The 115,343-nt window shown below is 43.2% G+C and carries 97 protein-coding genes, 4 tRNA genes and 1 pseudogene (1 of these 102 running past the window's edge); 66 read left to right on the top strand and 36 right to left on the bottom strand.

What is annotated here, in order from left to right:
• Positions 1-278 precede the first annotated feature (278 nt).
• Complete coding sequence (locus tag MSMAS_RS03520; RefSeq protein ID WP_048041854.1) at positions 279-2,801, bottom strand: oligosaccharyl transferase, archaeosortase A system-associated; 2,523 nt, start codon at positions 2,799-2,801, stop codon at positions 279-281.
• A gap of 296 nt (positions 2,802-3,097) precedes the next feature.
• Positions 3,098-4,252 (bottom strand): glycosyltransferase family 4 protein, encoded by a 1,155-nt coding sequence (locus MSMAS_RS03515; protein WP_015411249.1) that lies wholly within the window; start codon positions 4,250-4,252, stop codon positions 3,098-3,100.
• A gap of 79 nt (positions 4,253-4,331) precedes the next feature.
• Between MSMAS_RS03515 and MSMAS_RS03510 the strand changes: the two genes are divergently transcribed.
• Genes MSMAS_RS03510 through MSMAS_RS17820 form a run of 3 tightly spaced genes read left to right on the top strand, consistent with a single transcriptional unit; the run spans position 4,332 to position 7,430 of the window.
• The gene (locus MSMAS_RS03510) at positions 4,332-5,444 is read left to right on the top strand and encodes a glycosyltransferase family 4 protein (RefSeq protein ID WP_015411250.1); all 1,113 of its coding nucleotides are present in this window, start codon (positions 4,332-4,334) and stop codon (positions 5,442-5,444) included.
• Positions 5,445-5,502: 58 nt separating this feature from the next.
• A complete protein-coding gene (locus MSMAS_RS03505; protein WP_048038650.1) occupies positions 5,503-6,567 on the top strand; it encodes a glycosyltransferase family 4 protein in 1,065 nt (354 codons plus the stop codon).
• On the top strand, positions 6,564-7,430 hold the full coding sequence (locus tag MSMAS_RS17820) for a glycosyltransferase family 2 protein (RefSeq protein WP_052716852.1): 867 nt from the start codon (positions 6,564-6,566) through the stop codon (positions 7,428-7,430). The genes MSMAS_RS03505 and MSMAS_RS17820 overlap by 4 nt, the downstream gene beginning before the upstream one ends.
• Positions 7,431-7,598: 168 nt before the next feature.
• Here the strand turns inward: MSMAS_RS17820 and MSMAS_RS17815 are convergent, their stop codons facing one another.
• The 7 genes from MSMAS_RS17815 to MSMAS_RS03465 all read right to left on the bottom strand — a co-directional run bounded on the left by MSMAS_RS17815 (position 7,599) and on the right by MSMAS_RS03465 (position 16,095).
• On the bottom strand, positions 7,599-8,657 hold the full coding sequence (locus MSMAS_RS17815) for a glycosyltransferase family 2 protein (protein ID WP_052716851.1): 1,059 nt from the start codon (positions 8,655-8,657) through the stop codon (positions 7,599-7,601).
• Between the two features lie 151 nt (positions 8,658-8,808).
• Positions 8,809-9,990 (bottom strand): glycosyltransferase family 4 protein, encoded by a 1,182-nt coding sequence (locus MSMAS_RS03490; RefSeq protein ID WP_080925739.1) that lies wholly within the window; start codon positions 9,988-9,990, stop codon positions 8,809-8,811.
• A 3-nt stretch (positions 9,991-9,993) separates the two neighbouring features.
• On the bottom strand, positions 9,994-10,854 hold the full coding sequence (locus tag MSMAS_RS03485) for a glycosyltransferase family 2 protein (RefSeq protein WP_155395570.1): 861 nt from the start codon (positions 10,852-10,854) through the stop codon (positions 9,994-9,996).
• A 707-nt stretch (positions 10,855-11,561) separates the two neighbouring features.
• Positions 11,562-13,046, bottom strand: a complete 1,485-nt coding sequence (locus MSMAS_RS03480; protein WP_048036360.1) for a flippase — start codon at positions 13,044-13,046, stop codon at positions 11,562-11,564.
• A 151-nt stretch (positions 13,047-13,197) separates the two neighbouring features.
• Positions 13,198-14,565 carry a mannose-1-phosphate guanylyltransferase/mannose-6-phosphate isomerase gene (locus MSMAS_RS03475; RefSeq protein ID WP_048040536.1) on the bottom strand — a complete coding sequence of 456 codons (1,368 nt, stop codon included), beginning with the start codon at positions 14,563-14,565 and terminating at the stop codon, positions 13,198-13,200.
• 321 nt (positions 14,566-14,886) lie between these two features.
• Positions 14,887-15,636, bottom strand: coding sequence for an arsenite methyltransferase (locus tag MSMAS_RS03470; RefSeq protein ID WP_011032612.1), 750 nt, complete (start codon positions 15,634-15,636; stop codon positions 14,887-14,889).
• A 39-nt stretch (positions 15,637-15,675) separates the two neighbouring features.
• The gene (locus MSMAS_RS03465) at positions 15,676-16,095 is read right to left on the bottom strand and encodes an ArsR/SmtB family transcription factor (RefSeq protein WP_011032613.1); all 420 of its coding nucleotides are present in this window, start codon (positions 16,093-16,095) and stop codon (positions 15,676-15,678) included.
• A gap of 47 nt (positions 16,096-16,142) precedes the next feature.
• On the opposite strand from MSMAS_RS03465, the gene MSMAS_RS18575 reads away from it, so the two are divergent.
• Positions 16,143-16,310 carry a hypothetical protein gene (locus MSMAS_RS18575; protein WP_155395187.1) on the top strand — a complete coding sequence of 56 codons (168 nt, stop codon included), beginning with the start codon at positions 16,143-16,145 and terminating at the stop codon, positions 16,308-16,310.
• A gap of 60 nt (positions 16,311-16,370) precedes the next feature.
• On the opposite strand, the gene MSMAS_RS18570 is transcribed toward MSMAS_RS18575, so the two are convergent.
• Positions 16,371-16,544, bottom strand: a complete 174-nt coding sequence (locus tag MSMAS_RS18570; protein ID WP_155395188.1) for a hypothetical protein — start codon at positions 16,542-16,544, stop codon at positions 16,371-16,373.
• Positions 16,545-17,207: 663 nt separating this feature from the next.
• On the opposite strand from MSMAS_RS18570, the gene MSMAS_RS03460 reads away from it, so the two are divergent.
• Both MSMAS_RS03460 and gltA read left to right on the top strand, forming a co-directional pair.
• A complete protein-coding gene (locus tag MSMAS_RS03460; RefSeq protein WP_011032614.1) occupies positions 17,208-18,053 on the top strand; it encodes a sulfide/dihydroorotate dehydrogenase-like FAD/NAD-binding protein in 846 nt (281 codons plus the stop codon).
• Positions 18,054-18,071: 18 nt separating this feature from the next.
• Positions 18,072-19,481, top strand: coding sequence for an NADPH-dependent glutamate synthase (gltA, locus tag MSMAS_RS03455; protein ID WP_011032615.1), 1,410 nt, complete (start codon positions 18,072-18,074; stop codon positions 19,479-19,481).
• Positions 19,482-19,596: 115 nt separating this feature from the next.
• Here the strand turns inward: gltA and MSMAS_RS03450 are convergent, their stop codons facing one another.
• Positions 19,597-20,550, bottom strand: a complete 954-nt coding sequence (locus tag MSMAS_RS03450) for a hypothetical protein (RefSeq protein WP_080503021.1) — start codon at positions 20,548-20,550, stop codon at positions 19,597-19,599.
• A 716-nt stretch (positions 20,551-21,266) separates the two neighbouring features.
• A tRNA-Arg gene (locus MSMAS_RS03445) sits at positions 21,267-21,338 on the bottom strand.
• A 461-nt stretch (positions 21,339-21,799) separates the two neighbouring features.
• On the opposite strand from MSMAS_RS03445, the gene nikR reads away from it, so the two are divergent.
• The gene (gene nikR, locus MSMAS_RS03440) at positions 21,800-22,240 is read left to right on the top strand and encodes a nickel-responsive transcriptional regulator NikR (protein WP_011032617.1); all 441 of its coding nucleotides are present in this window, start codon (positions 21,800-21,802) and stop codon (positions 22,238-22,240) included.
• Positions 22,241-23,037: 797 nt separating this feature from the next.
• Here nikR and MSMAS_RS03435 read toward each other — a convergent pair.
• The 7 genes from MSMAS_RS03435 to MSMAS_RS03405 form a co-directional block, all read right to left on the bottom strand.
• Complete coding sequence (locus MSMAS_RS03435; protein WP_011032618.1) at positions 23,038-23,580, bottom strand: nitroreductase family protein; 543 nt, start codon at positions 23,578-23,580, stop codon at positions 23,038-23,040.
• Positions 23,581-23,839: 259 nt separating this feature from the next.
• Positions 23,840-24,847: a ketol-acid reductoisomerase gene (gene ilvC, locus MSMAS_RS03430; protein WP_011032619.1), complete on the bottom strand. Its 1,008-nt coding sequence runs from the start codon at positions 24,845-24,847 to the stop codon at positions 23,840-23,842.
• 393 nt (positions 24,848-25,240) lie between these two features.
• Positions 25,241-25,726 carry an acetolactate synthase small subunit gene (gene ilvN / locus MSMAS_RS03425; protein ID WP_011032620.1) on the bottom strand — a complete coding sequence of 162 codons (486 nt, stop codon included), beginning with the start codon at positions 25,724-25,726 and terminating at the stop codon, positions 25,241-25,243.
• Positions 25,723-27,417 (bottom strand): acetolactate synthase large subunit, encoded by a 1,695-nt coding sequence (locus MSMAS_RS03420; RefSeq protein WP_011032621.1) that lies wholly within the window; start codon positions 27,415-27,417, stop codon positions 25,723-25,725. Before MSMAS_RS03420 ends, ilvN begins: the two co-directional genes overlap by 4 nt.
• A gap of 303 nt (positions 27,418-27,720) precedes the next feature.
• A complete protein-coding gene (locus MSMAS_RS03415) occupies positions 27,721-29,193 on the bottom strand; it encodes a (R)-citramalate synthase (RefSeq protein WP_080925738.1) in 1,473 nt (490 codons plus the stop codon).
• A 615-nt stretch (positions 29,194-29,808) separates the two neighbouring features.
• The gene (locus MSMAS_RS03410; RefSeq protein WP_048038646.1) at positions 29,809-30,774 is read right to left on the bottom strand and encodes a lipid II:glycine glycyltransferase FemX; all 966 of its coding nucleotides are present in this window, start codon (positions 30,772-30,774) and stop codon (positions 29,809-29,811) included.
• Between the two features lie 879 nt (positions 30,775-31,653).
• The gene (locus tag MSMAS_RS03405; protein ID WP_048038645.1) at positions 31,654-32,739 is read right to left on the bottom strand and encodes a M42 family metallopeptidase; all 1,086 of its coding nucleotides are present in this window, start codon (positions 32,737-32,739) and stop codon (positions 31,654-31,656) included.
• Positions 32,740-33,420: 681 nt separating this feature from the next.
• On the opposite strand from MSMAS_RS03405, the gene MSMAS_RS03400 reads away from it, so the two are divergent.
• The 6 genes from MSMAS_RS03400 (at position 33,421) to MSMAS_RS03375 (ending at position 39,084) form a co-directional block, all read left to right on the top strand.
• The gene (locus MSMAS_RS03400) at positions 33,421-33,774 is read left to right on the top strand and encodes a prefoldin subunit beta (protein WP_011032625.1); all 354 of its coding nucleotides are present in this window, start codon (positions 33,421-33,423) and stop codon (positions 33,772-33,774) included.
• A gap of 122 nt (positions 33,775-33,896) precedes the next feature.
• Positions 33,897-34,901 (top strand): DHH family phosphoesterase, encoded by a 1,005-nt coding sequence (locus MSMAS_RS03395; protein WP_011032626.1) that lies wholly within the window; start codon positions 33,897-33,899, stop codon positions 34,899-34,901.
• A gap of 403 nt (positions 34,902-35,304) precedes the next feature.
• Entirely contained in the window at positions 35,305-36,609 is a 1,305-nt protein-coding gene (locus tag MSMAS_RS03390) for a phenylacetate--CoA ligase family protein (RefSeq protein WP_048039161.1), read from the top strand.
• Positions 36,610-36,978: 369 nt separating this feature from the next.
• Positions 36,979-37,416: an ACT domain-containing protein gene (locus tag MSMAS_RS03385; protein WP_048038603.1), complete on the top strand. Its 438-nt coding sequence runs from the start codon at positions 36,979-36,981 to the stop codon at positions 37,414-37,416.
• A 316-nt stretch (positions 37,417-37,732) separates the two neighbouring features.
• Positions 37,733-38,086, top strand: coding sequence for a DUF2103 domain-containing protein (locus MSMAS_RS03380; RefSeq protein WP_011032629.1), 354 nt, complete (start codon positions 37,733-37,735; stop codon positions 38,084-38,086).
• Positions 38,087-38,106: 20 nt separating this feature from the next.
• Positions 38,107-39,084: a methanogenesis marker 12 protein gene (locus MSMAS_RS03375; protein ID WP_015411271.1), complete on the top strand. Its 978-nt coding sequence runs from the start codon at positions 38,107-38,109 to the stop codon at positions 39,082-39,084.
• Positions 39,085-39,125: 41 nt separating this feature from the next.
• Here the strand turns inward: MSMAS_RS03375 and MSMAS_RS03370 are convergent, their stop codons facing one another.
• The 3 genes from MSMAS_RS03370 to MSMAS_RS03360 form a co-directional block, all read right to left on the bottom strand.
• Positions 39,126-39,719, bottom strand: coding sequence for a TIGR00288 family NYN domain-containing protein (locus MSMAS_RS03370; RefSeq protein ID WP_015411272.1), 594 nt, complete (start codon positions 39,717-39,719; stop codon positions 39,126-39,128).
• A 427-nt stretch (positions 39,720-40,146) separates the two neighbouring features.
• Positions 40,147-40,578: a hypothetical protein gene (locus MSMAS_RS03365; protein ID WP_011032632.1), complete on the bottom strand. Its 432-nt coding sequence runs from the start codon at positions 40,576-40,578 to the stop codon at positions 40,147-40,149.
• A complete protein-coding gene (locus MSMAS_RS03360; RefSeq protein ID WP_011032633.1) occupies positions 40,572-41,240 on the bottom strand; it encodes a rhomboid family intramembrane serine protease in 669 nt (222 codons plus the stop codon). The genes MSMAS_RS03365 and MSMAS_RS03360 overlap by 7 nt, the downstream gene beginning before the upstream one ends.
• 1,412 nt (positions 41,241-42,652) lie before the next feature.
• Between MSMAS_RS03360 and cdhA the strand changes: the two genes are divergently transcribed.
• The 12 genes from cdhA to MSMAS_RS03290 all read left to right on the top strand — a co-directional run bounded on the left by cdhA (position 42,653) and on the right by MSMAS_RS03290 (position 57,764).
• A complete protein-coding gene (gene cdhA / locus MSMAS_RS03345) occupies positions 42,653-45,076 on the top strand; it encodes a CO dehydrogenase/acetyl-CoA synthase complex subunit alpha (protein WP_011032635.1) in 2,424 nt (807 codons plus the stop codon).
• A gap of 2 nt (positions 45,077-45,078) precedes the next feature.
• A complete protein-coding gene (gene cdhB, locus MSMAS_RS03340; RefSeq protein WP_015411276.1) occupies positions 45,079-45,591 on the top strand; it encodes a CO dehydrogenase/acetyl-CoA synthase complex subunit epsilon in 513 nt (170 codons plus the stop codon).
• A gap of 23 nt (positions 45,592-45,614) precedes the next feature.
• Positions 45,615-47,024 (top strand): CO dehydrogenase/CO-methylating acetyl-CoA synthase complex subunit beta, encoded by a 1,410-nt coding sequence (cdhC, locus tag MSMAS_RS03335; RefSeq protein ID WP_011032637.1) that lies wholly within the window; start codon positions 45,615-45,617, stop codon positions 47,022-47,024.
• Between the two features lie 18 nt (positions 47,025-47,042).
• The gene (locus MSMAS_RS03330; RefSeq protein ID WP_230633337.1) at positions 47,043-47,837 is read left to right on the top strand and encodes a carbon monoxide dehydrogenase accessory protein CooC; all 795 of its coding nucleotides are present in this window, start codon (positions 47,043-47,045) and stop codon (positions 47,835-47,837) included.
• 337 nt (positions 47,838-48,174) lie between these two features.
• Positions 48,175-49,485: a CO dehydrogenase/acetyl-CoA synthase subunit delta gene (gene cdhD, locus MSMAS_RS03325; RefSeq protein WP_011032639.1), complete on the top strand. Its 1,311-nt coding sequence runs from the start codon at positions 48,175-48,177 to the stop codon at positions 49,483-49,485.
• Positions 49,486-49,488: 3 nt separating this feature from the next.
• On the top strand, positions 49,489-50,901 hold the full coding sequence (gene acsC, locus MSMAS_RS03320; RefSeq protein WP_048045074.1) for an acetyl-CoA decarbonylase/synthase complex subunit gamma: 1,413 nt from the start codon (positions 49,489-49,491) through the stop codon (positions 50,899-50,901).
• A gap of 540 nt (positions 50,902-51,441) precedes the next feature.
• The gene (locus tag MSMAS_RS03315) at positions 51,442-52,506 is read left to right on the top strand and encodes a 60S ribosomal export protein NMD3 (RefSeq protein WP_011032641.1); all 1,065 of its coding nucleotides are present in this window, start codon (positions 51,442-51,444) and stop codon (positions 52,504-52,506) included.
• Between the two features lie 17 nt (positions 52,507-52,523).
• Positions 52,524-53,723: an ATP-grasp domain-containing protein gene (locus MSMAS_RS03310; protein WP_048038551.1), complete on the top strand. Its 1,200-nt coding sequence runs from the start codon at positions 52,524-52,526 to the stop codon at positions 53,721-53,723.
• Between the two features lie 118 nt (positions 53,724-53,841).
• Positions 53,842-54,336, top strand: coding sequence for a transcription factor (locus MSMAS_RS03305; RefSeq protein ID WP_011032643.1), 495 nt, complete (start codon positions 53,842-53,844; stop codon positions 54,334-54,336).
• 10 nt (positions 54,337-54,346) lie between these two features.
• The gene (locus MSMAS_RS03300; RefSeq protein ID WP_011032644.1) at positions 54,347-54,859 is read left to right on the top strand and encodes a TIGR00295 family protein; all 513 of its coding nucleotides are present in this window, start codon (positions 54,347-54,349) and stop codon (positions 54,857-54,859) included.
• A gap of 247 nt (positions 54,860-55,106) precedes the next feature.
• Complete coding sequence (gene psmB, locus MSMAS_RS03295; protein ID WP_011032645.1) at positions 55,107-55,739, top strand: archaeal proteasome endopeptidase complex subunit beta; 633 nt, start codon at positions 55,107-55,109, stop codon at positions 55,737-55,739.
• A 111-nt stretch (positions 55,740-55,850) separates the two neighbouring features.
• The gene (locus MSMAS_RS03290; RefSeq protein ID WP_011032646.1) at positions 55,851-57,764 is read left to right on the top strand and encodes a beta-CASP ribonuclease aCPSF1; all 1,914 of its coding nucleotides are present in this window, start codon (positions 55,851-55,853) and stop codon (positions 57,762-57,764) included.
• A 103-nt stretch (positions 57,765-57,867) separates the two neighbouring features.
• Here the strand turns inward: MSMAS_RS03290 and MSMAS_RS03285 are convergent, their stop codons facing one another.
• The gene (locus MSMAS_RS03285; RefSeq protein ID WP_011032647.1) at positions 57,868-58,548 is read right to left on the bottom strand and encodes an HAD family hydrolase; all 681 of its coding nucleotides are present in this window, start codon (positions 58,546-58,548) and stop codon (positions 57,868-57,870) included.
• Between the two features lie 1,021 nt (positions 58,549-59,569).
• Here MSMAS_RS03285 and ftsZ point away from each other — a divergent pair.
• The 4 genes from ftsZ (at position 59,570) to MSMAS_RS03265 (ending at position 63,536) form a co-directional block, all read left to right on the top strand.
• Positions 59,570-60,748 (top strand): cell division protein FtsZ, encoded by a 1,179-nt coding sequence (gene ftsZ / locus MSMAS_RS03280; protein ID WP_011032648.1) that lies wholly within the window; start codon positions 59,570-59,572, stop codon positions 60,746-60,748.
• A 200-nt stretch (positions 60,749-60,948) separates the two neighbouring features.
• Complete coding sequence (locus MSMAS_RS03275; RefSeq protein ID WP_011032649.1) at positions 60,949-62,430, top strand: dihydropteroate synthase-like protein; 1,482 nt, start codon at positions 60,949-60,951, stop codon at positions 62,428-62,430.
• 37 nt (positions 62,431-62,467) lie between these two features.
• The gene (locus MSMAS_RS03270; RefSeq protein WP_011032650.1) at positions 62,468-62,926 is read left to right on the top strand and encodes a hypothetical protein; all 459 of its coding nucleotides are present in this window, start codon (positions 62,468-62,470) and stop codon (positions 62,924-62,926) included.
• Between the two features lie 373 nt (positions 62,927-63,299).
• Complete coding sequence (locus MSMAS_RS03265) at positions 63,300-63,536, top strand: hypothetical protein (RefSeq protein WP_048037983.1); 237 nt, start codon at positions 63,300-63,302, stop codon at positions 63,534-63,536.
• Positions 63,537-63,675: 139 nt separating this feature from the next.
• Here MSMAS_RS03265 and MSMAS_RS03260 read toward each other — a convergent pair whose 3' ends face one another.
• Positions 63,676-65,706, bottom strand: coding sequence for a sodium-translocating pyrophosphatase (locus MSMAS_RS03260; protein ID WP_048046321.1), 2,031 nt, complete (start codon positions 65,704-65,706; stop codon positions 63,676-63,678).
• Positions 65,707-66,615: 909 nt separating this feature from the next.
• Between MSMAS_RS03260 and MSMAS_RS03255 the strand changes: the two genes are divergently transcribed.
• From MSMAS_RS03255 to cobT, 9 genes are all read left to right on the top strand, one after another.
• On the top strand, positions 66,616-68,631 hold the full coding sequence (locus MSMAS_RS03255; protein WP_048039747.1) for a sodium-translocating pyrophosphatase: 2,016 nt from the start codon (positions 66,616-66,618) through the stop codon (positions 68,629-68,631).
• A 924-nt stretch (positions 68,632-69,555) separates the two neighbouring features.
• Positions 69,556-70,689: an MFS transporter gene (locus tag MSMAS_RS03250; RefSeq protein ID WP_011032653.1), complete on the top strand. Its 1,134-nt coding sequence runs from the start codon at positions 69,556-69,558 to the stop codon at positions 70,687-70,689.
• A 119-nt stretch (positions 70,690-70,808) separates the two neighbouring features.
• The gene (locus MSMAS_RS03245; protein WP_011032654.1) at positions 70,809-71,969 is read left to right on the top strand and encodes an MFS transporter; all 1,161 of its coding nucleotides are present in this window, start codon (positions 70,809-70,811) and stop codon (positions 71,967-71,969) included.
• A 152-nt stretch (positions 71,970-72,121) separates the two neighbouring features.
• Entirely contained in the window at positions 72,122-72,607 is a 486-nt protein-coding gene (locus tag MSMAS_RS03240; protein WP_011032655.1) for an RNA-binding protein, read from the top strand.
• A gap of 174 nt (positions 72,608-72,781) precedes the next feature.
• Entirely contained in the window at positions 72,782-73,162 is a 381-nt protein-coding gene (locus MSMAS_RS03235) for a cell division protein SepF (RefSeq protein WP_011032656.1), read from the top strand.
• Positions 73,159-73,803 (top strand): ZPR1 zinc finger domain-containing protein, encoded by a 645-nt coding sequence (locus MSMAS_RS03230; RefSeq protein WP_011032657.1) that lies wholly within the window; start codon positions 73,159-73,161, stop codon positions 73,801-73,803. The genes MSMAS_RS03235 and MSMAS_RS03230 overlap by 4 nt, the downstream gene beginning before the upstream one ends.
• Before the next feature lie 144 nt (positions 73,804-73,947).
• Positions 73,948-74,190, top strand: a complete 243-nt coding sequence (locus MSMAS_RS03225) for a hypothetical protein (RefSeq protein WP_048040942.1) — start codon at positions 73,948-73,950, stop codon at positions 74,188-74,190.
• A gap of 89 nt (positions 74,191-74,279) precedes the next feature.
• Positions 74,280-75,722 carry a proline--tRNA ligase gene (proS, locus tag MSMAS_RS03220; RefSeq protein ID WP_011032658.1) on the top strand — a complete coding sequence of 481 codons (1,443 nt, stop codon included), beginning with the start codon at positions 74,280-74,282 and terminating at the stop codon, positions 75,720-75,722.
• A 529-nt stretch (positions 75,723-76,251) separates the two neighbouring features.
• Complete coding sequence (cobT, locus tag MSMAS_RS03215; protein WP_011032659.1) at positions 76,252-77,301, top strand: nicotinate mononucleotide-dependent phosphoribosyltransferase CobT; 1,050 nt, start codon at positions 76,252-76,254, stop codon at positions 77,299-77,301.
• Positions 77,302-77,554: 253 nt separating this feature from the next.
• Here cobT and MSMAS_RS18030 read toward each other — a convergent pair whose 3' ends face one another.
• The gene (locus tag MSMAS_RS18030) at positions 77,555-77,770 is read right to left on the bottom strand and encodes a hypothetical protein (RefSeq protein ID WP_011032660.1); all 216 of its coding nucleotides are present in this window, start codon (positions 77,768-77,770) and stop codon (positions 77,555-77,557) included.
• Positions 77,771-78,805: 1,035 nt separating this feature from the next.
• Here MSMAS_RS18030 and MSMAS_RS03205 point away from each other — a divergent pair.
• From MSMAS_RS03205 to MSMAS_RS03175, 7 genes are all read left to right on the top strand, one after another.
• Positions 78,806-78,878 (top strand) — tRNA-Asn (locus MSMAS_RS03205).
• Positions 78,879-78,984: 106 nt separating this feature from the next.
• A tRNA-Ile gene (locus MSMAS_RS03200) sits at positions 78,985-79,059 on the top strand.
• 88 nt (positions 79,060-79,147) lie between these two features.
• Positions 79,148-79,220: transfer RNA gene (locus tag MSMAS_RS03195), tRNA-Asn, on the top strand.
• A gap of 470 nt (positions 79,221-79,690) precedes the next feature.
• Positions 79,691-80,614, top strand: a complete 924-nt coding sequence (locus MSMAS_RS03190; RefSeq protein WP_015411299.1) for a beta/alpha barrel domain-containing protein — start codon at positions 79,691-79,693, stop codon at positions 80,612-80,614.
• A gap of 104 nt (positions 80,615-80,718) precedes the next feature.
• Positions 80,719-82,152 (top strand): pyruvate kinase, encoded by a 1,434-nt coding sequence (gene pyk / locus MSMAS_RS03185; RefSeq protein WP_048046320.1) that lies wholly within the window; start codon positions 80,719-80,721, stop codon positions 82,150-82,152.
• A 209-nt stretch (positions 82,153-82,361) separates the two neighbouring features.
• Complete coding sequence (locus MSMAS_RS03180) at positions 82,362-83,279, top strand: hypothetical protein (RefSeq protein WP_048039000.1); 918 nt, start codon at positions 82,362-82,364, stop codon at positions 83,277-83,279.
• Positions 83,280-83,566: 287 nt separating this feature from the next.
• A complete protein-coding gene (locus MSMAS_RS03175) occupies positions 83,567-83,893 on the top strand; it encodes a tetratricopeptide repeat protein (protein WP_011032668.1) in 327 nt (108 codons plus the stop codon).
• A 257-nt stretch (positions 83,894-84,150) separates the two neighbouring features.
• Here MSMAS_RS03175 and MSMAS_RS03170 read toward each other — a convergent pair whose 3' ends face one another.
• Positions 84,151-85,341 (bottom strand): geranylgeranyl reductase family protein, encoded by a 1,191-nt coding sequence (locus MSMAS_RS03170; protein ID WP_048038999.1) that lies wholly within the window; start codon positions 85,339-85,341, stop codon positions 84,151-84,153.
• 193 nt (positions 85,342-85,534) lie between these two features.
• On the opposite strand from MSMAS_RS03170, the gene nifH reads away from it, so the two are divergent.
• The 11 genes from nifH (at position 85,535) to MSMAS_RS03115 (ending at position 96,494) form a co-directional block, all read left to right on the top strand.
• A complete protein-coding gene (nifH, locus tag MSMAS_RS03165) occupies positions 85,535-86,356 on the top strand; it encodes a nitrogenase iron protein (protein ID WP_015411304.1) in 822 nt (273 codons plus the stop codon).
• Positions 86,357-86,425: 69 nt separating this feature from the next.
• Positions 86,426-86,743 (top strand): P-II family nitrogen regulator, encoded by a 318-nt coding sequence (locus MSMAS_RS03160; RefSeq protein ID WP_011032671.1) that lies wholly within the window; start codon positions 86,426-86,428, stop codon positions 86,741-86,743.
• Positions 86,744-86,767: 24 nt separating this feature from the next.
• Positions 86,768-87,145, top strand: coding sequence for a P-II family nitrogen regulator (locus tag MSMAS_RS03155; RefSeq protein WP_015411305.1), 378 nt, complete (start codon positions 86,768-86,770; stop codon positions 87,143-87,145).
• A 1-nt stretch (position 87,146) separates the two neighbouring features.
• Positions 87,147-88,745 carry a nitrogenase molybdenum-iron protein alpha chain gene (gene nifD, locus MSMAS_RS03150; RefSeq protein ID WP_011032673.1) on the top strand — a complete coding sequence of 533 codons (1,599 nt, stop codon included), beginning with the start codon at positions 87,147-87,149 and terminating at the stop codon, positions 88,743-88,745.
• A 13-nt stretch (positions 88,746-88,758) separates the two neighbouring features.
• Positions 88,759-90,129 (top strand): nitrogenase molybdenum-iron protein subunit beta, encoded by a 1,371-nt coding sequence (gene nifK / locus MSMAS_RS03145; protein ID WP_048039727.1) that lies wholly within the window; start codon positions 88,759-88,761, stop codon positions 90,127-90,129.
• Between the two features lie 165 nt (positions 90,130-90,294).
• Positions 90,295-91,902, top strand: coding sequence for a nitrogenase iron-molybdenum cofactor biosynthesis protein NifE (nifE, locus tag MSMAS_RS03140; RefSeq protein ID WP_048039725.1), 1,608 nt, complete (start codon positions 90,295-90,297; stop codon positions 91,900-91,902).
• Positions 91,903-91,914: 12 nt separating this feature from the next.
• On the top strand, positions 91,915-93,495 hold the full coding sequence (locus MSMAS_RS03135) for a nitrogenase component 1 (RefSeq protein ID WP_048039723.1): 1,581 nt from the start codon (positions 91,915-91,917) through the stop codon (positions 93,493-93,495).
• Entirely contained in the window at positions 93,492-94,310 is an 819-nt protein-coding gene (gene modA, locus MSMAS_RS03130) for a molybdate ABC transporter substrate-binding protein (protein WP_011032677.1), read from the top strand. The genes MSMAS_RS03135 and modA overlap by 4 nt, the downstream gene beginning before the upstream one ends.
• Positions 94,311-94,416: 106 nt before the next feature.
• Complete coding sequence (gene modB, locus MSMAS_RS03125) at positions 94,417-95,082, top strand: molybdate ABC transporter permease subunit (RefSeq protein ID WP_011032678.1); 666 nt, start codon at positions 94,417-94,419, stop codon at positions 95,080-95,082.
• A 14-nt stretch (positions 95,083-95,096) separates the two neighbouring features.
• Complete coding sequence (locus MSMAS_RS19850; protein WP_048046319.1) at positions 95,097-95,363, top strand: ATP-binding cassette domain-containing protein; 267 nt, start codon at positions 95,097-95,099, stop codon at positions 95,361-95,363.
• Positions 95,364-95,579: 216 nt separating this feature from the next.
• A complete protein-coding gene (locus tag MSMAS_RS03115; protein WP_230633336.1) occupies positions 95,580-96,494 on the top strand; it encodes an ABC transporter ATP-binding protein in 915 nt (304 codons plus the stop codon).
• Between the two features lie 210 nt (positions 96,495-96,704).
• On the opposite strand, the gene MSMAS_RS03110 is transcribed toward MSMAS_RS03115, so the two are convergent.
• Both MSMAS_RS03110 and MSMAS_RS03105 read right to left on the bottom strand, forming a co-directional pair.
• Positions 96,705-99,533, bottom strand: a complete 2,829-nt coding sequence (locus MSMAS_RS03110; protein ID WP_048039717.1) for a cache domain-containing protein — start codon at positions 99,531-99,533, stop codon at positions 96,705-96,707.
• A 411-nt stretch (positions 99,534-99,944) separates the two neighbouring features.
• A complete protein-coding gene (locus MSMAS_RS03105) occupies positions 99,945-100,826 on the bottom strand; it encodes a class I SAM-dependent methyltransferase (protein ID WP_048036319.1) in 882 nt (293 codons plus the stop codon).
• Between the two features lie 203 nt (positions 100,827-101,029).
• On the opposite strand from MSMAS_RS03105, the gene MSMAS_RS03100 reads away from it, so the two are divergent.
• The 3 genes from MSMAS_RS03100 (at position 101,030) to MSMAS_RS03090 (ending at position 103,180) form a co-directional block, all read left to right on the top strand.
• Positions 101,030-101,374: a P-II family nitrogen regulator gene (locus MSMAS_RS03100; RefSeq protein WP_015411312.1), complete on the top strand. Its 345-nt coding sequence runs from the start codon at positions 101,030-101,032 to the stop codon at positions 101,372-101,374.
• A 10-nt stretch (positions 101,375-101,384) separates the two neighbouring features.
• Positions 101,385-102,578, top strand: coding sequence for an ammonium transporter (locus tag MSMAS_RS03095; protein ID WP_015411313.1), 1,194 nt, complete (start codon positions 101,385-101,387; stop codon positions 102,576-102,578).
• 335 nt (positions 102,579-102,913) lie between these two features.
• On the top strand, positions 102,914-103,180 hold the full coding sequence (locus tag MSMAS_RS03090; protein WP_011032685.1) for a hypothetical protein: 267 nt from the start codon (positions 102,914-102,916) through the stop codon (positions 103,178-103,180).
• A 91-nt stretch (positions 103,181-103,271) separates the two neighbouring features.
• Here the strand turns inward: MSMAS_RS03090 and MSMAS_RS19895 are convergent, their stop codons facing one another.
• A complete protein-coding gene (locus tag MSMAS_RS19895) occupies positions 103,272-103,451 on the bottom strand; it encodes a YnfA family protein (RefSeq protein WP_342763997.1) in 180 nt (59 codons plus the stop codon).
• Between the two features lie 31 nt (positions 103,452-103,482).
• Positions 103,483-103,638, bottom strand: a pseudogene (locus MSMAS_RS19890) (hypothetical protein); the annotation flags it as partial.
• A gap of 185 nt (positions 103,639-103,823) precedes the next feature.
• On the opposite strand from MSMAS_RS19890, the gene MSMAS_RS03075 reads away from it, so the two are divergent.
• The 5 genes from MSMAS_RS03075 (at position 103,824) to arsB (ending at position 107,988) form a co-directional block, all read left to right on the top strand.
• Positions 103,824-104,876 (top strand): permease, encoded by a 1,053-nt coding sequence (locus MSMAS_RS03075; RefSeq protein ID WP_048036307.1) that lies wholly within the window; start codon positions 103,824-103,826, stop codon positions 104,874-104,876.
• A 116-nt stretch (positions 104,877-104,992) separates the two neighbouring features.
• Entirely contained in the window at positions 104,993-105,226 is a 234-nt protein-coding gene (locus MSMAS_RS03070) for a thioredoxin family protein (RefSeq protein WP_015411315.1), read from the top strand.
• 30 nt (positions 105,227-105,256) lie between these two features.
• A complete protein-coding gene (locus tag MSMAS_RS03065; protein ID WP_011032689.1) occupies positions 105,257-105,640 on the top strand; it encodes a putative zinc-binding protein in 384 nt (127 codons plus the stop codon).
• Between the two features lie 415 nt (positions 105,641-106,055).
• A complete protein-coding gene (locus tag MSMAS_RS03060) occupies positions 106,056-106,943 on the top strand; it encodes a universal stress protein (RefSeq protein ID WP_011032692.1) in 888 nt (295 codons plus the stop codon).
• On the top strand, positions 106,936-107,988 hold the full coding sequence (gene arsB / locus MSMAS_RS03055) for an ACR3 family arsenite efflux transporter (protein ID WP_015411318.1): 1,053 nt from the start codon (positions 106,936-106,938) through the stop codon (positions 107,986-107,988). Before MSMAS_RS03060 ends, arsB begins: the two co-directional genes overlap by 8 nt.
• A gap of 84 nt (positions 107,989-108,072) precedes the next feature.
• Here arsB and MSMAS_RS03050 read toward each other — a convergent pair whose 3' ends face one another.
• From MSMAS_RS03050 to MSMAS_RS18565, 5 genes are all read right to left on the bottom strand, one after another.
• Positions 108,073-108,438 carry a carboxymuconolactone decarboxylase family protein gene (locus MSMAS_RS03050; protein ID WP_011032694.1) on the bottom strand — a complete coding sequence of 122 codons (366 nt, stop codon included), beginning with the start codon at positions 108,436-108,438 and terminating at the stop codon, positions 108,073-108,075.
• 85 nt (positions 108,439-108,523) lie between these two features.
• Entirely contained in the window at positions 108,524-109,972 is a 1,449-nt protein-coding gene (locus tag MSMAS_RS03045) for a hypothetical protein (protein WP_015411319.1), read from the bottom strand.
• A 352-nt stretch (positions 109,973-110,324) separates the two neighbouring features.
• Positions 110,325-111,023 (bottom strand): class I SAM-dependent methyltransferase, encoded by a 699-nt coding sequence (locus tag MSMAS_RS03040; RefSeq protein WP_011032696.1) that lies wholly within the window; start codon positions 111,021-111,023, stop codon positions 110,325-110,327.
• A 616-nt stretch (positions 111,024-111,639) separates the two neighbouring features.
• Positions 111,640-111,774, bottom strand: coding sequence for a hypothetical protein (locus tag MSMAS_RS19690; RefSeq protein ID WP_015411321.1), 135 nt, complete (start codon positions 111,772-111,774; stop codon positions 111,640-111,642).
• A gap of 73 nt (positions 111,775-111,847) precedes the next feature.
• Positions 111,848-112,000, bottom strand: coding sequence for a hypothetical protein (locus MSMAS_RS18565; protein WP_015411322.1), 153 nt, complete (start codon positions 111,998-112,000; stop codon positions 111,848-111,850).
• Positions 112,001-112,200: 200 nt separating this feature from the next.
• Here MSMAS_RS18565 and MSMAS_RS03035 point away from each other — a divergent pair, with 200 nt between their 5' ends.
• Both MSMAS_RS03035 and MSMAS_RS03030 read left to right on the top strand, forming a co-directional pair.
• A complete protein-coding gene (locus MSMAS_RS03035) occupies positions 112,201-112,626 on the top strand; it encodes a hypothetical protein (protein ID WP_011032697.1) in 426 nt (141 codons plus the stop codon).
• A gap of 528 nt (positions 112,627-113,154) precedes the next feature.
• Entirely contained in the window at positions 113,155-114,918 is a 1,764-nt protein-coding gene (locus MSMAS_RS03030; protein WP_048046318.1) for a DEAD/DEAH box helicase, read from the top strand.
• Positions 114,919-115,012: 94 nt separating this feature from the next.
• On the opposite strand, the gene MSMAS_RS03025 is transcribed toward MSMAS_RS03030, so the two are convergent.
• On the bottom strand, positions 115,013-115,343 hold the 3' portion of the coding sequence (locus tag MSMAS_RS03025) for a class I SAM-dependent methyltransferase (RefSeq protein ID WP_230625104.1). The gene runs 407 nt beyond the window's last position; only the last 331 of its 738 coding nucleotides appear in the window; its start codon lies beyond the right edge, outside the window; the stop codon is at positions 115,013-115,015.

Below are 115,343 nucleotides of genomic sequence, written 5' to 3'. Positions count from 1 at the left end.
AGAAAGTAGAACAGATTGTATTAATTAAATCTGAAGGTTTATAATTTTATCCCGGTTTCGATCTCGCCAGCCATCTCCACAAAAAAGAATTCTGACAGAGAATTTATGGCAGATAAATCACAAAAGGCGGAAAGACTAAAGAAAGATATGAAGAGAGATATGCAGAAAGAAACGCAGTTTAGATTTTCAGGTGCAGTTTAATTTTTTCTGCACATCCCAGGATCTGCATATCCCGGCACATATCAGCTTTAGATCCCGCTTCCGGCTTTAAGTTGCCATTAGATTTTTATTTCCTGTCCATTCAGCACTGCTTCCTCATTCACCCTTACTTCTTTTGTTATATCCCCATAGCTTACGACATAAGCGCCCGCAGGTGCAGTATCGAACTGTGTTTCCCCGGGGATGGGACCTTCTGTCGGATAAGGAACAGTAAATTCATACCTTCCTTCAGAGTCAGAACTTGTTGACTGGGAATACTCAAACGTTCTTCCCTGACCTGTCAAAATTGTTGTGTTTATATTAACGGTCTCATTGGGGGAAGCTGTTCCTGTGATTTTAGCACCCATTACATACTCGAAAATCTTGACATAGCCGGAATCAACTTCAGGGACGCTGCTTCCATAAAGTAAATTATAGACCTGCTTGTATCCTGCTTCCTGGGTTTGATAAGCCCAGGTCTCATGGACAAGGCGGTAATGTTTAAGCCCATTTCCGTCCAGAAGGTGAAGCCTTGACACCATTGAATCGAAATAACGTGTGGAGGGAAGATACTGGTAGTCACTGCCAGTCCAGTAAGGCTGGTAGTAGCCTTCGGTATCAAGGGTCCAGGCAGTCATTGCGTAAAACTTGCCAGTGGCCATTTCAATATCCGAGATGATATAGCGAGCGCCTTCTTTTTCAGGGTCGGGATGGATAGCCTCCAGCACTTCAGTTGCTTCTTCTTCAGACTGAGCTGTAAAGAAAGTAGAAGAGCCAGGCTGATTTTCTTCCTCCATGCTTCCCCTGCGTCCTCCGATTCCTGCCTGGAAAGGATTTGAATTGGGCATCCTTTGCCCGATAGTTTCAATCCAGTGACCATAATCCCACCAGGACATAATTCCGTATGCAGAATCAGGATAATCGAAAAGCTTCCCGTCTTCAGGAGCTTCGTAAATTCCGTTATAATCCATTCCCGGGTCAGGAGTATAGGATTTGAGCCAGAGACACGTTTCTATCCAGGGTCCATCAGGACCACCTGTGCCTTTTGTAAGTTCCATTGCAGACCCGTACACAGGATAAATAAGTACAACCACTATAGCCAGGACCGTAAGAACCTGCTCTACCCTTAGGAACTTCAAAAAGCCCGGAATATCTGCAGGAGATTTAACAGTGGACTTGAATTTTTCATCAAGTTCATTCCACTTTACCTTTTCAAGAAGTAAACCTCCTATGTAGGCACTGAGAATTGAAACATTTATTGAGTAATAGTACGCGAAGCGGTTCTGGCCGTAAATTGTGAAGAGAATTAAAACACTCCAGACAAGAACCAGTACCTTTTCAGGTTTCGGTTTCCGGACAGCATTTGCAATCAGGACGAGCATTCCAAGCAAAGAAGCAAAGAAACCCGAGGCAGTAAAGTTTCCAAAGACTCTTGAGAGGGTAAAAACCCCACCGTCGTAAAATATTGAGGATACTTCGGCAATCGTGGAAGGACCGCCTGTCTGGACTCCAAATACGGTATGTGGAGCGTTTATAATAAGTGAATAAATGGGTGGGGACGCGATTCTTATTGCAAGGAGTCCGAAAATGCCAAGTCCGAATATTGCCAGAGGATAGTAGTAAGCTTTTAGATTTCGGTTTTTGAATTCTCTTTCAATAAAGCTCAAAATTCCAAAACAAACTACTATTCCGGTGGCTGTTGCAACGTGGAACCAGGAGTAATAATATAGAGAGAATCCCATATCAGGGTGGACAAATGGAAGTATAAGTATTGCACTTACCAGAAATGTGATAATACCTGTGAACCCGAGATAATCACTCGATTCGCCATTAAAGTTATCAAGGATATACTGGACAACAGCATAAACCAGGGCAATAAACAAGAAAAGAGAAGCTCCTGGCCAGGAAAGCTGGTAAGCGGAATACATGACACCAGCAATTACAGAATAAATAAGCGGCTCCTTAACCACATTGAAGTTTTTATTGAATAAATCTTCAAAACGCAAATTATTTTTCTTTGCAGTAATTATTGCCAGCATGAAAAACATCATGAAGAATGTGCTAAATAGAGACTCAGCCACGTGATGGTCCGTGAAACCAATTATCGAACGTGACAAAAACTGTCCCGGAGCAAAAGCAATAAGGACTGCAGCGAGGATGCCGGTTTTACGACCTCCGAGGTATTTTCCGATATAGTAAACAGGAATAACAGTAAGAGCACCCAGAACTGCAGGGAAATAAGCACCAACAGTATTGATAAGATCCTGACTCGGGCTGCCCAGTCCTAAAATTAAGGATATTATGGCCATCATCTGGTCAAAAAGAGGACCGAAATGGATGTAACTGCCATAAGGATAATTGGTCATAGGGTTGAAAAACATCCTTTGAGGATAATTTTCGAGAAGAACATTCAGGGTACGCATATGGTACCAGGGATCATTGCCCCCAAACCTTACAAACCCATTGGATAGAAAAACATACTCAGACGGACGTGTTCTAATCCACAGGGAAACAAAGCCAATTATCGCAACTACCAGGGTATAAGGCAAGCTGGACTTTATTCTAGACTTGAACGTTGTTGCAGGACGATCCTGAGAAACCATAATAATCCCCTTCAAGAGGTTCATTTCGCGACAAATATATAATTTGTATTAGAAGAGAATCAGAGAGATTCAAAGGTTATGTATATTTCGGTTCTACTTACTCGGTTTTATTTATTCGGTTTTATTTATTCAGTTGTATTTATTCGGTTTTATTTATTCAGTTGTATTTATCCAGTTGTATTTATTCAGTTGTATTTATTCGGTTTTACTTTTCCTGTATTACTTATAATAATTTCAATTTTCTCACCGTAAAACTGATTAAAATGGCTTCAGAGATGCACCAACAGAAGAAAAAATTAAATGGATTGTGTTAATTCAATGTAACAGTTTATAATTTTATCCCATTTTTGGTCCGGAGCTTCATAATACTCCCCTGTCCCTAGAAGGCTCAGGACAGCTCCCCTGATGGATTCGACATCTCCGGGAGGGACAAAAAAAGTACCTTCATACCCTGCCATTGATTCTTTCAGGCCGCCTACTTCAGAGACTACCACCGGTTTTCCAAAAGACATAGCAATATGGGCAATCCCACTCTGGGAAGCCCTCAGGTAGGGCAGAACCACCACATCTGCAGCGCTGAAATAAATATTTACCCTATCATCAGGAACGTACTCATCTATAAGCGTAATTTTATCGTGTGCTGGAGACGCATTAATCTGGTCAAACAGTTCTTTTCGGTCTTCCCAGATTTCTCCGACGATCAATAGCCTGCTTTTTTCAAGGATTTCGGGAGGAAGCTGCTCAAAGGCTCTTATAAGGTAGGGAGTCCCTTTGTACTTTCGGATCAAACCAAAAGATAGAATCACAAACTCTTCATTTATCAAGAGATTCTTTTTTGCTTCCTTTGTGTCGAGCAGTTTTCCATACTGGTCATAAAGCCCGTGTGGAATTACATGGATTTTTTCAGGGGCAATTGTATATCTTTCTGCAACAAGCTGTTTATCGGATTCCGAATGGGTAATATATGCATCAAGGTTTTTGCGAAGCAGTTTTCCCGTTATTTTCGAATATAACCGAATAGGAAGTATGGACTCTTCAAAGGGATCCACGACTTCATGAAATTCGATTATAATTTTTGGCTTATTTGACATGCCTGCAAATATCTTTAACAGGAGCTGCATATGGGCAACTGAGGAGGTCCACCACTGCAAAATTATGACATCAGGTTTCTGTTCTTTAATGAAATTATATGCCCTGAGCCACGTCAGTGGGTTATTATAGTCCATTCCATCAAAAACAGGGATTCCGGAAGAAAAGTTCAGGTTAGAGATATCTTTTCCGACGTGAGACTTTCCGGGAAAAAGAAAGGTTGGCAACAACTGTCTGAAGCAGATAACAGAAACATCTTTTTCCGAATGCATTGCATTTGCCAGACGAATAGTATAATAACTGATTCCACTTAAAAAACGCTTGGAAGGTCCGACTATGCAAATGCTTCTGCTGAATGCCATCTATCTTAACTATCACATTATCTTTATATTAAGCTAATGCATTACTCCTTATAATTATTCGTGTAAAAGAGGTTTATTCTTGAAAATAGCCCAGATCTGTCCTCGTTATTCTCCTGATATTGGAGGAGTGGAAACACATGTCAAAGAAATTAGCGAGAGGCTGGTCAGGGCAGGGCATGATGTTGAGGTTATAACAACAGACCCTTCTGGAAAACTTGAAAAAAGGGACACTATAAATGGGGTAAAGATATTAAGGTTCAGGTCTTTCGCCCCAGGAAATGCATACTACTTTGCCCCGCAGATCTATTTTTATCTTAAAAAGCACAATTTTGATGTGATTCATGCACACAGCTATCACGCTCTTCCTGCTTTATTTGCAGCTCTTGGAAAACGTGGAAGAAGGTTTGTATTTACACCTCATTACCACAGGAGCGGGCATACAGCATTTAGAAACCTGCTGCATAAGCCGTACAGGCTCTTTGGAAAAGTGATATTTTCCAGGTCAGATTCCGTGATATGTGTCTCAGAGTACGAAAAAAGGCTAGTTGAGGCTGATTTTAGAGTTGAAGGAAAAACTGTAAAAATTCCAAATGGGGTCAATCTCAAAGAGTTTGAGCATCTGAGAAATAGTCAAAAAGGTAAAGGCGTTGAAAAGAAAAGAGGAAAAGAGAAAACTCTCCTTTATGTTGGTCGTCTGGAAGAGTATAAGGGGGTGCAGTATATAATTCAAAGCCTGCCTGAACTGAAAGATTTCAGGTTAAGGGTTGTTGGAAAGGGACCCTACGAAGAAGAGCTCCGAAATATGGCAAAAAGCATGGAGGTGGCTGAAAGGGCCGAGTGGTTGAAAAATCTTTCAAGAGAGGAGCTTCTCGAATGTTATGCAGATGCCGATATATTTTTGATGCTCTCTTCCCATGAAGCATATGGAATAACGGTTGCTGAGGCACTGGCTGCAGGAATACCATGTGTGGTTGCAAAGGGGAGTGCACTTGAAGAGTTTGTTGATGGGGAAAATTGCGCAGGGATTGAGAATCCTGTAACAGTAGAAAAAGTGATTGATTCGCTTCAAAAAATTGAGATATTTAAAAGAGAACCGGTTTCTGGGAGATTAAAGGGAATAATGGACTGGAATGAAGTATCAGCTAGAATAGAAAAAGAGTACATAAAGCAAAGTAATAAGACAAATCATTAATTTTTTCATTAAAAGCAACCTTTGCAGAATTATTCCTGGATTTTTGGGGAATTTAGATATGGAAATTGATTATATAAACGGCCTGAAAACAGATGAGATATTCGGGATGTCAAAATATCAAAGTGAAATCAATAGCAAGCTAGGGAACGTCAAATTAAATAGGATTGAATATCCGGACATATCAAAGACACCTGGGGTTAATAAAATTGTTGAATACTTTGTATATCCATTCATTGTAAAGAAAGAAGTAACTAAGAATAACGTTAAGCATGTGACCCGCCAGGATCTGGCGTTTCTTCTCGAGCTAATAGATTTAAAAAAAACAATTGTTACCTGCCATGATATTATACCTATTGCATACTATCATACCCAGAACCCCATATGGAAACTTAATGCAAAAGGATTGAGAAAAGCAGAAAAAATAATTACGGTATCCGAATTTTCTAAAAACGATATTATTAAACATATAAGATATCCAGAAGATAAGATAGAGATTATACCTCCTGCTGTAAACCACAATTTATACTATCAAAATCGAAATAAGTCAATTTTGAAAAAGTATGGAATAAAAGAAGATGAGAAAGTAATCCTGTATGTCGGAGCGGAAGAACCAAGAAAAAATATTCAAGTTTTAATAAATTCATTCGATAAATTAAAAAGTAAAATTTCACAGATAAAATTATTGAAAGTCGGAACGCCAAATTACCTGCGAGTAAGAGAAAAACTCCTGAAACAAATAGAGTCCCTGAATTTACAGAAGGATGTTATCTTTGCAGGGTATGTGCCAGAGAGTGAATTAGCAAAAATATACAATGCTGTAGACTTATTTGTATTTCCATCTTTGTATGAGGGTTTTGGAATACCACCTCTCGAAGCTATGGCTTGCGGGACCCCGGTAATAACATCAAACAGCTCTTCACTGCCTGAAGTTGTAGGGGATGCTGCTATAATTATAGACCCATACGACGCAAATAAATTTGCTGAAGAAATGTATGAAGTATTAACAGAAGACGGGCTCAGAGAAGAGATGATCAGGAAGGGACTTGACAGATCAAAAATGTTTAGCTGGGAAAAAGCCGCGAGAAAAACTCGCGAGATCTATGAACAGGTGGATGAACTGTGAATAAAACACCCAGAGTTTCGATAATTTTACCTACGTATAACAGGTCTTCACTTGTGAGACGCTGTGTTGACTCCATACTAAAACAAACATATACTAACTGGGAATTGATAATTTCGGATGACGGGTCAATTGATGATACAGCAACTATTGTGATGGAGTTTACTAAACTTGATTCCCGGATAAAAGTGAACATAAATGCGAATAATCAGGGCAGTCCAAGAAATCGAAATATAGCGTTGGCTATGGCAACAGGCGAATTAACACTATATATAGAGGACGACTTGATATTACATCCTGATTTTTTGGAGGTAATGGTTGATACTTATAACTTGTTGCGTTCAAGAGGAATAAGAGCAATAGTAGTTCCTCGCCTTATTGAAAAAATAGACCAGCGAAGTGAAGCTGTAAACCAGGCTGCAAAACAGAATGTACCTTTCTTGATAAATAAATGGACCGGTGAGATCTTTAATAATTACAGCAAAGATTTTGGTGGTAAACTTATGGAAGTTGTCATTGGACATGCGTGCAGTCTTTATGATACCTCAATATTAAGAGAAGTGAGAGGGTATACTGAAAACACGTATAAAAGAAACTACTGTAGAGAAGAGAGTGATTTGCAGCTCAGACTCGCAAAGAAAGGGTACAGGTATTATTTTCAGCCAAAGGCCGTGGCAGATCACGCAAAAATTAACACTGGTGGCTGCAGAATATCCGATCCCTTGAGTCAGACTTACTATTATGCAAGAAACCATATCGTGTTTTTGGTTAAGATTTTTGGTATCAAATCAGTATACATGATACCCTGTTTTTTACTGGAACTGAGTCGCAGGATTATAAGAAATAATCTTAAGACCCATGGTTAAATGGCTCAAGTAAACTCTCGCGCTGTACTCAATTATCTTGATAAGTTATCCAACCTATTTTGTCAACCTATTTTATCAACCTATTTTGTCAACCTATTTTATCAACCTATTTTGTTAAGAAACAACCGTATGCCACTGGAGTTAGTTTGCAACAGGCCCCAGGATGATTCAATAATTTCTTCCGATGTCTTTTTTATTTATCGTGCTTTTTATAAAATTGTTAATCAGTTTTCGGATTATTGAGACTTTATATATACTATTTTCATCGATACTATTGATTAGTTCAAGCGTTTTAAATAAACCCATTTTTCTTCCCGTTACAAACAGGTATCGCATATACTTTTCATTACCCAGATCGGTTATCACACGTTTACTTAAACCGGGTGGCGTAGTATTTACAATTTTTATATTCAACTCCCTGATCAGCTCTGCTATAGTGGCTATTTCTTTGTACGAATAGTCATTGAGGTCAGCATAATGAGTATTGCAGAAATTATCCCACACAAGCCTGGTTAATTTGCCTTCAACGTTTCTTCCAAGTAAGTTTATTAAATTCGCCCGAAAAATTCCATATGCAGCTTCTCTGAGTCTGGTAGAGTTTACGGAACTGATTGACGTTTTATGTGTTCTCCACCCATATAGTGGCTGATCTATTTTATGGATAACGTATTTTTTTGAGATTCTGTGCCATAAATTATAATCTTCAGCTGCACAGCTTTCTTCATAATTACCAACCAGATCAATTATACTTTTTCGGAACATAACAGAGCCGTGAGCAATGCAATTTCTAAAGTTTAGTGTATAATATATTTCATCGGAGGAGGATATATCAGCTATGTAATCGATGACACACCCTGTTTCATCCATTACACTAATCGAACTGCATACAAAATCAATAAAGGGATGACTATCAAAATAATCGAGCTGTATAGCCAATCTTTTCGGGAGTGAGATGTCATCTGCATCCATTCTTGCAATAAATTCACCCTCAGCAAGGGATAGACCTTTGTTTAAGGATTTTACAAAGCCCAGTCTCTCCTCATTTTCGATTATTCTAAGTCTCGGGTCGCTATAACTTTTCAGTATCTCAAGGGTTTTGTCCTGAGATTTATCATAAATAATCAGAAATTCTAGATTACTGAAAGTCTGGTTTAAAATACTCTCAATTGCCTCATTCAGATATTTTTCTGCATTAAATACAGCCATTAATACGGTTACTTTTGGCATCTTATGATCTCATCCAGTTTTCGAAAAGTTTATGCTCATTTCGCCTCTTTTATTCCGGAATCAGTGATTTAAGTACCGCATTTTTCCATTCACGTGAAAAAACCAGACCTTCCACCCCGGCATCTGAATTGGCATAGGGGCTTAAAAAATTTTATTTGTTATCATCTATCAGTTTCAGATATAAGGCTTCGTACCTTTTTGCAATCAGTTCCCAGGTAAATGAGTTTTTCCACGAGTTATACCCATTAACAGAAAGAAACTGACGTTTGCCTTTATCGTTATATATATTCTCAAGGGTCTTAACCGATTTATTGACATCAGCTTTGACGAAGCCATTTGCACGTTTTAATGTTGGCAAAAGTTCACCGCCGTTTGTCCACTCAATAATTTCTTTAGAGTTACCAACATCTGTTACTAGAAAAGGTGTCTTTGAAGCTATAGCCTCGAAAAGAACAATCGGAGAGCACTCTACATTCGAAGGGAAGAGAAAAAGATCGGCTTCGTGGTATGCAGCAACAGTTTCTTCTCTTGTGAGAAATGTTATTACAATCTTTTTGTCAGATAATTTTGAAAAAGGGCTATATTTGTATAGCTTTTCAGCCAGCAGGCAGCGTCTTATACATCCACCGCCAAAGCTGTTGGCCACTATCAAAAAAGTGCTGTGTTTTATTTTTGCTTTTTTAAAGATCTTAATAGCTTCTTTATGTCCTTTCATACCTGTATGAGATCCCACATGCATTATCAGAAAGTGGTCTTTTGGAATATTCAGTGCCGCTCTAATTTCAATATTAGGCTTCAGCTCAAACTCATCCAGTGCTGCCCCATTTGGAATAATTATGCAATTTTCAGCAGCTCCATACTTTCGGGCAAAGTTGATGTCTCTATAATTGTTTGAAAGATAGACACAACTGTCATATTGTCTGAGCAAGGACTTCATTTTTTCAAAGTATTTGCCGTACTTTGACAGGTATAGTCCGGAAAAGCCGCAAGGTACAATAACTTTTTTTGCAGAAATTTTATCCAGTATAGGTAGCATCAGATCGGTAGCCCACTGCTGTGCACCATAATTCATTATGATATCGAAATTGGACTCAAGCAGGAACTGTTTATAACTCTCTACTTCACCTGAAAAACCTGTTACTTCACTTCCCCAGATATTAAACTCTTCAATCTTGACACCATTGTAAACTTTAAAATTCCTTTCTGGCAAATCTGTTGTTGCTACAGTCACATCGTGACCCAATCGGACCAGCCTTTCCGAAAGTTGACGTACTACTTCCTGTGATCCTCCTACTGAGGGATGATATAACTCAACGGTATGTAATATTTTCATGTTTTATCGTATGTTATAATTTTTCAGGTTTATTTCTTTAAGTACTCTTTTTGTGTTTTCGGAGAAATTGGATAATATTTTTCGGGTACGAGCTTCAAAAAGTAATTTTTTTGCTAGATAGAGATATTTTTTGTTGTTTATATCATAGTCAGGATTATTTACCCATGAGACAAATGACTTAAAAACATTAACTCTCAGATCCAAAATAGGTGGGCTAAAAGCTCTTATACTTGTTTGAGGTTCGTCTCTATAAATTAATAATGGTTCATTTACAAAGGCGAAATCCGTAAATGTAGCGGTACGCAGCCACAATGCGTAGTCTTCCCCAACTTTCAATGATCTGCTTTCTGGGAATCCACCGCATTTTTCCACAATGTCTTTTCTAATCAAAACCGAACTGCAAACCACATAATTATCACAAGTAAGTAAAGGAAAAGATATTAAATTTCCAGAAACAGCCCCGTTAATTATCGTTCCTGCGTACCCTTGAGACGGAATATACCTTATTGCGTCAGAGCATGCAGCACTGCATCCCATTTTGTTAGCGTGCTTGAGCTGTTTTTCAAGTTTGTCCGGTAACCACTCATCATCGCTATCCAAAAATGCTAACCACTCTCCCCTGCTTGCTTTAATACCTCTATTACGAGGGATTGAGGCAAGCCCATCACGCCCACCCTCTATCCATCTCACCCGAGGATCGTTGATTGAGTTAACAACTTTTTGATCTGGTGAACCTTCAACACCACAAATAATGATTTCAAGAGGAGGAAGAGTTTGGTTTAAGGCGCTTGAAATAGCCTTACCAAGTGTTTCTGCTCTATTCCATGTAGGAATAATGACGCTAATTCCAGTCATCTTTCTCACATTTTCCAACTTGATCTTTGTGCTAAGTTATCCATAGACCCCTTTTAAAATGGTGTATAATTTAAGTTTATGTTATATAGAGGATAGTATACGCTTTGAAGAACGGTGATGTTTAGTTGGGGCATGTTCACATGCACTTTCAATCTCAACCAAAAGTTAAAAGAAAAAATAATGACCATATATTGTCAGGATATCAATGGAATCTTTATACTCCTGTTATAGATTTTTACGAGCAGATATGCCAAAAAATACGGGCCTTAGAAACTGCGTGAAAATGGCTAAAAAAACGGTCTGAAGATGGTTTATGGATTAAAAAAGAAAAAAGGAACAAAGATTCATGTATCTGTAATCTAGTACTGCGATTCCAAAGTGTGTTCATATGCACATTGATTTTGAATCGGTCTATTGATCAACAAATTTTCTGTTCACCAATGAATCTATTTTGGAATCTAAGCACTAGTACCATGAAAACTTAATTATGGATCATCAATTTAGATCAAAACAATATCAGCTGATGGTAGTCATTAAAATATATGTTCAACATTTGGGTTTTCACGATACTAGGAAAATAGACTGAACATAAATCCTGGTTTTTGCAAAATTATACGTAACTATGCAGGGCATAAGTGGTTTAGGAAATTTGGGGTCTTATTTAAAAACATGAATTCTTAGAAGCCGCATTATAAGTGCCAAGTATAAATGTCGATTCACAACCATCCTGGCCAAACAAAACCTATACCGACCTTCTCCACAATATCTTTCATTTCAGTGTACACTTTTTTATCAGATTTCAGGATCAAGAAACCGTATACTACCCCACCGATAGCAACCACAAGTATCGTAACCCAGACATTGGAAAGCGGCACAAACAAACGATACCCACCAACAATCACTCCCATGATGGCCGAAGATATCATGATATTAGACAGACTTTGACGTTCCAATCTTACTGTCATATGCCTGGATAAAGCACTCCAGGCGAGTAAGGCGTTGAGTGACATTGTTGCCAGTGTTGCTATTGCTGCTCCGTTTATACCCATGAGAGGGATAAGTATTATATTCAACGCAATGTTTGCTCCAACACCGACCGCTGTGACCTTAAATGATTCTTGAGGATGATCCAGAGCATCCAGATACATTGTAAAAAAATACTGGAACACATTAATTACCTGCACACCAAGTAATATTATCAATACCTGGTATCCCTGGGCAAAGTCTTCACCGTAAAAAGAATATAGCAGTCGATCCCCCAATAATATACCACCCACAAGTACGGGGACTGCCAGAATTAATGAGTAGCTAATCGCACGTGACAGGGATTCCTCTATAAGAGGAATTTCATTGGTTTTACTCCACTGGCTAACTCTGGGCCAAAGCGTCATCCTTATCGCACTTGAGCTGAATGTAGCAACTCCTGTAAACTGAAGCACTACCCTGTAAATACCAACATTTTCAATGTCCATAAAGTACCCGATAAGAACAGTGTCTGCCTGTGAAAACACAAGCACACCACTGGATGTTAAAAACAACCAGAAAGAAAAAACGGATAAGCTTTTTATATGCTCCCATTTGAAACTTACTAAATGCAGATCAAAAAAACGGAACTCAATTATTGCTGCTATGATCACTCCAGCCAACATGCCCCCAGCCAGACCTGCGGTCTCGTAGCCAAGATATATTGCCGGTATCTGGATTATAACACGCGAAATATTGTTTATCCCTTCACAGGTGTTGCGTACTCCCATTTTGCCTGTACCGGCAATCCCACTTGAAATTGGTCCCGCAATTGCTGTGACTAGCAATAACATCAACAACCAGACAAATATACCGGAGTTGATGAGATCCACAAAGTAATCTTTAAACAGGATCAAAACCAGTACTCCAGTAATCGTGAACACTAACCGGAGTATAAAGTATGCGCTAAAATATGCATCTGGCTCTTCGCCCTCACTGATACGTTTAACTGCAGCTCCACCAAATCCACCATCGGTGAACATACCAAAAATACTATAATATGCTAAAAAAAGGAAATATGAACCAAGAATTGAAGCACCTACCGCACGTGCGAAGTACATGGTGCTCAGGAAGCCTATGGCTGTAAATGATACCTGCCAGAACAATGAAATTATGCTCTGGCGTTGAATAGGATCTATTTTTAAAATATTCGAGAAAATAGCATTTATGTTGAGCACGTCTAAAACATCGTTTACGTTTCATAAAATTTCTGGAGCATTCAAACCTTTCTTTTTACCGTTGTTGATACATATATCATTTCCCCAATGTTTCCCATGCTCACAATCATTTTATTAAAAATATCAACTTCGTATCATATTGCTAGTTCACTCATCTTCTCCCATACACATCATCAAACCTGACAATATCCTCTTCATCCACAAGCTCTCCCAGCTGCACCTCGATAATTTCAAGAGGGAGCTTTCCGGGATTCGACAGCCTGTGTTTTTGTCCTGCCCGGATAAATGTGCTTTCTCCAGGTCCCAGGAAAAACTGCTTTCCATCAACTTCCACGCATGCCATACCTTTTACGACCACCCAGTGTTCGCTCCTGTGGTAATGTAATTGAAGGCTCAGCTTATGGTCTGAGAGCACGGTGATATTCTTAATTTTGTGCCCGGGAGAGGCATCGAGCAATGTATATGACCCCCATGGCCTGTAAACTGTCTGTCCTATAAACGCCCGTTCGTCTTTTCTGCCTTTCAGCTCGGAAACTATTTCTTTTACTTTCTGGCTGCTGGATTTGGGGCATATTAACAGGGCATCACTTGTATCAACGACAACCATATCCTTAACATCAATCAAAGAAACAATTTTGCCGCATCTCGAATACACCAGGTTCCCGTCGGAGTTAAGAAGCATCGGGTCACAATCATGGATGACATTTCCTACAGAATCCTTTTCGAGCTCATCATAAATTGCTGCAAAATTTCCAAGGTCGCTCCATTTATGATCCAGCCTTACAACCGCAACCTTATCGGATTTCTCCATTATGCCGTAGTCGATGGAGATGTTATCCACACATTCGTAAATTTGATTAATATCTCCTTCTTTCTCAAAGCAGCCATAAACTGAAGGAGCATGTTTTCTGGCTTCTTCAAAAAAGAGCCTGGTCTCAAAAAGGAACATCCCGCTGTTCCACAGGCACCCTTCCTCAATGTATTTTTTTGCGGTTTCAAAATCAGGCTTTTCCCTGAATTCTGAGACCCTGTAGCCCGGACTGCATGCCTCTGAAGCTTTGATGTAGCCATACCCGGTATGAGGGAAGGTAGGAACAACCCCAAAAGTGACGAGATAATCCGAAGCCAGATTTTCAGCTGAAGAAATTGTCGCCATTGCAGCCCTGTCAAGGACATGGTCTGAGGAGAATACTCCTACAATTGAATCCCCGAATTTTTTTTCAATTTCTTTCATCCCAAAGAAAATTGCAGGAAGCGTGTTCTTGCCTTCAGGCTCTATCAATATATTCTCAGGAGGAATTGAATACCCTGCTTCTTTGATCTGCCCAATAACGAAAAACTTCTGGGCTTCATTGGTTACGACAAAGACTTCAGAGATGTCCGAAACCTCAAGACATCGAAGTACAGTCTCCTGAAAAAGTGAAGTTTCCCCGAATTTTAAAAATTGTTTGGGATACATTTCCCGGCTGAGAGGCCAGAGCCTTGTCCCTGAACCACCTGCAAGAATTATCGACTTAATCCTGTCATCTCCTTTAGATGTTGATAAAATCTATCCAATTAAGTATACCCCACTCTATATTAATATATAGATTGTTCTGAAGTGATGAAATATTAAGAGAATTTATGGAAGCAAAGACATTGAATCAGACATAAGTACATGAAAACATGATTCTTCAAGCCATATATAAAGAAGCCGTTAAATAAGCTTTTCCCGAAACCGATGAAATAGAAGAAATAGAGATTTAAACATTAAAAAAGAGAGGAAAAAGAAAAAAATTGATTTTGAAGATCTTATTAATTTCCTGTTCTGTTTGAAGATTTTATTAAGCTCCTGTTATGGTCATACCCACGCTTTCAATTTGAGGCTTTCTACAGGCAGACCCTTATACTGACTTTTACTGATATCCGGATCCTCAGCCAGGATTTCAACTGAAAAGCCTGCTCTTTTCAAAAGCTTCAGATACTCTTCTTTTAACACGGCTCCTGCAACACAGCCTGCAAGAAGATCCCTGTCGTTTTTAAGGTCTTCAGGCAGCTCATCAAGGAGAACCAGATCTGAGATATACAGCCTGCCTCCAAGTTTCAGAACCCTGAAAGCTTCCCTGAAAACCTTTTCTTTATCAGGCGCCAGGTTAATTACGCAGTTGCTGATAATAACATCCACGGAACTGTCCTCAACCGGAAGGGCTTCAATATCTCCCTGGCGGAACTCAACATTTGAGTAGCCATATTTTCGGGCATTAGCCTGCACTTTTTCAACCATTTCAGGAGTCATATCGACCCCGATAACCTTTCCTGAGTTTCCGACTTTCTGTGCAGCAAGGAAACAATCAAATCCAGCGCCTGAACCCAGATCAAGGACAATATCACCGGGTTTTAATTCAGCAATAGAGGCGGGGTTACCGCAGCCGAGCCCCATGTTTGCATCCGGAACAGCCTCAATATCAGCTTCAGAATAGCCGATAGCTCTGGAAATATCTGACGAACTTGAATCTCCACAACACCCTCCCCCGGAACAGCATGTCCCCCCTGACATTGCAATTTCCTGAAATCTCTTCTTGATGACTTCTTTTTTCTCGTTCGCGTCCATTATTTTGCGTCCATTATTTTACCTCATTTTTGTTTAACTTCATTTCTTTTTTGCCTGAAGGTTTACTTTCGACTTATCCTTAGCTTCGCTTTCAGCCCGGTCTTCAATCTCCTCATCGATAAGATTTCCAGCTCTGTTTTCAGCCACGACCGAAAAACAGAGCCAGGATGCCTGTTGCCTGTCGCAACAGGGTTTTACATCCCTGATTCCAAGAGATCTTAACAGGCATTCTATCTCCCTGTTTTTAATGCTGTAAATTATGTTTCGTCCCTTTTTTTCGTACTTTAAAATATCAGCTTCAACAAGAACCTTCAAATGTTTTGAAACGGTTGTCTGGTCTTTTTTTGTAAGGGATGAAAAATCACAGGCACAGTAGCTATGCTCGAGCAGATAAGAGAGAATAGTAAGCCGGGTCTCATCCCCGAGGGCTTTAAAGAATTTTACTTTATTATAAAGCATTGTTATATGGATATATGAGCATATATCAATATATTATTTGAGAAAACTTGCTATTAAAAAGGGAAAAGCAGAATAAAATAAAGACTGAAAAGAGGCTAGAAAAGCAAAAACAGGAAAAGAAGATGAAAAGTAAAAATAAGAAAAGGAGTTTGAAAAATAAAAAAACGGAGAAAGAAGCTAGTAAAGTAAAAAAACAGAAAAAATTAAAAAAGTAAAAAAACAGAAAAAATTAAAAAAGTAAAAAAATAGAAAAAAATTAAAAAATGTCAGCCTGCTTACTTGCACGTGTCAAGAAGGCTTTTCTTTTTACCTCCTCTCTGTTCGGAGGGGTGTATTGGTTCAACTTTAACTTCTTCTACATCTTTCTTTTCTTCCGTAAGAAGTTCTTTTTTCTCTTCCTCGTCATACTTGTCGCAACTTACAAGAGGCTTTTTCTTATGTTCTGGCATATCTTCAACTCCCCTGATCAGCTTATACCTTAGAAAATATAATTTATACCACAGGTTTCAACCCAGCGTTCCAGGACCCGGTTAACCTTTAAGGACTCCCGCTTTTCAGGCGTCATGGGTTATATTTAGCAGACCTTAATCTATGGGATTTTAAGGCTGATCATCAGGTCCCTCGCAGCAAACAAACGGTCTCCTGAACAGTATTTTCTATTTGCTTTTGAACGAGATGGTTATATTCAGGCCTCTGAGCCTTATTTTCTTTCATCCCTCCTTTCAGCTATTCCCGGATAAAATAGACCTGGGAATTTACCCCTAATTTTATTACACCCACCAGATTTATTAAATTTTTGTAGGAAGGATAAGAAGGCCTGAAAAACCCTGCTCATTTTCAAAAAAGATGCCAAAAAAGAAGGCGTTTGTTTCAATAAATAAGAAGAAGCGAAACAGGCTAGAATAATTAAAATTATTTGGTAGAATATATATCCCATTAATCAGTATAAGGAGAACGTCCATTCGGAAAGTTAAAGGGACAGGCCTTCATGGAAAAAACAGTTCATGGGAAAAATCTTTCATGTGATTAACCCTTCATAAACTTCAGTTACATTTAAATTTACCCTATCATTTGTTCAGAAGATATGCTCTTAGTCAGGAAAATGTGATCTTATGGTATATAGAATACTGGAAAAGGAAGAAATCGCTCCATCGGTGCACAGGATGGTAATAGATGCCCCTGATGTAGCAAAGGCTGCAAAAGCCGGACAGTTTATAATCCTCAGGATTGATGAAAGGGGGGAAAGAGTTCCTCTTACAATTGCTGATTTTGAAAAAGGGACAGGAACGGTTACAGTAATTTTTCAGGAAATGGGCAAGACCACAAAGCAGCTTGCAAAACTTTCTGCAGGCGATTCCCTTGAAGATTTTGTCGGACCCCTTGGAACTCCTGCCGACATCAGAAAGCTTGGCACTGTAATTCTTGTAGGAGGAGGAGTAGGAGTTGCCCCTGTCTACCCTCAGGCTAAAGCTTACGTAAATGCAGGAAATAAAGTAATTTCCATAATCGGAGCCAGGAACAAAGACCTCCTTATCCTTGAAGATGAAATGGAGAAAGCCAGTTCCGAGCTTTATATAGCAACCGATGATGGGTCAAAAGGTCACCACGGGTTTGTGACCGATATTATGAAAAGAATCCTGGACAGCGGGGAAAAGGTTGCAAGAGTGGTAATTATAGGACCCCCAATTATGATGAAAGTAGGAGCAGGGGTTGCTTCTCCTTATGATGTGGAAATCCTTGTAAGCCTTAACTCCATAATGGTGGACGGAACAGGGATGTGTGGAGGCTGCAGGGTTACTGTTGGCGGAGAAACAAAGTTTACCTGCGTCGACGGTCCTGAATTTGATGCAAGGAAGGTCGATTTTGTCCAGCTCATGAACAGGCTTGCTATGTACCGCGGCGAAGAAACAGAAGCAACGGAAAAGTATGAAGAGAAATGCAGGTGCGGACTGCACTGAACTGGAGGGGAAGAAAAAATGCAAGAATTACACGGAGAAAAGACAGGAAAAGCAAAGAAAGAGAGAACCCCAATGCCAGAGCAGCCTGCAGGGGAACGCAGGAAGAACTTCAATGAAGTTGCCCTCGGCTACACGAAAGAAGATGCCCTTGCAGAGGCTTCCAGGTGTCTTGCCTGCAAAGAACCGAAATGTGTTGAAGGCTGCCCTGTGAACGTGGATATTCCGGGATTTATTCAGCTTATATGTGAGGAGAATTTTGAAGGGGCAATTGAAAGGATTAAAGCCACAAACGCTCTCCCTGCAATCTGCGGCCGCGTCTGCCCTCAGGAAAGCCAGTGCGAAGCCCACTGTGTACTGGGGAAAAAGGGCCAGCCTGTTGCAATCGGAAGGCTTGAGCGTTTCTGTGCAGATTATGAGCGCGAAAAAGGTGTGAAGTCTCCACAGGTCATGCCGCCCACAGGCAAGAGGGTGGCAGTTGTAGGTTCCGGTCCTGCAGGACTTACTGCCGCAGCAGACCTGGCAAAACTCGGGCACAAAGTAACAATCTTTGAGTCCCTGCACAAAGCCGGAGGAGTCCTGAGTTACGGCATCCCCGAGTTCAGGCTGCCAAAAGAAATTGTCCGGCAGGAAATCGAGTACATTGAAAAACTCGGTGTTGAGGTCAGGCCCAACTATATCATAGGCAGGATCAAGACTCTTGACGAATTATGTGACGATTTCGATGCCGTTTTCCTTGGAACCGGGGCAGGGCTCCCGAGCTTCATGGGAATAGAGGGCGAAAACCTGAATGGCGTATATTCAGCTAACGAATTCCTGACCCGGGTAAACCTCATGAAAGCCTATGACCCCGAATACGATACCACGGTCAGGCGCGGGAAGAATGTTGTGGTTGTAGGAGGCGGAAATGTGGCAATGGACGCAGCCCGCTCTGCTCTCCGCCTGGGCGCAGACGAGGTAAGCATAGTCTACCGCCGCGGAGAGGATGAGATGCCCGCCCGCCGTGAGGAGATCGAGCACGCCAAAGAAGAGGGCATTACTTTCAGGCTCCTTACAAACCCCGTACGCATCCTTGGTGACGAGAAGTTCAACGTCACAGGTGTCGAATGCATAAGGATGGAACTTGGCGAACCCGATAAATCTGGCAGGAGAAGCCCTGTCCCTGTTGAAGGCTCGGAATTCCTTGTGCCGGCAGATGTTGTGGTTATTGCGATAGGCACCTCTCCAAACCCGATCATTTTTAAAGGCTCGGAAGGGCTTGAACAGAATAAGAGAGGAACTGTAGTTGCTGATGAGGAGACCGGAGCGACCTCCAAATGTGGAGTCTTTGCCGGCGGAGACGTGGTTACAGGGGCAGCAACCGTTATCAGCGCAATGGGCGCAGGTAAGAAGGCTGCAAAAGCAATTGATGAATATTTGAAAGAAAAGTGAAACCAGAGAAATAAAGAAAAGTAGTAATGAAATAGCAGTGAGATAAAAGAAAGATGAAACTTCTTCATTTATTATTCTTTTATCTCAGTTTCTTTGTATTGTGTTTTTAGCAGGATTAATAATAATAAGAAACATTATTGAATTCTGCATTTGCCTGATAATAACGGCCTTTTTCCATATATCTGCAGCCAGCTTCGATATGTGGCAAATCTTTTTGCGCTTGAGTCAGAATTCCGCAAATTTCGATGGCTGTCACAGAAACCTCTGAATACTCTGAATCTTTCAGTGTCTCCAGAATCTTTTGAGATTCAGAAAACTTATCAGAAGCTTTTCCAAATTCATCGGCAGCTTTACCCCATTCCTCAGCGTCACCATATTCTATTCCATTTGAAAGACACACATACCCGTCCATGTATGGATACATTCCGCTCATCATCTGTCTTAATTCGCTGTGCATAGTTTCGCTGGCTTCCAGATCGTTTCTTAACAGAATAATAGAACTCTTTTGCTCTATCGGTACTGACTTAGGATCGATCGTAAAGACTTTTTCTTTTGCCGAGATTGATGAAGCAGCAGACTCATTTAAAGCTTCATTCGCTATATTAAGTTCTTTTCTGCTCAGGTTGAATTCTTTTGAATATGCATATGCCATGGATTTATCTGAATGTTCCATAGCTGTAATCAGACTCTCCAGAGAATGAACCCTATCCAGGCCGCCTTCAGCTAGAGTTTTATATGTCTCAATGTCCTGAATTTCCTCCTCATAATCCGAAGAGGCATTATTGAGAATCTTTAAAGCTTCCTCAAAATCAGTCTCTGAGGCATTCAGATTAATTTTTGCATTAGAATAGGTGCTAGACTCTACGTCCTGCCTTACAGACATAATTCGAGTCTCAGCACTGTTGATAAGTGAAGCAGAAGTGTTGATTTCGTCTGCAGCAGAAACTTTACTCCCTAAATTTGCAGCAAAAATATTTTTTTCCACACACCCGGAGCAAAAAGTAATCAATGCAAGTCCCAGAAGAACCAGAACGGTTCTGCCAATAATTATGTTCTTTTTTATCCCCATATTTCTCAACCCCCAATGTGACTAAAGGAAATCAAACTTGTAAGGCTAAGCTTTCCACAATGAAGTAAACAATTAAAGTAACTTTAAGCTCCAATCGGGAAAACTTTTCTAAAAATAAGAGTAAATCTGGACTCCTCAGAGATTAACTTTACTAAAAATAATAATAATATTTGCAAATTTAAATTCAAGATATAAAATCGAAAAAAGAAAAGTGAAATAAATAAGAAAATATAGATGAATCAAAGATTTTCCAGCACTATTTTCAAAAGTATGATCAAAACAATGATCAAAAACAGAGTCCATACAAGCGGCAGAAGAAACCGAAGCAGGAAATAAAGTATTATTGCTATGAGAATTAACTGAATTAAGGAAATTCTTCTTCCCCCCATACGTATAGAGCGACGATTTAATCCGCGTGCCATCCTGTAAACCTCCAGAATTCTCTTTTGTATATGTTTACTTCACTTCTCTTTTTATATTTTTTGCCCGTAGATAAGAATGATCCTGTAATCTTAATAATCGACCTGAATTTAAGAATGTTCCTGTAATCTTAATGATCGACCTGAATTGATCTAAATAAAATGATTTATCCGGAATAGAGTAGAAAATCGGTCAGGAGGGCGGACTGAAAAAAACCGGATACAAAGCTTAAATTAAAACCGATTTTCAACGGCTCCACAGTGAACTTATAAAAAGCCTGCAGTGGAGTTAAGAAGCAGGTCTGCTGGGAATCGAACCCAGGTTCGGAGCTCCGGAGGCTCCAGTGATATCCTCTACACCACAGACCTTCATTGTTAAAGCTCAGCAGGTTAGCTGGTTCAAAAGACCGGGATCAGTTAACTGGCTGTTTATAGTGCTAAATAGCTTATAAATTTAATCCTCAATCAGGTCGCAAAGACTCCGGTTTTCCAGAAAAATTTCAAACCAGATGCCAGCATTTCAAGAGCCTTTTGCTGCAACAAAAGACTGTTTTACTTATGTTAGGACTATCAAAAAGCATCTAGCTGGGCTGCATTTTTCATTTTGCAGGGTCAGGATAAGGTTGGAAATGGGATATTATTATAGTCCAACATAATCCAGCACGACTGTAAAGTGACTCAAATATTTGGATACAGTTAGATTTTCCGTATTAACTGCAACAGAACTCTTTTATATTAATCTTTAAGTGAATTAAACATATATAGTAATACTTACAATTATCAAAGTAATATCATACCAGCAAATGTGAAATTGCCTGGCGGGTGGTACTATGGAAACAGAACTTATGAGGATAGGGGTTTCCCTTCCTGATACCCTTCTTGGTAAATTTGATGAGATTATCGAAAAAAGAGGTTATTCTTCCCGCTCGGAAGCCATAAGGGACTCCATCAGGAGTTATATTTCCTACAACGAGTGGATGGGTAACATTAAAGGCCATCATGTAGGAACGATTGTGATTATTTACGACCATACACAGCGCGGCCTTTCAAATGTCCTGACAGATATACAGCACCATTATTCTCACCTGATAAGGTCTTCAATTCATATCTATCCTGATCGTGAAGACTGTTTCGAGATAGTGGTCCTGGAAGGAGAAGGTAAAGAAATTACCGAACTTGCTGAAGCTATAATGGCGCTCAAAGGAGTGAAACTCTCAAAGCTAATAACCACAGAATCAAATGAAACGGATGAACCTTCCATCGTAATCTAAATCAACACATATAAATCAATATATAAATCAACATATATAAATTAAAATATATAAATAAGTGTGTATAAATTGACGCGTATTAATCAACACAGGGAGCCTTAAAAAAGACCTGAAAAATATATGAAATTCACCGGATAATTCGGATCCAATTTTTCATTCCTTTATGCATTGAGAAAATGCCATTTCCAGAGAATATGGCAATTTTTTCTGTTTTTTGTTTGTCCCTGAAGCCCCGGGACATCCTCTTTAGCTCACAAACCAAACGATTGTTCTTAGGAAAAATACCCGTAGAAATTCAGCAGTATAAGATAGAGAACAACCCGCCCGGGCAGGTGAACTCAAGAATCCCGAATTAACGGCATTTTTCAGGAGAGATCCATAAAAAAATTTAGAAAAGTTTAGAAAAATAATCAATAAAGGAAAAAAGCCGGATTTTTTGTGACTCCCTTGCACCTGAAACTCCACACCTGCCTGCACCACAGGTGGGGAATTCCAGCATTGCAAGTTTGTACAATATATTTAGGAGGCGTTTCCCATTTTTACGTCTGTTCGCTAGACATATGTATGTATGAGGAAGTTATATTTAATACTTTTCTTTAAGTTCATAATATTTAATGTTATTATATTGAAAATTTGTAAGACATGATGAAAGAAAATAAACTCCCTGAAGGAAAATGCCAAAAAATCAGTATCAGGCACAATCCGTATCAGCCAGCGAAGAAACCAGAAAAAAATTGAGCAGAATAAACTTCTCCCAGGCTGGCTCAGATCCCTGATTATGCTCAAAATTCAGGAATTTATTCTTCCCATTTCTGTCCGTATTTTTCATTAAAAACAAGCTCGGAAAGGGGTTTTCTGGAAGAGGTACGTTTTCCGGGCGCAGGCTCCCCTATAGCAAGGACTGCCATAAGGTCAAGTTCTGGAGGGCAGTGCAGGATTGAGTTAACCTTTTCATTCTGTTTCAGGATCTCTCCCAGCCAGACGGCACCAAGGCCAAGGTCACAGCAGGCAAGAAGCATGTTCTGGATAGAAGCTCCTATTGCCTGGACATCCTTTGTCCTGTTGTAGGAATTTTCAGTATCCAGAAAAGCTGCTATAAGCAGGGGAGCTCCTTCAATAATAATGGAATAATGTGTGCATTCCGAAAGCTTAAGAATGGTTTCAGGGTCCCTGATAACGATAAAGCGCCAGGGCTGGTTGTTCAACCCGGAAGGAGCCCAGCGGCCTGCATTAAGAATTTTATTGATTTCTTCCTTGCTGATTGGTCTGTCGTTAAATTCCCGGACACTCCGTCGGTTGAGTATGATGTCAATGACTTTGTTTTCTCCTGATGCTGGCATGATTTCACTCCTGATTGAATTTCCAATTCCGGATTTATGAATCTTCTGTTAAAATACTGGCAGCAGGCAATTAAACTTTACCGGAAGGTTCGGGAAGACCCGGTAAAAGAATCCAGAGGACTGCCGGGTGCAGGTCAAAAAAGAAGCGGCAGAAAAAAGCAACGAGAAAAATGAACCATCAAGGAAATGTTTCATAAAAAATGAGCCTGCCAGGCCATATAACTGACCTGGCTAGAAATGAGAAAGAGCAATTTCACGTTCAGTCGTCATCAATCTTCTTGTTGAGCCAGGGGATGTTTGCACGGATCTGTTTTCCGACAACCTCAAGCTGGTGTTCCTTTTCCTGGCGTTCCATGGCTTTAAGAACAGGGTGGTTGACCATGCCTTCGAGTACGAACTCTTTTGCGAACTCTCCGTTCTGGATCCTCTCAAGTGCCTCGTACATGGCTTCACGGGAATACTCGTTGATGACCCTGGGACCAACTGTCATGCCACCATATTCGGCAGTATTGGAAACTGAGTGCCACATTCTCTCAAGCCCGCCTTCGTAGATAAGGTCAACAATGAGTTTAACTTCGTGGCAGGTCTCAAAGTAAGCCATTTCCGGCTGGTACCCTGCTTCTACAAGCACTTCAAAAGCGGTCTTGATAAGTGCAGAAAGCCCTCCGCAGAGGTCAACCTGTTCTCCGAAGAGATCGGTTTCGGTTTCTTCACGGAAAGTGGTCTCATAGACTCCCGCCCTTGTGGCGCCTATTCCCTTTGCATAAGAAAGAGCAAGGTCTCTGGCTTTTCCGGTCGCGTCCTGGTAGACTGCGATCAGGCCCGGAACCCCGATGCCTTCAGTGTAGGTCCTCCTGACAATGTGCCCGGGACCTTTGGGGGCAACCATGAAGACGTCGACATCTTTTGGAGGCACTATCTGGTTATAGTGGATGTTGAAGCCGTGAGCAAAAACAAGGGCGTCTCCGGCTTTCAGGTTGGGCTCAATCTGAGAATAGTAAACTGCTGCCTGCTTTTCGTCAGGGAGGAGGATCATGATAACATCCGCAGCTCTGGAGGCGTCGTCAACAGTCATGACTTTAAGACCGTCAGACTCGGCTTTTGCCCAGCTTGAACTTCCCTGCCTGAGCCCGACAATAACATTAAGCCCGGATTCGTGGAGGTTCCTGGCATGGGCGTGCCCCTGGCTTCCGTAACCCATTACTGCGATGGTCCTGTCCTTAAGTGCATCAAAAGTGGTTTCGTCGTCATAAATTATCGTTGCCATTCTCGATTCTCCTGATTGATTTTTAACTGATTATTCTTTAATTCCTTTCCTTTAATTCCTTAATTTTAAAATTGAATTATAGAATTTAATTTTAGAATTAAATTTAGGGTTTAATTTCAGAATTAAATTTAGGGTTTAATTTTAGAACTTATTTTGTAATAAGATTCTCTGTATTATTTAACAGAGTTTTGAATTTACAACAATCATTTCCCAGAAATTAAACTGAGTTTTGAAAAATCACTGCCTCTGGAACCGGGCGGTCTTTTAAAATGAAAGAGAGGCCGGAAACCCGGAGCGTTTTTAAGAAGACCTTCAGAACTTGAAAAGGCTTCCGGCTGCCCCAATCTGTAAAAAATAATTGAGCAGCTACCTCTCTTTACCTGCCCTTAATATTTAAACCTTCTTTGGCCCGCGCACCATTGCAATCTTGCCTGTCCTGACCATTTCCTTGATCCCGAACTGGCGGAGTAGTTTTTCGATTGCCTGGATCTTGCCTTCATCACCTGTTACCTCAACAGTCATGGACTTCGGCGCAACATCAACTATCCTGGCCCTGAAAATGTTTGCAATCTGGATAATCTCTGCCCTTGTGTCCACATCAGCTGAGACCTTGATAAGGGCAAGTTCCCTTTCAACGGCATCATCGCTTCCGATATCCGAGACTTTGATAACATCAATGAGCTTGTTGAGCTGTTTTGTAACCTGTTCAAGCACATGGTCATCCCCATGCACAACAATGGTTATTCTCGAGATGTCAGGGTCTTCGGTTACTCCCACTGCAAGGCTGTCGATATTGTATCCACGCCTTGAAAAGAGAGAAGCAACTCTGGAGAGCACACCCGACTTATTTTCCACAAGGACTGCAAGTGTATGTTTCATCTGTGTTCCTCCAGGTCAATGATCTCATTAATTGCAGCCCCTGCCGGAACCATTGGATAAACATTTGCCTCGCACTCGACAATAACTTCAACAACTGTCGGCCTTCCGGAATTAACAGCCTCTTCGATTGCAGGCCTGACTTCAGACGGCCTCTCTGCACGAAGTCCAAGGGCTCCATAGGCTTCAGCAAGCTTTACAAAGTCAACACTGCCTTTAATGAATGTGTAGGAATACCTCCTGTCATAGAAGAGTTCCTGCCACTGCCTGACCATGCCCAGATAGCCGTTGTTCAGGATCACGGAAACAACAGGGATATCGTTCTGGACCACAGTTGCAAGCTCCTGGGAGTTCATCTGGAAAGAGCCGTCCCCTGCGATATTGATAACGGTTTTGTCCGGCCTGCCCACCTTGGCCCCCATGGCTGCCGGGAACCCGTATCCCATTGTGCCGAGTCCGCCAGAAGTGAGGAAAGTCCTGGGTTTGCTGTATTTGAAGAACTGGGCAGCCCACATCTGGTGCTGTCCGACCTCGGTAACTATAATTGCATCCCTGCAGACTTCGGAGATCTGTTCGATAACAAATTGGGGCATTATAGTATCCCTGCACTCCCTGTAGTTGAGAGGATATTCTTTCTTCCACAGGTTTACCTTTTCAATCCATTCTGCTGACCTGCAGCACTGGACATATCTGATCAGGGATTTGAGAACCTGTTTTGCATCCCCGACAATGGGGATATGTACCTTTACATTCTTGGAAATCTCTGCAGGGTCAACATCAATATGAATAACTCTGGCGTTGGGGGCAAAGGATTCGAGTTTGCCGGTAACACGGTCGTCAAATCTTGCTCCCACAGCAATAATCAGGTCGGATTCCTGAATCGCATAGTTTGCGTACTTACACCCGTGCATCCCCAGCATTCCGACATACAGGGGATGTTCAGTCGGGATAGAACTTATACCCATAAGTGTGGTTGTGACGGGAGCCTTGATAGTTTCGGCAAACTCAACAAGCTCTGCACTTGCATTGGAACTTATCACTCCGCCACCTGCGTAGATTATAGGCCTGCAGGAGTTTGCAATCTCTTCAGCGGCTCGTTTAATCTGCTGAGTGTTTCCTTTATAAGTAGGCTTATAGCCCCTGAGCTCTACCCTCTCAGGATAGTGTAAGTCAATCTCTATATTCTGTACATCCTTCGGGAGATCAATTAATACCGGGCCAGGCCTTCCGGTAGACGCTATGTGGAAGGCTTCTTTTACAATCCTCGGGATTTCTTGCGGATCCTGTACGAGATAGTTGTGCTTGGTAATCGGCATGGTAATGCCTGTAATATCCGCTTCCTGGAAAGCATCGTTTCCGATAAGGGACCTCGGCACCTGGCCGGTTAATGCTACAATCGGCACAGAATCCATGTATGCAGTAGCAATACCTGTTACCAGGTTGGTTGCTCCGGGACCTGAAGTGGATACGCAGACCCCGGTTTTTCCAGTAGCACGGGCGTACCCGTCCGCAGCATGAGCAGCTGCCTGTTCGTGGCGTACAAGTATGTGGCGAAGATCTGAATCATAGAGTTCATTGTAGAAAGGAATGATCTGCCCTCCGGGGTATCCGAAGAGAGTGTCAACTCCTTCTTTTTCGAGGCACTTTATAAGAGCCTTTGCGCCGTTGACTTTGTCTGTTGACCCGGTTGTCATTATTTATCTCCTTACTTATTTCTTGAGATTTTGTCCGGCTGGGCGCTCACATTACAGGTGAGCCTTTCCAGTCAGGGTGTGTAATAAGAAATACTATATTATTTATCTTATCTTTCACACTCACACTTTTTTGATTGCGAATTTCGCAAATATATCATAATCAATCATGTTATATATGGATGAGGGTTTCTCCGGGTTTTCAGAGTACCAGAGACCCCGATTTCAAAAATTTCTTCAAACAGAAAAAAAGAGAGGACAAAAAGTCCTCTGAAAAACCTTTGAAGTTCCATGCTTTTTTGTGACTTATTCTGCCCGGACAAGGCGGTTAAGTCCGTTCATTACGGCTTCTACAGAAGCCATGATAATGTCCGTCCTGGCTCCACTTGCGGTGATTGACTTTCCTTCCTTGGAAAGCTTTACCCTTACCTCTACAAGGGCATCGGTTCCGCCGGTAACCGCGTCTACATGGTACTCTTCAAGGATGACGTCTTCAGCACAGGAACTTACAGCTCTCCGGATAGCATTGATAACCGCATCCACAGGTCCGTTTCCGATTCCGGCCTGTACGATCTCTTTGTCTTTTACATTGAGCTTTATGGAAGCTGTTGGAGTCACCCGGTTTCCGGATACTATGGTGAATTCTTCTAACTTTACCAGAGGTTCTTTGTAGATATCAAGCACGGTTTCTGCGATGATCTGCAGGTCAGCATCTGTAACATGTTTACCCTGGTCGCCCATCTGCTTGACCCTGTTGAAAATCTCTTCAGTCTGGGCATCATCAGCTTCAAGCCCCATTTCCTTTAAAGCAAGGGTAATAGAGCTTCTTCCCGCGTGTTTTCCAAGTACGATCTGGCGCTGCCGTCCAATATATTCAGGGCTCATTGGCTCATAGGTTGCCTTGTCAGCCAGAAGCCCGTGCACATGAATGCCTGCTTCATGGGTGAAGGCATTTCCTCCCACAAGGGCTTTATTGGGAGAAACCGGAATTCCGGTAAGGCGGCTCACAAGCCTCGAAGTCCGGTATATCTGCTCGTGCTTAATGCCGGTGTCATATTTGTACAGCCACTCAAGGCACATTACGACTTCTTCAAGAGAGGCATTTCCTGCTCTTTCACCTAAACCGTTAATTGTTACATGAGCCTGTTTTGCTCCTGCCGCGAGCGCTGCGACCGTATTTGCAGTTGCTAAACCAAAGTCGTTGTGACAGTGAATGCTGATAGGGGCTTTCAGGGAAGAAGACAGGTCACGGAAGATTTCAGTGGTTTTTTCGGGCACCAGAAGACCTACCGTATCGCAGAAGCATAATCTGTCAGCTCCGGCGTCTATTCCGTCCGAGTAAACGGCTTTTAAGAAGCCAAGGTCTGCCCTCGAAGAATCCTCACCGCTAAGTTCCACAATCAGACCGTGTTCTTTGGCATACTCGGTTACATCGGCTGCAATCTGCCTTACTGTATCCCGGTCTTTTTTGATTTTCGTCCTGATATGCAGGTCAGAAACCGGAACGACAAGGTGGATAGAGTCAACATCGCACTCAAGAGCATGGTCAACGTCGGTTTTTACAATCCTGCAGTAGCTGCAGATTTCGGCACTGAGCCCTGCATTCGCTACAGCCCTGATTGATTCCCTTTCGCCTGCGGAAGTAATTGCAGAGCCTGCCTCGATTACATTGATTTTCATCTCATCAAGGGCTCTTGCAATTAAGAGCTTTTTCTCTTTCGTCAGGGCTACGCCAGGTGTTTGTTCACCATCTCTCAAAGTAGTATCCAGAAAACGGATGTTTTCAAATAATATAATCCCTCAGTATTGGTTTTTATTTGGATAGATTGGTTCTGCAGAACAGGAAATATAGTATTACTACTATATTATATAATTACATACTATTTTGCAAAACTCATTTTATTATACATATTACATATATTTATCTCAGGAGAGAGAGTTCACCGGATTATTCCCGGGCTTACTCCCGCTTTCTCTAAGACTTCTCTCCAATAGGTAGACCATAGTATTTTTAGTTTCCAGTTAACAATATATTTATTTTAAAAGCATGCCGCCCGAAAAATGGGTCTGGAAAGACCAGATATATGATTAGAATTCCATTAATAAAAGTTTAAAAAAGACGCCGATCCATAGTATAAGAGTTATTAGAATAATAAATAATCCCGCGGAGAAATCTATTAGAAGTGATACATCTGAGAAGCAGAAATAATACAGCTGAGAAACGGTCTTCGGAAGATCGAAAGCGAGGAACTCAATAACTAAAAGATTGAGATGCCTGGAAAAACTCCTGAGATCCGAGCAAAGGCATTCAAGAAAAGCTGATAACAGAGTAGCCTTTGTGGGAGATCCCTGCTATTTTCCAGGTGAGACCAGGAGTAATATTTGAAAAAACGATTATTTTAGCCCTCTCAATTCATTATAAATTGCTTTTGCATGTTTAATCTCGTCATATCTGTACGATTTACTGTATACTCCGATCTCTTTGACCTGACCGTTAAATCCCATTTTAAAGTGATATTGACCATGTGTTTCATCAGGGTGAAGGCCCGCTACATCAAGATTTTTGAAGCCATTTTTCTTTCCATCCACTATGATGTGCCAGATTAAGAGCTTATAAGCGTTAAGACCGTTGTATTCGCCTCTCAATACCGAGGTGTGACCCAGATATATAGTATCTTTATAGTAAAAATTTATTAATGCTCCAATTTTTACTCCATTGTATTCTGCAAAGAATAACCTCGCCATTTTTTTCGGAAAAAGGACGTCACGGAGCATTTCAAAATACGAATATGGAACCAGGGCATATGATACTCTCTTATAACAATTTCCAGTCCTTTCGATAACTCTGTCAATTAATAGTTTCTGGAACTGATTATAGTAAAGGTCTATATCTTCCTCATAGTTCTGACTTTCGTATATAATTATTTCTTTTTTTGAAGCTTTTTTTATATCTCTACTGAATTGCCTCTTAAACCCCTTACATATTTCATTAAGGTCCCTATCTATATTAACTATAGCAGTTTTTTTAATTCCATTTTTGATATATCCGTTTTGAATTAGTGCCGAGTCCAGGCAATTATGATAGGGATATATCAAATGATCCATAATGCTTTTTTCATTTTTACTATACGAATCAATGAAATCAAACATCAACCTGTAAATCTCTTCACAACTGGTAAGACTGGAAGGGACACAGGGGCCTCCAAAACTGTATAATTTATGATGAGGAGAACAGCCTATTTGAAAGTTATTAGAAATAATCGGTAAATATTTGTTAATTCTGTAATCTTCAAAAATATTTCTTATAAAAAATGGAAAGATCCCTATTAATTTATTTTCTTTCTCGTCTTCAACTGCCACTGACAAAGATTTGGAGTTTAACCCCTTTTCTATAACCTCTTTCCATTCCCAGGTATGATAAAAGGTCCCATTAAGACTTTCTTTAACTACGTTATTCCACTGTTCTTTATCTTCAGCTTTTATCTCCCTGCAAATAATCTTAAGAACCTCCTACATATTTACAAATAATTTACCACATACATGGGAATCTCTTAAAATACCATATTCAATTATGCATTTAAATTCCGGCCTTTCTTTTTTGATTTCATCAATTAAGATGACAAAAAGAAAAGATTTAACTCATTTAGTAATGAATTAACTATCATATATAAATATAATTATATATGTCACGTATTTCCCACTGATCTCCAAAATATAGTAATTTTTGCATATCTATATTAAGTTTTTGAATTAACAAAAGAAATCAAGTCTTTAATCAAAATCAATAAGAAAGGCCCAGAGACTTTGACCAAAAATCTTATCACAGGTACTATATCCTGCTACAAAACCTGGTGCTGTGTAAACAGCAAAATAACTTTAAAAATCAATTGAGCTCCGGAAATCATTAAACATATAATGCTTAAGATAAAACCGGAGATTTTAAGTATTACATTTGGTAACCGGAATCTGAACCAGAATCTTCAATTTTTTATTATTTAATCTATTTGACGATAAAAGTCAGAAAAATAAAGAAGCCAAAGAAGAATATGAAAAGTGCACAAAATTGTAGCCCGTAAACCTGTCCTGTTAAACAGTAAGTATAAAAAGAGAATTGCACAGCACCAGCCCTGTTGATACAACTCTACTGGTGCTGTTCCGGTGCAGCCGCCCCGGCTCTGGAGATCGCCTCTTTGGGCGAGCAAAGCCGGAGAAACTTGCCAGGCTTGAAAATCGGTAGCTTTAGAAGTATGATTTTAAATTTTCTATTGCCGTCACAATGAGAGAAACGCAGGCGTCTATATCAGCCATATCCAGAACCTCTACAGGAGAGTGAATGTAGCGTGTGGCTATACTGACCGTACCTGTAGGGATACCTTCTTTGGTGAGGTGGATTGATGTAGCGTCTGTGGTGCCTCCAGAACCTACACCCAGCTGATAGGGGACCTCATTTTTATCGGCGGTTTCCCGGAGCCATTTGAGAATCTGCGGATGGGCTATGAGACCTCTTCCGGACGCGTCTGCTACAGTTATCACCGGTCCTTTTCCAAGTTCCAGGGCTGAATCGATTTTGCTGATTCCCGGATGATCTCCAGGGATGGTGGTGTCAAGGGCAAGGGCAACATCCGGGCAGATGCAGAAAGTACAGGTTTTTGCTCCTTTAAGCCCTACTTCCTCCTGAACCGTGCCGACAGCATAGACATTTGCTTCAATCCCGCGTTCATGAAGCTCTTTCATAACTCTGACGAGAATTACAACTCCTGCACGGTTATCAAAAGCCTTGGAGGTAACCTTTCCGTTTGCCAGGGTCGTGAATTCCTGATCGATTGATACTGAAGTACCTATCTCGACACCCAGATTTTCAGCGTCCTCCCTGTCCTTTGCCCCTATATCGATAAACATGTCCTCGAGTTTCACGGGCTTTTTTCTGTCCTCATCTTTCATCACATGAGGAGGTTTGGACCCTATGACTCCATAAATGGAGCCCTTTTTGCCATGCACGATAACTCTCTGGTTCAGAAGAGTCTGGTCAAACCATCCCCCAATCCCGACAAAGCGCAGGAAACCGTTCTCATCAATATATCTGACCATCAGCCCGATTTCATCCATATGAGCAGCCAGCATTACAGAAGGACCTTTGCCCTCTTTAACAGCGATGAGGTTCCCCATAATGTCCTCCCGCATACTGTCAACATAGGGCTCAAGCTCTTTCTCAAGCAGTTTCCGGACTTCGCCTTCAAAGCCGGAAATTCCGTGAGCATTCGTGAACTTTTCGAGAAGGGATCTTATTTCTTCAAGCTTTTCGCCTTTTTCCGTATTTTTTTCCATTTAACAAATCTCCTGAATCCTGTTTAAATCTGGAATGTCAATTTGAAGAACACAGGTTAATACATTACAGGTTAGTACTGTGGATAGTTTATCGGCTTTACTTGCACTGAAACGATTCGCTAACCAACTTATTTGCTAATTAATCGATATTAGTGCAGTAATATAAATGTCCAGTTATATCGGTATAATGCAGTAATTAAATGTTCGTTATACGGTATAATATAGCGTTATAAATGTGTATAATTATAGTATTATAAATGTTCATTTATGATTATCTTTTGCCAGATGACTGGTGAGATATACAGATTAAAGATTAAAGATTAAAGATTAAAGATTAAAGATTAAAGATTAAAGATTAAAGATTAAAGATTAAAGATTAAAGATTAAAGATTAAAGATTAAAGATTAAAGATTAAAGATTAAAGATTAAAGATTAAAGATTAAAGATAATAAATGTGAAAGTTTCCTCTTCTGGATCTGGACATATCTGAACATATTTATTTCACCAAATCTTTTTGATATTAATTAAATTGTTTAAATGTCTTTATTTAAGTTCAACTTGTTGTTTAAGTTTTTGGCAGGTGTTTTTAATCCGATTCTGTGGAGGAGGGAATTTTCGGAAGCTGCAGGACAGAAACATTAAAATCCCTTCAGGTTTATTGTGGACTCAGGTGAAAATTACATGACTTCAGAATTACCTCCTCAAATCCAGAACCAGATAGCACAGCTTCAGCAGGTACAGCAGCAAGTTCAGGCTCTGTCCATGCAAAAATCTCAGATTGAAGCTATGCAAAAAGAGTCAAAAATGGCTCTTGAGGAATTGGAAAGACTGGCTGACGATGCGGTTATTTACCGCAGTGTCGGAGAGCTGGTTATAAAAACAACTAAAGAGGAGTCCGTTTCAAAACTTAAAGACAGAGAAGAAACCCTCTCTCTCAGGCTTCAGTCTATCTCCAGGCAGGAAGAAAGACTTACTGCCCGCTTCAAACAGCTTCAGGAGCAGATCCAGCAGGCTCTTGGGCCCAGAGCACAATAATTTTAATTTTCGTCTACACATATAGAATACGGAAAAGGACTATATCTGTAATGGAGATTGTGCCGAAATCCCGCGTTTCCGGGATTTTCGAAACCCATACAAAACGGTAGCCAGAGAGGACAATGCGAGTTGATGAAGCGGAGTTTTTTAACCGGCTCCTTGACTATCGAAACATTTTATATTTGTGTCACAGGAATGCAGATCCGGATGCCGTTAGCAGTGCTTTCGCTCTTTCTGAAGCTATAGGAGGAACAGTCGGACTGGTGGATGGGTGTAACCGTGTAGCATCTGTCCTGATCGACAGGCTCGGAATCGAGGTAGTGGATAAGCCAGACCCTGCAAATTATGGTTTTGTTGTCGTGGTCGATACCTCGACAAAAGCACAGCTAAATGATATAGAGCTGACCAGTTATTGCGTAATTGACCATCATACCACTACTGCCCTCACAGAAAACGCAGAATTTTTCCTGCACAGGAATACAACTTCCACTGTAGAGATAGTCTACGATATCCTGAAAGCAATGGGAGCTCCGATTAACCGCAGGATGGGAATTGGCATGCTCACAGGAATAGTAACTGATACAGGGCATTTTAAGCATGCTTCAGCCGATACTTTCAAAACTGTGGCGAAAATTATTGAGGCAAGTGGGGTAGAGTATGGAGAAGTCCTTGACCTTATGGCTGCTACACCCCAGGACATCTCAATGCGCATAGCTATCCTGAAAGCTGCAAGCAGGGTTGAACTCGACAGAGTAGGAGATATGATCATAGCTTCTTCTCATGTGAGTTCTTTCGGAGGCTCTGCATCTTCCATGCTCATTAACATCGGGGCTGATGTGGCTTTTGTGGGCACGACGAAAGGAGAAAGTGTCAGAGTGAGCGCAAGGGCAAAACGCGACGCTGTAAATGCGGGAGTCAATCTCGGCCAGCTGATGGAAGATATTAGCAATGAATATAACGGCACCGGAGGCGGACATTCAGGAGCTGCGGGAATAGATATAATTGCCAATATGGATGAAGTACTCCATAAATGCAGGGAGATGACAAAGAAAATCCTTGAGAACTGCCTCGGAACCACGGCAAAAGAGATTTCCGAGGAAGAAATCGAAGTCAATGAGGACGAATAAATTGATAAAGCAGATAACTGGCAAATAATAACAGTGAACAAGCAATAGCAAAAGATGGTAAAATAACTTCAACTTTTTATCCTGTCTAAAAATTATTATTTTTTCTCATGCCTTTTCTGTTGTATTCTCAATTAAAGCTGAATAAGATCTTTTTTCCATTCGATAGCAACAACTATTATTTATATGAGAATCAAACTTAATCTTCCATTACCATATCTATCGGAAGTTCGTATACGCCGGGAAAAATCCCAACTTTCCGAAACGAAAAACCGGTAAGAAAAGAGAATCATATTAAGCATGACCTCAAGGGGCATGAAATGAAAAATATACATAAAAAAAGGCCGGAAGAGACGCAGCCTGAAACAAAAAGGTCTCTGAATAAAGAATAAAGAGCGTGAAAAAAATGCCAGAATACTGGGATCCTGAAATCGAGACAATGCCTGTGGACGACTTGAGAAAGTTGCAGGAAGAAAAATTGAAAAAACTTGTACATTACGTGTATGAGAACTCTCCTTTTTACAGAAAAAGGTTTGACGAACACGGGGTTCGCCCGGAAGACATCCAGACTCTCGAAGATGTCAGGAAATTACCTTTTACATATAAGCAGGATCTCAGAGATACCTACCCTACAGGGATGTTTTGCGTTCCCAATTCAAAGCTTGCCCGCTTCCATGCTTCTTCGGGTACCACAGGCAAACCAACTGTTGTAGGATACACACATAAGGATATTGACAACTGGGCAGAATCCCTTGCCCGTGCTCTCACCTCCGTAGGAGTGGGGAAAGAAGATATCCTTCAGGTAAGCTACGGGTACGGGCTTTTTACAGGAGGACTCGGCGCCCACTATGGAAGTGAAAAAGTGGGAGCAACCGTACTCCCCACAAGTTCGGGAAACACAGAAAGGCAGCTTGAACTCATGAAAGACCTCGGCACGACATCCATAGCCTGCACCCCCTCTTACTTCCTGTACATGATTGAGACCGCCAGGAAAGAAGGAATCAACATCAGGAATGATACAAAATTAAGGAAGGGATTCTTCGGAGCCGAACCCTGGTCCGAGGAGCTCAAGAGGAGAATAGAAGAGGAATCAGGGATTAAAGCCTATGATATTTACGGGACTTCGGAACTCAGCGGCCCTCTTTTTACCGAATGCGACGAACAGTGCGGCATCCATATCTGGGCAGACCTTTTCCTTGTAGAGATTCTGGACCCTGAAACCGGTGAGCCTGTTCCTGATGGAGAGACAGGGGAACTTGTAATTACCACCCTTGCAAAAGAAGCAAACCCCCTTATCCGCTACAGAATCAAAGACCTTACCAGAAAACTGTCTGATCCCTGTAAATGCGGCAGGACGCACCCGAGGATTACACGCATCAGCGGACGCTCGGATGACATGATCATCGTGCGCGGCATAAATGTATTCCCCGGCCAGGTAGAATCGGTTTTGATGAATATCCCTGAAGTCGGAAACCATTTCATGATAATTGTGGACAGAATAGGTCCGCTCGACTCAATGAAGGTGCAGATAGAGATGCATGAGTCTGCCTTCAGTGATAAAATGTCGGATATGATGGCCCTTAAAGGGAAAATCGCAAGCGCTTTAAAGAGCGTGCTTAACCTTGCAGTCGAAGTAGAGCTTGTCGAACACGGCTCTCTTCCACGTTCGGAAGGGAAATCAAAGAAAGTTATAGACAAGAGAAAGATCTGAAAGCTTTACATTTGAAGATCAGAAAAGCCAGGAAATAAGAAGGCCAAGAAATTTGATTTTCCACAGAGAAAAAGGAATTGCGGAAAAATGTAAAACATTATTCCTTACAGGTATTCCTTTTTCAGTTCCTTTTTTAATACTCTTTAAAGCTCAGACCAAGTCCCAATATAGAAAAATAATACACCTGTAAGTTTAAAATACAGACAGAAACTTATATTATATTCAGAGGAAAATATTGAGAAAAGAGTGAGAGGAGAAAAGAAGGAATTAAAAAGCAGGAAAAGAAAGGAAATCAAAATTTTAATTAATTCGTTCGAAGAAAAGAATAAATTTAAAGGAATAAGGGATTAAAAGGACATGGGTGCTGGAATGGAAGATAAAGTGATAAAACAAATTTCCCTTTTTGCGGAAAACAAACCTGGAAGACTTGCAAGCGTGGCAAATAAACTGAAAAGTGCCGGCATAAACATAAGAGCGTTTACCATTGCCGAATCAGGAGATTTCGGGATCATCCGAATGGTTGTGGATAAATCGGATTATGCCCACCGTGTGCTTCACGATGCAGGGTTCACAGTTTCGGAAACCAGTGTTCTGGGAATTGAAATGGAAGACGTCCCTGGAAGTATGTCCCGGATTGCGGAAGTCTTCGGGGAAGCGAATATTAACCTTGACTATGCCTATGCTTTTGTCACCAGGGATCAGAAAGCCCTTCTTATTGTCCGGGTAAATGACACTCAGAAAGCGATAAAAACCCTGGAAGAAAATAATATAAAGCTAATTGGCATGAAAGAACTTGAAAAGATCTGATTTTATTGAATACCGGGTTTTACGAAAAAGAAATATTAAAAAGCCGAAAAATAATCCAGAGACACGGTACATTATATGATGTGCCTGAGTTTATCGGTGTACCGGACATCTGGAATTCTCTTTTTTCATAATCATGAAATATAACCTGAAAAATTTACCGGTATTTTATTCACTTTTCCACTGAGTAAATAGATATACATTATAAATATAAAAAGAACAAACAGAGAAGAACTTTTCTGAGAATAAAGAAAAGGCGGCCCATATAAAGAGATCTGGGCTGCATTTACAAAAAAGTAAAGTCAGCCGGTTTGACTAGATGATAGAGAATAAAGACAGCTTACAGGAAAACGCTCAAAATCTTTCAAAGAATAAACTTGGTGGAACCCATACTACGGTTATTGGAGGGAGAGCTGGAAAAAAACTGATAAAACTTATAAGCCAGCATCCTGAGCTTAAAAAAGTAATTCCATCCGTAATTTCCGTAAAAGGTGTTGCAGGGGGAAAACTTGCAGGAAAAGTCCTGCGAGCTGACGCCAGGGGAAACCTGAGGCTATTGCTCTCCGAAGGCAGAAGTTTCCAGGAAATCAGGCTGGTGACAACAGTTGGTACCGCTGAAGAGGGGGACAGAATAATGAATGAACTGAATGAGATACTAAAAAATGCCCTCTGAGGCTTTACAGGAGAGATCACTTGGCATTCATAGGAGTTGACCACGGAACAACCGCAATGCGTTTTGCACTTATCGAAGGTGAAAAGGTTCTGACCTTTGAACTCGGAAGGTCTGAAGCTGCTGCAATGTCAGAAAAAGAAATTCTGGAATCTATTGAAAAAGAGTTCGGAGTCAAAGTTAAAGATATAGATTTGATTGCTTTGACTTACTCGATGGGAGACGGCTTTTCCGAGATTAAAGACGTAAAAAAGATTGAAGGGCGGGGGCTTCAGAGTACGGAAGGCGCGGGAAAAAAGACCGGAGGAGGCACACGGGTCTTTGATGCTGTGAAGAATTCCGGCATTCCGGCAATAGCGATTCCCGGCCTGCACACGAGAAGTAAAGTAGACCCGAGAATGAAGGTGTTTTCCCACCTTACAAGCCCGGAAAAGCTGGGGATTGCATATCATATCCGGTGCATGGGCTACAAAGACTTTGTTGTTTCAGATATCAGCTCCAATACTGTAACTCTTGCGGTTGCCTCTGGAAAAGTTATCGGGGCAATCGATGCCTGTATTTTCGCTCCCGGAGTTCACCACGGACCTCTTGACCTTGAAGCTATCAGAAATGTTGATGACGGGCTAAGGACAGCGAACCAGGCATTTATGGAAGCAGGAGCTCTGAAGATGACTCCTTATAAAGACAGGGGAGAACTTCTCAATGCAGCCGAAAATGGAGAAGAGCCCGCACTGCTCGCACTGGATACCATATCACTTTTTGCAGCTATGGAAATAGTTTCAATGCAGCTTCTCCTGAAAGAATACGGAGTTACGGGAGCTGCCTTTCTTGCAGGCTCTGTAGGAGAAGTGGAATATGTGCAGAAAAAAATCAGCAGGCACCTTGGCCAGGAATGCCTCAGCCTTGGGAAATGGCATGCTGCAATTGGCTGTGCCGGGATAGCAAGAGATGTTTTTGCCGGAGAAAACCATATTCTCGGAATAGACGTGGATTATCCTTAAAAAATGAGAGAGTATCCTGAAGAGAAAAATCAGACCTCTAATCAGGTCTTTTCCATAGATTCTCCATACTCATCTTCGGGATATTCCTCGTGGTATTCTTCACGCTCCGAGGCATCAGGTTTCCCTTCTTCATCTTCATCATCATAACCGCTCATGTGGTTTTTGCCCATGAGAATGACGTAGTCCGCAGAGTTCTTGAGTGCCGTAGAAAATCCGGGCTCAACCCCAAAGATAATGGTTTCTTTCCCGTGTTCGTTTGCTTTGTTAAGCAGTGGTTTGAAATCCGCATCGCGGGTTACGATTGCAAGGGTGTCTATATTGGGATTATAGACCAGTTCCATGCCCTCTACTGCGAGGCGCACATCCACATCACTGGAACAGATTATGGGTTCAAGTCCATGGTTTTCAATAGCCTCGACAAGCTTGTCCGAGGCATACTGGTTCAGGAAAACGCGTCCAATCTTGATATTCCCGTAGTCCTTCAGAACGTCCCTAATCTCCTCGAGATTTACATCAAACTCTTTTCTGAGGATGTTCGGTCCGTCTACCAGAAGGCCTATTTTCCTCCTGCCGACTTCTTTCTTGGTACGGAGGTATTTGGAGATGGAATCAAGTCCGCTTTTTACAGGCTTCATTATCAATGTCCTCTATGATACTTACAGTTTTACTCAACCTGCATCTTTTTTCTTTAATCTCCGCAATTAACGGAGAACTGACCTGTGAGGGCAGCAGAGTTCCCCGAAGCCATTTAACGCTCACAGGACTGGGTTTTCTATTTTAACCTTCAGAGAATAACAGTTCCATATATGAGTCTACAGTTACTGCTTTTCAGGTATTACCCTTATCACGGCAGTTCGGGCAACAATCTGGTTATATCTAAATATTTGCTTTTCTGTAGTAAAACATTTGCATACTTTGGCAATAAAAGGTCTTAACATTACCAGTCTGAGAACTTTGACTGAAATTTCTATCCAATCCCGGAAAAGATAAGTCCTGCGAGATGAGTAAACCCCTTCAGATTAAACATTTCTGGCTATAGAACACAGGATATATTTTCTAGAATTATAATTTATCGGAGAAGGGACCTTTTTTAACTTCCCTGATAATGAAAGGAGATTCCTTAAGTTCAAAGACATTCTCAGTTTTTCGTCCTTTTTTCTCCCTGCTGTACTGGATTTCCCCTAATTTCCGAAGAAAAGCTTCATAGACCTCCATAAACTGTGCAAACTCCGCATTTGTAAGTTCTATTATCCCTTCCCTTCCCGCAAGCCAGTCATAGACATAAAGAATGACAACTTCTCGCACCCTTTTAAGCCCGTCTGCTTCGGATTCATCAGGAGCTTTTTCAAAAAAAAGAGTGGCTTTCAGCTCTGGAGACCAGGCTGCAAAGACACGGGTGAAATTTAAGATCTGAACAGGAACTTTTTCCCCTGGACCAGGTCTGGGATGATAGTACCTGTCCTGAGAAAAAGCCTCTTCATCCAGCCTCACCACCTGCCGGCAAACCTCGTTCTAATGTATTTATCATGCATTCTCTTTATACGGTAACCCATGTAAAGCCCGACAAAGAGCCCGCTTAAGTGGGCAGTGTGGGCTATCATGTCCGTTGAATTTACCATCAGAAAGTCAAAAACGGCAAAAAGCAACAGGGCATGCTTCAGACGCATGGGGACAAAATAAACATACACCCTCAGATTTGGTTCAAGTACGGTTAGAGCTGCAAAAACCCCGTAAATAGCTCCGCTTGCACCTACCATAGGACCGGGATAGATGTCGAAAATGGGCCTGCTTAAGAAAGTATACCCTATAGCGGACAGAATTCCTGCCGTAAAGAAGATTCCGAGGAGCTGCTTATTCCCCACCTTTCGCTCGAGAGCAGTCCCGAAGAAATACAGGACAATCATATTGAAAAAAAGATGCCCCAATCCGGCGTGCAGGAAAATATACGTGACAAGAGTCCAGGGCCTTGTCAAAATAGAGCTGGGATTAAACTGAAAGGTGTCTATATAGAGAGATCCTATGCCAGGGACCATTTCCAGAAAGAAAGAAACTATACAGAGAAAAATAATCGCCATCGACGGGCTTGCAGAAATAGAACTTTTGATCCTGTCGCTCGTTCCGCCTCCGGGCTCATATGGTGTATCACGGCTAAACATGTTTGATTGCTCTCTATTTAATTCCAGTATAAAATTGTTGGATTAAAATTACTGATTAATGGGGCAGTATAATAATAAGCGATTTTATAATGCCCTTAAAGAAATCAGAATATTATTCAAATATAAGAATGGCGTCCAGACACAAGAATATTGTCCAGACAGGGATGAGGAACAGATTCTGATAAGTAGGCTGATAAATAAAAGGTTCGTATCCTGAAAAAGCTGTCGTAAACAACTCCATAGTTAAATTCAGTGTAAGAAACTCGTATTGAAGTGTAGAAGCCCCAAACCCGGAATCGATCACTCCAAATCCTGACCAGTCCAGATTCCGGCCTGGAACCCGCAAGCAAAAGTCGACCCGGGTTCCAGTTAATCAAAATTCCTGGTTTTAATCTCCAGATCCGGAAAGATCCTGCTCAGGGTTTACGGTCATAATTTATATTATTATTTTATTTATTCTGTTTTGGTAACAGGTGTCCAGCAGTAGCATATAGATTTAGAGTGCCTATTAAATTAGAACAAATATTATTTAGATCAAAAATTAAATCGATTAATATTAAAGAGAGGAAATAATATTTAGTTATTTCCAGAGAAAAATCATGAAAACGGTTTACAGCGTTTACTGTACGAATTCGTTTAAAGACAGTACCGATATAAATATGTTTTGATATTTTTATCAGGTAGTGAAATATAGATTTGAAAAAAATAATATTTAATAATATATTAAAAAGTTAATAAGGAAAATCTGAATTAAATTAATGCAAAATTTGCAGCTCAAGTAAGAAAAATCTTTAGGGCTATTTGCACTTAGTATGAGAAAATATTAGAAATAATAACAAATATTAAAATCAAATAAAAAAAATATTGAGATCCAATATTACTCTCATTAAAAAACGATATGCTTTGACATAGAGTATCTTTTTTGATCAAAAAGTCTTTGAGGTTTTTTTTAAGAAGAACGGGTCTCCACATTCCATTTTTACCTGTTCGGATAAGGTGTTACAAATTAGAAAATGTTATATAGATTTGGTACATTTAGTCACTTAATTAGTGTTTATTATCCATCGGTAGCGACCTCTGCTCTAGATTAAGGTCCCAATCGTTGGCAAAAACGGTTTTTTTGAGAAAAAGGGCGTAAAAAAGGATTTTGAAGAGCATTGATGCCCTAAAAACGATTTTTACAAGAAAAATATTCCCTACAAAAACGCTTTTATTTGAAAAAACGCTGGTAAAACCTTCAATATTCAAATAGAGAGCTAAGAGTGTTTTGCCATGAAACGTCATTTAAACGGTTGTAAATTTAAAGCAGACGGCAAAATATATAATTAATAATCATTAAGAATATGCCGAAGATAAGATTGCAATCGTCTTGGCGAAGTTGACTTTAAACAAATTTAGGAGGTAAAGCTCAAATGAGCAAACTAACTACCGGGAGTTTTTCAATAGAAGATCTTGAATCCGTTCAGATCACTATTAACAACATTGTAGGGGCAGCAAAGGAGGCTGCTGAAGAAAAAGCAAAGGAGCTCGTTAAGGCTGGTCCCACTCTTTTCCCAGGACTTGAGTCCTACAGAGATGACTGGAACTTCAAACTTCTTGACCGCTACGAGCCTGTTGTTACCCCAATGTGTGACCAGTGCTGCTACTGTACCTATGGACCCTGTGATCTTTCAGGGAACAAAAGAGGTGCCTGTGGTATCGACATGATGGGCCACAACGGAAGGGAATTCTTCCTCCGTGTAATTACAGGTACTGCCTGCCACGCAGCCCACGGCCGCCACCTGCTTGATCACCTGATCGAAACCTTCGGAGAAGACTTACCCCTCAACCTTGGGCAGTCAAATGTCCTTACTCCGAACATCACAATCAGCACAGGGCTCAGCCCCAAGAACCTTGGCGAAGTCAAGCCAGCAATGGAATTCGTTGAAGAACAGCTGACTCAGCTGCTTGCAACCGTCCACGCAGGACAGGAATCCGCAGAGATCGATTACGACTCAAAAGCCCTCTTCAGCGGTAGCCTGGACCACGTAGGCATGGAAATTTCCGATGTTGTACAGGTTGCAGCCTACGACTTCCCGAAAGCTGACCCCGAAGCCCCCCTGATCGAAATCGGCATGGGGACCATCGACAAGTCCAAGCCCTTCCTCTGTGTTATAGGGCACAATGTAGGCGGTGTAACCTACATGATGGACTACATGGAAGAAAACAACCTGACTGACAAGATGGAAATTGCCGGGCTCTGCTGTACCGCAATCGACCTTACAAGGTACAAGGAAGCTGACAGGAGACCACCATATGCCAAGGTCATCGGTTCCATGGCCAAGGAACTAAAGGTTATCCGCTCCGGAATGCCTGATGTCATTGTTGTGGACGAACAGTGTGTACGCGGTGACATCGTACCCGAAGCACAGAAACTCAAGATTCCGGTCATTGCATCAAATGCAAAGATTATGTTCGGGCTTCCAAACAGGACCGATGCAGATGTTAATGAGACTATCGAGGAACTCAAGTCCGGAGCAATTCCAGGCTGTGTAATGCTGGACTACGAGAAACTCGGTGAACTCTGTATCAGGCTTACCATGGAAATGGCCCCGATCCGCGATGCATCCGGTATCACTGCGATTCCAACAGATGAGGAATTAGCAAACTGGGTCGCAAAGTGTGCAGATTGTGGAGCCTGCCTGATTGCCTGCCCTGAAGAACTCGACATACCCGAAGCTATGGGATTTGCAAAGGAAGGAGATTACTCATACCTCGAAGGCCTGCATGACATATGTATCGGCTGCCGCCGCTGCGAACAGGTCTGTAAGAAGGAAATTCCAATTCTTAACATAATCGAAAAAGTTTCCCAGAAGCAGATTGCAGAAGAGAAAGGCTGGATGAGAGCCGGCAGAGGACAGGTATCTGATGCCGAAATCCGTGCAGAAGGTCTTAACCTCGTCATGGGTACAACCCCAGGTATCATCGCAATCATCGGATGCCCGAACTATGCAGAAGGCACAAAGGACGTCTACTACATTGCTGAAGAATTCCTGAAGAGGAACTTCATTGTGGTTACGACCGGCTGTGGAGCAATGGACATTGGTATGTTCAAGGACGACGACGGCAAGACTCTCTATGAGAGGTACCCTGGCGGATTCCAGTGCGGTGGACTCGTTAACATAGGATCCTGTGTTTCTAACGCCCATATTACCGGAGCAGCCGAGAAAGTCGCAGCTATCTTTGCCCAGAGGACCCTTGAAGGCAACCTCGCCGAGATCGCAGACTACATCCTTAACCGTGTAGGTGCTTGCGGACTTGCATGGGGTGCATTCTCACAGAAAGCTTCCTCAATCGGTACCGGCTGTAACATTCTTGGTATCCCAGCAGTTCTTGGCCCACACTCCTCGAAGTACAGGAGAGCCCTGATTGCCAAGACCTATGAAGAAGACAAGTGGAAAGTCTATGATGCAAGGAACGGACAGGAGATGCCAATCCCACCAGCACCAGAATTCCTCCTGACCACAGCAGAAACCTGGCAGGAAGCAATCCCGATGATGGCAAAGGCATGCATCCGCCCGTCTGACAACAGCATGGGAAGAGCCATAAAGCTGACCCACTGGATGGAGCTGCACAAGAAATACCTTGGTGGTTCAGAACCTGAAGACTGGTGGAAGTTCGTCAGGAACGAAGCTGACCTCCCGCTGGCTAACCGTGAAGCGCTCCTCAAGAAGCTCGAGGCAGAACGCGGCTGGGAGATTGACTGGAAGAAGAAGAAGATCATTTCCGGTCCGAAGATCAAATTCGATGTCTCGGCACAGCCCACCAACCTCAAGAGACTTTGCAAGGAGGCCTGAAAATGGTTGACACTACCAAGAACACAAAGCTCTTTACCAGCTACGGAGTGAGCACCTCAAAAACCGTTGCTCCTGAAATGGCTGCAAAGCTTATCTCAAAAGCAAAGAGACCTCTCCTTATGGTAGGGACCCTGGCTCTCGACCCGGAAATCCTTGACCGCGTGGTAAAAATTTCGAAGACTGCAAATATCCCTATTGCTGCAACCGGTAGTTCCCTGGCAGCCCTTGCTGACAAAGATGTAGATGCAAAATACATCAACGCTCACATGCTTGGCTTCTACCTGACCGACCCCAACTGGCCTGGTCTTGACGGAAACGGAAACTATGACATGGTCATATCCATAGGGTTCAAGAAATTCTACATCAACCAGGTACTGTCCGCAGCAAAGAACTTCAGCAACGTGAAAGCAATTGCAATTGAAAGAGGCTACATCCAGAACGCAACAATGTCTTTCGGAAACCTTAGCAAGGCAGAACACTACGCTGCCCTGGATGAGCTAGTTGATTTTTTATAATTTGATTTAGGAGGCGAAATATAATGGCAGAATTCCCATTTGAGATTTCCCCAATGTTTGAAGGAGAAAGAGTAAGGAAAGAAGGAATGTTCGTTGAACTCGGTGGTCCAAAATCACTTGGTCTCGAACTTGTCAGGGCTGCAGACATGGATGCGATTGAAGACGACAAAGTCACAATCATCGGTCCTGACCTCAAGGACATGGAAGAGGGAAAGACCTACCCCTGGGCAATGATCTTCAACATAGGCGGAGAACTTGTCGAGCCTGACCTTGAGTCTGTCGTAGAAAGGCGTGTCCACGACTTCATCAACTACTGCCAGGGCATTATGCACCTGAACCAGAGGTATGATGTCTGGATGAGAGTTTCCAAGGACACAGCTGCAAAGATGGACTCATTTGAGCCATTCGGAAAGGCAGTTATGATGCTCTTCAAGACAGAACTTCCATTTATCGAGAAGATGCAGGTAACTTTCTACACAGACAAGGATGAAGTCGAAAAGCAGATGGAAACAGCAAAGGAGATCTTCAAGGCAAGAGATGCAAGGACAAAGGACCTCCACGATGAAGATGTTGAAGTCTTCTATGGATGTACACTCTGCCAGTCCTTTGCTCCGACCAATGTCTGCGTTGTGTCTCCGGACAGGATCTCTCTCTGCGGTGCTATCAACTGGTTCGACGGCCGTGCAGCAGCAAAAGTAGACCCTGAAGGACCACAGTTTGAAATTGCAAAGGGTGACCTGCTCGATGCAGTAACAGGGGAATACACAGGAGTCAACGAAATCGCAAAGAAGCTGTCAAGCGGCGAATTTGACAAGATAAAACTCCACTCCTTCTTTGACTCACCACACACATCATGCGGCTGCTTTGAAGTTGTAGGGTTCTACATCCCTGAAGTCGATGGTATAGGATGGGTAGACAGAGAATACCAGGGAATGGCTCCGAACGGTATCGGATTCTCAACCATGGCAGGCCAGACCGGTGGTGGAAAGCAGATCGTAGGGTTCCTCGGTATTGGTGTAAACTACTTCTACTCACCAAAGTTCATCCAGGCTGATGGCGGATGGAACAGAGTTGTATGGCTGCCTTCCAAACTCAAAGAGAAGATCGACGAAGCAATACCCGCTGACCTCAAAGACAAGATCGCAACAGAAAACGATGCAAGCGACATCGAGTCCCTGAAAGCCTTCCTCCAGGAGAAGAACCACCCTGTAGTTGCTACCTGGGCAGCAGCTGAAGAAGAGGAAGAAGAAGAGGAAGAAGAAGAGGAAGTAGCTGTTGCAGCAGCTCCGATGATGATGCCAGCAGCAGGATTCCAGATGCCGGCAATGCCAATGATGTCAGGCGGTTCAAGCGGTGGAATAAAGCTGACCTTCAAAAACGCAAAGATCACCATTGACAGGATGATCATCAGCGAAAAGAAGGAAAAGAAATAACTGAACAACAACGGGCAATTGCCTAAAACCGAAAACAATCAAAGGGTATTCTGTGACCAAGTAATTGCAATAACGGGAAAAGGCGGAACTGGAAAAACAGCGGTAGCGGCTCTTCTGATCCGCTCCCTTTCTAAAAAGGGGCAGTTCATACTGGCAGTTGATGCAGATGCAGATACTAACCTGCCGGAAACCCTTGGATGTGAGAACGTAAAAACGATAGGGGATGCAAAGGAGTTTTTACAGGCTGAGATAACAAAACCAAGGCCTGACAATCCCGATATGAACAAGGAGTCCGTGCTCCAGAGCAAGGTATATGAGATCATTGAAGAGATGCCGGGTTACGACCTGCTGGTAATGGGAAGGCCCGAAGGCTCAGGGTGTTACTGTTATGTAAACAACCTCCTGAGGGGCATTATGGACAAACTGGTCAAAAACTATGATCTGGTTGTGATTGATGCAGAAGCCGGGCTTGAGCATTTCAGCCGAAAAATCATCCGGGATATTGATGATCTTATTGTGGTAACTGATGCCTCAAGAAGAGGGTTCCGAACTGCAGAAAGAATTCATGAACTTGTGAATGAGCTCGAGTCAAATATAGGCAGTATTCACGTTATTGCAAACAAGGTTACAGATGCTAACCGGGAAAAGCTCGTTAAACTGGCAGAGGAACTGAAACTGAACCTGATAGGTATGATTCCTCTTGACCCGAAAATTGAGGAAATGGACATAAAAGGTATACCTCTCTTTGAAATACCCGACGATTCGGTTGCTGCAGTGGAAATAGAAAATATTGTGAAAAAACTGGGGTTCTAACCCCAGATTACTTTTGAATCTGTGGATCAGCAGAAAACCACAAAAAATGCAGAAAATCACCGGGACAGAGAACAGGTGAACTTATCCGGTTTAAGAGCTTGAAACGGGATTTAAACCAAAATCAAAATTAAAATAATAAAAAGAACGGGGCAGAATCTGTTCCAGAATTAAAGGAAAGGAACGGAATGATTCAAAGGAATGATTCAAAGGAACGGAATGATTCCTGCTTCGGACCCTGTATTATCAGGGCAAAAAATATGGAAACACATCCTGTATTATATCCTTTATTATAAGCCACTCATAAAAACGGATAAATTACGGAAACGGTGAGGTTTACATGGCAAAGAAAATGAAGTTATCTGATATTACAAACATGTTCGCGGGCATGGATGTAGAAGCCCTCGAAGGTGTTACTATAGAAGGGGACATTGAGATTGATCTCGGTGGACTCGGAGGCGGCTTTGACCCCATGCTTGCCGCTGCCCTGGGGCAGGAGAGCGCAGTACTCGCCCAGCACTTCGCAAGAATTGCAGGCATGTTCGGGTACCCGGTAGGCATAGGTGCACCAGCAGCTCCGGCAATTTCACCTGCTCTGGCAGCACCCAAACTCAAGGATCTCATACCTGCAAAGTTTGATGTTGCCAATATTGCAGAATGGGCAACTCAGATTCAGGAAGTACCAATAGGAAACACATCAGCAGACGGTGGAAGCCGTGGAAAGAGAGTGCTGGTAGGTGGAGAAAAAGCCCTGCCGTTCTTCCCTGACGCGCCAATGCCCAACAGGAACCAGGTAACAATTGACGTGTTCGATATGAGAATTGGGCTTGCAAAAGCTGTCAAAGAAAATTATGATGAGGTCATGGACAGCCCGGGAGAATGGGCAAAGAAGAACGTTGAGAAGTTCAACGCAGATATGATCACCATTCACCTGATTTCAACTGACCCGCTTGTAAAGGACACACCTCCAAAAGAAGCAGCAAAGACAGTAGAAGAAGTTCTCCAGGCTGTTGATGTCCCAATAGCAATCGGCGGATCAGGTAACCCGCAGAAAGACCCCGAAGTCCTCGCAAGAGCAGCGGAAGTTGCAGAAGGAGAACGATGCCTGCTTGCATCTGCAAGCCTGAACCTGGACTATGCAGCAATTGCAGAAGCAGCACTCAAATATGACCACGACGTCCTTTCCTGGACTCAGCTGGACATGAACGCACAGAAGGAGCTTAACAGGAAACTCATGAAGCAGTGCAATGTCCCAAGAGACAGGATCATAATGGACCCGACCACTGCAGCTCTGGGATACGGTCTCGACTACGCTTACACAAACATGGAGCGTATCAGACTCGCAGCCCTTATGGGTGACGATGAACTCACATTCCCGATGTCATCAGGTACCACAAATGCATGGGGTGCCCGTGAGTCATGGATGGTGGGATCACCACTTAAGGAAGACTCTGATTGGGGACCAAGGGAATACAGAGGACCTATATGGGAGATTGTCACTGGTCTGTCACTTGCAATTGCAGGAAACGACCTATTCATGATGATGCACCCAACATCGGTTGCTGTCCTGAAGCAGATTACCCAGACGCTATTCGGTACCATAGACACGGAACAGGTTGATATTGCAAACTGGATCGGAGCGGAGGTGTGAAAAATGAAGATTAACAGCCCATTAGAAGCGTACAAGTACCTGCCTCAGACCAACTGTGGAGAATGTGGTCAGCCTACATGTATGGCATTTGCCTCCACGCTGATCGATAGGTCAGGCAAGACAACAGACTGCCCTCCCCTGATTAAAGAAAAGAAGTTTGCAAAGAAACTGGCAGAACTAGACAGGCTCCTTGCTCCTGAAATTCGCCAGGTTACTATTGGTGTTGGCGAAAGAGCAGCCAATATTGGTGGAGACGATGTACTGTACCGCCACAAACTGACATTCTTTAACAAGACAAAGATGTTCTTCGATGTGGCAGACAACATGGACGAAGCTGCCATTGTTGAAAGAGTGAAGAAGATCAGTGATTACAAGAAGTTCTATGTAGGACGTAACCTGCTTCTCGATGGTGTGGCAATAAGAGCAGCATCCAATGATCCTGCAAAGTTTGCAGCAGCTGTCAAGAAAGTTATAGAAAACACAGAACTGCCTGTAATTCTATGTTCTTTCAATCCTGCAGTCCTGAAGGCAGGACTTGAGGTAGCAAAGGGTAAAAACCCGCTGCTGTATGCTGCAAACAAGGACAACTGGAAAGAGGTAGGAGAACTAGCACTCGAGTATAACGTGCCTGTGGTTGTTTCAGCGTTTAATGACCTTGACGGCCTGAAGACTCTTGCAAAGACATTTGCAGAGGCTGGAATTAAGGACATTGTGCTTGATCCGGGAACTTACCCAACCGGGAAAGGTCTGAAGGATACTTTCACCAACTTCCTGAAGATCAGGAGAGCAGGCATTATGGGAGACACCGAGATCGCGTATCCGATCATGGCTATGCCGCTTACTGCCTGGATGGCGGGAATTGCTGACCCTGTCAGTGCATCATACTGGGAAACTGTTCTTGCATCAATCTTTACTATCAGGTACGGAGACATTATGCTCCTCCACAGCATGGAGCCATATGCCACCATGCCAGAAGTACACCTGGCAGAGACAATATACACTGACCCCAGGTCTCCTGTTGCCGTAGACTCAAAGATGTATAAGGTAGGAAACCCAACAGCAGATTCACCTGTACTCTTTACCACAAACTTCGCCCTTACTTACTACACAGTAGAGAGCGACCTTGCATCAAACGGAATAGACTGCTGGCTGCTTGCAGTTAACACAGATGGTATTGGTGTGGAAGCAGCGGCTGCAGGTGGACAGCTGACAGCTGATAAGGTGAAGGATGCATTTGAGAAGTCAGGATTTGACCTCAAGAGCGATGTTACCCATAACAGTGTAGTTATTCCGGGTCTTGCCGCCCGTCTACAGGGTGATATTGAGGACAAACTCAATGTAAAAGTTATGGTTGGTCCAATGGACTCAGGAAGGCTACCAGGCTGGATGGAGAAGAACTGGCCACCAAAGAAATAAAATAAAGTGAAAAAGACTAATTTAAACCTGAAAGCATCCGTGCTAACCTGCACGGATACTTTACTCTTTTTTAGAACGCACTTGAGGGTTTTTATATACACTTTGCAGGCGAACTTTGGGATCATAATATGGCAGTAATTGGCCACTTTAAAATTATAATTTAGGTGTTTTGTTTTAGAGATACTTAATAAAGCTCTGAGGAAGATACCAGTTGTCAGAGATTATCGATACGACGTAAAATTATACAAATGTTTATATAAGGAAAATGCCTATTTAATATGCTTCTAAACTATATATTTAACAATATTTATTTATAAATTGAACATAGCAGTTCCCTTCTGATATGCAATTATTGTGTCTCAAAAATAACGAGCATAGATATTAAGATATAATTGCAGATTCAAGACATAATTGCAGATTCAGCTATTCTTAAATAACATAAGTGTGCTTAACAAATGAACTGCCCAATGTTACTGAAAACATATTTTGAATACTTTTTAAAGCTATTACTCCAAGAAGACTGAAGAATAAGGATTATAGATGAATTCCATTACATGCCCGAAATGTGGCACAGAATGCGACAAACTTTTTGATTCCGTTTGCAGGGACTGTTTCTTTGAAACTTTCAAACTGATTGATCTGCCTCTCGTACTTCATGTAAAGATCTGTTCCAGCTGCGGAGCATATTTCCACAGGAGCCGCTGGGAAAACATCGGCAATCTGGAGGAAGTGGTGCTGAAAGCCGTAGAAAACGCCCTTTTCATCCACGATGAAGCAGGAGATGTGGAACTCTACCTTGAGCCGAAGGAAATTACTCCATATATATACATGGTGAGAGCCGAGGTAGATGCAATTGTAAGGGGAGAACCGGTCCATGCCGAGGCTGCAACCGAAGTAAGGGTTCAGAGGATAGCCTGCGACATGTGCAGCCGTGAATCCGGAGGTTATTTTGAAGCAATTATCCAGATAAGGGCAGCAGGCAGGTTTCCGACAGAAGAGGAAAAAAGGCGCTGCTCCGCCATAGCCAGAGAAGCTATGGAAAGCATGAAAAAAAAGGGAGATCGGCTGGCATTTATAAGTGACTACCAGGAACAGAAAGAAGGCATCGATCTTTACATGGGTTCCATGAATGCGAGCAGGCAGGTTTGCCGTATGATTATCTCTGAACTGGGGGGCAGTTTTGCTGAATCTCCTACGCTCGTAGGTATGAAAGACGGAAAAAACCTTTACAGGATTACTTTTGCCATGCGCCTTCCTGAGTTCCGACCAGGCGATGTGATAAGGTTCAGAGGAAGAATCATTCAGATCAGAAGTTCAGGCAAGAAAGTAAACGGGATAAGCCTTGAAGACGGTTCCCGGTTTCTATCAACTCCTGAAGAACTGAAGGGCGCAGAAAAGATTGCAAACATTGGAGATGCGGTACTTACGGTTCTGGTCTCAATCGAAGAAAATGCAATTCTTGTCCTTGACCCTGAGACCTATGAAACCGTCGCGATAAAAAAGCCCATGTTCTTTAACGCAGAGGCGGGAAGCGAGATTCCTGTCCTGAAAACAGAATATGGAATCTTTGCACTGGCACACACCGATATTCCGCAGGAAAAATAAAAGTTTAACGAGGAAATATGCAGAATATCCTTGCAATTGGCTTTGACACGCGAAACATTGTCTGCTCCGCAAGCAGGGCAGGCTATACTGTCTGCTCCATAGATGCATTCCGTGACCTTGACCTTCAGGAATGTGCATATGCATCAGCTCTTCTCGAATGCAGGACTTCAGGCGAACTCCGCCAGCTTGACCCTGGATGGATAGTAGCTAAAATGAATGGTTTCGGGCTTGACTTTGATGCCATCGTGCCTGGCTCGGGGATGGAGATGCTGGACCCGTCTCGTTTTCCCTGCCCCGTGCTTGCCAGCAGCCCTGAAGCAGTGAAGGAAGCTTCAAACAAGCTTCACCTTGCAAAAAGGCTTGAAGCTATGGGAATGCCACATCCTCGCTGTTATTCTTCCAACGAGCCGGAAGCAATCGAATATCCTGTTATTCTCAAACCGGCTACAGGAGGAGGAGGGATATTCAACAGGGTTGCAAATAACAGACAGGAAATGCTGGAAGTGCTGGAAGAATTATCCGGTCCTGACCAGGGCCTTACGGAAAATGAAATCGTGATTCAGCAGTTTCTGGAAGGAACCCCTTCAAGCGTCTCTGTGCTTTCTACAAAGGATGAAGCCCTGGCAGTTGCTGTGAACGAGCAATTAACAGGCATACCCTGGCTTTCAAGGCTGCCGTTTGCCTACTGCGGAAATATAACCCCTTTCATAACAGAGTACGCAGAAGAGATGGAAAAACTTGCAGAAGAACTGATACTTGAACTCGGGCTCCTCGGGTCATGTGGAGTTGATTTTCTGGTCACAGAACAGGGGCCTGTGGTGCTTGAAGTAAATCCCAGGTTCCAGGGAAGCCTGGACACGGTTGAGAAAGCGATGGGAATTAACCTTTTCGAAGCTCATGCCGGTTGTTTCAGGGGAGAACTTCCTGAAAAACCGAAAGCAAAACTATTTGCAGCAAGAGGAGTTCTTTATTCGGATCGAGAGCTTTTTATAGACAGAAAACTCATGGAAGTCATTCTCAGGGAAAAAAGCGCGGACATTCCGCCTCAGAAAACTGTTATCGAGCCTGATTGGCCTCTGACCTCCCTGTTTGAATTCGCCTCAACAAGAGAAGAGGCAATCAAATCTCTCGAGGGAGGGGCAGAGCGGATAAAGACTTTTATTGCAGAACGAATTACAGGAGAAGCAGAGTCCCTGAGTCCTGCCGGAGAAGCATGAGGTTCAGCTGCTGAGATTGCAGTTTTTTCCGGACATGGAATCTTTTAAATAAAAATTTTAATGTAAGCTTTAATAATGGTATGTTCAATTCATATAAGGGATTTGCGAGGTGAACACTTTGGTCGATTTAAATGACAAGGTAATTAGAGGATACCTCAGGAGCCTTGTAGGGGATGACGGGCTTAAAATGATAGAACAGATGCCCGAAGGCAATGTCACGGATGAAGAAATTGCGGCGAAGACCGGAGTTCTGCTGAATACCGTGAGAAGAACTCTTTTTATACTTTATGAGAATAAATTTGCAATAGTTGTAAGGGAAAGAGATTCAAATAGCGGATGGCTGACTTATCTCTGGCATCTGGACTTTTCCGACATAGAGCACCAGCTTATGAGGGAAAAGAAAAGACTGCTAAGGAATCTGAAGACCCGCCTTGAATTTGAAGAAAATCATGTATTTTACGTTTGTCCTCAGGGTTGTGTTCGCCTTCTTTTTGACGAAGCAACGGAAACGGAATTTCTCTGCCCAATGTGCGGAGAAGACCTGGTTTACTATGACAACTCCCGTTTTGTGGGAGTTCTGAAAAAGCGCGTAGAAGCTTTGAGTTCCGCATAAGGGATTAATCTTGATCACCAGAGCCGAAGCGATCAGGTTTCTTGAGGAATCAGGCTGTGCCCCGAATGTGATTGAACACTGCAAAGAGGTCGCCTCGCTTGCAGTTGAGATTGCAGAAAAGGCAAAAGCAGCAGGAAAGGAAGTGGACCTGGAACTTGTGGAAGCGGGGGCCCTTTTGCATGATGCGGGAAGGTGCAGGACACACGGGATTGCACATGCTGTTGAAGGGTTTCGGCTGGCTACGAGCAGGGGAATAGAACCTGAAGTTGCCGAGATAATAAAAAGGCATATCGGAGCCGGAATCTCTAAAGAAGAAGCAAAAGAATTGGGGCTTCCTGAAGACGACTATTTTCCCAGGAGCCTTGAGGAAAAGATTGTTGCGCATGCGGACAACCTTGTAAAAGGAACAAAGAGGATAACGGCACAGGACAGATTGGAGCTCATGCGTAAAAAAAACGTATCTGAAGATGTAATCCAGAGAATAAAGAGGCTGGCTGAAGAAGTGGAAAAACTTTCACACTAAATTCCGGGTTTCTTCAGCTGCAATGAACGCTCAGTCACAAAAAAGAAGGAGTTATTTTATCGAATTGATCCTCCGGTTCCAAATGCGAACGCATTTAGAAAAAGGGAGGAAAACTTATATATAGCGATATTAATAATGAGATAATGGATTGCTAAATCCTGCGATTTAAGCTAAAAATGCTCACCTCAACTAAAACATTTTTTTTAGCGCCATTTTCTCATTTTCAGCTTATTATGAGGGTATGTTTATGGATAATGACAAATATTTAAAGGGCACAACTACCGTAGGAGTAGTTTGTACCGACGGAATTGTGCTCGCAAGTGAACAGCGAGCCACTATGGGGCATTTCATCGCAAGCAAAACTGCAAAGAAAGTTTACCAGATAGATGACCTGGTAGGGATGACCACTGCCGGTTCGGTAGGGGACGCTCAGCAGCTCGTGCGATTGGTAAGTGTGGAATCACAGCTCTACAAGATGCGCAGGAACGAATCCATGACGATCAAAGGGATTGCCACTTTGATGTCCAATTTCTTGAATGCTAACCGCTATTATCCTATGATGGTTCAGCTCCTTATCGGAGGGGTTGACAAAAACGGTCCTGCAATCTACTCACTGGACCCTATGGGAGGAAGCATTGAAGAGACAAGAATCTCAGCAACCGGCTCGGGTTCTCCCATGGCCTACGGAGTGCTGGAAGACCAGTACAGAGAGGATATAGCTGTAAAAGAAGGTCTTGATCTTGCGATTCGAGCAATTCACAATGCAACGAAAAGAGACTCAGCTTCCGGAGAAAATATCGATGTAGTCGTAATTACAAAGGAGGCATTCAAAAGGTTGGATCCTGAAGAAGTAAAATCCAGAAGAGCTTTATTAAACTAAATAATTTAATTGTTGGTTTTTTATTTCATCATACAAACTAACACCTTTTTCAAATATTATTTTTTCAACATCCAGATCTTTTTGATTTTTTGATAAAAAGGAAGATTCTTAATGCCTATAGAAGACGTGCTATTAGACCTCAAACACAAAATTGAGAAAAACCTACCCGCAGGCGTTACTATTACCGACGTCGAATTTGAGGGCCCTCAGCTTGTTCTGTATACCGAGGAGCCCAGAAAATTCGCTGATGACGGGAATATTATCCGCAACCTGGCAAAAGAACTCAGGACGCGGATTGCTATGCGGCCTGATCCCAGGGTTCTCGCAACTCCTGAGGACTCTATTTCTATAATTGAAGAAGTTGTTCCAAAAGAATCCGTAATCTCGAGCTACTATTTTGACCCTGATTCAGGAGAAGTAATTATCGAAGCCGAAAAGCCCGGGCTTGTAATAGGAAAACATGGCGCAACCCTCAGAGAGATTACAAAGCAGATTGGCTGGATTCCAAAAGTTGTCAGGACACCTCCTATAAAGTCACGTACGGTAAAAAACATACGGGAGTTCATGCGGAACAACCTCAAAGAAAGGAAGGAAATCCTGAAAACAGTGGGGAGGAAAATTCACAGGGAGTGTACTTCAAAAGACCAGTGGGTAAGGGTTACAGCCCTTGGGGGATGTAAAGAAGTAGGAAGAAGCTGCTTTTTGCTTTCTACACCTGAATCCAGAATCCTGATTGACTGCGGAGTCAATGTGGGATCTGATGAAAACATGACGCCTTACCTTTATGTTCCTGAAGTTTTTCCATTAAACCAGATAGATGCCGTGATAGTTACCCACGCTCACCTTGACCACCAGGGACTTGTCCCCCTGCTTTTCAAGTACGGGTACGAAGGACCTGTCTACTGTACTCCTCCAACAAGAGACCTTATGGTGCTGCTCCAGCTCGACTACATAGATGTGGCAGCTAAAGAAGGGAAGAAGATTCCCTATGAATCAGGGATGGTAGCAAAAACCCTCAAACACACCATACCTCTGGACTACGAGGAAGTAACAGACATAGCCCCCGACATAAAACTGACTTTCCATAATGCAGGTCATATCCTGGGCTCAGCTATTTCCCATTTCCATATAGGAGACGGCCTCCATAATGTGGTCTTTACAGGAGACTACAAATATGAGAAAACCAGGCTTTTTGACCCTGCTGTCAACAAGTTCCCGAGGGTCGAAACGGTCATCAGTGAAGCTACTTATGGAAATGCAAACGCTTTCCAGCCTGCACTTAAAGATGCGGAAAAGCACCTGCAGATGGTCGTAAAGAATACCATTGAGCGCGGAGGAATTGCAGTCATTCCTGCTTTTGCTGTGGGCAGAAGCCAGGAAGTTATGATTGTGCTCGAAGAGTCCATAAGGAAAGGACTTATCCCCGAAGTTCCGGTCTACCTTGACGGAATGATCTGGGAAGCAACTGCAATCCATGCAACTCATCCGGAATACCTGAATAATGACCTGAGGAAACTGATCTTCCAGAAAGGCCAGAACCCCTTCCTGTCAGAGTGCTTCAAGCCTGTGGACTCACATGAAGCACGCCAGAAGATCATCCAGAACCCTCAGCCCTGCGTAATCCTGGCAACTTCGGGCATGATGAACGGAGGCCCTGTTATGGAGTATTTCAAGGCTTTTGCAGAAGACCCGCGCAATACCCTTGTGTTTGTGGGCTATCAGGCTGACGGGACAATAGGGCGCAGGATCCAGAAGGGATGGAAAGAAATTCCGATGACAGGGAAGAACGGAAGCACCGAAATGCTGAAAATGAACATGGAGGTGCAGGTTGTAGACGGATTCTCAGGCCACTCGGACAGGAGGCAGCTTATGGAATATGTTAAAAGGATGCAGCCCCGCCCGGAAAGAGTATTCACGGAGCACGGAGATGAAAAAGCCTGTGTTGACCTCGCAAGTTCCGTTTACAAGAAACTGAAGATAGAGACACGTGCGCTCACAAACCTCGAAACCGTAAGACTGCTGTGATCCCTGGTGAACCACACCTTTTTTTGAAAAATTTGAATAAAAAAGAATACTGAAGGATTCCCGGGTAAAGATTAAAAGCAGGTAAAGAGATGTACAGAAATTTTTATCGCCTGCGCCCGGGAATAAATTCAGGGCTGAAAAGAGGCTCGAGACTGAGGAGATGTTCCATCAATTTTTGATGATTTCCTACAACAAGGTCCGCCCTGTCAAGCTCGGAAGGTTTTACGTACGTGGGGACACCTATGCAGTAAATATCTGCCTTTTTTGCGGCTTCCACGCCCAGGACGGCGTTTTCTATCACAACACATTCCTCTTTTCCGACATTAAGAAGCTCAACCGCTTTCAGGAATGGGTCAGGATCCGGCTTTGAGTTCAGGACATCGTCTCCCGTGACAACAGTGTCGAATATGCCCGGGAAAAGCTGGTCAACAATTCCGTTAACAATTAAACGGTCCGAACCTGAGACTACTGAGAGCAGAAATCGTGATTTAAGAAATTCAAGGCACTCTTTCATTCCATCGAATGCCTTCAGCTTAAAAATCCGGTTAAATTCCTGCCTGTAAATTGAAGTGATAGCTTCAAAGTCAAAATCTTCCGGCTCCTTCCTGGCTTTTCTGATCAGCAGAGGAAGACCATTTCTGGGATTTGAACCTTCGATTGCATAGATATCCTCGTCCTGGATTTCCATGCCCATTTCAAGAAAAGCCTTCTTCCAGGCTGCTGCATGAAAAGGCATGGAATCTACAAGAACTCCGTCCATATCAAAAATTAATGCTTTTAACACGTTTCTGACTCCTGAACCAAAAGGAATGGGGTTTTCGGGGAAGTAAGTACAGCGAGTTAGTTAATAGATAAAGACACATTCTGAATTTCATATCCGATAAGAATTAAAGCAGGTGACTCAAAGTAAAATGACTTTGCGTTCTTAAAGCTTTCCAGGGATTCCCGGGTTACTGAGATTTATGTATGGCTACAATGTAAGAGGTCTTTTACTATCTAAGAGGTCTTTTACTATCGTTTTGGAAGAGTGCAGGTCCTGAGACATTCCTTATAGAATGAAAACGGTTATATAGAGCCTTCTATCGGGCAAACGGGCCAACCGCTTACTATGGAAATAAAATTTAAAAGATTGCCAGGAATTCGAGATATTGAGCTTAAATTTATATAAACATTTATGTGCAGCTATTCTTCAATACTGGAAAAAATAAGCAAGAGCCTCAAAATCTTCGAAAGATACCGAAAAAGTTTTTAAGAGGAGGACTCTACTTAAATAGTAATAATATAAACAGTTCCATTAAATTGCAGGTTTCCATCTTAGAGGTCTCGAGAAAACGCAGTATAGATACTACATATTCAATTATTTGAGGGAAGCATGGCAGTAAAATAACAGGCAAGAAAGAAAATAAAAATTGCCCTGATATATATAATCAGGACAGCTTTCCTGAAAAACGAGACTTTCTAGAGAAATTTAAGCTACTGTATATAAGTATTACGTAAGTCTTCGGCTTTTTGCCCTGAGGTTTCAGGACTAAAAAGCAGAGATGAGTAAAATATATGAAATTTATGGATGATGTATTTAAACTTCATATACAATTTAAAAGCACTGTTTAAATATGTCCGAAATGTTTAAGGTTTAGTAGAGTGACAACTTATTAAAGATAACGGATGAAAATCTTTTATTAGGTTTTTACAGGTTATCCCCAGTTTAATTGATATCAGCAAAATTTACCCCCCGACAAAGAGGGTGGGGAGTGAAAGAAAAAATAGAGAAGATATAATAAACGAAATCCGACCGAGGGGATAAATTGCAATCTATAGTACAGGAAGCAATGAAGTTCAGCGAAAAAGAAAAGGAATACCGAAAAACGACGTCCGATGAAGAATTCGAAGAATTCGGACAGCCGAGAATTATGATTGTAGGGTGTGGGGGCGCAGGGAATAATACCGTAAACCGTCTCTACAACATTGGAATTGAAGGCGCAGAAACAGTCTGCATCAATACGGATAAGCAGCACCTTGACAATGTAAGGGCTGACAAGAAGATCCTTGTTGGAAAAACCCTTACAAGAGGACTGGGAGCAGGCGGCTATCCAGAAACAGGGAAAAAAGCCGCAGAACTTGCAAGAGGCACCCTTGAAGAAGTCCTGAAGGATGTTGACCTTGTTTTCGTTACCGCAGGCCTCGGAGGAGGCACTGGAACAGGAGTTGCCCCGGTAGTTGCCGAAGTTGCAAAAGAACAGGGAGCAATCGTTGTGGGCATGGTTTCAAGCCCCTTCAGAGTCGAAAGAGCCCGCATATTTAAAGCCGAAGAGGGTCTCGAAGACCTGCGCAGGGCAGCAGACACGGTAATTGTCCTGGACAACAACAGGCTGCTCAATTATGTACCCAACCTTCCCATTGACCAGGCTTTCTCAGTAATGGACCAGTTAATTGCAGAAACCGTAAAGGGAATAACCGAAACCATTACTGTGCCTTCTCTGATCAACCTTGACTATGCAGATATAAGGACAATCATGAGCTGCGGCGGAGTTGCCGTAATGCTTGTAGGAGAGTCAAAGAACCAGGACAAGAGCACCGAAGTCGTGAGGACTGCCCTTAACCACCCGCTGCTTGATGTTGATTATAAGGGCGCAACCGGTAGCCTTGTCCATGTAACAGGCGGGCCTGACCTCAGCCTGAAGGAAGCCGAAGAAATTGCCTCCATGCTTACCTATGAACTTTCCTCGAACGCCAATGTGATATGGGGCGCAAGGATAAGGGATGATTATGAAGGTAAGGTCCGGGTAATGGCAATAATGACCGGTGTCCAGTCTGCCCAGATCCTGGGCCCTCAGGCAGGAGCTGGAATCCTGGAGTCCAGAGCCGAAGCTGACCCTATCCAGGAAAAAAGATTTGGAAGGCTGTCACTTGAAGCCAGGAAAGCCGGGACTGCAGGTCCTCTGAGAAAAAAGCACGAAGAATCAATTATTGATTTCATAAATTAATTACGTTAAGGCAAAAGCCCGAATCTGCAGGTTTTCGGGCTCCCTCAGTTATTTTTTCAGGATATTCGGGGAGCTACCGGAGACCTGGAGAAACAAATCTTCCTCGGAGCGGAAAGTTAGAGTTTTCCTGACCGGGAAGCTATTTTTTGAGGCAGCTACAGATAGATACTCTTTTTTATTAGCTATTCTATCTAAAAAACATGGAAATTTTGATTGCAACAGGGCGGCTTGCGGAAAATACCGTGAGAAAAGCGGCTGGAGAAAAAGCAGACGTCCTTGTAGCAGATATCGACATTGCTGCCTTTATCACCCCGAAAAAACTTACCAGAGCCTTTGAGGAAGCCGGATTATCAAAAAAATATGACCTCATTCTGCTTCCCGGACTTGTACCGGGTGATTTTTCAAAGGTATCGGACGAGCTTGACTGTAAAATCCGGCTGGGCCCTAAACATGCTTATGACCTTGGCTTTGTGCTCCGTTTTGCAGAAGAAGTGGAGTTTTCCGTAAAGGTCCCTGCCTGTGAGCTCCTTGCAGACGTAAGAAAGGAAGAAGCTCTTGAGCTTATAAGAGAAGCCGAAGAAGAAGCCGTTTCTCCACTTAGCCTGAGAGGAGTAAAACTGGGAGGAAACTCCCGAATGAAAGTTATGGGAGAGATTGTAGGAGCAGCCGAGTTGAACCCTGCTGACCTGGAGATAAAAATCGAAGCTTTTATCGCCCGTGGAGCAGATATTATCGACCTCGGAGCTACACTTAACACCCTTCCGGGACAGGTCCGAAGTACGGTATTCCTTGCAAAATCTCTCACAGATATTCCGATAAGTATAGATACCCTTGACCCTGAGCTGATAAAGGAAGGAATAGAAGCAGGAGCAGACCTTGTTCTGAGCCTTAACAGCACAAATATGGAAACAGCAGGCTCCGTGGTTGCAAAAGCAGGTGTTGCAGCAGTCATAATTCCTGATGAAGGAAACAGTCTGGAAAGCCTTGTAAATAATATCGAATCCGCACGCAGGCTCGGGATTGAAAGAATTATAGCCGACCCTATCCTTGACCCTGTAGGCCATAATATAACGGAATCCATTGTTCGCTACCATGAGTTTCACAGGAGATATCCTGACATTCCATTATTCTTTGGGGCAGGCAATGTAACCGAACTCATGGACGTGGATACGATAGGAGTAAATGCCACACTCTGCGGAATAGGAGCCGAAACCGGGGCAAGTATCCTTTTTACCCCCGAGTACAGCGATAAAGCCCAGGGCTCCATAGGAGAGCTGAAAAAAGCCTCTGAGATGATGCAGCTTTGCAGGATAAGGGAAAGCTCCCCCAAGGATCTTGGCATTGACCTCCTCTTCATAAAGGAAAAACGAAAACGCCCTGACAGCCCCCTCCCCAAAAAAGTGATTACTGCCAGAGCTTCGAAAAACTGGCGTCAGGACCCTGCAGGCCCAATAAGAGTCAGGATTGTGCCGGATAAAATTAACGGAAATGGCGGACTCATTGTAGCCGAACATGAGAAAGCAGCAATTGCAGGAGAAAGCGCCAGGGAAGTTATGGATACATTGATTGAACTCGAACTGGTCTCGAGCCTGGATCACGCTGCATATCTTGGAAGAGAACTGGAAAAAGCCGAACTTGCTCTGCGCTTCAACCGGAGTTACGCCCAGGACGATATATTTTGAATACCGGAAAGCAGGCAAAAAAAGGAGATGTGAGAAAATGAAACTGGAGAATGAAGATAAACAGTCAATCTTTGAGATAGTGGCAGGCCGCTATTTCACGACACAGAACTGGAAATGGGTAAACCTGAAAAAAGACATTAACAAAATCATCAGAGCTTTTGATGAACTTAACGAACAGTACGCGTCCTATTCCTATGTCAGCAGGGACTGGTATGTGGAGAATATGGGATCCAAGAATCTCCATATGTGCAATAGCTGGGATGAGCTTAAGAATCTGGTTGCCTTCCTCAATACCTATGGGACGGCTTTTAATTTCCTTGTAAATACCGGAAACAGAAAATCTTTCTGTATAGTAAGTAACTCGAGAGACCTGGATGAAAATCAGGCGAATGCGATTAAAGAAGTCCAGAAACTGGGGTACAATACTTTCGTATTCCTGGCCACTATTCCTGATGAAATTGAATTCCAGCTGCTTCAGGTAAGGGGAGTTAACTGAGCTCTCCTTTCCGGAAAAAGGGCTGTTCTAAACTCGGAATATTTTTCTAATTCAGATTATTTTTCTAATTCAGATTATTTTTCTAATTCAGATTATTTTTCTAATTCAGATTATTTTTCTAATTCAGATTATTTTTTCTCTGCACAAATTCTTTTTTGCCTGGATGGAGTAGATGCCTTATTTTACTGGAGAAGCAAGCTAAAAAACAGAAGTGGGATTCCAGCTAAGAGATAATTTTTGATTAAAATTGGATTTTTTCAGGACATTGGGTAAAACCGAAAGATTTTTATTCTTAAATCCTCAAATAGGAAACTGTATTCCTTTTTGGCAATTCGATACATAAATAACCATCGTGTACGAAGAGCCTTTGTGTGTGAAAAATCTCGTGTGTGAAGAATTTATCATAGTGCAAACAGGAAAGAGGCTTGCCTATGGGACAGAAAGGAACGAAGAGCTGAAGCTATGCTATTTTTGTTCTGAGATTCATCCCCGGCATGTAAAAGAGCTTAAGCTGTGGAGAATTAACCAGCGAACCATCAAACCAGAAAACCTGGACTCTGGAGAAAGGGCATATTCTCTGGATTCCCGGAAAAGCAATATGAAACCATAAAAATCAGAAACACGAAAAACATACTTTCCTCAGACTTGAGCAAAAGAAAACCTGGAAAGGAAGACCAGAACAAAACAGGCAAAGATCCAGACTAAATTAAAAAGAAAAAAAGGGAAAAAAAGGGAAAAATTTAAGGAAATCAAATAAACAGCGGTGCAAACACAAGAGCCACAATACTCATGAGCTTAATGAGGATGTTGATTGCAGGTCCTGCGGTGTCTTTGAAAGGGTCACCTACCGTATCGCCGGTTACACCCGCTTTGTGGGCATCAGAACCCTTTCCGCCGAAGTTTCCAAGTTCAATGAATTTCTTTGCATTGTCCCAGGAACCTCCTGCATTGGACATTGTAATTGCAAGCATGAAACCTGAAACCACGGAGCCTGCAAGCAGCCCACCGAGAGCCCCTGCGCCGAGTACAAGTCCTACCAGAATAGGTGCAATAACAGCAAGAATTCCGGGCGGGATCATCTCTTTAAGAGCAGAATGCGTGGAGATTGTAATACATTTACTGTAGTCGGGGTCAGCTTTGCCTTCCATAAGGCCTTTGATCTCTTTAAACTGCCTCCTCACTTCGACCACCACTTCACCTGCTGCATTTCCGACAGCCAGAATGGTCATGGACGAAAAGAGGAAAGGAAGCATTGCGCCTATTATAAGCCCTATGAATACGTTAGGGTTCATAACGTCAATAGAAGTGAGGCCTACTGCAATAGCATATGAAGCAAAGAGTGAAAGTGCAGTAAGAGCTGCCGAACCGATTGCAAATCCCTTACCCATAGCTGCCGTGGTGTTTCCTACTGCATCAAGGGTATCGGTAATCTGGCGCACCTCTTTCTTCTGGTGGGACATCTCTGCAATGCCACCTGCATTGTCAGCTACAGGACCGTAAGCATCGACTGAGAGGGAAATCCCGAGTGTTGCGAGCATTCCGACTGCTGCAATAGCTATGCCGTAAAGACCTGCGAGCTGGAATGCGATATAAATTGCAATGCTGATGATGACAGCGGGCCAGAGAGTTGACTCCATCCCTTTTGCAAATCCTGTAATAACATTTGTAGCAGAACCTGTCTGGCAGGAATGGGCAACAGTGAGAGTTGGCTTTTTGTCATATGATGTATAGTGCTCGGTGATTTGTCCGATAAGGAAGCCTGCAACCAGTCCTGCAACCGTTGAGAAGAAGACGTTAAGCCCGTATCCTCCAAGGAGATGGCCTGTAACGACGTATGAAGCAATGACAGTAAGAACGATCGCGGCAATCAGTCCCATATTAAATGCCATATGGATTGCTGAAGATTCTGTCTTGTTGGTGCGTACAAAAAAAGTCCCTATAACAGATGCCAGAATACCAACAGCTGCGATAACAAGTGGGACCATAACAACGTTCATAACAGGAATCCCGGGGAAAGTTGCTGCTGCGGTTGATGCTGCAAGAAGCATGGTTGCAATGATTGAACCCACATAGGACTCATAGAGGTCAGCACCCATTCCCGCAATGTCTCCTACATTGTCTCCTACATTGTCAGCAATAACAGCAGGGTTCCTGGGGTCATCTTCAGGGATCCCGGCTTCAACCTTACCTACAAGGTCAGCTCCGACATCAGCAGCTTTGGTGAATATTCCGCCGCCTACACGGGCAAAGAGAGCTATAGACGAAGCTCCGAATGAAAAGCCCGCAATAATGTTCAGGAGGGTGAACAGATCCATATCTGTGTAGATATTACCAAGAATTATAAATGAAAGAGATAATCCAAGGAGACCAAGGCCCACGACACTCATTCCCATGACGGTGCCTGATGCAAATGAAACTTTAAAAGCAGGGCCGATGCCTCTTGTGGCAGCATTTGTGGTCCTTCCATTTGCAATAGTGGCCGTAAGCATCCCTGCGTATCCGGCTGTTGCGGAAAGCACTGCACCAAACACGAAACATGCGGCGGTAAGAACTCCGTTCGGCAGAACTAACGCAAGTACAATTGCAATAAAAACGACAAAGACAGCGATAGCGCGGTATTGCCTGTTAAGGTAGACCATAGCTCCACCATGAATTGCCGCCGTAATTTTCTTAATAAGTTCGTTACCCTCGCCTTCATTTCGGACATTTTTGTAGGATATACCTGCAAAAATTAAACCAATAAGGGCACATATTGGTGTAAGGTAGATTAACATATCCATATTTAAACCATCCTACCAGAAAACACATCAAAAGCACTTTAAAGTATTAATCTCCGTAGTAATTTTTGCGATAATAAATGAGTCTTTGTATATAAATTGATACTCGATCCTCCATTGAAATCTGGAGGAATTGAGGGTTTCAGCCTCTAGTTAGTAAGAATTTTCGGTTTTAAACGGGCACGATTTCTAGTTGTAAATACGCACGTTATTTCAATCCTATATAACAGTTGCTGTGAATAAACTGATTTTCCTGATCAGATAACTTTCACCGGTACAGGTGTTTTCCACGGTTAAACACTTAATGGTTTAAAAGGTTCCTGTCCCTCAATTTTCAGACCAACAAACCATGATTCTACAGGCAGATATAGGCATACGGCAACTTATTACCTTATTAATAGGATAAATAGATATCCGAAGAATAGGAGAAAAGAGAAATTTCTATTTTTACCCCCGACTTCTGAAGTATCGGTTTACGGAATAACGCTCCCCAATAAAAGAATTGAAAAAATACCAAGAGTGAAAATAAAGAACAGGAAAAATTTTCGGTTACGAGAAAAATTATCGAATAAGGAACGAAAAAGATTAGCAAATAAGGAGTGAAAAAATTATCAAATACGCAGTTAATTGTGTAAAAAAGATAATAAAGATTTTTTGACATAATAGCATAAAATTATAGATAAAAGCACATACTTACACGCTTTCTAAAAATAAAGTATTGTAACTTAAAAACAATTCTTCAGAACAATTTAAATTGAGATGTAAAAATCATTATAAATTTAAAATAAATATAATTGCGGATTCAATACTGTAGATAACCAAGGAGAATTACAGCTAAAGGATAGGAGTACTGGAAAGGACCACAAAACAAGGGAATTTGAAGGAGTACAAATACCAGAGGATAGGAAATTTATGGAAAGGTTAATATTCACTGCTCCTCTGGCAGGCTTAATAAGTCTGACCTTTGCCGCTTTTTTTGCAAAAAGCATCCTGAAAGAAGACGCCGGCAATAAGAGGATGAAAGAAATTGCCGAAGCAATTAAGGAAGGATCCACAGCTTACATGAAGCGCCAGTACAGAACGATTGCAGTGGTTTCTGTTATTATTTCGTTATTGATCCTATTTTTGCTTGACGAGGGATTGAAAATAGCCGCTGGTTTTCTGGCAGGTGCCATAAGTTCTGCTGCCGCGGGATATATAGGAATGAGCATCTCAGTCAGGGCAAATGTCCGGACTGCCAGTGCTGCATCAGGAGGGGCCGGGAAAGCGCTGAAAATAGCATTCCGCGGAGGGGCTGTAACAGGACTTGCAGTTATAGGGCTCGCACTTCTAGGAACAAGCAGTCTTTATATCCTCTATGGAGATGCTGACCTGGTTGTTGGTTTTGGTTTCGGAGCCAGCCTTATAAGCCTTTTTGCCCGTGCAGGCGGCGGGATCTTTACAAAAGCAGCAGATGTGGGAGCTGACCTTGTTGGAAAAATTGAAGCCGGAATTCCGGAAGACGATCCCAGAAACCCTGCTGTTATTGCAGATAATGTAGGAGACAATGTGGGGGACTGTGCAGGTATGGGAGCAGACCTTTTTGAAACGTATGTGGTAACTTCACTTGCTGCCATGCTCCTCGGTTCTCTTATTATTGGCACTTACAAAAACGCCGTACTCTACCCTCTGATGCTCGGGTCTGCCGCAATCTTTGCATCCATTATATCCGTATTTTTTGTGAAGGTAGAAAAAGAAGGCAAAGTCATGAGTGCTCTCTACAGAGGCGTTGGCGGCTCTACGGTGCTCAGTTTGATTGCTTTTTATTATATAACCGGTTTCCTGATGGGAGATAGCAGATTTTTCTATGTGACGGTCGCAGGCGTTGTAATTACAGTGCTCATGGTAATAGTAACCGAATATTACACTTCTAAAAGCTGCAGACCGGTAAAGACAATAGCAGCCTCTTCGGAAACAGGGGCTGCAACCAATATAATTTCAGGGCTGTCAGCAGGATTTGAAAGCACCCTGGTACCTGCTGTAGTGATTGCTGCAGGCATCCTGGTTTCGTACTTTATAGTGGGAGGATCTGCAGACCCCGGAACAGGGCTTTACGGAATCGCTATTGCATCCGTTGCAATGCTCTCAACCGCAGGCATGATAGTTGCTCTGGACTCCTACGGGCCCATTACGGACAATGCAGGCGGAATTGCACAGATGGCAAACCTTCCGGCTCAGGTCAGAAAAGTTACGGACGAGCTAGATTCCGTGGGAAATACAACCAAAGCTGTTACCAAAGGATACGCCATAGGCTCGACAGCCCTGGGAGCACTTGCCCTGTTTGCGGACTACAGAAACAAAGTAAGCCTTGAGAGCCAGTCTATCAGCCTCGACAGCCCTGTAGTGCTCTCAGGCATTCTTCTCGGAGCCGTACTTCCTTTTTTATTCAGCGCTGTCATGATGAGTGCGGTGGGAAAAGCCGCCTTTGAAGTAGTAAATGAAGTCCGCAGGCAGTTCAGGGAAATCCCCGGGATTATGGAAGGTACCGCAAAGCCGGAATACGGGCGCTGCGTTGACATCGTAACAAAAGCAGCCCTTCACGATATGGCCATGCCGGGCTTTCTTGCTGTTATCATCCCCCTTCTTACAGGATTTTTCCTGGGTCCTGAAGCACTGGCAGGGCTTCTTACAGGGCTGATTGTAGTGGGGTTCATGCTTGCCCTCATGATGGACAACGGAGGAGGAGCCTGGGATAACGCAAAAAAACTGATTGAAGATGGATATTACGGTGGGAAAGGTTCGGAAGCTCACAGAGCTGCAGTTGTCGGGGACACCGTAGGGGACCCTTTCAAAGATACTGCGGGACCTGCCCTCAATTCCCTGATAAAGGTTGTTAACATGGTGGCAATTCTTTTCTCACCGCTTATAATAGGCGGCGGCTTCTTATAAGAAGAACGTCGAGACTTCCCTATTCTATCAAATCCTGATTCTCATAACCTTCTGTTCAGAAGAATCATTTAATTTTATGAAGTAAAAAAGGAGATAATAAAATTTTGATTAGCATTTCTGTAAAAATTAGCTGGCTTTTTAGTCCTGTACCGGTATAATGCACTTTTTTTATAGCTATTAAAAATCTTCAAAAGGAATTGAGATTAGTAAATAATTTATTAAAAATGTTCAGGATAGAAAAAGGGAAAATTTACGGATTTAATAGCATATATAAAGACAATAAAGAACCTGGAATTAACAGGACAATCAGATAAAAATAGAAAAGATAATAAAGGATCAATTTCATTATTTTTAAATAGATAAAACAGATTTTGATAAAAATATTATATAAGTTTATAACAGACAGAAACTACCCCGGAAAAAAGCAATTTGTAGAGGTGAAATTGTCAGGTAAGGAGTTTCATTATAACCTTTTGCATCAAACAGAAAAAAGCAGGCTTTTGACCGGTGAACACCAGAGATTTATCGATTGGCTCTGCGAAAAGACCCGCTGAAGCAATAAAACCGTAACAAGCCCCGGTAAAAGTGAATAAAAAATAAAGAGTAATTAGAAGTAGTGTGAGCGGGTTGGGGAGTGGGGGGTCATATGGGGAGTGGGGGGTATGGTATGTGAAAAAAGTTTCCCGCTCACATTACTCACATTACCCCTATTCAAATTAATTATATAAATAGCTATGCATTTCGTACCAGTCTAATATAATATAAGAAATATCATGCCAGAACATTATTAACAAATTCAGATTCCACATATAGATTTTTTATATGTCTAAAAGAAAAAATCTCAGGCATTCAAAAAGGAAATAACAGGCTCTGGAAAAAGATCTACGATAAGAAACTTATACGAGATTGCGAGTTTTTAGTTTTATGCACCCTGACAGGCGATTGATTTATGTTGCAGTTTTTGCAATCATGGGTCTTTCCAATGCCGTAATCCCTATTCTTCCGGAACTTGCAGCCCGCTACCACAGTATGTACGGTGAGTTTGCATCAAGCCTGCTTTTTTCAGGGTACTTTCTGGGAGCCCTTGCAACAATGCTCCCTTTCGGCATCCTCTCTGACAGGTTCGGAAACCTGAAGTTCATAGGGCTTGGTATCGCCCTTACAGTTGTTTCAGGAGTTTTTATATTTTTATCCGAAAACCTGTGGATTCTTATTTTTTCCAGGTTTGTCGAAGGTGCTGCCTGTGGAGCTTTTTTCCCTGCAGCATTTTCCTCACTCTCAAAGTGCAAAGACCCCGGACGCTGTATGGGAGAATTCACCTTTCTTTTCAATGCAGGTCTGGCTGCGGGAGCTCTGTTCTCAGGCCTGCTTGCAGACATCTTCCTGAAAAGCGCTGTCCTCATATTCACTTTGTTTGCCCTGCTTTCGGGAATTCCCCTCCTTTACAGGCTCGAGGAACTATTTAACCCGAAAAAAACAGGAACGAACCCAAAATCACTGTCAGGCCAGGATTCTCTAAAATCCCATTTCAAGCATTCTTTCATAAAAATTACAGGGCTCATTTCCCGCCGTAACTCAGGGATCTGGTTGGGTTCGTTCCTGCTTAACGGAGCAGTTGGAGTTCTCATAGCTTACTACCCCGACTACAGCCTTGAAATTCTGTCAAAAGCCCGGCTCGGAGGCGCAATTGCAAGCCTCTACATCTGCGCTATGGTCACTTCCCTTCTGGCAGGACGTTTTAAAGTAAAGGAAAAAACAATAATCCGCATAGGCCTGGCTTTTTCTGCCCTTGGGGCTTTTTTTGCGATCAAATATCCATTTTTTGGATTCTCAAGCCTTGGAGGCGGATCAGGGGTTGCAATGGTAGGCTTTGCCCTGGCTGTAGCAAGAATGAATGCGGACAGAGGGCTTGCAATGGGATTATTTAATACAACTATATATGCAGGGCTTTCCTTACTTCCAATTGTTGCAGGGTTCCTGACAGAGACCCTGAGTTTGAAAGAATTATTTCTGGTAAACGGCTGTATTCTTACAGTGGCTCTTCTGTTGAAAAATTGAAAAGAGATCCTGCATTCTTATATGCATCAGAGCGCTTCCAGGGCATCCCCGGTATTATCAGTTTCCTGAAGGCAATTACAGAAATTAATTACTGATCAAATGCGAATAACAGAAAAACCATGAACTCGAAAAAACTCTTACTTTACTCTTCAGTCTTTGCAATCCAGGGCCTCTCTAACGCGGTAATTCCTATCCTTCCCGAACTTGCAGGAGAAGGCAGCACGAGCCCTGCGGTTTCAAGTTTACTTTATTCCGGATATTTTATAGGAGCCCTTCTCACCCTTCTCCCTTTTGGAATACTTGCAGACAGGATAGGAAACCTTAAAGTGGTGAGCCTGGGAATCACACTCACCCTCATTTCCGGGATTTTTATTTCGATCTCCGACAACCTCTGGGTCCTCGGCATTTCACGCTTCGTGGAGGGTCTGGGCTGCGGGGCTTTTTTCCCTGCTGCTTATTCCATGATTGCAGACTGGAAAGACAGCCATCAGAGTCTGGGAGAATTCAATTTCCTGTTAAATGCAGGACTGGCTGCAGGAGTATTTTTCTCAGGGATGCTTGCAGAACTGGAGATCAAGACTGCAATAAACATCTTCACCCTTCTTGCCTTCCTGTCTTTCATCTTCCTCCTTCGCGAAACCCGGGGACAAACCCCGGACAACTCCGGCAGAAAAAAGGACGAATATGGGACTTCAAAAAGAGTTAAACCCCCGGGAGAGCCGCATGAAAACCGGACAGGCTTCAAACCCGGCATGTATCTGGAAAAAACCAGGGAGACTTTTTTTGAAAACGGATTCTGGAAACTCTGGGGAATTTCAGTCGTCCTTTACGGAGCCACAGGAGTGCTGAATTCAAACTATGCAGACTACAGTGCCGGCTTCCTGACAAAACCGGAACTTGGATTTGCAATTTCAGCATCATATCTGGCTGCAATGTTGAGTTCACTTGCTGCAGGAAAAACAAAGGCAAAGAATAAAAGTATAATAAGAGCAGGAATAGTCCTTGCAGCAGCAGGGATCCTGTTTTCTCTAAAAGTGCCTTTACTGGCATTCTTCCTTATTGGTGCAGGAGGAGGGGCAGCAGTCCTTGGGCTTGTTGCTGCAGTCTCCAGAGTGAGCTCGAGCGGGATCGCGATGGGATTATTCAATACAGGAATTTATGCAGGTCTCGGGCTTATTCCAGTATTTGGAAGTTTGTTTATAGGACCTTTAGGCTATGAAAGCGTGTTTCTTGGAAGTGGCCTGGTGCTTCTCACGACGCTTTTTGTTAAATTTGAATAAAACATTTATAAACAAAATCCGGAAATAATTAATAAAAATGTACAGGAAATTGAACATCTGAGTCCGATAATATCTGAGTTTCCACATAAGCTTTAAAAGGCTCAGGACCCTATCCTATGAATAAGCTCAACCTTTTGAAATCGGGTGATTGATTGAAAGTAAAGTCAAGAGTTCAGCTGAGGAAAAATATAAAGAACAAGATGCTAAAAGACCTTGAGTCCGCCTTCGGTAAAGAAATGGAAGACCTGGAAAACAAAACACTTGAAAAGGTTACCCTTGATGAGTATTCCCTTATCCTTGTTGAAGGCAGGCCTCTTCTGTTTGAAATAGAGGAGCATCTTTTTCCCACAGTCCGCGGAGCTCTTGAGATGGGGCTACAGAAACGCCTTGTTGTTGTGGATAAAGGGGCAATTCGCTTTGTATCAAACGGGGCAGACATCATGGCTCCGGGGATCGTGGAAGCTGATCCCGATATAAAAGAAGGGGATTTTGTAATTGTAGTGGAAGAAACACACAGAAAACCTCTTGCCATAGGAAAAGCCCTTATGGAAGGGCAGCAGATGGTTGATTCAGAATCGGGGAAAGCCATAAAGTCAATAAGCCATGTAGGTGACAAAATCTGGAGTTTTGAGTTCTGAGAGTGCCAGAAAAAAGCATTCCCCCTGGAAAAAATCCTTCTTCATAAAACTGAAAGAATCTTCGAATACAGGTCGGGAACCAGTGTAGCTTTATAATAGCAAAATTAATTAATATAGATCCCAATATAGGACAGATACTATCTAAATTTAAAAAAATACAAAAGGCGTGCGTAGATGGCAAAACTTATAGACAAAATCCTTGGCGGCAATGTAAAGAGTTCGACCAGTGCCGAAGACTATACTGAAATCGATCTCAGCAAATATGAAGAGGTTCTGGAGGAAGAACCGGCAGAAACTTACGTAAAAATTGCAGAAATCTCAAGCATTAACCAGGTATCTGCACTTAAGCAGGAAGTTTATAATGGTAATATTCTCATGGTTGACATCTCAAACATAAAAGGCGATGACCTTCTGAGGGACAGGGTTTTAAAGGAGCTTAAAGACGTTGTTGTTGATGTCCACGGAGATATCGCAGGTGTTAAAGGAAACACCGTAATCGTAACTCCTACCGGCATTAAAATCGACAGATCAAAGATCATTGGTGGAAAATATTGAGTCATAAATGTTTTAAGGATGAAAGCTTTGAGACCAGGATCTCCTGCCCCCTGTGTCAGAAAGAGCTTATAATGACATGGCAGAGAGATAATATTCCGTATTTCGGGGAGATCATGTACGTAAGTGCAAAATGCCCCTGCAGTTTTCGCTTTGCAGACACTATGATCCTCTCCAGCAAAGAGCCCATGCGTTATGAGCTGTCAGTTGAGAGCCCTGAAGACCTCGATGCAAGAGTCATCCGTTCAACCTCAGGAACGATCCGAATCCCTGAGATGGGAATAGTTGTCGAGCCAGGCACGGTTTCTGATTCTTATATAACGAATATTGAGGGTGTGCTTCAGAGGGTTCAGAACGTCCTTATGACAGCGAGCAGATGGGTACGGGAAGATGAAGAAAAATTTGCCCGCAGCCAGGAACTCCTGTGCATGCTCAATGAAGTGATTGAAGGCAGGAGGGCAATCACGGTCATCATTGAAGACCCTCTCGGGAACAGCGCAATAATTTCTAAAAAGGCTGTAGCTTCCAAACTCTCAAAAGAAGAAGCAGAGAAGCTGAATACCGGTATGATAGTTTTCGATGTTGACAAATCCGAACTTGCGCATGATATTTCGGACAATGTCAAGCCCCTCGGAGGAGATTAATTCTTTTTTCCGATTTTTTAACAGCCCGGCCAAGATTCAGGGGGCAAACCCCCCATTATAGTTATTTACTTTTGCCTCATAAATGCAAGCATGCCAGGGGCTGTACAGGCTTCCTGTTGAAACCGGGCGCTGCGAGTACACCAGATGTGTAAAACCCTGAAAACCCTTCAAAAGGATTTCAGGTTCAGGCAACTGATTGAAAGGGAAGTGCCGGATTTCTGGGAATTAATAGTACCACCTCCTGCAAAACCTGCAGCCTCCAACCCAGATATATTAAATAATAAAATGCGATTATATTCACCAGCGCCTCATTATAAGACGTCTCATTATAAGATAATAGACAGCAGCATACTTGATAAAAAACTTCATAGTAGAATACTTGATTGAAGCACTTCATAGTAGCATACTTGATTAAAACACTTCATAATTCGGTTTATCATAAGAACTAACTGAAATCACAATAATATGGTGAAGGTATGGCAGAAAGCGAAAAAGAAGCAGCACTTCCTCCAAAAGAGGCATTCAGCGACTGGTACAATGAACTCCTGTGGATGGCAGAAATAATGGACGTCCGCTATCCTGTAAAAGGGCTTTACGTATGGTACCCGTTCGGCTTTGCCATCAGGAGGAATACCTACAGTATCATAAGGGAAATCCTTGACAACAGTGGACATCAGGAAACACTTTTTCCTCTACTTATCCCCGAAAACGAGTTCATGAAGGAAGCCGAGCACATCAAAGGCTTTGAGAACGAAGTTTACTGGGTCACACACGGAGGAAAAGACCCTCTTGACATACCACTGGCTCTCCGCCCAACAAGTGAGACTGCCATATATCCGATGTATAAAAAATGGGTCAGATCGCACGCTGACTTCCCGCTGAAGCTATATCAGATAGTTAACACCTTCCGCTATGAGACAAAGCATACCCGGCCTCTTATCAGGCTCAGGGAGATCACTTCCTTCAAAGAAGCCCACACCGTACATGCCACCTGGGAAGATGCAGAAGCCCAGGTAAAGGAAGCTATCGGGCTTTACACTGAGATATACCGCAGGCTGGCAGTCCCTGTGCTTCGTTCAAGGAGACCTGACTGGGACAAGTTCCCTGGAGCGGACTATACCGATGCTCTTGATGCTGTTATGCCTGACGGGAAGACCCTTCAGATAGGGACTGTCCACCACCTGGGCGACAACTTTGCAAAGACCTTTGATATAAAATACGAGGCTCCTGACGGCGAACAGCGCTATGCCCACCAGACCTGTTACGGGATTTCAGAGAGGTCTATTGCAGCCACAATCTCCATTCATGGAGACGACAAGGGGCTCGTCCTTCCCCCGGAAATAGCACCTGTCCAGGTAGTCATTATCCCCATCATCTTCAAGAAAGGAGCAGAAGAGGTTTTCGCAGCCTGCAAAGATGTTCAGGAACGCCTGAAGAAAGCAGGGATCAGAGTAGAGGTCGATGCAAGTGACCTGCGCCCGGGAGCGAAATATTACAAATGGGAAATGAAAGGAGTCCCTCTCAGGCTTGAAATTGGACCTCGTGACCTGCAAAATAATGTTGCGGTTGCAGTCAGGAGAGACACGGGAGAAAAGGACCAGATAACTCTGCTCGAGATAGAAGCCGGGGTTCGCCTGAAGTTTGAAGCAATCCAGAAAAGCCTTTACGAGAAAGCCGGGTCTGAACTTGAAAGCCGCATATTTGACTGTGTCGATCTTGACGAGGTAAAAGAAAAGATCCAGGAAGGAGTTGCAACAATCCCCTGGTGCGGCAAGAGGGAATGCGGGCTTGCAATGGAAGACCATATAGGAGCAGGAATCCTGGGAATTCCCCTGACCCCGAGAAGTAAAGGAAAAGAAAAATGCCCTGCCTGCGGAGAGGAAACCGAAACTCGCGTTTACGTTGCAAGGACCTATTAAGACCTGTAAAAGCTCTTCTAAGACACTGGGCAAAATCTGGAAAGTCCAAGATCTGTATCCAGAAAACATCCTCCGGGTGTTTTCTGCTTTTTTTATTTCCGCTTTCATTCTGTCAGGATCTACCTGAACCTGCGGATTGGAGCAGATTAGAGAATAAAAGCAGGAATTTTTTGTGTTCTTATGACTATTTTCAATGTCGTATATATTCATTAGGAACGGTTTTACACGTTTAGTCAATTGATCTTTAGTACAGGCTGCATGAATGCAAATCTTCTGAGCACGGAAATGAGGCAAAATAAAGTAAAATTAAGTTGAATATAATTAAATTATAATTGATCGCAGATAAATATTAAATACTAAGTAGAAGAATTCTTCACTAGACTCCGGGAAAATATACACCAATTTACCTCGATGTTTCGTATTAACCTCGATGTTTAGTATTGAATCTGAAGGTCTGTACAGAATCCCGGAAAAAATATATTGAAATTTTCTAAAAACTTATCTTCAAAATTTCATAGAGGAGATATGAATGGCCTGGATAGAACCGGAAGTAACAGAAAAACCTAAAAAACCGATGTTTTTGTGCGTACTTTCCAGCACGAAGACAGCACATATTCCAAAACTCTCGGCAGCAGGAAAAACAGCTGAACTTACAGACTACACGCCTGCGGGGGATGCGGAACTTATGGAAACAGGAAACATTATCAGTGTACCGGTGCTTCCCATGACTCCTCCTTATGACACGCCTACCCCTGCAATTATGACCCGTTCGGCGCTGAAGCTTACGGACGCTCCCTACCATTTTATAAATTCGGGCTTAATAGTGACTCCGGATGTCCCGTGCATCGACCTGAAAGCAAATCCCGGAGAAGACATAAGAGAGCCTGTTGCAGTAATGGATGTGCAGGGTATATACGAAAGGGCGAAGCTCCTTGCAAAGCGGCTCAGAAACCAGGCAGACCACGTGGTGATCGGGGAAAGCATTCCCGGAGGCACAACAACGGCAATGGGAGTTTTAATGGCGCTCGGGTATAATGGGAATGTCAGCAGTAGCGCAGATGAAAACCCTCTTGAGCTTAAAAAACAGGTTGTCGAAGAGGGGATGAAAGCTTCAGGCCTTACATTTGGCTGCCTTAAAGACGACCCCATGAAAGCTATTGCCTGCATGGGAGACCCCATGATGCCTGCAGTTGCAGGGCTTGTTGCGGGTTTTCAGGACACTGATACCAGCGTTGTCCTTGCCGGCGGAACTCAAATGGCAGCTGTTTATGCTCTCATTAAACACATGGGCTTAAATACGGAAAAAATTGCAATTGCAACTACCCGCTATGTTGTGGAAGACAAATCCGCAAATTTCATTCAGCTGACCACAACTCTTGGCGTACCTGTAGTTTATGTTGCAGACCCCGGATTTGGCAAGTCCAGCATGAAAGGGCTTCACAGGTATGAGACCGGAACTATAAAAGAAGGTGCTGGTGCCGGCGGAGCCATGTATCTTGCAGGGCTTTTCGGTATTACTCAGGACCAGTTCAGGACAGAAGTGGAAAATGTCTGCAAACTGCTTAAAGCTGGGCACTGAAGAAAAACTGCTTAAAAAATAAATTTTACAAAATTTATATTTTTTTATATAGAAGTCAGCTGAATTTTTCTTACATAATACACAGGAAATCACTACACAGGAAATCACAGATAAAAGAATAAAAACAAAAAAAATCAGGGTTAAAAAAGGAAAAATCAGAAGCCATTTCAGGCTCAGTTTAAAAAAAGTAATTTTTTCAGATTATGGAATTTTAACTAATTTATTTTCCAGGTTAGGATTCTACTATAGCTTTTCAGGCATCTTCAGAAAGTTTAAGGCTCGCTGTAGAAGATACCTCGTGGGAAGGTAGTGGTTTCTGGACCTGGAGCATGTTAACTCCCCCAAAACATGCTTCCGAACTCACACGCCCACAATTCCGGCAGTAGTAGAAGACGTTAGAACCTATTACCTGGCGTTTTAGCCTGGACTCACATTCACTGCAAAATTTATGACTAACAGATATTTCCATTGGAACTCCTCATTCGTAAATCATAATTGAATCGAGCCTTGCAGTGCCTATTTTTGTCCAGTACTTGCAGATACTGCAATACTGGGTCTTACCGTCAGCGCTTATTTTCAACTTGGCATGACATTTTGGACATATTTTTAGATGTTTCGTTAATAAACCCCCTTGAATTTTCATTTTTAGAGTTGTGGATTGTAAGCCAGAAGTTCTCGAATACAGCAGGATTCTCCCGTAACATGCCCTGAAGACCTAATATAGAATACCTAGCTGTGCAGAGAACACCGATGGCATCAAACCCTTTAATAAACAATTTAAAAGCCTTTTTGGACTTTCATGCTTAAACGAATCGAATTCCCCCGGACAAAGCCTCAGATAAGGCATTTTAAGCTGATAGGCATATTGCTTAAAATTGGACCTGTCCGCTCGCTGTACGAATTTTACATCAAATACCAAATATATTATTCTTGAAAGGATATAAGTTTTAGCCAGAAAATAGGTATTTTTATAAGCAATTAGAAGGAAAAAGGATTCCATTAATCAAACCCCCATTATAAAAAGAGCAGAAACAAATAGAAAAAAAGAGCCAGTGTAATAACAGAGTTAGTTGAATAAGTATCAGACCAAATTTTAATCGAATAAAAAATGATAGTTGAATGGTATCAAATCCATTACCGGAAATACTAACCGCGTGATTATCTGCTGGCAGTTATCAGTTAGAGGAGATAAGGTAAAATCGGTTTTTAACCGGAGACCAGCCGCAGGGGATTGATAAGAAGCCGGAAAGCAGAACAAAAGTAATGGTTTGAGGGTTAAGAATTGTATATTAATGAGATTTAATGAAGTTGATCCGGAAGGGCAGGATATTGTGAATTAAAAAGTTGCTTTGGAGGGGATAATAAAGAAATATATTATAAAACCCTGTATTAACGATACAAAGCTGCCCGTGGAAAGAGTTTCAAGCGAAATATATAAATACAATTGTCGCTTTAGGAATGTTCGCGACAGGGTAAGCAATAACTGATAAACCCTATCCTGCAAGCCGCTTTAACTCAGTTGGTAGAGTGTCTGGCTGTTAACCAGAATGTCGTAGGTTCGAGCCCTGCAAGCGGCGTAAATCTTTTGCACAGGTTACAGCGATTTTTTAAGAAAATAAAAACACTTACAAAAAGTTTATTATTAAAGCGTACTTAAAACTATTGAACATCATAGAACAAAGAGGGCCTGTAGCTCAGTCAGGTTAGAGCGCTCGGCTCATAACCGAGCGGTCACCGGTTCAAATCCGGTCAGGCCCATAAAACCCATAAAATTTATATCCCAGGAATCTCTTTTATGAGAAGGTTAAGGGTAAAAATCAAAATGGAATAACATTCCAATCATAAAGCCGCTTTAACTCAGTTGGTAGAGTGTCTGGCTGTTAACCAGAATGTCGTAGGTTCGAGCCCTGCAAGCGGCGTAAAATTCACTGCTTTTTTGTAAGAATTATTCGTTTGCCGGATATTCAGTTTTTGATTCATAATATTGCTTACAATTTTTGATTTTCATTTCTTCAGCCATTAACTGTTTACTATTTTTGAGTTATATTCTGCTTGCTATTTTCGATTTATATTTCGTAGCTATTTTACACTCTCAATTGAACGAGGGTTTAAATTTCCGAAACGCTTAATAATCGAGAATCGAATAGTTTTTTACTGGCAGCAAGGGTTCGGGAGATATCAGGAAGTTTTGAACAGGGGAAAACTCCTGAAATTATATTCAATTTCGAACTGGAAGAATTAATAAATATAGTAGAGAAGAATAAAGTAAATAAATTACTTCCAATATTACTATCTACCCTCTAACTGAACCTACCTTCTAACTGAACCGTTCTGACACTACTACTTACATCCTATTGACTGCTATTTAATAAGACTGAGGTTTATGAACATGGCTCCAATTAAAAAAGAAGACGTAACCGTACCTTTAGATGTCCCGAAAGCAATGCGCGAAACTTACATAAAAAACTACATGGAAATAACAAAAGAGAGCGGAAAGCTGATGCTTTTTGCAGGGGACCAGAAAGTAGAACACCTGAACGATGACTTTTTTGGACCGGAAGTCCCTGAAGATGACGCTGACCCTGAACACCTTTTCAGGATTGCAGCTCAGTCAAAAATAGGGGTTTTCGCTACCCAGCTAGGGCTTATTGCCCGCTACGGCATGGACTATAAGGATATTCCCTATCTTGTAAAGGTAAACTCCAAGACCAATCTGGTTGAAACCGAACAGGCTGACCCTTTCAGCAACCTCTGGTATGATATTGACCAGGTAGCCGAGTTTAGGGAGAACAGCGGGCTCAACATCCTTGGTGTCGGCTATACAATCTACCTTGGGAGCGAATTTGAAGCCGAGATGCTTGTTCAGGCTGCCCAGGTAGTTTATGATGCCCACCAGCACGGGATGCTGTCCGTACTCTGGATCTATCCGCGTGGAGCTGCCGTAAAAGATGAAAAGGACCCGCACCTGATTGCAGGAGCAACTGGAGTAGGAGCCTGCCTTGGGTCGGACTTTGTAAAGGTTAATTATCCCAAGAAGGAAGGAGAAAAGTCTGCCGAGATCTTCAAGGAAGCAGTCAAAGCAGCCGGGCGTACGAAAGTAGTTTGCGCCGGAGGGTCAAGCGACGAAGCAGAAGCTTTCCTCAAAAAACTCCACGACCAGATACACATCTCCGGAGCCCAGGGGAATGCAACCGGTAGAAATATCCACCAGAAGCCCCTGGATGAAGCTGTCCGCATGTGCAATGCTGTTTATGCCATAACTGTCGAAGATGCAAGCGTTGAAGATGCCCTCAGGATTTACAGTGGAGAATAAACTGTACCAGAAGGGCCTGGGCAGGATTTTTCTGAAAGCGCATGAAATAAATTCCAAATTTTTCAAAAAGGGATAAATCCAGAAAAATTTGAGGCTGTATAACCATGGAAATCCCGGATCATAAAACAAAGATCGTCTGTACAATAGGACCTGCCTCTTCTTCTGAAGAGATGATAAGGAAGCTTATGCTTGCGGGCATGAACGTGGCAAGGATAAATTTTTCTCACGGAGACTTTGAGAGCCACTCAAGGGTTGTCCGAATTATCCGTAAGGTTGCAGATGAACTTGGCAGGACAATTGCAATCCTTGCAGACCTGCCTGGCCCGAAAATACGCATAGGCAAACTCGAAAAAGAGCCTGTTATGCTCCATAAAGGGAACCCGATAACCCTTACAATTGACGACACTCCGGGAAACGAAGAGAGAATCCCTGTCAGTTACAAACAGCTTCCGGAAAGCGTAACCCCTGGGAGCCTTATCTACCTCAGTGACGGGTTCATACAGCTCCTCTGCAAGGAGGTTACAGGAAAAGACGTTCTCTGTGAAGTCCTTATCGGAGGAGAGCTTTATTCGCACAAAGGGCTGAACCTTCCAGGGGCAAAGATCTTTCTTGACGCTGTGACTGAAAAAGATTTCAGGATCCTGGAATTTGCCCTTGAAGAGGACATTGACACTTTCAGCATCTCTTTTGTAGAAAATGCAGAAGATATCCGAAAAGTAAGAAATTTTGCCGCTTCCAGAGGAAAGCAGGTAAATATAGTATCAAAAATAGAACGCAGGCAGGCTGTAGAAAATATAAGAGAAATCCTTGACGAGACCGATGCCCTTATGGTTGCAAGGGGAGACCTGGGAGTTGAAATTCCTATCCAGGAAGTCCCTTCAGTCCAGAAAGAACTTATCCAGAGGGCAAAACTCCTTGGAATTCCTGTGATTACTGCAACCCATATGCTGGCTTCCATGACAGATAATATAAGACCCACGCGTGCCGAAGCCACGGATGTTGCAAACGCTATCCTTGACGGCACGGATGCTGTTATGCTCTCGGAAGAAACAGCAGTCGGAAACTACCCCGTGGAAGCTGTCGAGATGATGGCAAAGATTGCAAAGACCACTGAAAACTGGCGCTCCCGGACTAAATGGGGGCTTGACACAATGATCAAATCCATAACTGCCAGGGAGATGTCAGTGGATGAGGTAATCACCTTACAGGTTTATGAAGCCCTGCAGAAACTGCCTGTTGCAGCCGTACTTACCCCGACAAGGAGCGGAGCGACTCCCCGCAGGATTTCGCGCTTTAATCCTGACCCCTGGATTCTGGCTTTCAGCCGCGTTCCTAAGACCTGCAGGTTCCTTTCCCTGTCTTACGGGGTTTATCCTGTTGCCGTAAACGAATCTATTGAAAGCTGGGAAAAAGAGACAACGGAAAGAACAAAAGAATTGGGATTTGCGAAAAGTAAAGATCTCGTGATTTTTACCCAGGGCCCTGCTTCCGGAAAACCCGGAGGTACGAATATGCTCAAGATCCTGACCCTTGACTGAAAAGGGCAGAACATTCCAGAATTGAGATAAGGAGATAAAACCTCAATTATCTCAGAAAGACTTTTTTATCCCGAATTCTTTTTTTCAAAAGTTAGGGTAAAATTATTTTTATAATAGAATAGTAATATAAGTGCGAATACAATAGATTTAGATAACATGTGTGTTTTATACATTCAGAAGAATTTATCTTATGTTATGAGGTTTCATTTATGAAACGAAAGGATCCAGCAACAAAAAACCAGAAATATCTGGCTATCTTCCTGGCAGCAACAATGTTTCTTTCTGCCTTTATGATACTTTTCTCGGGAACTTCAAATAATAGTAATGAGGACGAAGCCCCCACTTCGGAAACCGGTGGCGAACTTATCACAGTTCCTTTCTCACAGGTTCCGGGCAAACATGTCCAGCACGATTTCAGTTCGATCGCTGACGGACTGGAAATGTCTCCTGAAGGAGTGACAAATGCAGTGTACGTGGACCTTCAAAAAACCGAAGGAACTCCACTTGAATCCGTTTTTGGAAACAGACAGACTATGAATGTTTCTTTCTCTTACGGTGCTGATGTGACGAAAAGATACGGTGCAAATTACGGAAATGAGAGCGGCTTTGAGCTGCACCAGATTCCTGAACAAAGGATCAGCATGCCTATGGACACAAAGGCAATGCCTTATGAAGGATATCAGATCCTCGACCGTACAAACGGCACTTACAACATCTGGAACGTTGTTGGAAGCCCGGCAATAATAGGTCCTATTGATACTGTAGCTGGCGTTATAAATGTCATTGAAGGAAACGAAACATCAACTGCAGAATATGACCAGATTTTGAGCCAGGCAGACCTTGAAGGAAGCATCTACCAGGAAGTGGTCAAAAAGACAAACTCCTCAGATGCCCCTGCCGAACAGTATTACAGAGACCTCAAAAAACTGGATGACGGAAGTTACGTTCAGACCACAATCTACCTTAATCCGGAGCCGGTAGTGAACGAAAAAATCACGGCTTACCAGACGAACGCAAGCGAGCGTGGAGTGGCTTACAACGTAACTACCCTTGACAACATTACTAAACTGGTAATAAGTTCAGACTTTGAGAGCGTGTATAACGAAAGTGCCCTGCTTTCAATATAAGCAGGCAAACTTTCTTTTTTTAATTTATTTTTTTGATTATTTATTTACTTGTTTTTTATATAGTTAGATGTTTATTTAGATGTTTATATATTTACATACCCACTCATATATAATAAATTAAGACGAAGTTTTATATTGGAATTCTGTTTTCATCTCTCTGAGACGTCTTCCGGTTTTTAATTCCACATCGCAATCTGAGAAGGAACTTTCTTTTCAATCAGTGGGAGACACGGGAAGCACTACTTATTTCTATAGACCCGGCGTATATTTAATGGGAAGTGATGTTATTGGCGTTTCTGGACAAACTGTTTAAAAAGAAGATAGAGGGAAAGACCGTAGAGGAATGGTACGGGCTTGCAACAGCAGAAACCGATCCTGAGAAAAAAATAGAGTATTTTGACAAGGTACTGGCATTAAAACCTGACTTTGCAGGAGCCTGGAACCTCAGAGGGCTTGAATTTGTGGTTCTCAAAAGGTATGAAGAAGCCATTACCTCGTTTAACAAAGCTCTTGAGATAAGACCAAATTATCTGGAAGCAAAGTACAATAAAGAGGATGCTGAAACTGAATTAAGGAAAATAAAGGCGGCAGAAAGTCCGGCTGAAGGCAGATAAAGCAGGACAAAAAATATATGCAAAAAGAAGAAGAAAACGAAAATAAAAGAAAGAAACGATAAAAGAAGAAGAAAACGAAAATAAAAGAAAGAAACGATAAAAGAAGAAGAAAACGAAAATAAAACCAGTAATGAATAAAACCAGTAATGAATAAAACCAGTAATGAATAAAACCAGTAATGAATAAAACCAGTAATGAATAAAAAAGTCAGGAAAACAGATTGAACAGGAGTATTTCCCGACTTCCAACCTGTAAATTTATTTTTTCCCGCGGCTGAGGGCTTGAAGCCCGAGCTTTACAGGTCCTGGGAGTTTTCCGCACTGCATGACCTTCATCTGCTCCGGGGAAATAAACCTGAAAGCCGCATTCATGAGGGCATCGGATTTCATTATGCCGTCCATTATCTGCCTTGCCTGTACCGAAGTTTCAAGCGCCTGCCCGAATTGAGCTCTCCATCGCCTGTCATACTCTTCAAGATCGCATTTCCCGGCTGCAAATTCGGCTGCAGTTTCCCCTGCAATTTTTCCAGCTATCATGGCAGGAGGAATTCCACCACCGTTCGTTGCGATGATATGTCCGGCTGCGTCCCCGACGACCAGGGAATCTGCTGTTGCGGTATTTGCAGGAGCTCCATTAACAGGGATAATACCTGCAATGACATTCATTATAACGGCGTTTTTCAGCTTTGGGCCTGCCACAGGGTGTTTCTTTATAAAACGGTGCAGGTACTCTTTTGCAGAAACCCCTTTCTCAGCCATGCAACTCCGGATTCCGATTCCTACATTTGCCCTGTCCTTTCCCTCAGGAAAAACCCATGCATACCCGCCAGGAACATAATCTTTTCCAAAATACATCTCAAGGGCATCCGGGTCAATATCAACGTTCCTCACCTGGTATTCTATGGCTACGGATGTTTCTCTTGCTTCTGGTTTCATAATAAGGCCCCTGGATTTTGCGACAAGGGAGTTGGGACCGTCAGCTCCGATGATCGCTTTTGCCCTGATCGTGTGTTTTCCGAAAATTCCTGATGTTTCAACAGTCGTACCCTGTATTTTTGTAACGCGGGTCTTAACCATAAGCTCAGCCCCTGCCTCTGCAGCCTGCTCTGCAAGGTACTGGTCATACCTTCTCCTGTCAAGGACCGCCCCCTTCACAGCAAATTCTTTTGCATTGCAGTTTGGGGGAATAATGCGCTGGGTCCTGATTGGCTGCAGCACGCAGGAGTCAGGATAATTTTTCAGCGCTCCTGGAAGGTCAGCTTCAGGCAAAAGAGCCTTAACCTCCGAGGCATCAGGGAGAAATCCCGCACACTGGATAGGGCTTCCGATTTCCCTTTTTTTGTCAAGGAGAAGTACAGAGGCTCCTTTCTTTGCAGCATATAATGCGGCAGTGGAACCTGCGGGGCCTGCGCCCACCACCACGATGTCATAAGAGGTCTCCGGGATCATGAAAGAGTCTTCCTGTTGTTTATTTTGCCTCTGCAATTTACTTAAGAATTGTTTATTAAACCTTTCCTGAAAACCGGAAACACAAACTAAAACGAAAGGAAGTTTTCATTTTATAGAAAAATTTAAATAGTATGAGATAGTACAACGGTTACCGGCTTCCGGTGAAGAAATAAAACGAGGAGCAAGGTAAAACATGAGACAAATAGCAATCTACGGAAAGGGCGGTATAGGAAAATCCACTACCACGCAGAATCTTACTGCAGCCCTTGCGACTATGGGAAACAAAATTCTCCTTGTGGGATGTGACCCCAAAGCAGACTCTACCAGAATGCTGCTTGGCGGCCTGAACCAGAAAACCGTGCTTGACACACTCAGAAGTGAAGGAGACGAAGGAGTAAACCTTGACGTCGTTGTACAGCCAGGTTTTGGGAATATTAAATGTGTGGAATCAGGAGGGCCCGAGCCCGGTGTAGGATGTGCAGGCAGGGGCATTATTACTTCCATAGGGCTGCTCGAAAACCTGGGAGCCTACACTGAAGACCTTGACTATGTATTCTACGACGTGCTTGGTGACGTCGTATGCGGAGGTTTTGCCATGCCAATCCGTGAAGGAAAAGCCAAGGAGATCTATATTGTTGCCAGTGGGGAACTGATGGCAATTTACGCAGCAAACAACATCTGTAAAGGACTTGCCAAGTTTGCCAAAGGTGGAGCCCGTCTTGGAGGCATCATCTGTAACAGCAGAAACGTAGACGGAGAACGTGAACTTCTTGAGGCATTCGCGCAGAAACTGGGAAGCCAGCTAATCCATTTCGTGCCCAGGGACAACATCGTTCAGAGGGCGGAAATCAACAGAAAAACCGTGATCGACTTTGACCCAGAATCCAATCAGGCAAAAGAATACCTGACTCTCGCCAGCAACGTCCAGAACAACACCAAACTAGTGGTCCCGACTCCGCTCCCTATGGAAGAGTTAGAAGCCATGATGGTGGAATTCGGGATTGTTGAGCTATAATTGCAGAATGCAGGAATTAAGAGCCTTAACTGCTGAGTTAACACCGAACCAGACGGAGGAGATAAAGAAATGCAAATGATACGTGCGATCATAAGGCCCGGAATGGAGCCAAAGGTTGTCGAGAGCCTTGAAAAAGAGGGCTGCATTTCCCTTACAAAAATGGAAGTATTCGGGCGAGGGAAACAAAAAGGGATCCATATTGCAGACGTGCACTATGACGAACTGCAGAAGACCATGCTCATGATGGTTGTCGAAGATGAACACAGGGACAGAGTTGTACAGACCATAATGGAAGCAGCCAGGACCGGAAAATACGGAGACGGAAGAATATTCGTAAACCCGGTTGAAGAAGCCTACACCATAAGGACTGGAAAGCCCGGACTTTGAGCCGGATTTTTGGAGGAAAAATCCGTGAAAGAGATTACGGCAATAATCAGGATGAACAGAGTCCAGAAAACCAAGGATGTCCTCCTTGAATGCGGCTTTCCCTCCTTTACCGTGAGAAGGGTGATGGGCCGCGGAAAACAGAAAGGACTCTGCTTTGAATTTAACCCACCTCTGCCAGAACCTGAAAAGGAAGCAGAGACCTGTATTCACTTCATTCCAAAACGCATGTTCACCATTGTGGTGGATGATGAAAATGTAAACGAAGTGGTTCGGAAAATTATAGAGGTAAACCAGACCGGACATCCGGGAGACGGAAAAATATTCGTATCAAGTATCAGCGAAGCATACCGCATAAGGACCGGAGAAAGCGGAGAAGCAACCGTGAATAAGGAGATGGTGTGATATGGGAGCGGAAATTAACTCTGAGATTGGAGACAAACAGCAGCTTGTTGAAAATATGATGAAAGCGCTCCCGGAAAAGGCTGCAAGAAACAGGAGAAAACACATAGTTGTCAGGGACTGTTCCACCGAACAGCACATTGAAGCCGACGATAAGGTAATCCCCGGAATCCTTACAAACCGCGGATGTGCTTTTGCTGGCACCAAAGGTGTGGTTTTCGGGCCGATCAAAGACATGGTGCATATCGTCCACGGGCCCATAGGCTGCGCATTTTTCACCTGGGGGACCAGGCGAAACTTTGCAAAGGCAGAAGAGGGCGAAGACAACTACATGAATTACTGCGTATGCACGGATATGAAGGAGACCGATATTGTCTTTGGAGGAGAAAAAAAGCTAAAGAAAGCCATTGACGAAGTTGTAAAAATCTTCAATCCCGAAGCAGTTACCATCTGCGCAACCTGTCCTGTCGGGCTTATAGGAGACGACATTGAAGCAGTTTCAAGGGAAGCTGAAAAAGAACACGGTATAAAAGTAATTCCTGCCCGATGTGAAGGGTATAGGGGAGTCAGCCAGTCAGCCGGACACCATATTGCGAGCAACGCCCTGATGGAGAACCTTATCGGGACCGAGGATATCAAAAACCCCACCCCGTTTGACATCAACATATTCGGAGAATACAATATCGGAGGAGACCTCTGGGAAATTAAGCCGATCCTTGAAAAAATAGGGTACAGGATTGTCTCAACCTTTACCGGAGACGGGTCATTCCATAAACTTGCACAGGCCCATAGAGCAAAACTCAGCATCCTGCTCTGCCACCGCTCCATCAACTACACAAACCGCATGATGGAAGAGAAATACGGGATTCCCTGGCTGAAGGTCAATTACATAGGTACAAAAGCTACTGAAAAGTCACTCAAGAAAATGGCAGAGTTCTTTGACGACCCTGAAATCACCAGAAAAACTGAAGAAATCATTGCCGAAGAAACTGCAAAGTACAGAGACGAGATAGAGAAATACAGAAAGAAGCTCCAGGGAAAAACCGCCTTTATCTATGCAGGAGGTTCAAGAAGCCATCACTACACGAACCTCTTTGAAGAGCTCGGCATGAAAGTGGTTGTTGCAGGCTACCAGTTCGCTCACAGGGACGACTATGAGGGCAGACAGATCATTCCCCACATGCAGGAAAAAGCCCTTGGTTCGATCCTTGAAGATATACACTACGAAAAGGATGAAAATGTCAAACCGGCAGTCAGTCCTGAAAGGATTGAGGAGCTGAAAAAGAAAATCGGTCTCATGGACTATGAAGGGCTCTTCCCGGAAATGAAAGATGGGACCATTGTTATAGATGACCTCAACCACCACGAAACCGAAGCCCTCCTGAAAACCCTTAAACCTGACATTTTCTGCTCAGGGATCAAGGATAAGTACTGGGCTCAAAAGCACGGGATCCCTTCAAGGCAGATCCATTCCTATGACTACAGCGGACGCTATACCGGTTTTTCCGGAGTTGTAAATTTCGCAAGGGACATAGACATGGCTATGCACAGCCCCACCTGGAGGTTCATACGCCCGCCCTGGAAAGGAGAAGGAGAAGAATAAGGAGGGACGAAAAATGTTAGACTATACCCCATGTGAAGAGATAACCAGAGAAGCAGTAACCATCAATCCTGCAAAGATCTGCCAGCCAATAGGTGCGGTATATGCGGCTCTTGGTGTCCACAACTGCATGCCTCACAGCCACGGTTCACAGGGCTGCCTTTCGTACCTGCGTATGTGCCTGAGCAGACACTACCGCGAGAACCCTGTCGCAACTACCAGCAGTTTCTCAGAAGGTACCGCAGTTTTCGGAGGCGCAGCAAACCTCAAGGAAGCCCTTGGAAATCTGACTGCAATCTATAGACCTGAAGTAATTGCCATCCATACAACCTGCGTGGCAGAAACCATAGGAGACGACGTGGGAGTTATCATTGAAGACGTAAGGGCTGAAGAACTCATAGACCCATCAATCAAGATCTGTGCGGCTTCCACTCCAAGTTACGTGGGCACTCACATAACCGGCTATGACAATATGGTAAAGTCCTTTGTGACCACCTTTGCCAGAAAAACCAAGCCGAACGGAAAACTCAACCTTATCCCCGGCTTCGTGGAACCCGGAGATATCCGGGAAATAAAGCGCATACTCTCAATCATGGGAATTCCGAACATCGTCTTCCCGGACACAACCGATGTTTTTGATGCTCCCCTTACCGGAGAGCCGGGGATGTACCCGAAAGGAGGGACTCCGATCGGAGATATAGAGGATTCCGCAAATTCTGCAGGGACCATAGCCCTCTGCAGGATGGCAGGAGGATCAGCAGCAAAAATCCTGGAAAGCAAGTTTAAGGTTCCGGCAAAAATAGGGCCTACCCCTATAGGGATAAGGAACACCGACCGCTTCGTAATGAACGCAGCAAAACTTGCCAATGTGGCGATCCCTCCGGAACTCGAGGATGAACGCGGCAGGCTTGTAGATATGATGACCGATGCTCACCCTCATTACCATGGGAAAAAGGTTGCCATCTATGGGGACCCGGACATAATTTCAGGGCTTACGAGCCTTGTGATGGAAATGGGCATGGAACCGGGTGTGGTGCTTACCGGCACCCAGAACTCTGAATTCAAAAAAGAAGTAGAAGGACTCACAGGTTCCGAGTACCCGGAAGCCGATATTATCTCGGGAGGGGACCTCTTCATGCTCCACCAGATCATCAAGCGAAAGCCCGTGGACCTCCTCATCGGCAACACATACGGGAAATTCATATCAAGGGCAGAGGATGTGCCCCTTGTAAGGGTAGGATTCCCGATAATGGACCGGGCAAACCTGCACTACTTCCCGATCATGGGGTACGCCGGAGCTGCACGACTGGTGGAGCGCATAGGAAATACCCTGCTTGACAGGAAAGACAGGGACGCACCGGACTGGTTACTTGAAACAATCCAGTAACAAAGGAGCCTGAATATAAAGGTAGTGATCTGAAAGGTACTGACCTGAAAATCTCAGAGATGACAGCAAACTGATAAATTCAAAATTGGAAAAAGTGGAAAACCGCCGCTGCAGTTCTGAAAACAGGTAAAAATCTGAAAACAGAAGCAGAGGGGAGTGAAATAGATGATTGAGAAAACCGGGATAGTGGATACGCTCGAAGAAAGGCAACCGTATATTACCAGAAAACAGGAAAAGGGGCAGGAAATTCCCCTTGCCTGCGACAATAACTCTCTTGCAGGAGCCATTAGCCAGAGGGCATGTGTATATTCGGGAGCAAGAGTTGTCTTAAACCCCGTAACCGATGCAGTCCATCTGGTCCACGGCCCCATAGGCTGTGCAGGGTATACCTGGGACATAAGGGGTGCAAAGTCCAGCGGAGTCGAAACGAACCGCAGCAGTTTCAGCACGGACATGAAAGAGATCGATGTTGTCTTCGGAGGAGAGAAAAAACTCTCAAATGCAATTGATGAGCTGGCAGGCATCTACCGCCCTCCTGTCATTTTCGTGTATTCTACATGCATTGTGGGAATTATCGGAGATGACCTGGAAGCCGTATGCAAAACAGCAAGCAAGAAGCACAATATCCCGGTAATCCCTGTAAAGTCCGAAGGGTTCAAAGGCAACAAGTCCGACGGATACAAAGCTGCATGCAATGCCTTAAAGCAGCTTATAAAAAGACCTGAAAAGAAGACTGTAGAAAAAAAATCCGAAATAAGGTCTGAATCTAAAAAACCGGATATTAAACACTCAAAAATCGAGAAGATGGAAATCAAAAAACCGAAGATCAATATCCTCGGGGACTTCAACGTGGCTGGGGATGTCTGGCTCGTAAAACCCCTCTTTGAAAAGATGGGAATCGAAGTCATAGTCTCCATGACCGGAGATTCGACTGCCGAATCCATTTCAAGGGCAGCGGAAGCAGACCTCAACCTCGTCCAGTGCAGCGGATCAATGACCTATCTTGCAAAATGGATGCAGCAGGAGTACGGGATTCCATATCAGACTGTAAGCTTCTTCGGAATCGAAGATATTTCCATTGCTCTTCGGGAAACTGCGGAATACTTCGGCTCGGAAGAAATGAAAAAGAAAGCAGAAAAGATTCTTGAAGCCGAAACAAACCGTATCATGCCTGAAATTTCCCGTGTAAGAGAGAGTATCAAAGGGAAAAAGGCCGCAATCTATATGGGAGGCCCTGCCAAAGCTCTCACGCTTATCAAAGGTTTTGCGGAACTGGGCATGGAAGTGGTCATTATAGGGACCCAGACCGGGAAAAAGGAAGACTACGAGCAGATCAGCTATTCGGTCCGGGACGGGACGGTCATTGTGGATGATGCAAACCCCCTGGAACTTGCAGACCTGCTCGTGAAACAGAAAGCCGACCTGATGGTTGCAGGCGTGAAAGAGAGGTTTATCGCATACAAGCTGGGCGTTGCTTTCTGCGATTTCAACCACGACAGGGTGGTGGAGTTCGAAGGCTTTGACGGCTTTGTAAACTTTGCAAAGGAAGTGGATGCTTCCATTAACAGCCCTGTCTGGAAAGCTGTCAGGCAGAGGACCCTTAACCCCGAACCCCTGGAGCCGAAAAAAACCATGGTAGAATCGGGACAGGAAAAAGCCACAATCAAAGAAGAAGTTTCCGAAAAACCATACTCAAAGAAGTGTAAGGGTCTAGCCCCGAAACCGGAGTTTTTACACTCCGGACAGGATGCTGTAGTTGAGAGTGAGGTATGAGGAGGCAATGAGATGACTAAAAGAAACTATGCAACCGTGAACCCCTGTGTTATGTGCCAGCCCATGGGAAGTGCCCTTGCCTTTAAAGGAATTGAAAACACCATGATCCTCTACCACGGCTCCCAGGGATGCAGCACCTATATGCGCCTGCACCTTGCCCACCATTTCAGGGAGCCTGTGGATATTGCCTCAAGCTCCCTGAGCGAAAAAGGGGCTGTCTACGGGGGCAGGGAAAACCTGAAAAAGGGACTCAGGAACGTCATCAACAGGTACAGACCGAAGGTGATAGGTGTTGCGACCACCTGCCTTGCAGAAACGATCGGCGATGATGTTCCTGCGATTATCAGGGAATTCAAAGAGGAAGAAGGGATCGGAGACAACCCTGAAAAAGATATAATAATCATTCCGGTTTCCACTCCCAGCTATGGGGAAAGCCATGTCAGCGGATATATAAAATCCCTGGATGCCATTGTAAGGAAATTTACGGAAAAACCTGAAAGTCCGGAAAAACCGAAAATCCCGGAAGACACCGAAATCATGGATTACATGGAAAACATGGAAATTATGGGGTATACGGACATCCTGGAAAAAGAAAAGGCAAGGGAAAGCATGGGGAATGCAAAAAGTCCTGGCATGAAGAAAGAAGCACCCTATCCGATTAAAACTTCAAACGGCAAGCTCAACATTATCCCTGTCGAGAGCGTCTCCCCGGCTGATGTGAGGGAAATGAAAGAGATCCTTGCACAGACCGCAGGGGGCTACATCTTTCTCCCGGACATTTCCGATACCTTTGATGCACCACTTCGGGACCATCTTCCAAAAATCGCTCCCGGAGGCACTCCGCTTTCGGAGATTGCCGATATGCCTGACAGCAGGGCAAGCCTGGGCCTGGGTGTTGTCAGCACGAACCTGGCTGTGAAATACCTCGAAACTTCCCACGGGGTTCCCGGACACAACGTCCCCATCCCCATAGGGCTCTCAAACACCGACCTTTTCTTTATGGAACTGGTCCGTATCCTTGGATGCCCTATCCCTGAGAAATACCAGAAAGAAAGGGGAAGGCTACTCGATGCCATGGTAGATGTGCATAAGTACCTCTATGGAGTAAAGGCAGCGGTCTACGGGGACCCGGACACTGTATTTAGCCTGACGACCTTCATGCTGGAACTCGGGATGAATCCCGTCCTGGTAACAACCGGAAGCAAAAGCCGGAACTTCGAAAAGAGAATAAAACAAATCTTTGAAGAGATCAGGCCGGAACTGGAACCTGTAGTTCTGGACGGGATTGACTTTGACAGCCTTAAAGATGCAGTAAAGGAATGCAGTCCTGAAATCCTGATAGGAAACTCCAACGGGAGATATATTGCCAGAGCACTCGACATCCCGCTTGTAAGGGTTGGACTGCCAATCCATGACAGGGTAGGCGCACAGCGCATCCTTACTGTCGGGTACAGGGGAGCCCTGGAACTTCTGGACAGGATCACAAACATCATCCTTGAAGCTACGGATACTTTCACCGCGCCTGTACAGCCGGAATCTGAAATATATGCCGGTAATGGAGCAGAAAACGAATATGCAGAGGAATTGCAGTGAGCGGCAGAAGGGAAAAAAGCGACAGAAAGGCAAAAAAACTGATACTTCCGGCTTTTGCAGCAATTCTCTGTCTTGCCGTACTTACCTTTATTGCAGTCTCCCATGAGACAGAAGAAGAAACAGCCACCATCACCGTTTCGGCTGCAGCAAGCCTTACTGAAGCTTTCACTGACATTGCCAGAGAATTCGAAGCCGAGAACCCGGACACAAAGGTCGAACTGAATTTTGCAGGTTCGGGAACACTTCGAAAGCAAATTGAGTCAGGAGCACCTGTTGATGTGTTTGCTTCGGCTTCGGAGAGTGATATGGACCTCCTCTCTGGAAAAGGTCTGATCGAAGAAAGCTCAAGAAGAGATTTTGCAGCAAACACCGTCGTAATGGTGGTGCCTGAGAAAAACCGCTCAGAAAGCCCGAAAAAGTTAGAAGACCTGACTGCACACAGCGTAGAAAAAATTGCGATAGGAAACCCTGAAACTACGCCGGCAGGCAAGTACGCAAAACATGCACTGGAAGATGCAGGGATCTGGGACGAGATAGAGAGTAAAGTTATCCCTGGAGAAACTGTGAAGCAGGTGCTCACTTATGTGGAAACCGGAGAAGTTGATGCGGGTTTTGTGTTCATTACAGATGCAGAAAACTGCCGGAAAGACCTGTATGAAATAGCACTTACAGTTCCTGTTAACGAATCTATAATTTACCCCATAGCGGTAATAAACGAATCCTCAAGCAAGGAAAAAGCACAAAAATTCGTTAATTTCGTTATCGGAAAAAGAGGGCAGGAAATTCTGGCAGAACACGGCTTTAAGAAGCCATGAATTAGAAAATCAAAATTACAGATTGAAGGACTTTGTAAATTGAAAAAGTAAGGATAAGATTCAGGCTTTTAACCAGAACAGGGCCTGAAAATTTGGAAGGGATTTAATGGAAATGTTTCAGGTGGTCATGAGCCCTCTTTTGCTTACTCTCAAAATTGCCGCAGTTTCAACCTTCTTTGTGACATTTCTGGGTATTCTGATCGCCTATGTGCTGGCAAAAAAAGAGTTTAGCGGAAAATGGCTGGCTGATGCGCTCGTGACCCTTCCCCTTATTCTGCCACCAACTGTAACCGGTTATATTCTGGTTATTCTCCTCGGTAAAAACGGAATTTTAGGAAATATCTTTACCGAAATTACGGGAAAAGGCATACTTTTTACCTGGCAGGCAGCAGCCATTGCAGCCTTTGTAGTCTCTTTGCCCCTGATGGTAAAAACTGCCGCCTCAGCCATAGGGACTGTGGACAGGAGTGTTGAGGAAGCAGCCCGTATCCTCGGGAGAAACGAACTGGAAACTGCTCTCTTCATAACCCTGCCTCTTGCAAAAAAAGGCGTCATCGCAGGCTGTATTCTGAGTTTTGCAAGAGCAGTCGGAGAGTTTGGGGCAACCCTGATGGTTGCTGGAAATATTCCGGGAAAGACAGGCACAATGCCTCTTTCCATCTATGGGGCATACCAGACCGGAAATAATGAACTTGCCAGCCTGCTTGTGATAGTTCTGGTTGCCATATCCTTCCTGACCATTGCAGCAACCAGCAGGCTTGCTGAAAAATAAGAGGTGAAGGCTGAATGACTATTGAAGTTGACATTGAGAAGGAATTCTACGGAAGAAAACATGGGAAGAAAGGAGAAAACCCGAGCTTTTCAATGAACTGCAGCTTTGATGCCGATTCCGGTTTTTCAGTCCTGTTTGGTTGCTCGGGTTCGGGAAAAACTACGGCTCTCCGCTGTATAGCAGGGCTGGAAATCCCGGATGCAGGTGCTATAAAAATAAACGGTAGTATTTATTTCGACAGCAGAAAGAAAATCAAACTGCGGGCGGCCACCCCACCCTAAAGGATGGGGTATGCTTCGGGCCGCCCGCCCGGTTACTCGGGGACAGATAATTAAGCATCCTCTAACAAGGTTTCATGAACATAAGTGATTGAAATTTGCCTCGGTTTCCGGTCCGATTTACGATTATTATACAAGGAAGCTATGATTTAGAGATTTAAAGAGAAAAACGAAGAGGCGAGGGTTCACTTCATCCCCTACCTAAAGGAAGGGGTATTCGTGACCCTCTGCGCTCCCGTTGTAATAAACCTGCCCCCTCAGAAACGGAAAATCGGTTACATGTTTCAGGAAAATGCTCTCTTCCCGCACATGAATGTCCGGCAGAATATCGAGTTCGGGTTAAAAGGTCTAAGATCCGTGGAAAAAACGAAAAGGGCAAACGAAATGCTGGTCCTTGTGGGAATTGAAGAGCTTGAGTTTGCCTACCCTGATGAGCTCTCCGGCGGGCAGAAACAGAAAGTTGCTCTTGCCCGGGCTCTCGCGCCTGATCCGGAAATCCTCCTCCTGGACGAGCCATTTTCATCCCTGGATACCGTTGTCCGCGTAAAACTGAGAAAAGAGTTGCGCATGATCCAGAAAGGACTTGGAATTCCTGTAATCTTCATCACGCACGACCCTGTAGAAGCATTTACCATGGCTGACAGGATGATAGTCTTTGACGGCGGCAGGGTGCAGCAGACGGGCTCTCCTGAGGACATATTCTACCATCCTAAAAGCCGCTATCTTGCAGAACTTGTGGGCTTCTCAAACCTTTTTGATGATGCGGTAATCGAGGGACACGGGCAGGGAGCCGAATGTACTTTCCTCTGGTCTCTGGGAACCGGGATAACTGCCCCCTATATCGAACGCACGGCAGGAGAAAGGGTTAGCTGGGGCATCAGGCCTGAGAATATTGAGCTTGTGTGCAGGAAGAATATCCATGCTATCCGGAAGGAAAACCGGAAAAACCTGTTCGACGGGACAATAATGAGCGTGGTAAACAAAGGCACCAGCCGGATAATGTCTCTCATACTCGCGGAAAGCGAAGATGTCCTGAAGGTAGAGGTTGCAAACAGAGTCTTTGATTCACTAAAAATAGAGACCGGAGACGAATGCACGGTCAGGCTAAGGACTTCGGATATGATTGTTTTCTAAGCAGAGTTCCGTCTCGCCCGAGTTCCGTCTCGCCCGAGTTCCGTCTCGCCCGAGTTCCGTCTCGCCCGAGTCCCGTCTCGGGAGGACGGGGTCCTTTTCGCTCGCTTTGCTCGCTCAAGAGGACTAATTTATAGTTAGTGGTGAGTTCATTGTTAAATGAAAAAATAAATCCCCCGGACCGTTTGATTGTCCGGGATAATTTTCTGTCGGTTAATATGGTTGAGTGGTCTCGTTCAGGTCCTCGATATAGGTCCCGGCCCCGAGCCACCAGGTGTCGTCAACCTTCTGGACGTAGCTCATCTTTGGTTCAGGGGTCATATTGCGGGCCGGATTGTAGTAGTGGTAGAAGAGGAAACCCCCTCCCTGCTGTGCGAGGAAGATCTCAACCTTTGTATAATTCACCCCGTAGGGGTCCTGAAGTCCGGAAAGGTCGGTTCCGATCAGCTGGGGCTGGTAGGGAAGCGCCAGGGTCGTCCCGTTGTAATCAAAGGCATAGACATAGAGGTTGCCGCGGACGAAAGTCCCATTCTGGTCATTGAATTTCGCGATCGCTGCATCTTTTCCACTCGTATTAGCATAGTCAATCGCCTCCCCTACAAAAGATTTCAGGCTCTCTCTAACCTGGGGATCTATCCCCGCATTCACGATCGATGAATTCTCAGGCGGATTATAAATTCCAGCCCCAAGTATCCAGCTCTGGTTTACCATCATCACGTAGCTGAGTTTTTGTTTGACAGTGAAGTTGTCTGCAGGGTCTGCATAGAGATATTGAACAAAACCCCCTCCTGACTTTGCTGTAGATATCAGATCCTGGATAAAAAGTGTTCCATTCGCGTCCGTGAGATTCCACCGGTTGGTCCCGATAATTTCGGGCTGGAAGGGAAGAGCAAGAGTGGTGCCGTTTGTATCATATGCGAAAATATAGAGTTCGCCATCAACGAACTGGCCTGTCTGATTGTTGAACTCACGGAAAGCTGCTTCCTGTCCGTTCACATGAGCATATTCGAAGGCTTTCTCGACGAATGCTACAAGTTCCTCGGGAGATGCAGTGGAATTATTAGCCGGTGTTGCCTCGGACTCGTTATGGCAGTCCTTATAATTGCCGCTGCACACAATGTAGGAGTTTCCATCGCTTCCCCGGGTTAACCTGTAGTAAGTTGTCTTATAGTACAGGTTCGCCTGGACAGGATGCATATAGACGTAATCTACCCAGCCGGTCCCGTTATTCAGTGCTCCTTCTAAAATGTCATCACGGAAAGGCTTGCCAGTTACATCTGTTTTGCCCCTGAAGTTCTCGCCGACAACCTGAATATTGTCTGCATGAGCAACCATAGTCAAATTCATATCATAGACGAAGACATAGAGGCTCGGATCTTCCTGGTTTCGATATGGTGCTTCACCCGCGTTGATGCGTCGGAAAGTATCTGCAGCGTTATTCTCTATTGCTGCTGCAGTTGTATTTACAAGCTCCACCACCAGGTCGTCGGTGAATGCCTGCCTGGCACATCCAACCCCCAGATTCCGGTAAATTATCCTCTCATAATCGCTGACTCCCTGCTCATCTTTCTGCTTCCGCACTGTCTCGAGCGCATTATCAAAGGCAAGGACCAGCGCATCCGGGACGTCTTTGCTGAAGATATAATAGAAATCGTTCTCGCTCAGAGTATACACGATCTCATAGTTGTTGGGATCCTCTGAACTCTGTAACATCTGGTGTCTCCCGGCAAGGTCACCGGTTGCCCAGAGATCGATCTCACCATCAGCCAGCATTTGAAGGAGGTCTTCGGGTGTTTCGCCATTGACAATCTGTGATTCGCTCACACCCTGGCTGGCGAGGAGGTCGTTTTCGATGGAAGCCTCCACTGTACCGATCCTGTACTGGTTGAGGTCCTCTGCAGAAGATATTGTAATATTACTGCTTATCGGTGCATAGAGGACAAAGCTGGCTCTGGTAAAAGGTCCTGCCCACTTGTAAAGGGGCTCGCGTTCCGCTGTGCGGACAATAGAGAAAAGAACCGTGCTGGAATTGTTCTGTGCGATCTTGAAACCTTCTGCCAGAGGGACGATGCGGACATCTGCCCCTGAACGGTTTACGCCAATATTCTTGAAAACGGACTCAAGTATCTCTACAGAGATGCCGGTGACATTTCCATCCTCCTGGTAATTGAATGGAGCCCACTCTTCGGTCAGGTAATTGAGCCGGGCAAGGCCTACCGATGGGATATGCTGCCCGAGGATCCGATCATATTTGCTGATGCCTGCAGAGTCTTTCTCCTGTTTAAGAGCATCCAGTGCCTGCTGGAAGGATTTAATGACTGAATCAGAGGTATTTTTATTGAAGGCATAATAAAGATCCTGAGCTTCTAACTGATACACAACTGTGTAGGCATAATAGTTCCCGGTTACCTGTTCAGTGAAGTGCCTCCCTGCTTCCTCAGGACATGCCCAGAGATCTATCTCGTCATTCTCGAGTGCGGCGATGTTTGCGGATGCGTTGCTTTTGGGCACGATCTGGCTCTGGTTTACCCCAATATTAAGCAGCTGCTGAGCCGCTACATCGTCGCTGATAACTCCAATCCGGTATTCCTTCAGATCTTCAGGGCCGTCTATTGTGACTCCAGGGTCTCTCTTGGCGAACAGAACGTACTTATCAGAATAAATAGGCCCTACCCACTTGAAGGACTGCTCTCTTTCGGGAGTTCTTGCTGTAACGAAGAGAACCGTATTATTCCGGGTGAGAGCAGCCTGATACCCCTCAGTCCAGGAAACGAGATGTATCTCTTCCCTGGTCACCTTCTTCCCCATTTTCTCGGTGATCGCCTCAAGGAGATCGATAGAAATGCCTTTCAGCGTACCGTTATCCATGTAATTATAAGGCGGTAGCTGTTCTGTGTAGTATGTAAGGTTAGCCGACATCATAGTGTCGTTCATATCTGTAGATGCAGCTTCAGATTCAGAAAGGGATCCGGCGGCTGGAGACAACGCTCCAAAAAATACCGCAATAAGAATAAAGCACGTGTACCTTACCGATTGCGACATAATAGGAGTCTAATGATAAGCATATAAGTAAATACTGAATGCACCTCACCAATTTGCAAAAGAAAGGCCTTTAGAAAGGTAAAAAGCTAATACCGAAGCTTTTGGTGGCCCCCCAATAATCAGTTGATATTTTCCAGATATTCATATATTCGCTTTCCACTCTCGCTTTATGTTTAATGTACACTCAATTTCCTGTACACGGGAAAGCTCAGAAAGCAGGTGCAGATGAACAAAGATTATTCAACGATAAAATATCAACCAGCTAATGAGGAACGACCAAGGAATTGTTATTGAGATAAATTATTATTTTGATGAACAGCTGATAAGATGGATTGAAAGAAAATAAAATTCATAATCATGTTCTGAAAATCTTTCAATCCATTTTTAAAATCACTCATCTCAATATTAATATTATTCTCTTTTCACGGCTCTCAAAACAACTGCTCCTTCCATATTTTCGGTTTCCGTACCAAAACCTGCTTCCTCAAAAAGCTCTTTCCATTCGGCTTCCGAAAGCTGGGGCCCGTGATGGTGCTGGTGTGCCAGCGGCTCAACTGCAGTTAATGACCCGCCTTTTTTCAACACTCTTTTGATCTCAAAAAGTGCGAACTTAATATCCTCCAGGTGATGGAGCATTAAAAAGCAGGTTACAGCGTCTATCGAGTCCTTTTCAAAAGGCAGGGCATAGGCGCTTCCTGTCCTGAACTCAACATTTGGCAATCCGAGGACTTCAGCATTCATTTCTGCCTGGCCTGTGAGGGAATCATGAAGGTCAATGCCGTAAACCTGCGATTCAGGGTTATTTTTTGCAAGCTCCATTGTGAGTGTCCCGAAACCGCAGCCAATATCAAGGATAGTTTCCCCTTTTATTTCCGGAAGCACGGATGGGATCACCTTGCCCCTTACACCGGACATGCGGTCTTCAGGGAATTTAGCTTTTTTTGCTTTTTCTGCATCTATTGAGATGAAAGGAAGGATAGAATAGACTTTTGACCCGTTAACAGCCATCAAACCCCTCACGTAAGCACTGCTGGCATCGGCTGTAACCAGTTCCACAATGGAGACTCCGACATTCCTGCAAAACCGCAGGTTCCATTCTTCTCTTTTTTCAGAGAATTTGAAATTCAGAGGAGTATGCACCACGATATAATACGAATAGCTGGGGCTGAAGTATGCTGATACTGATTCAGGTTCATTCAGGCGAATTTCGCTTATGCTTTCCCTGAAAAGGGAGAGGATTTGCAGGGAAGTTTCATCTGCCTCGTTTCTTACAATTCCGATTTCTCCAAACATAGCTCTGAATTTGATTTCAGGGAATAAAAATTCTCTGATAGAAGAGATGAAAAGGGGAAGTCTGGGTTTTGAACCCGGGTTGATCGAATTCAATAACGAATATTTTTACAGGTTTTTGCCCCAAACTGTTCAAATAATTAGCACATATTTAGATAGAATTAAATAGAATAAAGTAGGATAGAGGATACCTACTGGTGGTCGCGATGAAATACGTAATTGCAATGATAAGGCCTGAAAGGCTTGATGCAGTCAAAAGAGAGCTTCAGAAAATCGAAGTGAGCAGGTTGACTGTATCATCCGTTTCCGGCTATGGCGCTCAAAAAGGATATATGGAAATCTACAGAGCGATGGAATATGATGCAAACCTGCTTGAAAAAATCAAGATCGAAATCGCTGTAAATGACGAATTCCTTGAGCCAACAATTGAGGCAATAAAAACTGGAGCAAAAGGCAGTGACGGTTACGTTGGAAGCGGAAAGATCTTCGTGCTGCCACTTGAAAACGTGATAAGGATCCGCACGAACGAAACCGGACCTGAGGCAATTTGAGGGGTTGAAAATGGCTATAAACGGAGCAGACACTGTATGGGTATTGCTTTCATCGGCATTGGTATTATTAATGGTTCCTGCGCTGGCACTGTTCTACGGAGGGCTTGTCCAGCGTAAAAACGTCCTGAGCAGCATGATGCATTCATTCGTTGCAATGGGCGTCCTGGCTCTTGAATGGATAATAATAGGTTACTCCCTTGCGTTTTCAGAAGGCAACTGGTTTATTGGCGGCCTTGAGAATGTGTTTCTGAGCGGGATTGATCCTTACTCCGTAACAGGTACGATTCCCACCTATGCATTTGTTGCATTCCAGGGAATGTTCGCAATAATTACTCCTGCACTTATATCCGGTGCCATAGTAGGGCGTGTCAAGTTCAAGTCTTACATCGCGTTCATCCTGCTCTGGGGCCTTATTGTCTATGCCCCGGTATGTCACTGGGTTTGGGGCGGCGGATTCCTTACCGGAGAAGCCCTTGACTTTGCAGGCGGTACGGTTGTCCACATAACTGCAGGTATGTCTTCACTTGCAATACTGGCATACCTCGGCAAGAGAAGGGGATATGGTGTTGATTCCCTGAAGCCGCACAACGTTACCCTGACCCTCCTCGGAGCCGGACTTCTCTGGTTCGGGTGGTTCGGGTTCAACGCAGGCTCGGCTCTTGCTGCAAACGAAATAGCAGCCCTTGCATTCATGACCACGCTCGTTGCTCCCGCTGCAGCAGGTTTTGTCTGGATGGCGCTTGAATGGGCGCACCTTGGACGCCCCACCGCACTCGGGTTTGCAACCGGCATCCTGGCAGGGCTTGTAGGGATAACTCCTGCTGCCGGATTTGTCACTCCAGTAGCCGCGATTGCCATAGGTGCGATTGCAAGCTTCATATGTTACCAGGCTGTGATGTTCAAAAACAGGCTAGGATACGACGATTCACTTGATGCATTTGGAGTTCACGGAGTCGGCGGAATAGTCGGTGCGATATTAACAGGCGTATATGCAAGTGTAGGCGGAGAAGGCCTACTTCTCGGGAACTCTGCCCAGTTGATGATTCAGCTTCAGGGCGTGGTTATCACAATTGTATACGCAATGGCCTGCACCCTGCTGATAGGATTTGTACTCCATAAAACGATAGGGCTCAAAGTCAGTGAAAGCGAAGAAATCATAGGGCTTGACAAAACCCAGCATGGTGAAGCAGCATACAACATTTGAGTTCGGGTGAATCTTCACCCTGGCTCTCAAACAGATTTTTTTATTTCTTAACTGTTTTTTATTTCTTAACTGTTTTTTATTTCTTAACTGTTTTATATTTCTTAACTGTTTTATATTTCTTAACTGTTTTTTATTTCTTAACTGTTTTTTAGTTCGCAGAAAAACATGTTTTTTAGAGAAAGTATGTCTGATAAAGAGAAGAGGGAATTATAATTCCTGAGAACTTTTACGCTGCTTTTATAGAGGATTTAAAGGAACACTGTAAACATGAATATACGTTTTAAGAGATGCCTGGAAGACAATAAATTAAGGGTCACATGACAGGACGGTTTCATATGACAGAAAAAATCCCATCTGAGATAATTGATGAATTGGAACGCGCGAACCGTCTGCATGAACAGGCGGTATGTGACCATGAAAAATGCAGAGAATTCAGCGAAAGTCTATCCAAACTTCTGACCAGGCTTGAAGACATGAAATACTACAGGACAGCAGACAGGCTGATGAGTATCCTCATAAACTGCAGCCCCAAAGAGGCTTCCCACTGCGAAAAAGCAACCCTTGTGGGAGAAATGATGAAAGAAGTAGCAAAAGAGGCGTAAAAGGCAGCAGGGAAATGAGGACTGGATTACGTGTCCCGAAATTTAAGGTTTTCAGAGACAAACTTACCAGTCCAGCTCTCTTCTCTCAGGTTCAGCGAGGGGTATAGAACATTACAAAAACTCCCACAAGTGCTATCAATGCACCTGTAACCTCATATCTGTCAGGTCTCTTTTTATCGACAAAAAAGCCCCATATAAGAGAGGAAATAATAAAAATTCCTCCGTATGCAGCAGAAACTCTTCCGAAATTTGCCGATTGAAAGGTTGGGATGACTCCATAGATAGCTAAATATCAGCCCTCCCAGAAGCCCGAATAATGCTCCCTTATTTTCCCTTAACCACAACCAGACCAGATATCCTCCTCCGATTTCAAAAACACCTGCAAGGATGAACAGAAGAATAGTATAAAGAAAACACCTTTTTCTGGATATACAGCTTGATTCGACTTTAATTTTCATCCCTATAAAACGCTACAGAAAATATATAAATAAACTCATATTCGAACCCTTCAGGAGATCTGCAGTAGACATGAAATACAGGCTCCAAACTTATTTCAAAATAATTTGAAATAGGAAATTTTATATAGTTTATTTCAAATATATTTGAAATAATAACAAGAAATCTGAAAAAACCTGGTGGAAAAATGACCATTGATTATCTTATGTATCTCATATCGGTCGGGTTCCAGTCGCTTCAGGAGTATCTAGCTCTGCATGTGCTGATGTGCCTCCTACCTGCCTTTCTTCTAGCTGGAGCAATAGCCTCCCTCTTTTCCAAAGAATCCGTATTGAAGTTCTTTGGCGCGGATACCCCAAAATATATCTCATATACCGTAGCTGCGGTTTCAGGCTGCCTTCTTGCGGTCTGCAGCTGTACGGCTCTTCCTCTTTTTGCGGGGATATACAAAAGAGGAGCAGGAATAGGTCCTGCAACCACTTTTCTTTTCTCTGCCCCGGCAATCAATATCCTTGCAGTTGTTTATACCGCAAAAATCCTGGGATATGATATCGGAGCTGCAAGAGCCATTTTGGCTGTAATTATGTCAGTGTTTATAGGCCTTACAATGTCTCTGATTTACGAAAGGAAAGAAGCGGAAAAGAGTTCCATAAAAACCTTTGGAGAAGAAGAACACAAACACACTGTTGAACTTTTTATTTTGCTAATTGCAGTTCTTGTAGCACCGGAATTCATGTCCTCGTGGGGCTGGAAATTCACAAATCAAATAATTGCCTGGATACCCCTGATAGCTCTTACTGCATACCTGTCTATTAAGTGGTTCTCAAAAGAGGAGCTTGAAAGCTGGATGGGAGAGACCTGGTTCCTGATAAAACAGATCACACCCCTGCTCCTTATAGGTGTATTTTTCGCAGGCATTATAGTTGAAGTGCTCCCAAAAGAGATTGTAGCATCTCTGGTAGGAGGGAATTCCATTGCTTCTAACTTTGTCGCATCTATTGCAGCAGCCCTTATGTACTTCTCCACTCTTACGGAAGTCCCTATCATCAAAGCTCTTACCCTGCTTGGAATGGGAACAGGACCTTCTCTTGCCATGCTTCTTGCAGGTCCGGCACTTAGCCTTCCAAGTATGATTGTTATCAACCGGGTAATGGGAATAAAAAAAGGAATGACTTATATTTTCTTCGTAATAGTGGTTGCAACTATTTCGGGGTATATATTCGGACTTACGATTGTGTAAAAAATAATACTGAAACAAACAAGATCTAAATAACCCTAAGAAGAAATGAAGGCTAGAGATCAAATAAAAAAATGATAGAGAATAAATAAAATTAATAAAATGTTCAGGTGAAATACATGAAAATCGAAATACTGGGTACTGGATGTGCCAAATGCAAAAAAACAAAGGAACTGGCAGAAAAAGCAGTCAAAGAACTGGGCGTTGATGCTGAAATTGTCAAGGTAGAGGATTTTGATAAAATTCTTGGATATGGAGTTATGGTCACGCCTGCCCTTGTTATTGACGGAGACGTCAAAGTCGCAGGAAAAGTCCCAAGCGTGGAAGACATCAAGAAATGGATCACCAAATGAGAGTCACTAAACAAACAGGAGAGAAAAATAATGGCAGAAGAAACAAAATGTTCATGCGGCTCGGCAAATGTCGGAATCTTTGCCTGCAGCGGAGCGTCCAACGTCGGTCAGATAGCGAACAAAATTGCAGTCGAACTTACAAAGCAGGAAGTCGGGAAAATGATGTGCACCGTCGGGATTGGCGGCAGGATCAACGGGCTCCTGAAATCGGCCGAAGGTTCCGAGAGGCTTATAGCTATTGACGGCTGCCCCTTAAACTGCACGAAAGAGACCCTTGAACTTGCAGGATTTACCCCGGACAGGCATATTGTGATCTCCGAGTTAGGAATCAAAAAGAACAAAGATCTGGATCTTAAAGACGAAGAAGTTAAGGAAGCAAGGGACAAAGTAAAAGAGATACTGCAATCCGAGTGACACCCATATTTTCGTTATACTTTTTATCTTAGGTGACCTCATCACACATTCGTTATACTTTTTTATCTTTACACATTTTTTTCTCTATATCTTTTTTCATTATCCATTTTTTTCTCTATATCTTTTTTCGTTACCCATTTTTTCTTTATACCTTTACCCTTTTTATTCAAGATTATTCAAAAGCTTTTTTGAGTCCGTCCAGTCTGGATTTTTTATTCCGGACTTTTATCCTTATTGTCTTTATTCCAGCTGTTTTCTTTAACCATTTTATCATTGCATTGTTTTTATCTTCTTTTACCCCAAAATCGAAAGTTTGCACACCTTATTTATATTGACAGAAGAATACTATTAAAAGGGGCTTTAACGGGAAGGCTCGATTAAAATGTTATTATAGCCTGAAACAGGGGGAATCGGATTGATTGAAACTGTACTTGTTCCTGTAGACTTTACCATTGAAAAGGAAGACTTGCTTGGCTGCATAGGGGAATTTAAAAATGCGGGATTGAAGAAGGTTATTCTTCTGCACGTTGTGGACATACATAAAAGCCAGGGGCTTGCCCCCATGTTTGAGAGAAATGCAAAGAAAAGAATTGAGGACTACACGGGCTTTGCAGAGGAACTGGGGCTTGAAACCGAAGCTCTGGTAGTGGTAGGAGATATTAAGAGGACAATTTCAGAAACCGCGGACCGGAAAAATGTTGATGCCATAATAATGGGAGCCACAGCTAAGGGATTCATAAAAGGAAGATTTCTTGGGAGGACTACGGAACACATTGCACGCAGTTCAAAGAAGATTCTGCTTGTTGAGAAGTACGATGCCCTGAAAGAAGGGAAAGAATTTTATAAAAATGCATGCAGGGCAACTTTCTCAAGGGTTCTTGTGCCTCTTGATTTTTCGAAAGAGTCAATGAAAGCGATAGAGCAGCTTCAGGAATTTGGGGGGATAGTAAAAGAAGTCCTGCTCCTGCACGTAATAGATAACATAAAAGACATGGATTTGCTGGATGAACAGAGAGAAGAAGCAAAAGGAAAACTAGGGAGAATAAAAGAGCAGCTTACTGGCATAAAGAGCCAGTACCTTGTTGTTGAGGGCATCCCATCCGACGAAATTGTCAAATTTGCAAACATAGAAGAGGCCACTATGATTATGCTGACTTCCCGTGGGAAAGGGGATTTGATAGACCTGATACTCGGGAGCACGGCAGAAAGCGTTCTCCGAAAAACCATAAAACCCGTATTAATTATCCCTGCGAGCAAAGAATTTGATGGAGAAGAGTGGGACGAAGGAGAAGAGTATGCCTGAGGGAACTGAAGAAAGGGAGCTCGACTTTTTCAGTAAATACCTATCTATCTGGGTTGCGGTCTGCATCATACTCGGAACCGCACTGGGATATGCTTTTCCAGGATTTGCGCGCGCCCTTGGTGGAATTGAAATTGCAGAAGTTTCGATCCCCGTAGCTGTAGTACTCCTGATCATGATGTATCCTATAATGCTTAAAATTAATTTTGAAGAGATTTTGAATGTCGAAGCGAACCTGAAACCCCTCGTCCTGACCCTTGTCGTAAACTGGTTGATAAAGCCCTTTACAATGGCTTTTGTTGCGTGGTTTTTTATGAGCGTTCTTTTTGAAGCCCTGATCCCTGCTGACCTTCAGGCACAGTACATTGCAGGCATGATTCTTCTGGGGCTTGCCCCCTGTACGGCGATGGTACTTGTCTGGACCTACCTTGCAAGAGCAAATATTAACTATGCTTTAATTCAGGTCTCAGTAAATGACCTTATAATCCTGGTCCTTTTCGCCCCGCTGGGAAAATTCCTGCTCGGAGTCACAACTGACTTCCCTGTTCCTCTAATGACAATCTTTGTCTCGGTCCTGTTTTATGTGGCAATTCCTCTCGGTCTTGCTGTGCTGACAAGGCAGGTAATGATAAAGAAAAAAGGCATTTCCTGGTTTGAAAATAAACTTATACGAAAAACACAATGGATCACTCCTGCCGGGCTTTTGATAACTCTTGTCCTGATTTTTATATTCCAGGGAAGCAACATCATTAATTACCCTCTGCATATCCTCCTGATTGCGATCCCCCTTGTTCTGCAAACTTACCTGATCTTCTGGATAGGTTATGCAGGAGCGAAATACCTTAAAATCCCTTATATGGAAGCTGCACCCTCGACCTTTATCGGTGCCAGCAATTTCTTTGAACTGGCGGTAGCAGTAGCTTTAATTCTATTTGGAATGGAATCAGGGGCAGCTCTCGCGACAGTTGTGGGAGTGCTTGTGGAAGTGCCTGTTATGCTTTCCCTTGTGAAAATTATGGAAAGGAGCAGGGAGAAGTTCAAGTTCTGATGAGATTAGACATGGGAAAAAAGCAAAAAATAGAACAGATTGAAAATCAATTGATAAAACGAACTCAAAGCCTTAGCCCGTTATTTATTTACCGCAGCAGCAGCCTTTCTCTTCATCCGATTTCTCTTTTCCGGACTCCAGGGGTTTTTTCTCCTTAAAGATGATATCATAAACGTTTTCGCCGTAGTTATTCGCCCAGTTAAGCTGAGAGCCTCCGGCTATAAACATGGCAACAGCAATGGCTTCTGCAACTTCTTTTTTGCTTGCTCCATTAGCAACAGCTCTTTGAGAATGAACATCAACACAGTACTGGCAACGCATCAGGACTGAGGAGGCAACGGCTATAAGTTCCTTGGTTTTGCGGTCAAGTTCTCCACCTTCAAAGATAGAACTTCTCAGTTTTCCGAATGCTTCAGCAGTTTCAGGCAGTATTTCATCCATGAATGGCATTTTATTCCTCCGCTCAATAATACGATTTCAGTTTATAAAAGAAGGAGAGTCATATACCAAGTTTAGTTGATATTCAGGTTACGCCTTATTCAGCACTATGCAGATATACGCTGTAGGTATGTTTGTTTTCAACCCTGAAAGTAACCGATTTGTCCTGATCTACCCTGTAGTCAAGGGATTTTTCTGAGGTATTATCGTAGACCCCTGTGCCTTTTTCAGCCATTATATTTACATTTGCCAGGGCGTCGCAGCCGTTTGTGTGTGCGATGAAAATGACAGAGTTGTCAGTATGCTGAAGGATATCAAATCGGGCTTCATGGGTGTTACGGCTTATCTGACCGTACTCATAAAAAGAGACTATTGAGGCACCATTTGAATTGTAAGTATCGACCCAGTTGAGGAATTTCGAGCGGCTTATCGAATATTTTATAGCCGGATCAAGGTCAAGTTCATGAGTAAAAGAAGGGTACGCCATACCCGCTTTTGAAGCAGATTCCCACCACTCCCATGTGTTGTCATCCAGGTTTCCAACGTTTTTTTCCGCATGAACTCCAGAGTCTCCGTTTCTCCAGAACATCCCCAGGTTTTCATAGGCATAAATGGCATGCTTAATATTATCCTTGTTTCTCATCGAGCACCAGCCTGTAGGTTTTTGCCCGATTTTCTCATAAACATATGAATAGCCCTCGTCCATAATCTTATAAGCCTCTTCAGGCGGGAAGGCGTTCAATTCTTTAGAATAATGTACCCCGGTATCCCAGGAATTATCAAAAACCAGACTTCGCAGGTACTCAATGTCTGACTCGCTGCACTGCTCAAGGAGATCTATATCAAACCAGATCGTGCCTCTGTTATTTTTGCTGTTAAGATAACGTATTCCCTGCTCTGTTGTATTCCTTACATGAGGACCGTCAATTCCGAAAGGAATCAGCCTGGAGTCTCCGACAGAGGTTACTAATTTTCGGTCTGCTATCTGGTTTAGATTGTAGATGCTGATGTCCATGTACCTTCCTTTTCCGGTGATAAAGGATGTGAATTTCAGATACCCGTTTGAGAAATCCACATAAGGAAGCCTTTGCCTCTCGAAATTATAAAAGGGGGTCACAATGGATTTGCCATCTCTGGTAGATATTGTGTTTGTTTTGCTGCACCCGTCAAACGCAATTTCGAAGTCCAGTTTCTCAGAGGAGTTCCCCAGAGTTATGGTCTCGGACCTGATGTCGCCTGAAGAACTTTCGAAATAACTTATTAATAAAACCCTGTTATTTACTTCCTTAATTACCAGTTTTGAACCCGGGCTGTTAAGTTCGATAAAACTGCGGGCATCATCCGTTTTTATATCCATTGATATTTGATAGGTACATTTAACCATTGGTATAAGCCTGCAGATGTAAAGTGACCCTGCCTGCCGTTGCTGTCCGTGATAATGAACAGAGGAAAGAGACGCTGCTTCACAGAATCCAAGGCTGTCAAAAATTTTCAGGGCATCTCCCGCACGCCTGCCTGGACCGGAATCAAAAATAGTGTCTGTCACCGGAAGTAAACTGCGTGGAGATAAACATGGAGACCGTATAGTTTTATACACAAGCCCTTCTGTGACATTGTTAAAAAGAATTTGCGGTTGTAGTTCCCCGTAAATTGTCGAATAAAACCGATCATGTATTTTATTTTTCAAAAGTTTTGCAATAAAAATATTATCCGGGACGCTGTGAATTTTGGAAAAATCCTGTGAAAACAGGGTAATACTACCCTGATCAATGTTTTTGGGACTTGATGGATTAACTGTTTCAGGGGAAATGTTAACTCCTCCAATAAACGGCAGTCAAGGTTTATCTGAAAAGATAAAAATTCGGAAAGAAAGTTTTTAGATAACAGTAGAATCTCTTTTAAGAAATTATTGCGTGATACTTATATTCGTAATACATGGACTGGACATACTCCATCTTAAAACCATGTTTATTTGCGATTTTTTCTATTGTGTAGGGCTTATGGGTGTATCCGAGAATATCTTTTGGACGATTTTTAAGAGCCGCCAGGAGAGTTGTACGAGCGTCAAAAAGAATTCTGCGAAGAATTTTATCTGCTCCGAAATCTCGTGAAAATAGCCCTATTTTCCAGAGGGGATATAGTCGGGGGTCCAGAAGATCAAAAAGGACAATTTTGCCTCCTTTGTTCAGATGCCTGGAAGCATTGGCAATGAAATCATCAACTTCTTCGTCTGTGAGGTACTGGATAACACCTGCTGCGGTGATTCGGTCAAAGGAAGTGTCAAGCTTCTCCCATAAGGTTTTATCGTTAGCCAGAATTAGAGTTATATTGTCCCTTTTTCTTTCCCTGATCCTTTTGCCTGCCTCTTCAAGCATTGATGCGGAAAAATCAGCTCCTACGAGCTTTTCATATTCGAGAGAATAATAAACCAGAAGCTCTCCTGCGCCGCATCCAAAGTCGAGAAGTGTTTTGCCTCCATCCAGATGGTACAGCTTTTCCCTGGCCTCTTTGGATATAAATTCTTCCGCAGATGACCTGTGCCCACCACTTTTCTTGTTTGCAAAAAATTCTTCCCAAACATTTCTCGATTCCGACATATTTTATACCCCTGTTCCTGTTTTTAATGAATTTGCTTCATGTTAAGATGCCACGCTGAAAGGTTCATTTTATGTATAAGCTGGTCCTATAGTTAAAGAGAAGAAGAGATTTAATTTCACCCATATGTTATTAAATATTTATATGTATCGGAGTGGAGATATTTTTCCCGGATAGAGTAATTCCTAATGCTATTTTGTTTTTCCATTTTCTCAAAAATACAGTAATATCCGGATTCATGTAAATCAGGCTGATCAGGACTGAAGTGAAGATATTATCCGGAGAGATTTATCAAATGCCAGTTTCCTTGTTCTTAAGCAATCGATTCAAAACCCCAGCATTAAGTCAAAAAGTCTGAATATTCTTTTCATAAACCTGAATGCATTTCAGTTCGCGATTCAGACATGGAAACTTAATGCAAGTTCAAATAAACATGGAGTAGCATATATAAAAGATATTAGATAGAACATATTTAGAGACAGTTATCCGGAATCATGTAATTTACCCGGGATCTCCGGTAATATGAATATTTCAGGAAAAAGATACAGGAAGAAGATATAGAACATACAGGAAGAAGATATAGAACATACGGCAGGAGATTCGTATTTTGAAAACGTCTCAACCTTCCGGGAAATAAAATAGAGATACCACAACAAATGTGGCAACTGCTATTGCTTCGGCGAATTCTTTCTTTTCAGTCCCTGAAGCAACAGCTCTCCGGGCGTGTATGTCAACAAGGAACTGACAGCGCATAAGAATTCATTCTGTTAAAGTGAAAACTGGAATTATATTCAAAGAGAAAATGAGTAGCGTTAATTAATCGTCCTCAGCGCCCGGATTTTCTGCATAAGCTACTGTTCCAGCGCATTTCATTGCCCCGTGCTTCGGGCTTATGGGTATACAGAAGGTCTTCCTCGTCTTCCAGTTGATCTATTTCAGAACTCTTCTTTTCCGGCACGATGTTCTTTTTGTCTTCCATAATTTTGCCTCCATATCCCGGTTAATTCTGAATATATTCCCGGCTCCTGCTTAATGATATGAAAACATGCCTTAAAAACCAGCAGGTAAGTACCAAAAATAACTGATTTAATTCCGGAAAGGTTAAAGAGAAGTAAAAGAGAAGTATGAAATAGCAGAGAAGAAGTGAATATAGGAAATGGCAGGAGATGACCTTTCCAGATGAACTCATCTTCATTTAACTCCGGCTCCGGAACGGATTACGACAAACAATGGGCTTTTGAGGTTGCATATTTTATCCAGCACATAGGGACAACCCTGCAGAATCTGGGAAACTTTCTGAATACAGGGGACTATGTTGAAGCCCGTGTACTGGCTGCAGAGATGAAGCAAAGGGCAGAGTATGAAAAAACCCTTCAGCCGGATTTCAGGACCTCTGATTATTTCGTGCAGGCACGCAGGCTGTTTAACAGCTTCCTGGACGAATGCGTAAATTTTGCCGAACTCCTGAGGGTTACAACCATCCAGGAAGAAACCGGATGCGAGGAACTTCAGGACAAGCCCGAGCAGATAAGGAATTCCATAGACAGGCTTAACCTGTTAAAGGAAATGCTGACGGACGAGCTTCACTTAAAGGGCTGGTATTAAAGAGGCCCTGGCACAAAAAATTAAAACTTAATAAATATAAATCAGAGCAAATATACATCCGGTTCTGGATTAACAATTATTATAATTCAAGTTTTCTCCCGAATTTAACCGGGTTTTACAGCTTTTTTCAGGGAGTTCTGCCTGATAGGTAGCAAAAGGTTATATACAGGAAATGGGTCTAGTGTGTATTCACTGGAGTAAAAGACAACGGTCTGGTTACTCATTTGCCTGTATCACGGGGAAGAATTCAAAAAGTGTCCCGAACTTATCCAAGAAAGCCATTTTTTGCTGCGTAAGTTTATTTATACTGATTCTGAATTTCCCTGGTTTTAGGCAATTTTTCGCAGTGCCGGGGAGATTAACCATTTATGCGGCGTGTTTACCTGCTTTAGCTGGTAGCGTGTACCGATTTTAATAAATGGGCCTTTCCGTAAAGAAAACTGACGGACTGCGGCAGATAGTATGTAAACAGCAGGTCTGCAATCTGCAGAGCCTGTAGAAAATAATCGTAAATTCTAGAGTGAGTACATGGAAAAATTAGCAAAATTTAAGGCACTTGGGCTCTCGGACAGTACATTGAAAGCCCTCAAAAAGAAAGGTTTCGAAGAACCAACCCCGATTCAGGAAAAAGTCATTCCGCTTTTTTTGAAAGGAGAAGCAGACATTATAGGGCAGGCCCAGACAGGAACAGGAAAAACGACAGCCTTCGGAGCCCCCATCATAGAGAAAATTCCTGAGAAATCAGGACACGTTCAGGCAATAATCCTGACCCCTACAAGGGAACTCGCAATTCAGGTTTCAGAAGAACTTAACTCCATAAAAGGAGACAAGAAACTATACATTGTCCCTATATATGGAGGACAGTCCATGACCCAGCAGCTTCGCGTGCTGAAGAGCGGCGTGGACATTGTTGTAGGAACTCCTGGAAGGGTCATCGACCACCTCGAAAGAAAGAGCCTCAACCTCGAACATATCGCATATTTCGTTCTTGACGAAGCCGATGAAATGCTGAACATGGGCTTTATTGACGACATAAAAGAGATCTTAAAATCAACCGGCCCGAATAAGAGGATGCTTTTCTTTTCAGCCACAATGCCAAAGGCAATTCTTGGAATCGTCAAGAAGCATATGCAGAACTATGAGCACATTACAATCGAAAAAGAGGAACTTACAGAAACCCTGACCGAACAGATCTATTTTGAGGTCAAGGAAAGCGACAAGTTCGAAGCTCTCTGCAGGATTATCGACATTGAAGACGAATTCTACGGGCTCGTGTTCTGCCGGACAAAAACTGACACAAGCCAGCTTGCCCAGAAACTCAGCGACAGGGGTTATTTAGCCGATGCCCTGCACGGAGACCTTTCCCAGCAGGAGAGGGAAAAGATCCTTAACAAGTTCAGGAAGCAGAAGATAAACATCCTTGCAGCAACCGACGTCGCCGCAAGAGGCATCGACATTATGGACCTGACCCACGTCATCAACTATGCCCTGCCCCAGGACCCGGAGTCCTATGTGCACAGGATAGGAAGGACAGGAAGGGCAGGCAAGCAGGGAACTGCCATTACTTTTGTCACATCCACGGAATTCAGAAGGCTTACTTACATTAAAAAGACTTCAAAGTCCGAAATGAAGAAAGGCCACATTCCCGAAATAAAAGATGTAATTAAAGCCAAAAGGGCCAGAGTAAGAACAGAACTCGAAGAGACCATAAAGACGGAAGAGTACGGGGACTGCCTTGAGATGAGCCAGAAGCTCCTTGAAGAATACCCTGCAGAAAAAATTCTGGCTGCCCTTTTGAAGTTCACCTTCAAAGACAAGTTCGATGAAAGCATGTACACTGAAATCTCCAGCGGCAGCTCCTATGTCGACAGGAAAGGCAAATCCAGGCTCTTCATAGCTATGGGTAAAGCAGACGGCATGACTCCGGACAAATTGTCGTATTTCATTCAGGAAGAACTCGGGGACGGCGAACTCAAAGTAAGGGATGCAGAAATTTTCCCGCATTTCTCCTTTGTAACTCTGCCATTTGCTCAGGCTGAAGCCCTGATCGAAATATTCAAAAACAAAAGGAGAGGAAGCAAACCCTTCGTGGAACTCGCCCAGAAATCCAGGGGAAGAAGCTCAAAGGATTCAGGGGAGACCAGAAGCGATAATCGAGGCACTTCTAGAGGCAATTCCAGAAGCGGTGAATCCAGAGGGGATTCTAGAGGCGAATCTCGCGGCACAAAAAGCACAAATTACTCAAGAAGTACCAGAAGTACAAGAAGCACGAAAAAGAAAGACTCTTATTAAGTCGCTTCTTTTTCCCTTTTCTTTTTCTCAATTCGTTCTTTTATCCCGTTTTCCTGTTTCTTTTTTCAAAGTTTCAAGGTTTTAATCTTCATAGTTATTTAATGCAATAAAATCCAGCCTGCATATAAGAGTACCAGAATAGTTCCACAGTCCTGAACCCTGTATCTCTCAACAGCTTCAGGTGTTCCTCGACAGTTATTGGGAAATATTCGGTATCAAAACGCTCAAGATGTGTTTGTATTTCCTTTTCTTTCCGTCCATGCAGGGATTGAAATTTGCCCCAGTACCTTTTTCCCACGGCGACTCCTTCTTCTGTAAGGGGCCTGATGTTCTCGAATGTAATGTAAATTCCACCCTCTTTCAGAAGATTATAACACACTCTGGTGGCTCGGGAACGGTCTTCCAGGCTGAGATAATGGTGGCAT

The sequence above is a fragment of the Methanosarcina mazei S-6 genome, from assembly GCF_000970205.1.
Classification (GTDB): Archaea; Halobacteriota; Methanosarcinia; order Methanosarcinales; family Methanosarcinaceae; genus Methanosarcina; species Methanosarcina mazei.
This window is presented reverse-complemented; position numbering and strand designations above follow the sequence as displayed.

Bases quoted from the DNA above. Each gene is read 5' to 3' on its own strand.
- MSMAS_RS03070 (WP_015411315.1), top strand. From the start codon at position 104,993: ATGAAAATCGAAATACTGGGTACTGGATGTGCCAAATGCAAAAAAACA.
- MSMAS_RS03405 (WP_048038645.1), bottom strand. From the start codon at position 32,739: ATGGAAAAAAATACGGAAAAAGGCGAAAAGCTTGAAGAAATAAGATCC.
- nifE (WP_048039725.1), top strand. From the start codon at position 90,295: ATGATTGAGAAAACCGGGATAGTGGATACGCTCGAAGAAAGGCAACCG.
- MSMAS_RS18565 (WP_015411322.1), bottom strand. From the start codon at position 112,000: ATGGAAGACAAAAAGAACATCGTGCCGGAAAAGAAGAGTTCTGAAATA.
- MSMAS_RS03465 (WP_011032613.1), bottom strand. From the start codon at position 16,095: ATGCTTTATAATAAAGTAAAATTCTTTAAAGCCCTCGGGGATGAGACC.
- MSMAS_RS03235 (WP_011032656.1), top strand. From the start codon at position 72,782: ATGGCAAAACTTATAGACAAAATCCTTGGCGGCAATGTAAAGAGTTCG.
- modB (WP_011032678.1), top strand. From the start codon at position 94,417: ATGGAAATGTTTCAGGTGGTCATGAGCCCTCTTTTGCTTACTCTCAAA.
- MSMAS_RS03255 (WP_048039747.1), top strand. From the start codon at position 66,616: ATGGAAAGGTTAATATTCACTGCTCCTCTGGCAGGCTTAATAAGTCTG.
- cdhB (WP_015411276.1), top strand. From the start codon at position 45,079: ATGGTTGACACTACCAAGAACACAAAGCTCTTTACCAGCTACGGAGTG.
- MSMAS_RS03075 (WP_048036307.1), top strand. From the start codon at position 103,824: ATGACCATTGATTATCTTATGTATCTCATATCGGTCGGGTTCCAGTCG.
- MSMAS_RS03450 (WP_080503021.1), bottom strand. From the start codon at position 20,550: ATGGGGATAAAAAAGAACATAATTATTGGCAGAACCGTTCTGGTTCTT.
- gltA (WP_011032615.1), top strand. From the start codon at position 18,072: ATGCAAGAATTACACGGAGAAAAGACAGGAAAAGCAAAGAAAGAGAGA.
- ilvC (WP_011032619.1), bottom strand. From the start codon at position 24,847: ATGGCAACGATAATTTATGACGACGAAACCACTTTTGATGCACTTAAG.
- MSMAS_RS03270 (WP_011032650.1), top strand. From the start codon at position 62,468: ATGAAACTGGAGAATGAAGATAAACAGTCAATCTTTGAGATAGTGGCA.
- MSMAS_RS03290 (WP_011032646.1), top strand. From the start codon at position 55,851: ATGCCTATAGAAGACGTGCTATTAGACCTCAAACACAAAATTGAGAAA.
- MSMAS_RS03515 (WP_015411249.1), bottom strand. From the start codon at position 4,252: ATGGCATTCAGCAGAAGCATTTGCATAGTCGGACCTTCCAAGCGTTTT.
- MSMAS_RS03505 (WP_048038650.1), top strand. From the start codon at position 5,503: ATGGAAATTGATTATATAAACGGCCTGAAAACAGATGAGATATTCGGG.
- proS (WP_011032658.1), top strand. From the start codon at position 74,280: ATGGCAGAAAGCGAAAAAGAAGCAGCACTTCCTCCAAAAGAGGCATTC.
- MSMAS_RS03460 (WP_011032614.1), top strand. From the start codon at position 17,208: ATGGTATATAGAATACTGGAAAAGGAAGAAATCGCTCCATCGGTGCAC.
- MSMAS_RS03190 (WP_015411299.1), top strand. From the start codon at position 79,691: ATGGCTCCAATTAAAAAAGAAGACGTAACCGTACCTTTAGATGTCCCG.
- MSMAS_RS03090 (WP_011032685.1), top strand. From the start codon at position 102,914: ATGACAGAAAAAATCCCATCTGAGATAATTGATGAATTGGAACGCGCG.
- nikR (WP_011032617.1), top strand. From the start codon at position 21,800: ATGGAAACAGAACTTATGAGGATAGGGGTTTCCCTTCCTGATACCCTT.
- MSMAS_RS03315 (WP_011032641.1), top strand. From the start codon at position 51,442: ATGAATTCCATTACATGCCCGAAATGTGGCACAGAATGCGACAAACTT.
- cdhD (WP_011032639.1), top strand. From the start codon at position 48,175: ATGGCAAAGAAAATGAAGTTATCTGATATTACAAACATGTTCGCGGGC.
- cobT (WP_011032659.1), top strand. From the start codon at position 76,252: ATGGCCTGGATAGAACCGGAAGTAACAGAAAAACCTAAAAAACCGATG.
- MSMAS_RS03420 (WP_011032621.1), bottom strand. From the start codon at position 27,417: ATGACAACCGGGTCAACAGACAAAGTCAACGGCGCAAAGGCTCTTATA.
- nifD (WP_011032673.1), top strand. From the start codon at position 87,147: ATGGGAGCGGAAATTAACTCTGAGATTGGAGACAAACAGCAGCTTGTT.
- MSMAS_RS03065 (WP_011032689.1), top strand. From the start codon at position 105,257: ATGGCAGAAGAAACAAAATGTTCATGCGGCTCGGCAAATGTCGGAATC.
- MSMAS_RS19850 (WP_048046319.1), top strand. From the start codon at position 95,097: ATGACTATTGAAGTTGACATTGAGAAGGAATTCTACGGAAGAAAACAT.
- MSMAS_RS03030 (WP_048046318.1), top strand. From the start codon at position 113,155: ATGGAAAAATTAGCAAAATTTAAGGCACTTGGGCTCTCGGACAGTACA.
- MSMAS_RS03105 (WP_048036319.1), bottom strand. From the start codon at position 100,826: ATGTTTGGAGAAATCGGAATTGTAAGAAACGAGGCAGATGAAACTTCC.
- ilvN (WP_011032620.1), bottom strand. From the start codon at position 25,726: ATGAAACATACACTTGCAGTCCTTGTGGAAAATAAGTCGGGTGTGCTC.
- MSMAS_RS03380 (WP_011032629.1), top strand. From the start codon at position 37,733: ATGATAGAGAATAAAGACAGCTTACAGGAAAACGCTCAAAATCTTTCA.
- MSMAS_RS03050 (WP_011032694.1), bottom strand. From the start codon at position 108,438: ATGCCATTCATGGATGAAATACTGCCTGAAACTGCTGAAGCATTCGGA.
- MSMAS_RS03160 (WP_011032671.1), top strand. From the start codon at position 86,426: ATGCAAATGATACGTGCGATCATAAGGCCCGGAATGGAGCCAAAGGTT.
- MSMAS_RS03035 (WP_011032697.1), top strand. From the start codon at position 112,201: ATGAACTCATCTTCATTTAACTCCGGCTCCGGAACGGATTACGACAAA.
- cdhC (WP_011032637.1), top strand. From the start codon at position 45,615: ATGGCAGAATTCCCATTTGAGATTTCCCCAATGTTTGAAGGAGAAAGA.
- arsB (WP_015411318.1), top strand. From the start codon at position 106,936: ATGCCTGAGGGAACTGAAGAAAGGGAGCTCGACTTTTTCAGTAAATAC.
- MSMAS_RS03250 (WP_011032653.1), top strand. From the start codon at position 69,556: ATGCACCCTGACAGGCGATTGATTTATGTTGCAGTTTTTGCAATCATG.
- MSMAS_RS18030 (WP_011032660.1), bottom strand. From the start codon at position 77,770: ATGGAAATATCTGTTAGTCATAAATTTTGCAGTGAATGTGAGTCCAGG.
- psmB (WP_011032645.1), top strand. From the start codon at position 55,107: ATGGATAATGACAAATATTTAAAGGGCACAACTACCGTAGGAGTAGTT.
- MSMAS_RS19690 (WP_015411321.1), bottom strand. From the start codon at position 111,774: ATGCGCTGTCAGTTCCTTGTTGACATACACGCCCGGAGAGCTGTTGCT.
- MSMAS_RS03225 (WP_048040942.1), top strand. From the start codon at position 73,948: ATGTGTAAAACCCTGAAAACCCTTCAAAAGGATTTCAGGTTCAGGCAA.
- MSMAS_RS03095 (WP_015411313.1), top strand. From the start codon at position 101,385: ATGGCTATAAACGGAGCAGACACTGTATGGGTATTGCTTTCATCGGCA.
- MSMAS_RS03245 (WP_011032654.1), top strand. From the start codon at position 70,809: ATGAACTCGAAAAAACTCTTACTTTACTCTTCAGTCTTTGCAATCCAG.
- MSMAS_RS03370 (WP_015411272.1), bottom strand. From the start codon at position 39,719: ATGAAGCCTGTAAAAAGCGGACTTGATTCCATCTCCAAATACCTCCGT.
- nifH (WP_015411304.1), top strand. From the start codon at position 85,535: ATGAGACAAATAGCAATCTACGGAAAGGGCGGTATAGGAAAATCCACT.
- MSMAS_RS03275 (WP_011032649.1), top strand. From the start codon at position 60,949: ATGGAAATTTTGATTGCAACAGGGCGGCTTGCGGAAAATACCGTGAGA.
- MSMAS_RS03040 (WP_011032696.1), bottom strand. From the start codon at position 111,023: ATGTCGGAATCGAGAAATGTTTGGGAAGAATTTTTTGCAAACAAGAAA.
- MSMAS_RS03390 (WP_048039161.1), top strand. From the start codon at position 35,305: ATGCCAGAATACTGGGATCCTGAAATCGAGACAATGCCTGTGGACGAC.
- pyk (WP_048046320.1), top strand. From the start codon at position 80,719: ATGGAAATCCCGGATCATAAAACAAAGATCGTCTGTACAATAGGACCT.
- MSMAS_RS03435 (WP_011032618.1), bottom strand. From the start codon at position 23,580: ATGCCAGCATCAGGAGAAAACAAAGTCATTGACATCATACTCAACCGA.
- MSMAS_RS03100 (WP_015411312.1), top strand. From the start codon at position 101,030: ATGAAATACGTAATTGCAATGATAAGGCCTGAAAGGCTTGATGCAGTC.
- MSMAS_RS18570 (WP_155395188.1), bottom strand. From the start codon at position 16,544: ATGCCAGAACATAAGAAAAAGCCTCTTGTAAGTTGCGACAAGTATGAC.
- MSMAS_RS03260 (WP_048046321.1), bottom strand. From the start codon at position 65,706: ATGGATATGTTAATCTACCTTACACCAATATGTGCCCTTATTGGTTTA.
- MSMAS_RS03400 (WP_011032625.1), top strand. From the start codon at position 33,421: ATGACTTCAGAATTACCTCCTCAAATCCAGAACCAGATAGCACAGCTT.
- acsC (WP_048045074.1), top strand. From the start codon at position 49,489: ATGAAGATTAACAGCCCATTAGAAGCGTACAAGTACCTGCCTCAGACC.
- MSMAS_RS03180 (WP_048039000.1), top strand. From the start codon at position 82,362: ATGAAACGAAAGGATCCAGCAACAAAAAACCAGAAATATCTGGCTATC.
- MSMAS_RS03360 (WP_011032633.1), bottom strand. From the start codon at position 41,240: ATGTTTAGCCGTGATACACCATATGAGCCCGGAGGCGGAACGAGCGAC.
- MSMAS_RS03385 (WP_048038603.1), top strand. From the start codon at position 36,979: ATGGAAGATAAAGTGATAAAACAAATTTCCCTTTTTGCGGAAAACAAA.
- nifK (WP_048039727.1), top strand. From the start codon at position 88,759: ATGTTAGACTATACCCCATGTGAAGAGATAACCAGAGAAGCAGTAACC.
- MSMAS_RS03490 (WP_080925739.1), bottom strand. From the start codon at position 9,990: ATGAAAATATTACATACCGTTGAGTTATATCATCCCTCAGTAGGAGGA.
- MSMAS_RS03310 (WP_048038551.1), top strand. From the start codon at position 52,524: ATGCAGAATATCCTTGCAATTGGCTTTGACACGCGAAACATTGTCTGC.
- MSMAS_RS03395 (WP_011032626.1), top strand. From the start codon at position 33,897: ATGCGAGTTGATGAAGCGGAGTTTTTTAACCGGCTCCTTGACTATCGA.
- MSMAS_RS03170 (WP_048038999.1), bottom strand. From the start codon at position 85,341: ATGATCCCGGAGACCTCTTATGACATCGTGGTGGTGGGCGCAGGCCCC.
- MSMAS_RS03135 (WP_048039723.1), top strand. From the start codon at position 91,915: ATGACTAAAAGAAACTATGCAACCGTGAACCCCTGTGTTATGTGCCAG.
- MSMAS_RS03470 (WP_011032612.1), bottom strand. From the start codon at position 15,636: ATGGACGCGAACGAGAAAAAAGAAGTCATCAAGAAGAGATTTCAGGAA.
- MSMAS_RS03520 (WP_048041854.1), bottom strand. From the start codon at position 2,801: ATGGTTTCTCAGGATCGTCCTGCAACAACGTTCAAGTCTAGAATAAAG.
- MSMAS_RS03110 (WP_048039717.1), bottom strand. From the start codon at position 99,533: ATGTCGCAATCGGTAAGGTACACGTGCTTTATTCTTATTGCGGTATTT.
- cdhA (WP_011032635.1), top strand. From the start codon at position 42,653: ATGAGCAAACTAACTACCGGGAGTTTTTCAATAGAAGATCTTGAATCC.
- MSMAS_RS17815 (WP_052716851.1), bottom strand. From the start codon at position 8,657: ATGCCAAAAGTAACCGTATTAATGGCTGTATTTAATGCAGAAAAATAT.